This is a genomic window from Streptomyces sp. Y309, assembly GCF_056712025.1.
Genome location: NZ_CM160048.1, coordinates 9,146,447 through 9,261,789 on the forward strand (window position 1 = coordinate 9,146,447; position 115,343 = coordinate 9,261,789).

74 protein-coding genes and 3 pseudogenes (2 of these 77 running past the window's edge) are annotated in these 115,343 nt (G+C 71.8%); 44 read left to right on the forward strand and 33 right to left on the reverse strand.

Going from position 1 to position 115,343, the window contains the following annotated elements; all coding sequences use genetic code 11:
- From AC0KTA_RS38525 to AC0KTA_RS38560, 8 genes are all read left to right on the forward strand, one after another.
- Window positions 1–428, forward strand: partial view of an alpha/beta fold hydrolase gene (locus AC0KTA_RS38525; protein ID WP_481056706.1) — the 3' end only. Its footprint begins 490 nt before the window's first position; only the last 428 of its 918 coding nucleotides appear in the window; its start codon lies beyond the left edge, outside the window; its stop codon occupies window positions 426–428.
- A gap of 513 nt (window positions 429–941) precedes the next feature.
- A complete protein-coding gene (locus AC0KTA_RS38530; protein WP_481052843.1) occupies window positions 942–1,214 on the forward strand; it encodes a hypothetical protein in 273 nt (90 codons plus the stop codon).
- 1,122 nt (window positions 1,215–2,336) lie between these two features.
- Complete coding sequence (locus AC0KTA_RS38535) at window positions 2,337–3,551, forward strand: cytochrome P450 (protein WP_481052844.1); 1,215 nt, start codon at window positions 2,337–2,339, stop codon at window positions 3,549–3,551.
- 90 nt (window positions 3,552–3,641) lie between these two features.
- Window positions 3,642–4,991 (forward strand): serine hydrolase domain-containing protein, encoded by a 1,350-nt coding sequence (locus AC0KTA_RS38540; RefSeq protein ID WP_481052845.1) that lies wholly within the window; start codon window positions 3,642–3,644, stop codon window positions 4,989–4,991.
- A 122-nt stretch (window positions 4,992–5,113) separates the two neighbouring features.
- Window positions 5,114–23,902 (forward strand): non-ribosomal peptide synthetase, encoded by an 18,789-nt coding sequence (locus AC0KTA_RS38545; RefSeq protein ID WP_481052846.1) that lies wholly within the window; start codon window positions 5,114–5,116, stop codon window positions 23,900–23,902.
- 14 nt (window positions 23,903–23,916) lie between these two features.
- Window positions 23,917–44,463, forward strand: a complete 20,547-nt coding sequence (locus tag AC0KTA_RS38550; protein ID WP_481052847.1) for a non-ribosomal peptide synthase/polyketide synthase — start codon at window positions 23,917–23,919, stop codon at window positions 44,461–44,463.
- Between the two features lie 130 nt (window positions 44,464–44,593).
- Window positions 44,594–44,797: an MbtH family protein gene (locus tag AC0KTA_RS38555; RefSeq protein WP_481052848.1), complete on the forward strand. Its 204-nt coding sequence runs from the start codon at window positions 44,594–44,596 to the stop codon at window positions 44,795–44,797.
- Window positions 44,798–44,860: 63 nt separating this feature from the next.
- Window positions 44,861–45,373 carry a GNAT family N-acetyltransferase gene (locus AC0KTA_RS38560; protein WP_481052849.1) on the forward strand — a complete coding sequence of 171 codons (513 nt, stop codon included), beginning with the start codon at window positions 44,861–44,863 and terminating at the stop codon, window positions 45,371–45,373.
- 62 nt (window positions 45,374–45,435) lie between these two features.
- Here AC0KTA_RS38560 and AC0KTA_RS38565 read toward each other — a convergent pair whose 3' ends face one another.
- The 6 genes from AC0KTA_RS38565 to AC0KTA_RS38590 form a co-directional block, all read right to left on the reverse strand.
- Window positions 45,436–46,491 (reverse strand): helix-turn-helix transcriptional regulator, encoded by a 1,056-nt coding sequence (locus AC0KTA_RS38565; protein WP_481052850.1) that lies wholly within the window; start codon window positions 46,489–46,491, stop codon window positions 45,436–45,438.
- Window positions 46,492–46,604: 113 nt separating this feature from the next.
- Window positions 46,605–47,687, reverse strand: coding sequence for a hypothetical protein (locus AC0KTA_RS38570; RefSeq protein ID WP_481052851.1), 1,083 nt, complete (start codon window positions 47,685–47,687; stop codon window positions 46,605–46,607).
- Window positions 47,688–47,916: 229 nt separating this feature from the next.
- Entirely contained in the window at window positions 47,917–50,262 is a 2,346-nt protein-coding gene (locus AC0KTA_RS38575; RefSeq protein WP_481052852.1) for a glycoside hydrolase family 65 protein, read from the reverse strand.
- A complete protein-coding gene (locus AC0KTA_RS38580) occupies window positions 50,259–51,020 on the reverse strand; it encodes an HAD family hydrolase (RefSeq protein ID WP_481052853.1) in 762 nt (253 codons plus the stop codon). Before AC0KTA_RS38580 ends, AC0KTA_RS38575 begins: the two co-directional genes overlap by 4 nt.
- 372 nt (window positions 51,021–51,392) lie before the next feature.
- Window positions 51,393–52,349 (reverse strand): ATP-dependent DNA ligase, encoded by a 957-nt coding sequence (locus AC0KTA_RS38585; RefSeq protein ID WP_481056707.1) that lies wholly within the window; start codon window positions 52,347–52,349, stop codon window positions 51,393–51,395.
- A 252-nt stretch (window positions 52,350–52,601) separates the two neighbouring features.
- Window positions 52,602–53,234, reverse strand: a complete 633-nt coding sequence (locus tag AC0KTA_RS38590) for a GNAT family N-acetyltransferase (RefSeq protein ID WP_481052854.1) — start codon at window positions 53,232–53,234, stop codon at window positions 52,602–52,604.
- A gap of 217 nt (window positions 53,235–53,451) precedes the next feature.
- Here AC0KTA_RS38590 and AC0KTA_RS38595 point away from each other — a divergent pair, with 217 nt between their 5' ends.
- Window positions 53,452–53,901, forward strand: a complete 450-nt coding sequence (locus AC0KTA_RS38595) for a cupin domain-containing protein (RefSeq protein ID WP_481052855.1) — start codon at window positions 53,452–53,454, stop codon at window positions 53,899–53,901.
- 29 nt (window positions 53,902–53,930) lie between these two features.
- Here the strand turns inward: AC0KTA_RS38595 and AC0KTA_RS38600 are convergent, their stop codons facing one another.
- A complete protein-coding gene (locus tag AC0KTA_RS38600) occupies window positions 53,931–56,690 on the reverse strand; it encodes an ABC transporter substrate-binding protein (RefSeq protein WP_481052856.1) in 2,760 nt (919 codons plus the stop codon).
- 207 nt (window positions 56,691–56,897) lie between these two features.
- Between AC0KTA_RS38600 and AC0KTA_RS38605 the strand changes: the two genes are divergently transcribed.
- The 3 genes from AC0KTA_RS38605 to AC0KTA_RS38615 all read left to right on the forward strand — a co-directional run bounded on the left by AC0KTA_RS38605 (window position 56,898) and on the right by AC0KTA_RS38615 (window position 60,425).
- A complete protein-coding gene (locus tag AC0KTA_RS38605; protein ID WP_481052857.1) occupies window positions 56,898–58,121 on the forward strand; it encodes an effector-associated domain 2-containing protein in 1,224 nt (407 codons plus the stop codon).
- Between the two features lie 172 nt (window positions 58,122–58,293).
- Window positions 58,294–58,461 carry a hypothetical protein gene (locus AC0KTA_RS38610; RefSeq protein ID WP_481052858.1) on the forward strand — a complete coding sequence of 56 codons (168 nt, stop codon included), beginning with the start codon at window positions 58,294–58,296 and terminating at the stop codon, window positions 58,459–58,461.
- 65 nt (window positions 58,462–58,526) lie between these two features.
- A complete protein-coding gene (locus tag AC0KTA_RS38615) occupies window positions 58,527–60,425 on the forward strand; it encodes an HEXXH motif domain-containing protein (protein WP_481052859.1) in 1,899 nt (632 codons plus the stop codon).
- Window positions 60,426–60,469: 44 nt separating this feature from the next.
- Here the strand turns inward: AC0KTA_RS38615 and fxsT are convergent, their stop codons facing one another.
- The 5 genes from fxsT to AC0KTA_RS38640 form a co-directional block, all read right to left on the reverse strand.
- Window positions 60,470–64,927 carry an FxSxx-COOH system tetratricopeptide repeat protein gene (fxsT, locus tag AC0KTA_RS38620; RefSeq protein ID WP_481052860.1) on the reverse strand — a complete coding sequence of 1,486 codons (4,458 nt, stop codon included), beginning with the start codon at window positions 64,925–64,927 and terminating at the stop codon, window positions 60,470–60,472.
- A complete protein-coding gene (locus AC0KTA_RS38625; protein ID WP_481052861.1) occupies window positions 64,920–66,011 on the reverse strand; it encodes an AAA family ATPase in 1,092 nt (363 codons plus the stop codon). Before AC0KTA_RS38625 ends, fxsT begins: the two co-directional genes overlap by 8 nt.
- Window positions 66,008–67,693 (reverse strand): VMAP-C domain-containing protein, encoded by a 1,686-nt coding sequence (locus AC0KTA_RS38630; RefSeq protein ID WP_481052862.1) that lies wholly within the window; start codon window positions 67,691–67,693, stop codon window positions 66,008–66,010. Before AC0KTA_RS38630 ends, AC0KTA_RS38625 begins: the two co-directional genes overlap by 4 nt.
- Before the next feature lie 36 nt (window positions 67,694–67,729).
- Window positions 67,730–69,022: a hypothetical protein gene (locus tag AC0KTA_RS38635; protein ID WP_481052863.1), complete on the reverse strand. Its 1,293-nt coding sequence runs from the start codon at window positions 69,020–69,022 to the stop codon at window positions 67,730–67,732.
- A 122-nt stretch (window positions 69,023–69,144) separates the two neighbouring features.
- Window positions 69,145–70,383 (reverse strand): TolB family protein, encoded by a 1,239-nt coding sequence (locus AC0KTA_RS38640; RefSeq protein WP_481052864.1) that lies wholly within the window; start codon window positions 70,381–70,383, stop codon window positions 69,145–69,147.
- 219 nt (window positions 70,384–70,602) lie between these two features.
- Here AC0KTA_RS38640 and AC0KTA_RS38645 point away from each other — a divergent pair, with 219 nt between their 5' ends.
- From AC0KTA_RS38645 to AC0KTA_RS38655, 3 genes and pseudogenes are all read left to right on the forward strand, one after another.
- Window positions 70,603–70,854 (forward strand): hypothetical protein, encoded by a 252-nt coding sequence (locus AC0KTA_RS38645; RefSeq protein WP_481052865.1) that lies wholly within the window; start codon window positions 70,603–70,605, stop codon window positions 70,852–70,854.
- Window positions 70,838–71,383, forward strand: coding sequence for an RNA polymerase sigma factor (locus AC0KTA_RS38650; RefSeq protein ID WP_481052866.1), 546 nt, complete (start codon window positions 70,838–70,840; stop codon window positions 71,381–71,383). The genes AC0KTA_RS38645 and AC0KTA_RS38650 overlap by 17 nt, the downstream gene beginning before the upstream one ends.
- A 232-nt stretch (window positions 71,384–71,615) precedes the next feature.
- Window positions 71,616–72,275, forward strand: a pseudogene (locus AC0KTA_RS38655) (response regulator); the annotation flags it as partial.
- Between the two features lie 190 nt (window positions 72,276–72,465).
- On the opposite strand, the gene helR reads toward AC0KTA_RS38655, so the two are convergent.
- The 4 genes from helR to AC0KTA_RS38675 form a co-directional block, all read right to left on the reverse strand.
- Window positions 72,466–74,649, reverse strand: coding sequence for an RNA polymerase recycling motor ATPase HelR (gene helR, locus AC0KTA_RS38660; protein ID WP_481052867.1), 2,184 nt, complete (start codon window positions 74,647–74,649; stop codon window positions 72,466–72,468).
- 361 nt (window positions 74,650–75,010) lie between these two features.
- A complete protein-coding gene (locus tag AC0KTA_RS38665; RefSeq protein ID WP_481052868.1) occupies window positions 75,011–76,318 on the reverse strand; it encodes a hypothetical protein in 1,308 nt (435 codons plus the stop codon).
- A gap of 57 nt (window positions 76,319–76,375) precedes the next feature.
- Window positions 76,376–76,903: a hypothetical protein gene (locus AC0KTA_RS38670; protein WP_481052869.1), complete on the reverse strand. Its 528-nt coding sequence runs from the start codon at window positions 76,901–76,903 to the stop codon at window positions 76,376–76,378.
- A 129-nt stretch (window positions 76,904–77,032) separates the two neighbouring features.
- The gene (locus tag AC0KTA_RS38675; RefSeq protein ID WP_481052870.1) at window positions 77,033–77,482 is read right to left on the reverse strand and encodes a hypothetical protein; all 450 of its coding nucleotides are present in this window, start codon (window positions 77,480–77,482) and stop codon (window positions 77,033–77,035) included.
- Window positions 77,483–77,537: 55 nt separating this feature from the next.
- Between AC0KTA_RS38675 and AC0KTA_RS38680 the strand changes: the two genes are divergently transcribed.
- From AC0KTA_RS38680 to AC0KTA_RS38710, 7 genes are read left to right on the forward strand one after another with little or no spacing between them, the layout of a single operon-like run.
- The gene (locus AC0KTA_RS38680) at window positions 77,538–77,666 is read left to right on the forward strand and encodes a hypothetical protein (protein WP_481052871.1); all 129 of its coding nucleotides are present in this window, start codon (window positions 77,538–77,540) and stop codon (window positions 77,664–77,666) included.
- A 9-nt stretch (window positions 77,667–77,675) separates the two neighbouring features.
- A complete protein-coding gene (locus tag AC0KTA_RS38685; protein WP_481052872.1) occupies window positions 77,676–78,776 on the forward strand; it encodes an ABC-2 transporter permease in 1,101 nt (366 codons plus the stop codon).
- A 36-nt stretch (window positions 78,777–78,812) separates the two neighbouring features.
- Entirely contained in the window at window positions 78,813–79,250 is a 438-nt protein-coding gene (locus AC0KTA_RS38690) for a hypothetical protein (protein ID WP_481052873.1), read from the forward strand.
- A 37-nt stretch (window positions 79,251–79,287) separates the two neighbouring features.
- Complete coding sequence (locus AC0KTA_RS38695; RefSeq protein WP_481052874.1) at window positions 79,288–79,527, forward strand: hypothetical protein; 240 nt, start codon at window positions 79,288–79,290, stop codon at window positions 79,525–79,527.
- Window positions 79,524–80,360, forward strand: a complete 837-nt coding sequence (locus AC0KTA_RS38700; RefSeq protein WP_481052875.1) for a GNAT family N-acetyltransferase — start codon at window positions 79,524–79,526, stop codon at window positions 80,358–80,360. The genes AC0KTA_RS38695 and AC0KTA_RS38700 overlap by 4 nt, the downstream gene beginning before the upstream one ends.
- Window positions 80,342–81,448 carry a radical SAM protein gene (locus tag AC0KTA_RS38705; protein WP_481052876.1) on the forward strand — a complete coding sequence of 369 codons (1,107 nt, stop codon included), beginning with the start codon at window positions 80,342–80,344 and terminating at the stop codon, window positions 81,446–81,448. Before AC0KTA_RS38700 ends, AC0KTA_RS38705 begins: the two co-directional genes overlap by 19 nt.
- On the forward strand, window positions 81,445–82,692 hold the full coding sequence (locus AC0KTA_RS38710) for a cytochrome P450 (protein WP_481052877.1): 1,248 nt from the start codon (window positions 81,445–81,447) through the stop codon (window positions 82,690–82,692). The genes AC0KTA_RS38705 and AC0KTA_RS38710 overlap by 4 nt, the downstream gene beginning before the upstream one ends.
- A gap of 29 nt (window positions 82,693–82,721) precedes the next feature.
- Here AC0KTA_RS38710 and AC0KTA_RS38715 read toward each other — a convergent pair whose 3' ends face one another.
- Complete coding sequence (locus tag AC0KTA_RS38715) at window positions 82,722–84,101, reverse strand: UDP-N-acetylmuramoyl-tripeptide--D-alanyl-D-alanine ligase (RefSeq protein WP_481052878.1); 1,380 nt, start codon at window positions 84,099–84,101, stop codon at window positions 82,722–82,724.
- Between the two features lie 429 nt (window positions 84,102–84,530).
- Between AC0KTA_RS38715 and AC0KTA_RS38720 the strand changes: the two genes are divergently transcribed.
- Window positions 84,531–84,905 carry a VOC family protein gene (locus AC0KTA_RS38720; protein WP_481052879.1) on the forward strand — a complete coding sequence of 125 codons (375 nt, stop codon included), beginning with the start codon at window positions 84,531–84,533 and terminating at the stop codon, window positions 84,903–84,905.
- Between the two features lie 96 nt (window positions 84,906–85,001).
- On the opposite strand, the gene AC0KTA_RS38725 is transcribed toward AC0KTA_RS38720, so the two are convergent.
- The 3 genes from AC0KTA_RS38725 to AC0KTA_RS38735 form a co-directional block, all read right to left on the reverse strand.
- A complete protein-coding gene (locus AC0KTA_RS38725; protein ID WP_481052880.1) occupies window positions 85,002–85,583 on the reverse strand; it encodes a snapalysin family zinc-dependent metalloprotease in 582 nt (193 codons plus the stop codon).
- A 91-nt stretch (window positions 85,584–85,674) separates the two neighbouring features.
- On the reverse strand, window positions 85,675–86,475 hold the full coding sequence (locus AC0KTA_RS38730) for an SAM-dependent methyltransferase (RefSeq protein ID WP_481052881.1): 801 nt from the start codon (window positions 86,473–86,475) through the stop codon (window positions 85,675–85,677).
- A gap of 99 nt (window positions 86,476–86,574) precedes the next feature.
- Complete coding sequence (locus tag AC0KTA_RS38735; RefSeq protein ID WP_481052882.1) at window positions 86,575–86,742, reverse strand: hypothetical protein; 168 nt, start codon at window positions 86,740–86,742, stop codon at window positions 86,575–86,577.
- A gap of 42 nt (window positions 86,743–86,784) precedes the next feature.
- Here AC0KTA_RS38735 and AC0KTA_RS38740 point away from each other — a divergent pair, with 42 nt between their 5' ends.
- The 7 genes and pseudogenes from AC0KTA_RS38740 to AC0KTA_RS38770 all read left to right on the forward strand — a co-directional run bounded on the left by AC0KTA_RS38740 (window position 86,785) and on the right by AC0KTA_RS38770 (window position 93,721).
- The gene (locus AC0KTA_RS38740) at window positions 86,785–87,348 is read left to right on the forward strand and encodes an alpha/beta fold hydrolase (protein ID WP_481052883.1); all 564 of its coding nucleotides are present in this window, start codon (window positions 86,785–86,787) and stop codon (window positions 87,346–87,348) included.
- A gap of 77 nt (window positions 87,349–87,425) precedes the next feature.
- The gene (locus AC0KTA_RS38745; protein WP_481052884.1) at window positions 87,426–88,286 is read left to right on the forward strand and encodes an ABC transporter ATP-binding protein; all 861 of its coding nucleotides are present in this window, start codon (window positions 87,426–87,428) and stop codon (window positions 88,284–88,286) included.
- Complete coding sequence (locus AC0KTA_RS38750) at window positions 88,283–89,263, forward strand: ABC transporter substrate-binding protein (RefSeq protein ID WP_481052885.1); 981 nt, start codon at window positions 88,283–88,285, stop codon at window positions 89,261–89,263. The genes AC0KTA_RS38745 and AC0KTA_RS38750 overlap by 4 nt, the downstream gene beginning before the upstream one ends.
- Before the next feature lie 5 nt (window positions 89,264–89,268).
- On the forward strand, window positions 89,269–91,344 hold the full coding sequence (locus AC0KTA_RS38755) for an iron ABC transporter permease (protein ID WP_481052886.1): 2,076 nt from the start codon (window positions 89,269–89,271) through the stop codon (window positions 91,342–91,344).
- Window positions 91,345–91,509: 165 nt separating this feature from the next.
- The gene (locus AC0KTA_RS38760) at window positions 91,510–92,430 is read left to right on the forward strand and encodes a hypothetical protein (RefSeq protein WP_481052887.1); all 921 of its coding nucleotides are present in this window, start codon (window positions 91,510–91,512) and stop codon (window positions 92,428–92,430) included.
- Between the two features lie 192 nt (window positions 92,431–92,622).
- A pseudogene (locus tag AC0KTA_RS38765) lies at window positions 92,623–93,012 on the forward strand (DUF2637 domain-containing protein); the annotation flags it as partial.
- 151 nt (window positions 93,013–93,163) lie between these two features.
- Window positions 93,164–93,721: a hypothetical protein gene (locus tag AC0KTA_RS38770; RefSeq protein ID WP_481056742.1), complete on the forward strand. Its 558-nt coding sequence runs from the start codon at window positions 93,164–93,166 to the stop codon at window positions 93,719–93,721.
- Window positions 93,722–93,797: 76 nt separating this feature from the next.
- On the opposite strand, the gene AC0KTA_RS38775 is transcribed toward AC0KTA_RS38770, so the two are convergent.
- Both AC0KTA_RS38775 and AC0KTA_RS38780 read right to left on the reverse strand, forming a co-directional pair.
- Window positions 93,798–94,013, reverse strand: coding sequence for a LexA family protein (locus AC0KTA_RS38775; RefSeq protein WP_481052888.1), 216 nt, complete (start codon window positions 94,011–94,013; stop codon window positions 93,798–93,800).
- Window positions 94,010–94,138: a hypothetical protein gene (locus tag AC0KTA_RS38780; protein ID WP_481052889.1), complete on the reverse strand. Its 129-nt coding sequence runs from the start codon at window positions 94,136–94,138 to the stop codon at window positions 94,010–94,012. The genes AC0KTA_RS38775 and AC0KTA_RS38780 overlap by 4 nt, the downstream gene beginning before the upstream one ends.
- 234 nt (window positions 94,139–94,372) lie before the next feature.
- Here AC0KTA_RS38780 and AC0KTA_RS38785 point away from each other — a divergent pair, with 234 nt between their 5' ends.
- Window positions 94,373–94,978, forward strand: coding sequence for a dihydrofolate reductase family protein (locus tag AC0KTA_RS38785; RefSeq protein WP_481052890.1), 606 nt, complete (start codon window positions 94,373–94,375; stop codon window positions 94,976–94,978).
- A 190-nt stretch (window positions 94,979–95,168) separates the two neighbouring features.
- On the opposite strand, the gene AC0KTA_RS38790 is transcribed toward AC0KTA_RS38785, so the two are convergent.
- Window positions 95,169–95,327 (reverse strand): hypothetical protein, encoded by a 159-nt coding sequence (locus AC0KTA_RS38790; protein WP_481052891.1) that lies wholly within the window; start codon window positions 95,325–95,327, stop codon window positions 95,169–95,171.
- 48 nt (window positions 95,328–95,375) lie between these two features.
- The gene (locus AC0KTA_RS38795; protein ID WP_481052892.1) at window positions 95,376–95,897 is read right to left on the reverse strand and encodes an NUDIX domain-containing protein; all 522 of its coding nucleotides are present in this window, start codon (window positions 95,895–95,897) and stop codon (window positions 95,376–95,378) included.
- Between the two features lie 393 nt (window positions 95,898–96,290).
- Here AC0KTA_RS38795 and AC0KTA_RS38800 point away from each other — a divergent pair, with 393 nt between their 5' ends.
- Entirely contained in the window at window positions 96,291–96,698 is a 408-nt protein-coding gene (locus AC0KTA_RS38800; protein ID WP_481052893.1) for a hypothetical protein, read from the forward strand.
- A gap of 226 nt (window positions 96,699–96,924) precedes the next feature.
- Here AC0KTA_RS38800 and AC0KTA_RS38805 read toward each other — a convergent pair whose 3' ends face one another.
- Window positions 96,925–97,593, reverse strand: a complete 669-nt coding sequence (locus tag AC0KTA_RS38805) for a class I SAM-dependent DNA methyltransferase (RefSeq protein ID WP_481052894.1) — start codon at window positions 97,591–97,593, stop codon at window positions 96,925–96,927.
- Between the two features lie 180 nt (window positions 97,594–97,773).
- Between AC0KTA_RS38805 and AC0KTA_RS38810 the strand changes: the two genes are divergently transcribed.
- Both AC0KTA_RS38810 and AC0KTA_RS38815 read left to right on the forward strand, forming a co-directional pair.
- Window positions 97,774–98,388 carry a DUF7691 family protein gene (locus AC0KTA_RS38810; RefSeq protein WP_481052895.1) on the forward strand — a complete coding sequence of 205 codons (615 nt, stop codon included), beginning with the start codon at window positions 97,774–97,776 and terminating at the stop codon, window positions 98,386–98,388.
- A 135-nt stretch (window positions 98,389–98,523) separates the two neighbouring features.
- Window positions 98,524–98,939 (forward strand): annotated as a pseudogene (locus AC0KTA_RS38815) (DUF4158 domain-containing protein); the annotation flags it as partial.
- 17 nt (window positions 98,940–98,956) lie between these two features.
- Here AC0KTA_RS38815 and AC0KTA_RS38820 read toward each other — a convergent pair.
- Window positions 98,957–99,859 carry a LysR family transcriptional regulator gene (locus AC0KTA_RS38820; RefSeq protein ID WP_481052896.1) on the reverse strand — a complete coding sequence of 301 codons (903 nt, stop codon included), beginning with the start codon at window positions 99,857–99,859 and terminating at the stop codon, window positions 98,957–98,959.
- Between the two features lie 167 nt (window positions 99,860–100,026).
- Here AC0KTA_RS38820 and AC0KTA_RS38825 point away from each other — a divergent pair, with 167 nt between their 5' ends.
- The 3 genes from AC0KTA_RS38825 (at window position 100,027) to AC0KTA_RS38835 (ending at window position 101,723) form a co-directional block, all read left to right on the forward strand.
- Window positions 100,027–100,338, forward strand: a complete 312-nt coding sequence (locus AC0KTA_RS38825) for an EthD family reductase (RefSeq protein ID WP_481052897.1) — start codon at window positions 100,027–100,029, stop codon at window positions 100,336–100,338.
- A 112-nt stretch (window positions 100,339–100,450) separates the two neighbouring features.
- Window positions 100,451–101,332: a PhzF family phenazine biosynthesis protein gene (locus tag AC0KTA_RS38830; protein ID WP_481052898.1), complete on the forward strand. Its 882-nt coding sequence runs from the start codon at window positions 100,451–100,453 to the stop codon at window positions 101,330–101,332.
- Window positions 101,333–101,507: 175 nt separating this feature from the next.
- On the forward strand, window positions 101,508–101,723 hold the full coding sequence (locus tag AC0KTA_RS38835; protein WP_481052899.1) for a hypothetical protein: 216 nt from the start codon (window positions 101,508–101,510) through the stop codon (window positions 101,721–101,723).
- A gap of 108 nt (window positions 101,724–101,831) precedes the next feature.
- On the opposite strand, the gene AC0KTA_RS38840 is transcribed toward AC0KTA_RS38835, so the two are convergent.
- Window positions 101,832–102,395: a hypothetical protein gene (locus AC0KTA_RS38840; protein ID WP_481052900.1), complete on the reverse strand. Its 564-nt coding sequence runs from the start codon at window positions 102,393–102,395 to the stop codon at window positions 101,832–101,834.
- Between the two features lie 139 nt (window positions 102,396–102,534).
- On the opposite strand from AC0KTA_RS38840, the gene AC0KTA_RS38845 reads away from it, so the two are divergent.
- The 3 genes from AC0KTA_RS38845 (at window position 102,535) to AC0KTA_RS38855 (ending at window position 104,213) form a co-directional block, all read left to right on the forward strand.
- On the forward strand, window positions 102,535–103,092 hold the full coding sequence (locus AC0KTA_RS38845) for a DUF932 domain-containing protein (protein ID WP_481056708.1): 558 nt from the start codon (window positions 102,535–102,537) through the stop codon (window positions 103,090–103,092).
- A 167-nt stretch (window positions 103,093–103,259) separates the two neighbouring features.
- Window positions 103,260–103,715, forward strand: a complete 456-nt coding sequence (locus AC0KTA_RS38850) for a hypothetical protein (protein WP_481052901.1) — start codon at window positions 103,260–103,262, stop codon at window positions 103,713–103,715.
- A 225-nt stretch (window positions 103,716–103,940) separates the two neighbouring features.
- On the forward strand, window positions 103,941–104,213 hold the full coding sequence (locus AC0KTA_RS38855; protein ID WP_481052902.1) for a hypothetical protein: 273 nt from the start codon (window positions 103,941–103,943) through the stop codon (window positions 104,211–104,213).
- Window positions 104,214–105,407: 1,194 nt separating this feature from the next.
- Here the strand turns inward: AC0KTA_RS38855 and AC0KTA_RS38860 are convergent.
- Window positions 105,408–105,734: a rhodanese-like domain-containing protein gene (locus AC0KTA_RS38860; RefSeq protein WP_481052903.1), complete on the reverse strand. Its 327-nt coding sequence runs from the start codon at window positions 105,732–105,734 to the stop codon at window positions 105,408–105,410.
- Between the two features lie 38 nt (window positions 105,735–105,772).
- Between AC0KTA_RS38860 and AC0KTA_RS38865 the strand changes: the two genes are divergently transcribed.
- From AC0KTA_RS38865 to AC0KTA_RS38875, 3 genes are all read left to right on the forward strand, one after another.
- Window positions 105,773–106,402, forward strand: coding sequence for a TetR/AcrR family transcriptional regulator (locus AC0KTA_RS38865; RefSeq protein WP_481052904.1), 630 nt, complete (start codon window positions 105,773–105,775; stop codon window positions 106,400–106,402).
- Between the two features lie 114 nt (window positions 106,403–106,516).
- A protein-coding gene (locus tag AC0KTA_RS38870; RefSeq protein WP_481056709.1) for an IS5 family transposase occupies window positions 106,517–107,327 on the forward strand; the annotation gives its coding sequence in 2 pieces (ribosomal slippage) (window positions 106,517–106,867 and window positions 106,869–107,327; 810 coding nt in all).
- 47 nt (window positions 107,328–107,374) lie between these two features.
- On the forward strand, window positions 107,375–107,872 hold the full coding sequence (locus AC0KTA_RS38875) for a DinB family protein (RefSeq protein ID WP_481052905.1): 498 nt from the start codon (window positions 107,375–107,377) through the stop codon (window positions 107,870–107,872).
- 89 nt (window positions 107,873–107,961) lie between these two features.
- On the opposite strand, the gene AC0KTA_RS38880 is transcribed toward AC0KTA_RS38875, so the two are convergent.
- The 5 genes from AC0KTA_RS38880 to AC0KTA_RS38900 form a co-directional block, all read right to left on the reverse strand.
- Window positions 107,962–108,791, reverse strand: a protein-coding gene (locus AC0KTA_RS38880) for an IS5 family transposase (protein WP_481056710.1) whose coding sequence is annotated in 2 segments (ribosomal slippage) — window positions 107,962–108,440 and window positions 108,440–108,791 — 831 coding nt in all. Because the reading frame shifts where the segments join, the coding sequence is not laid out codon by codon here.
- Between the two features lie 32 nt (window positions 108,792–108,823).
- Window positions 108,824–109,638 (reverse strand): IS5 family transposase gene (locus AC0KTA_RS38885; protein WP_481052906.1). Its coding sequence is split into 2 segments (ribosomal slippage): window positions 108,824–109,296 and window positions 109,296–109,638, totalling 816 coding nucleotides; the frame shifts between segments, so codons are not numbered across the junction.
- Between the two features lie 77 nt (window positions 109,639–109,715).
- Entirely contained in the window at window positions 109,716–110,462 is a 747-nt protein-coding gene (locus AC0KTA_RS38890; protein ID WP_481052907.1) for a hypothetical protein, read from the reverse strand.
- A 67-nt stretch (window positions 110,463–110,529) separates the two neighbouring features.
- A complete protein-coding gene (locus tag AC0KTA_RS38895; RefSeq protein WP_481052908.1) occupies window positions 110,530–111,114 on the reverse strand; it encodes a DinB family protein in 585 nt (194 codons plus the stop codon).
- 941 nt (window positions 111,115–112,055) lie between these two features.
- Window positions 112,056–112,544 (reverse strand): peptidase inhibitor family I36 protein, encoded by a 489-nt coding sequence (locus AC0KTA_RS38900; RefSeq protein WP_481052909.1) that lies wholly within the window; start codon window positions 112,542–112,544, stop codon window positions 112,056–112,058.
- Window positions 112,545–112,890: 346 nt separating this feature from the next.
- Here AC0KTA_RS38900 and AC0KTA_RS38905 point away from each other — a divergent pair, with 346 nt between their 5' ends.
- Window positions 112,891–115,343 carry the 5' portion of an nSTAND1 domain-containing NTPase gene (locus AC0KTA_RS38905; RefSeq protein ID WP_481052910.1) on the forward strand. The gene runs 1,207 nt beyond the window's last position, so the window shows 2,453 of its 3,660 coding nt (coding positions 1–2,453); its start codon is at window positions 112,891–112,893; its stop codon lies off the right edge, out of view.

The following is a 115,343-nucleotide window of genomic DNA, read 5'->3' on the forward strand; positions in this document are numbered from 1 at the left end:
TTCCCGAGATGCTGATCGCCGGTCACGAACGCGAGCTGCTCACCCACATGTTGAAGTACGAGCGCAGCCACCCCGACACGGCCACGGCGGAGGCCGTCGACGAGTACGTGCGCTGCTACTCCATGCCGGGCGGCATACGGTCGATGCTGTCGATCTATCGCGCGATGCTCGTCGACGCCGAACAGAATCGCCGAGCCGCGCGGACGACGCTGGAGGTGCCCGTACTTGCGCTCGGCGGCTCGGCGTTCATCGGCGACCGCAACGAGGCCCAGATGCGTCTCCTCGCTCACGACGTCACCGGTCACGTCTTCGACGCGGGACACGACCTCGCCGAGGAGGTGCCGGACGAGGTGGCCGAGGTGGTGCTGGCGTTCCTGGCCGACCGATCCCCCCACCCGGCCGGGCGCGGGGGAGGAGAATCGCGTTGAGGAGCACCGGTGCCGAGGAGCGTCGAGGCTCCTGGCCGGCGGCACCGGTGACGGCTGTCGCGGGAGTGCGGCTGCCCCTGGTGTCGCCCAGGGGACGTCCTGTGTCGAAGACCGTGCCGTGCAGGACGGTGGGCGTCGCCCGAGCCCGTGGGCAACGACTGCGTGCGCCCCGCGGGGGAGCTCCCTTCCCCACGCGGGGCGCACTCCCTCAACAGGCACCCAGGGGCGCGGGAGTCTCCCCTGTTCGGGAACGGCACCCGGAGGTCTCGGCAGTCTCTCGTGCCGCATTTCCCTGCCGGGGCCGGTGAAACTCGCCCTCAGGGTGCGAGTTCCGGCCGCTCTCCTCGAGTAGGGCCATTCGGGGTAAAAGGGTTACGCCGGGGTGAAGGGCTTGAAACGAAGCTGCGAAGCCCGGCCGTGGCCTGTGTGTGGCGTCGTTGACCGTTCATGGAGCCAGGAGAGAAGTCAGGGCAGGATGAGGGCACCTGCGCTCAACTGCCCGTCGTCCATTGGATGAACAGCCCCGTACTGCCGAGCGGCGAGCACAGCCTGGAGCAGGACACCGGCCTGGAGCGGGACACCGGCGCCGAACTGCTCGGTGCCTACTGGATGGACAGCCCTGTACTGCGCAGGGGCGAGTGCGGCCTGTGTGCGGACCGGGCGGGCTGCCGGCCTGGTCCGGTGCGGTTCGCCGGGTGGAGTGCGGCGGTGTGGGTGCGCGTCCTCATGCTCGCCATCGCCGCGGCGTCGATCGTCGGGGCCATCGCCTGCGCCGTGCTCGGGTGAGCAGGTGAAGTCGCTCAAGGGGCGCACGCCGGGCGGACGTTCGGTGCGGCCGTGACGTGGGCGAACACCTCTTCCATCAGAGGCATGCGCCCGCGCGCGCTGTGTCACCGTGCGCCCCCAGTGCTCCCCTGTGAGCCGAGCGGCGTCGCTCTTTTGGCCCGGTCCTTCGCGCTCCGGCGCACTGGAGCAGGCCGGTCCGTGTCAATGCCACGGGCCGGAATGAGGCTTGCCGGAGTGGAGAATCGGCCAACTGGTGTTCACCGGCTGGCCGTTCGTGCTGTCAATCCCTCTTCTGCCCCTGGTGGGAGGGGTTTTCGGTCACTTGTCCGCAGGGTAGAACGCGCCGTCTTCCGGACGGGAGTGTTTGAGGGGGTGGTGACAGGGCAGTGGAGGCAGGCCATGGCCTGGCCTGGCCGTCGTGCGAGGTTGGGGCCTCGCGGAAGCTACTCGCCGGTTACTGCGTGCGGCAGCGGGAGCACTATCCGTTCAACTTTGGGGGGTTGCTATCCGGTGACCCACCGTGAAGACTGTGGCCGAGTTCGACCGGGACGAAGGTGGTTCGAGTGCGCACTGAGCAGAGCGTCGGACGGCGTCCGTCGGGTGTGCGCACCGCCTCACCCCGTTCCCGGGCACCCGGCCTCTCCGGGGCCGTCACCGGTTCGTAGGTGCATGGGGAAGTACGCGCGCAAACCAGCGGCGCGGAACGTTTCACTGGGGGATGAGTGATGTCGGCAAGGTTCGCACAGCAGGTGCCGTCCTTCGTCCGGGGGCGGGCGAAGCACCGACGTGCGCCGGGGCGGCCGTGTTGAGCCGGCCCACGCGGCGTCGTTGACGGACGGATGACAGCAGTGCAGCCCGGCGGGCACGCCAACTGCGCCTAGACCCGCGCAGACATCGGCCCGAGCGACGTGCGGGCCCGACCGGCCCGCCCGCATGCCGAGTTCAAGCCCGCGGGCGCAGCGGTGGCACGCATGCCCGGCCTTCGCCGTGCTCCGTCTGCGCGCGTTGCCCGCCCGACCGGGGACGCACGACGTCCACCGCCCGGCGCTCCGAACGCGACCGCCCGAGCAGCAGCCCGCCCGTGGCCCCACTGTGCCCGCGCGCGCCATCCAAGGGAGAGAAGTGACCAGCAGCGAATCGACAGAGGCACACTTAGACCAGCCCTTCACCACGCTCACCGACCGCTGGCGCTCCCTGCGCGAGACCGGGCCGGTGCGCTACGACGAAGCGCAGGGAGTGTGGCGCGTCGTCGACTACCAAGGGGTCGCCGCCGTGCTCGCCGACCCGGCGACGTACTCCTCGGACATGACCCCGATCGCCCCCTCGCAGGAGGACTTCGACGCCTTCAAGCAGGGCAACTTCGTAGGCATGGACCCGCCGGAGCACCGCAAGTTCCGCACCCTGGTGAGCCAGGCGTTCACCCCGCGCGTGGTGCACGGCCTCGAACCGCGCATCGAAGCAGTGTGCAGGCGCCTGCTGGACACCGTCGCGGACAGCGACAGATTCGACGTCGTCGACACCCTCGCCCACCCGCTGCCGATCATCGTGATCGCCGAACTGCTCGGCATCCCGCCGGACGACCACCCGCTGTTCCAGGAGTGGGCGGCCACCCTCTTCGGCGGCGACCAACTGGGCGAGACGCCCGACACGGCCGACCTGGAGCGCGCGCTCGAAGCCATCGCGCCGACCGTGCGCGAGATGAACAGTTACGTCCTCGACCACATCCGGCACCGCCGCGCCCACCCCGCCGACGACCTGATCAGCAAGCTCATCGCCGCCGAGGTGGACGGCGTGCGCCTGGAGGACCAGGAGATGGTCGGGTTCGTCGCCCTGCTCCTGGTCGCCGGCCACGTCACCACCACCGCCCTCCTCGGCAACGCCCTGGTGGCCTTCGACCAGCAGCCCGGCACCCTCACCACCCTGCGCGCGGAACCCGACCTGCTGCCCGACGCCGTCGAAGAGGTGCTGCGCCTGCTGCCGCCCTTCCCCGAACTGGGCCGCCGCGTCTGCAAGCCCGTGGTACTCGGCGGCCACGAACTGCCCGTCAACACCCTCGTCATGGCCCACCTGGGCGCCGCCAACCGCGACCCGAGCCGGTTCACCGCGCCCGACACCCTCGACATCCGCCGCGGCCCCAACAACCACCTGACGTTCGGGCACGGCATCCACTTCTGCTTCGGCGCGCCGCTGGCCCGCCTGGAGGCGCGGATCGCGCTGCGCATGCTGCTCGACGACTACCGCGATCTCGCCATCCCCTCCTACGCCGACGTCACGTACCAGAACCCGGCCGTCATCGTCGGCGTACGTCACCTGCCGGTCGAGGTCAAAAGGCCCTAGCGACCGGACCCCGGCGCGGGCGGCCACCGCCCACCCCGCCGGTCGGTGCGTCGCCTTACACGAGCCACAGTCAACGGGAGTGCCCTTCTCATGCCGTATCCCACAGCCACCCCGGTCGTCGACCGGCAAGCACCGCTCCTACGCCAGGAGTTGCAGCACCGCCTCGACACGCTCGCCCACACCCACCGGGTGCCCGGGGCCCACCTCGCCGTGGACACCGGCATGGAAGTCATCAGCGTCCACACCGGTACGGCCGACGCCGCCACCGGCAGCGCGTACACGGCCGACACAGCCGTCCCGCTGGGCTCCGTCACCAAGGTCTACACCGCCGCCGCCGTCCTCCTCCTGGCCGACGACGGCGACCTCGACCTGGACGACCCCGCCGCCTCGTACGTCCCCGAACTGCGGGAGTTACCGCGGGTGACGGTACGTCACCTGCTCGGCCACACCGCCGGGTTGCCGACCGGACCGGACTCGGACACCGCGGCCCGCACCACCGCCTCCCGCTACCTGTCCGGGGTCTGCACGGCACAGGACGCGCTGTTCGCACCGGGCACCGGCTTCTCCTACTCCAACGCCGGATACATAGCCGCCGGCCGCCTCGTGGAGCAGGTGACGGGCATGACCTGGCAGGAAGCCGTCCAGGCCCTGCTCCTCGACCCCCTGGGCACCGCGCCCGCCTTCCTCGGCGACCCCGTCGCCGCCCGCCCCGTCGCCGCCGGCCACGCCGTCAACACGGCGACCGGCCGGCTGCGCCCCGCCCACCAGAACCTGGCCCCGGTGGAGGCACCGGCCGGAGCCCTGCTGGCCGGCGCCCTGGACCTGCTGGACCTCGGCAGAGCTCTGGCGGGCCGCTCCGCCGCGCTGCCGCCCGACGTGGCCGCCCGCATGCGGCGCCCCGAACCCGGCGCCGCCCCGGGAGCCCTGGCGGACGCCTGGGGCCTCGGTGTGGCGCTGTTCGACCACGACGGCCGACGGTGGTGCGGCCACGACGGCAACGCGCAGGGCACCTCCTGCCACCTGCGGGCCGAGCCGGAAAGCGGCGTGGTCGTCGCCTTCACCGGCAACGCCGGCGGTGCCACCGCGCTGTGGCAGGACCTCACCGACGACCTCACCCGGCTCACCGGCGCACGGGTGCCGACCGCGCCGACACCCGCTCACCGCGGCGACCCCATCGCCCTCCCCGAATGCGCCGGCACCTACCACAACGGCCCGACCGAATACCGGATCACCCTCGGCACGGACGGCTCCCCCACGCTGTCCGTCGACGGTGACGTGCCGCTGCCCCTGGTCTGCTACCCGGACCTGTCGTGCGATCTCGTCGACCCGGCCACCGGCCGCCGCGAGCCCGGCGGCCGGTTCCACCGCGACCCCGCCACCGGCGTCATCGACCACGTGCAGATATCGGGCCGCGCCGCACGCCGCACCCGCACCGCCTGACCCGCACCGCTCCGCCGTCCTCCTGCGCCCGTGCGGCCGAGGCACCCCACGGCCCCGCCGTCCGGGGCGTGCCTCCCGCACCGGCGCGCCCAGCATCGTCCCCGCTCCGAAGGACTGCCCCCATGACCGAGCCGCATGACACATCCGCTCCGGCCTCTTCTCCGCCGCGGCCCCCCGAGCCCGCCGTAGCCACCGCGAGCGAGGGGACCGATCCGGCACCGCGCCCACCGCTGGCCGAACTCTTCGCGGCGTGGGTCACGCGCACACCCGAGGCGCCCGCGCTGACCGACGGCCGCCGGACCTGGTCGTACCGGGAACTGGCGGACCGGTCCGGGCGGCTCGCCGACGAACTCGTACGGCTCGGGGCGGGCCCCGAGCGCACCGTGGCCCTGGTCCTGCCGCGCTCCATGGAACTGATCGCCGCCGAACTGGCCGTGGCCCGGGCGGGCGCCGCCTTCCTGCCCGTCGACCCGGACTACCCCGCCGAGCGGCGTGAGCTGATGCTGGGCGACGCCGGACCCGCGGTGGTCCTCGACGACCTGAGCCGGGTCCGTGATGTCATGGACGGCGCGAACGGCACGGGCGCCGTGCACGACCTGGACGCCGCGCACGACCTGGACGCCGGGAGCGGCACGGGCGCCGTATACGACACGGACGCCCGGAGCGGCACCGGCGCCACGGAGGCCGGGGGAGCGCACGCCGGATCGCCGGATGCGCCGGTCGGCCCCAACCACGCCGCGTACGTCATCTACACCTCCGGTTCGACCGGCCGGCCCAAGGGTGTGACGGTCACTCACCGAGGTATCGCGGGTTTCGCCGAGGCCGCCGCCGAGCGGTACGCGGTGGGGCCGGGCGACCGCGTGCTCCAGTTCTCCTCACCCAGCTTCGACGCCTCCGTGCTCGAACTGTTCATCTCCGTCCTGACCGGCGCCACCCTCGTGGTCCCGCCGGACGGACCGTGGCTCGGCGACGAACTCGCCACGGTCCTGGACGAGCACCGCATCAGCCACACCCTCATCCCCCCGGCCGCCCTCGCCACCCTGCCCGCCCCGGGCCCCGGCGGCGCGCCCCATCTGCGCACCCTGATCGTGGGCGCCGAGGCGTGCCCGGCGCACCTCGTCGACACCTGGGCACCCGGCCGCCGGATGATCAACTCCTACGGCCCGACCGAGGCCACCATCGTCGCCTCCTGGACCGGACCCCTGGCCGCGGCGAGCGGCCCCCCGACGATCGGCGGCCCGCTGCCCGGCACCCGGTCCCACGTCCTGGACGCGGATCTGCGCCCGGTGCCCCCCGGCGGCGACGGCGAACTGTTCGTGGGCGGCGACGGCGTGGCCCGCGGCTACCTCAACCGGCCCGGCCTGACCGCCGCCCGCTTCGTCGCCGACCCGTTCGGCCCGCCCGGCGCCCGCCTCTACCGCACCGGGGACCGGGCACGCTGGACCGCCGACGGGGAACTGGAGTACCTCGGCCGCGTCGACCGCCAGGTGAAGGTGCGCGGCTTCCGCATCGAACCCGGCGAGGTCGAGGCGGCGCTGCTGCGCCACACCGGGGTCCGCGAGGCCGTGGTCGTGGTGCGCGAGGACGAGCCGGGACGGCGCAGGCTGGTCGGCTACATCACCCCGGCCGACCGCCGACAGGCGCCGCACCCCGCGGAGTTGCGTGCCTACGCGGCCGCCGCCCTGCCCGCGCACATGGTCCCCTCGGCCGTCGTCGTCCTGGACGAACTGCCGCTCACCCCGCAGCACAAGGTCGACCGGCGTGCCCTGCCCGCCCCCGCCCCCGCCCACGCACCCGCCGCGGGCCGCGTCCTGCCCCGCACCCGTGAGGAAGAGACGCTCGCAGCCATCTGGGCGGACGTCCTCGGCGTCGACGCGGTGGGCGTGGAGGACGACTTCTTCGACCTGGGCGGCGACTCCATCCTCGCCGCCAAGGCCCTGTCCCGGATCCGCGACGAACTGGGGATGCTGCTCTCCGTACGAGACGTCTTCACCGCACGCAACGTCGCCGCCCTCGCCCCGCTGCTCGCGGATCCCGCCGCCGCCGTGACGGCGGAGCCGATCCCGCCCGCCCCGCGCGACCGGCCGCTGCCGCTGTCCAGCGCACAGCGGCGGCTGTGGTTCCTCGATGACCTCACCGACGGCGGCACCGAGTACAACACCGGCGTGGCGCTGCGGCTGCGCGGCGAACCGGACACGGCGGCACTGCGCCGCGCCCTGGACCGGCTGGCCGCGCGCCACGACTCGCTGCGCACCACCTTCGCCACCGTCGACGGGCAGGGCGTACAGCGGGTGAGCGGCGCGTCCGTCCTGCCGCTGCGCACCGCCGACGTGCGGGAACTGCCCGCCGAGCAGCGCGCCGAGGCCGCCGAGCGACTCCTCGCCGACGAACTGAGCCGCCCCTACGACCTGGCGGCGGGGCCGCTGACCCGCGCCCTGCTCGTCCACCATGCCGACGACGACCATCTGCTGCTGCTCGCCCAGCACCACATCGTCACCGACGGCTGGTCGGTGGGCATCCTGACCCGGGACCTGACCGCGCTCTACCGCGCGGAGGTCTCCGGCACACCGGACGGCCTGCCCGAGCCCGGCGTCCAGTACCCGGACTTCGCCGTGTGGGAGCACGAGCGGTCCGGTGACGGCCACGCCGAGGACCTCGCGTACTGGAAGCGGCACCTGACGGGGATGCCGCAACTGGAACTGCCCACCGACCGGCCACGGCCCGCGGTGCGCACCACCGCGGGCGCCGCGCACCGCCACCGGCTCCCCGCCGAACTGATCGCCCGCCTGCGGCAGTTGGCCGGCGGACGCGGCACCACCGTCTTCACCCTGTTCGCCGGAGCGGCGGCCGTGCTGTTCTCCCGCTACTCCGGGCAGCAAGACGTGGTCTTCGGCACCGTCACCAACGGGCGGGGCCACCGGGACCTGGAGGACGCCACCGGCTTCTTCGCCAACACCGTGGTGCTGCGCGAAGAAGTGGACGACACCATGACCGTCGACCGGTTCGTGGAGAGCATGCGCGCGACCGTCCTCGACGCCTTCGCCCACGACGGGGTGCCGTTCGACCGTGTCGTCGAGGAACTCGCGCCGCCCCGCGACCCGAGCCGCACCCCCCTGGTGCAGGCCCTCGTGGTCCAGCAGACCGCCGCCGACCGCCCCGGGGACTGCGGCGGGCTGCGCGTCGAGGACCACCCGCTGCCGCGCCCGGCCGCCCGCTTCGACCTGGTCCTGGAGTTCGCGCCGCGGCCGGACGGCGGCTGCGAGCTGACGGTCGAGTACAACACCGACCTGTTCCGGGCGGACACGGTCGCCCGCATGAGCGGTCATCTGCACCGCCTCCTCGAAGGCATGGTGGAGAGCCCCCACCGGACCCTGGCCAGGCTGCCGCTTCTTTCGGAGGACGAGCGGCGCACGCTGCTCGAATCATGGAACCCGCCCAACCCGCCCGCGCCCGCCAGGGGGCACCAGCGCGGCGAGGGCACGCTGCCGGCGCTGTTCGAGGCTCAGGTGGCCGCCACCCCCGACCGCACCGCCGTGCTCTGCGGCCCCACGCGCCTCGACTACGCCGAGGTGAACCGGCGCGCCAACCGGCTCGCCCGGCTCCTCGTCGCCCGCGGCGCCGGGCCCGAGACGCTCGTGGCGCTGTGCCTGCCCCGCACCGCCGACCTCCTGCCGACCTTGTGGGCGGTACTGAAGTCCGGCGCCGGATATCTGCCCGTGGACCCCGGCTATCCGCGCGAACGCGTCGCCTTCATGCTCGACGACGCCGCGCCGGCCCTGGTCGTCGCCACCCGTGAGACCGCGGACGCGCTGCCCGACGGGTGCGATCCCCTGCTCCTGGAGGACTGCCCGGCCGACGGCGACCCGGGCCCGGCGGACGCGGACCCGACCGACGCCGACCGCCTGCGGCCCCTGCTCCCGGACCATCCCGCGTACGTCATCTACACCTCGGGCTCGACCGGACGCCCCAAGGGAGTCGTGGTCACCCACCGCAGCGTCGCCGCGCTCGCCGCGTGGGCGGGGGAGTGCTTCGGTCCCCGCCGCCTCGCGCACGTGCTGGCCGCCACCTCCCTCAACTTCGACGTGTCCGTCTTCGAGTTGCTCTGCCCGCTGCTCGCGGGCGGCAGCGTCGAGGTGGTCGCCGACCTGGCGGCGCTCGCCGACGCGGACGGACCGAAGCGGGCCGGGCTCCTCAGCGGCGTGCCGTCGGTGGTCTCGCGGATGCTCGCCGCGGGCGGCGCGGCCGTGCGGGCCGACACGGTCGTCCTGGCGGGCGAGGCGCTGCCCGCGCAGACCGTGCGCGACCTGCGCGAGGCCATGCCGTCCTGCGAGGTGGCCAACATCTACGGCCCCACCGAGGCCACCGTCTACGCCACCGCCTGGTTCGCGGGCGAGCAGGTGCCCAGCCAGTCCCCGCCCATCGGCAGGCCCGTGGCCCGTACCCGCGCCTACGTCCTCGACCAGCTGATGCGCCCCCAACCGCCGGGCGTCACAGGTGAGTTGTACCTGGGCGGCGGCGGCCTAGCGCGCGGCTACCTGGGACGCCCCGGCCTGACCGCAGCCCGCTTCCTCGCCGACCCGTTCGGCCTGCCGGGGGACCGCATGTACCGCACCGGGGACCTGGTGCGCTGGACCGCCGACGGTGAACTGGAGTACCTCGGCCGGAGCGACCAGCAGGTCAAGGTGCGCGGCTTCCGCATCGAACTCGGCGAGGTCGAGGAGGCGTTGCGCGGCTGCGCGGGCGTGGCGGAGAGCGCCGCCACCGTCCTGGAGAGCGACGGCCACCGGCGTCTGGTCGGCCACGTCGTCCCGGCCCCGGGCGCGCACCTCGAACCGGAGGCGGTGCGCCGGACCCTCGGCCGCACCCTGCCCGACTACCTGGTCCCCGCGGCCGTCGTGGTGCTGCCCGCGCTGCCGCTGAACCCCAACGGCAAGCTGGACCGCGGCCGTCTCCCGGCACCTGCGCCCGCCGGGCACCCCACCCGCCACGTCGCGCCCCGCACCCCCACCGAGCGGGTCCTCGCCGGAATCTGGGCCCACGTGCTGCACGTGGAGCGCGTCGGCGCCGACGACAACTTCTTCGCCCTCGGCGGCGACTCCATCCTCAGCATCCAAGTGGTCGCCCAGGCCCGGCAGGCCGGACTCACGGTGACCTCCCGCGACGTCTACCGGCACCAGACGGTCGCCGCCTTGGCCCGGTGCGCGGACGCCTCCGGACCCCGCGCAACCGCGGCCCCGGCCGTCGTGGCCGCCACCGGCACGGCACCGCTGACACCCATCCAGCGCTGGCTGTTCGACAGCGCGGGCGACCGGGCCGGTCACTTCGCGCAGACCCTGTCCACGGAGCTGTCCCGCACCGTCGACGCGACGGCCCTGGAGCACGCCCTCAACGACGTCGTCGCCCACCACGACGCACTGCGCTCCCGCTTCCCCGGCACCGACGGGGAGCCGGGCGGCACCGGCTGGCACATCGACGAGCGCGTGCCGCGACTGCGCCTGGGCCACCACACCGGTCCCGGCACCGACACCCCCCACCTGGGCCCCTTCGACCTCGCCCACGGACCGCTGCTGCGCGCCGTCCTGCACGACCGGGGCGAGGGCCTGCCCGCGATCCTGCACCTGGCGGTCCATCACCTCGTGGTCGACGGCGTCTCCTGGCGCGTCCTGCTGGAGGACCTCGACCGGGCGTACCGCGCCCGCCGCGAGGGCCGCGACGGGACCGCGGCGCTGCCCGCCAAGTCCTCGCCGCTGCGGCACTGGGCCCGGCGCCTGACCGCCCACGCCGCCGAGGGCGGCGTCGACGACGAGACGGCGTACTGGACGCAGGCCACCGCCGGTGCCGCGGTGGACCTGCCGCGGGACCTGACGGGCGCCAACACCTACGCCTCGGCGCGCTCGGTGACCGTACGCCTGACCGCCGATGACACCTCCGCCCTGCTGCGCACGCTGCCGGACACCTACCGCACCCGGGTCAACGACGTGCTGCTGAGCGCTCTTGGCCGGGTGCTATGCGCGTGGACCGGACACGAGAAGGTCCTCGTGGACGTCGAGGGACACGGCCGCGAGGAGCTCTTCGCCGACGTCGACACCAGCCGCACCGTCGGCTGGTTCACCACCCGTCACCCCGTCGCCCTCGCCGTCCCGCCGGACGCAGGATGGGACGCCGTACTGAAGCAGGTCAAGGAACAGGTGCGCGCGGTGCCCCGGCACGGCCTGGGGCACGACGTCCTGCGGTACCTGGCCCGGCCGGGAGCGCTGCCGTCGGCGCCGACCGCGCAGGTCAGTTTCAACTACCTGGGCCGCTTCGGGGTGCCCGGCGCGGCCGACGGCCTGTACGGCGGCACGTTCCGCCCGCTGGAGCTGGACGCCGACCCGCTCGCCGCCCGCCCCCACGCCCTGGAGGTCGTGGGCCAACTGGACGGCGACGAGCTGGAGTTCACCTGGTTCTACTCCGCCGGACTGCACCAGGAGTCCACCGTCACCGGCCTCGCCGGGCGGTTCGCCGACGCGCTGGCCGGCATCGCCCGGCACGCCGCCGCCCCCGGCACCGGCGGGCGCACCCCGTCGGACTTCCCGCTGGCCGAGCTCGACCAGGCGGCCGTGGACCGGATCACGGGCGACGACCCCGGCGCGGTGGAGGACGTCCATCCGCTCACGCCCACCCAGGCGGGCATGCTCTTCCACGGCCTGTCGCAGGACGACCGGCGCGTCTACTTCCAGCAGCTGTCGTTCGTCCTGGACGGCGTGCCCGACCCCGAGGTGCTCGCGGCGGCCTGGCAGCAGGTCACGGACCGCACCCCCGTGCTCCGCGGCCACGTCGTGTGGCAGGACGTCCCCGAGCCGCTGTTCGTGGTGCGGCGGCGCGCGACCCTCCCCGTCACCCACCTCGACTGGCGCGATCTGGACGAGGACGAACGGGCGGGCAGGCTCCGGGACTTCCTCGCCGAGGACCGTGAGCGCGGCATCGACCTGGCGCCTGCGCCGCTCCAGCGCCTGGTCCTCGCCCGGCTCTCCGACACCTCCGTGCGCGTGGTGTGGTCCTTCCACCACCTGATCCTCGACGGCTGGAGCCTGTTCCAGGTCCTGTCCGACGTGTTCGCCGACCACGCCCGCCGCACCGGTGTGCCGGGAGCCGATGGCGAGCTGCCCGAGCGGCGTCCGTACCGCGACTATGTGGCCTGGTTGCGCGAGCGCGACGGGGCGGAGGCCGGACAGCACTGGCAGGACCGCCTCTCCGGCCTGAGCGAGACCACCGCGCTGCCCTACGACCGTGAGCCGCGTGAGAGCCACCACGCCGAGTCCACGGACGCCGTCCGCGTCACGCTGCCCGAGACCACGAGCCGGGCACTCGAAGACCTCGCGCGGAGCGCGGGGCTGACCCTCAACACCCTGGTCCAGGGCGCGTGGGCGCTGCTCCTGAGTCGGCAGGCGGGCCGGGCGGACGTCGTCTTCGGCACCACCGTCTCCGGCCGGCCGCCCGAGCTGCCCGGCGCCGAGGACATGACTGGCCTGTTCATCTCGACCCTGCCCACCCGCGTCACCGTGCCGCGCGACGGCACCCTGCTCGACTGGCTGCGCGACCTCCAGCGCGACCAGAGCGAGGACCGCCGCTTCGACTGCGTCCCGCTCACGCGGATGAAGGCGCTCACCGAACTTCCCGAGCGCGCCGCCCTGTTCGACAGCATCGTGGTCTTCGAGAACTATCCGGTCGACGACGACCTCGCCGCCGCCCACGGTCTGCGACTGAGCGGGCTCGACGGCATCGAGACCACCAACTACCCGCTCAGCCTGGTCGCGTACCCCGGGACGGAACTGGCCCTGAGAGTCGGGTACGACCCCGAGCTGTTCGACGCCGCCACCGTCGCACGGATGGCCGAGTACCTGACCGTCCTCCTGGCAGGCATGACCGCCGGGCCGGAACGCGCGCCCGCGCGGCTGCCCCTGCTGACGCCCGCCCGCCGCCACCAGGTGCTCGACACGTGGAACGACACCGCCGCGCCCGCCCCGGACGCCACTGCCGCGGAGCTGTTCGCCGCGCAGGTGCGGCGCACGCCCGACGCCGTTGCGCTGGAAGCCGGAGACGAACGGCTCACCTACGGCGAGCTGGACGCCCGGGCCGCGGCCCTCGCCGCCCGGCTCACCGCGCTCGGTGTCACGGCGGAAGTTCCGGTGGGCGTCCTGATGAAACGTTCGATCACCCTTGTCGTCGCGCAGCTCGCCCTCGCCCGCACCGGCGGCGTGTACGTCCCGCTGGATGGCAGGGCCCCGGTCGAGCGGCTGCGGCGCATGCTCACCGACGTGGGCACGGCGCTGCTGCTCACCGATGCCGCCTGGCAGGAGAGCGCGGGGGAGGTGCTGCCCGACGGCACTGTGCTGTGCGTCGACGGGGGCTTGGACGACGGCTTCGGCGGTGGCGGCCTCGACGGGGCGGCGGCCGACGGGCCAGGGGCCGACGGATCGGCGGCCGACGGGCCGGGCATCCCTCACGTGCACCCCGACAACGTCCAGTACCTGATGTTCACCTCGGGATCCACCGGCACCCCCAAGGGGGTCGCCGTGCGGCACCGGGACGTCGCCGCGCTCGCCCTCGACCGCGCCTTCGCCGGGCACGAGCGGGTGCTCGTGCACTCCCCGCACGCCTTCGACGCCTCGACGTACGAACTGTGGGTGCCGCTGCTGCACGGCGGCACGGCCGTGCTCGCGCCGCCGGACGACCTGGACGCCGCCGGCGTACGCCGCGCGATCACCGAGCAGGGCGTGCGGTGCCTGTGGCTCACCGCGGGGCTCTTCCGCCTGCTCGCCCAGGAGGACCCGACCTGCCTGCGCGGCGCCGTCGAGGTGTGGACCGGCGGTGAGGCCGTGCCCGGCGCGGTGGTGGCCCGGGTCCTGGACGCCTGCCCCGGCCTGACCGTCGTCGACGGCTACGGCCCCACCGAGACCACCACGTTCGCCACCCGGCGCCCCTACCGCGCCGGCGACCCGCTGCCCGCCGTGCTGCCCATCGGACGCCCCCTGGACAACACCCGGGTGTACGTCCTCGACGACGCGCTGCATCCCCAACCTCCGGGCGTGCCAGGGGAGTTGTACATCGCGGGCGCCGGTCTGGCCCGCGGATACGCCGGGCTGCCCGCGGCCACCGCCGCCCGCTACCTCGCCGACCCGTTCGGCCCGCCCGGCACCCGCATGTACCGCACCGGCGACATCGTGCGCTGGAGCGGCGACGGCGAACTGCACTTCGTGGGGCGCGCGGACGACCAGATCAAGATCCGTGGCTTCCGCGTCGAGCCCGCCGAGATCGAGGCCCGGCTCACGGCCCACCCGGCCGTCGCCGAAGCGGTCGTCTCCCTGTACGAGCACGCCGGCCGCAAACGCCTGGCCGCCCACCTCGTACCGGCCCCGGGCGCGGCGGTCCCGGCCGCGGCCGAGCTGCGCGCCCACCTGTCCGCGGACCTGCCCGACTACATGCTGCCCGCCGCCTTCGTCACCGTGCCGGAACTGCCCCTGACGGCCAACGGCAAGGTGGACCGGCGCAGGCTGCCCGAGCCCGACTGGACCACGACGGGCGACGCGGCCTACCGGGCCCCGCGCGCCGGAGCCGAGCGGATACTCGGCGAGATCTGGGCGGAACTGCTCGGCGTGGCACGTGTCGGCGCCGACGACAACTTCTTCATGCTGGGCGGCGACTCGATCCTCAGCATCCAGGTCGTCTCCCGCGCCCGCGCCGCCGGTCTCGCCCTCACCCCGCGCGACCTGTTCCGCCACCCCACCATCGCCGCCCTCGCCGCCGCGAGCGGCACCGCCGCGCCCGTCGCGGGCACCGCCCAGGTCGCCGGGGAGGTCGCGCTCACGCCCATCCAGCACTGGTTCCTGGACGCGGGGCCGCACCGCCCGGAGTTCTTCGACCAGTCCGTCGTCGTGGAGACCGCCGAGGACGTAGACGCCGACGCGCTGCGCCGCGCGCTCACCGCCCTCTGGTCCCACCACGACGCCCTGCGCTCGCGCTTCGCCCGGCAGGACGACGGCGCGTGGCGGCAGACGTGCGCCGACACCGAGGCGGCGGCGCACGAACTCCTCGAAGTCCACGACCTGAGCGGCCTCGACCCGGCGCCGGCTGAGGACACCGAGGACCGCGTCACGGCCGAGGCGCACGCCGCCTTCCGTCTCGACACCGGCCCGCTCCTCACCGCCCGCCTGTTCACCGGCGCCCGCCGCCCCCGCCTGCTCCTGACGGCGCATCACCTGGTGGTCGACGGCGTCTCCTGGCGCGTACTCCTGGAGGACCTGGACACCGCCTACCGGCAGGCGCATGCCGGAGAAGGGATACGACTCCCCGAGCGCACCACCTCCGTCCAGGAGTGGGCGCGCCGCCTGCACGCGCACACCGAATCCGGTGGCTTCGTCGGCCAGCGCGAGCATTGGGAGGACATGTCCCGGCACTGCGCCGTGCCGCTGCCCGTCGATGGTGAGGGTGACGGCGGCAACACCATGGCCGACGTCCGCGAGGTCACCGTACGCCTGGACAGGCAGCGCACCGACGCGCTGCTGCGCGAGGTGCCCGGCGCCTACCGCACGCGCATCGACGACGCCCTGCTGACCGCCCTCGGCAGGGTCCTCGCCGGGTGGACCGGACGGCGGACCGTCGCCGTCGGCCTGGAGGGGCACGGCCGCGAGGACCAGCTCTTCGACGACATCGACCTGTCGCGCACGGTCGGCTGGTTCACCTCCCTGTACCCGGTCGCGCTCGACGTGCCGGACGGGGACTGGGGCACCGCCCTGAAGGCAGTGAAGGAACAGCTGCGTGCGGTCCCCGACCGGGGCATCGGCTATGGAGCGCTGCGGTATCTGTCCGGGGACGGCCGCCTCACCGGCGCGCCGGCGGCCGCCGTCAGCTTCAACTACCTGGGCCGGTTCGGCTGGTCCGACACCGCCGGGGGCGTCGACGACGGCGGGCTGGTGCGCTCCGTGCCCGGCGGGCTGGGCGGCGCCGAGGCACCCGAGTCGGTGCGCCCCCACCTGCTGGACGTGGTGGCCCGCGTCGACGACGGCCAGCTGGAGATCACCTGGCACTACAGCCACCGGCTGCACCGCGAGGAGACGATCGCGGGCCTCGCGTCCGGCCTGCTCCAGGCCCTGGAAGGCATCGTCGCCCACTGCGCCGAGCCGGGCGCAGGCGGCCGGACCCCGTCGGACTTCCCGCTGGCCCGCCTGGACCAGACGGCCCTCGACCGGGTCGCCGGGGACGGCCGCACCGTCGCGGACCTCTACCCGCTGACGCCGATGCAGGCGGGCATGCTGTTCCACAGCCTCATGGACCCGGACGGCCGCACCTACGTCAACCAGGTCCAACTGGTGCTGCGAGGCGTCACTGATCCGGGCGCCCTGGCCGAGGCGTGGCAGCACACCGCGGACGCCAACCCCGTGCTGCGCACCCGCCTGGAGTGGCAGGAGACCGCCGAACCGCTCCAGGTCGTGCAGCGGCGGGCCACCGTGCCCGTCACCCACCACGACTGGACGACCTGGTCCGCCGAGCGCCGCGAACAGGAGATGGACCGGCTGCTCGCCGCCGACCGCGAGGCTGGCGTCGACCTGGGCGCGGCTCCGCTGATGCGGCTCACCCTCATCCGGCTCTCGCCGGAACGGGTGCGGATGGTGTGGACGTTCCACCACGTCCTGCTCGACGGGTGGAGCGCGGCCCAGGTCTTCGACGAGGTGTGTGAGCGGTACGCCGCCCTGACCACCGGACGCCGCCCCGAGGTTCCCGGCCGGGCGGCCTTCGCCGACTACTTGGGCTGGCTGACCTGCCAGGACGCCGAGCGGGCCGAACAGTACTGGCGTACCGCCCTCGCCGGATTCGCCACGCCCACCGCGCTGCCCCGGGACCGGTGGCCCGCCGAGGCGCACCGCGCGTCCTCGTCCGATTCGGTCCGCGCGACGCTCGACGCCGACGTGTCGGCACGGCTGCGGGAGACCGCGCAGCGGGCCGGACTGACCGTCAACACCATGCTCCAGGGCGCCTGGGCGCTGCTCCTCTCCCGCTACGGCGGCGGTGACGACGTGGTGTTCGGCACGACCGTCTCCGGGCGCCCGGCCGACCTGCCGGGCGTGACCTCCATGGTCGGCCTGTTCATCAACACCCTGCCGACCCGGGCGCGCGTCGACGGACAGCGGCGCCTCCTCGACTGGCTCGGCGACCTCCAGGCCGCCCAGTCGGAGTCCCGGCGCCACGACTTCGTCTCCCTCGCCCAGATGCAGACCTGGAGCGACATCCCCGGCGGCACGAACCTGTTCGACAGCATCGTGGTCTTCGAGAACTACCCGTTCGACGCGGGCGCCCTGGCCCGGCACGGCCTGGCCATCGAGCAGGAACGCGACCTGGAGCCGACCAACTACCCGCTCACCGTGATGATTTCGCCGGGCGAGGAACTCGCCGTCGAACTCGGTTACGACTCCTGCTACTTCGAGGAGTCCACGGCCCGCTCCCTGGCCGATCGGCTGTTGCATACGTTGCGTGCGCTGGCGGATGCGACGGACGCCACGCGGGTGGATGCGGTGGATGTGCTGCCGCCTGCCGAGCGGAGTCGTCTGCTGGCGGGGGCGGTGCGTCCGCGGGCGGAGCCTGTTGTGCCGGTCACCTTGCCTGCTCTGGTTGAGGCCGCGGTGGACCGTGTGCCGGACGCTGTGGCGTTGGAGGCGCCTGGCTTGGTGTTGTCGTTCGGGGAGTTGGAGGCGCGGGCGAATGTGCTGGCGCACCGGCTCATCGGGCGAGGGGTAGGTCCCGGCGACCTTGTCGCGCTGACCTTGCCGCGGTCGGCGGAGATGTTCGTCGCTCAGCTGGCGGTCACCAAGGCGGGCGCGGCGTTTCTGCCGGTCGATCCCGGATATCCGCAGGAGCGGATCGCGTTGATGCTGCGGGACGCGGCGCCTGCCCTGACGCTGGGCGCCGACGAGGTCTCTGGTCTGCTCACTGACGCAGGGGACGCCGAGCCGCGGCATCGGCCCACGGACGCCGACCGTGTCCGTCCGCTGCGGCTGGATGATCCGGCGTACGTCATTTACACCTCGGGCTCGACCGGCACTCCCAAGGGTGTGGTCGTGACCCACCGGGGCCTGGCGGACTTCGCTGCTGCCGAGGCCGCGCACTACCAAGTCAGCCCCGGAGATCGGATCTTGGCGTTCGCCACGCCCAGCTTTGACGCCTCAGTGCTGGAGCTGTGCATGTCGCTGCCTCATGGGGCTCGGCTCGTGGTGCCCCCGCCCGGCCCGCTGCTGGGCGCCGAGTTGGCGGAGGTGCTGCGGGGCGGGCGTATCACGCACACGCTGCTGCCGCCCGCCGCGTTGGCCACGTTGCCGTCGGACACTCCCGGCACGCTGCCCGATCTGAAGACCTTGACCGTCGGCGCCGATGCCTGCGGGGCGGAGCTGGTGGCGCGGTGGGCGCCGCATCACCGCCTGGTCAACTCCTACGGGCCGACCGAGGCCACCGTGGTCGCCACCTGGTCGGCCCCGCTGGAAGCGGGCGGCACGGCCCCGCCCATCGGCCGCCGCCTGCCGGGCACCGGCACCTACGTCCTAGATGGGCGGCTGCGTCCGGTCCCCGATGGCGTGCCCGGTGAACTGTGGCTCAGTGGCCCGTCGTTGGCCCGCGGCTACCTCAACCGGCCCGGCCTGACCGCCTCCCGCTTCACCGCCGACCCCTTCGGCCCGCCCGGCACCCGCATGTACCGCACCGGCGACCTGGTACGCCGCGACGCCCACGGCGAGCTGCACTACCTGGGCCGCACCGACCACCAGGTGAAGTTGCGCGGCTTCCGCGTCGAACTGGGCGAGGTGGAGTCCGCTCTCGCCCGGCACCCGCAGGTGTCTGCCGCCGCCGCCCAAGTGGTCGAACACGACGGTCACCGGCGCCTCGTGGCCTACGCGGTCCCCGACGGCGCCGACGTCCCGGACTCCGCCGAGCTGCGCGCCTTCCTCGCGCGGACGCTGCCCGAGCACCTGGTCCCGTCCGTGGTGGTGCCGTTGGAGCAGCTGCCGCTCGGCGCCACCGGCAAGCTTGACCGCCGGGCGCTGCCCGAGCCGGTGTGGCCGACCGGTGACACCGGCGGCGGGGAGCACGCTCCGCGCACCGGTGCCGAGAAGACGCTCGCCGCCATCTGGGCCGAGGTGCTCCGCGTGCCCGACGTGGGCGTGCGCGACAACTACTTCACCCTCGGCGGCGACTCCATCCTCGGCATCCAGATCGTCTCCGCCGCCCGCCGGGCCGGTTTCGCCCTCACCCCCCGGCACCTGTTCCAGCACCAGACGATCGCGGAGCTGGCCGTGGCTGCCGAGGACCTGCCCGCCACGGCGACCCGTGCCGAACAGGGCCCGGTCGTGGGCGAGGCGCCGCTGACCCCCGTACAGCACTGGCTGTTCGACACCCTCACCGGCGACCCGGCGCGCCTCACCCAGGGGGTCTGCCACCACCTGGCCACCGACACCGACGAGACGCTGCTGCGCGGCGCGCTCGCCGCGGTCCTCGACCACCACGACGCCCTGCGGCTGCGCTACGAGAAGGACGCCGACGGGCACTGGCGCCAGTACGGCACCGCCCCCGGCGACGGGGTCCACCTGGAGGTGCACGATCTGCCGCGGCGCACTCCGGAAGGCACCGACGCGGCGCTGCACGAGCTGGCCGAGGGCCTGAGCGGCGGGTTCGACCTGTCCGCCGCCCCCCTGTTCAGGGCCGCGCTGTGCCGCCCCGACGGAGACGGGCGGCCCGTACTGCTCCTGGCCGCCCACCACTTGGTCGTCGACGCCGTGTCGTGGCACGTGATCCTGGAGGACCTGGACAGCGCCTACCGCGCGCTGCGCGACGGCCACCCCGTGGATCTCGGGCCCAAGAGCACGTCCTTCCAGGCGTGGGCGGGCCGGCTCCTCGACCACACCGCGGCCGGCGGCTTCGACGACGAACTCGCCCACTGGCAGGCCGTGTCGGGGGACGCCACACTGCCCACCGACCTGACAGGCGCCAACATCGCCGCCTGCGAGGAGACGGTGACGGTCGCCTTGGACCGCGAGGACACCCGCAGGCTGCTACAGGACGTGCCCGACGCCTACCGCACCCGCGTCGACGACGTCCTGCTGTGCGCGCTGGGCCGGGTCATGGCGCGCTGGACCGGCCGGGACCGGGTGGCGGTCACGCTGGAGAGCCACGGCCGGGAGGACCTGTTCGACGACGTCGACCTGTCCCGTACGGTCGGCTGGTTCACCAGCGTGTACCCCGTGGTCCTCGACGTGCCCCGGCACGCGGACACCGGCTCCGCCCTGAAGTCCGTCAAGGAGAGCCTGCGCGCCGTGCCGCGCGGCGGCCTTGGGTACGGCGCCCTGCGCCATCTGCACGCCACGGCGGGGGACCGGCTGCCCGGCCTGCCGCAGCTCGGCTTCAACTACCTCGGGCAGCAGGACGGCAGCGCCCCGGCGGGCGGCGGCCTGCTGCACGCGCCCCACGGCGGGCTCACCGGCGGCATGGACCGCGCCGCGGAGCGTCCGCACCTCATCGACGTCCTCGGCCATGTCACCGACAAACGACTGGAGTTCACCTGGTCGTACTCCCGCGAGGTGCACCGGCGCGACACCGTCGACCGCCTCGCCGCCGAGATGGCCGAAGAGCTGCGCGCCATCGTGCGGCACTGCGCCGAGCCCGGCGCCGGAGGCCGTACCCCGTCGGACTTCCCGCTGGCCCCGCTGGACCAGGCGGCCGTCGACCGCCTCGTGGGCACCGGCCGCGACATCGTGGACGTCTACCCGCTCACCCCCACCCAGTCCGGCATGCTCGTCCACGGCATGGACGAGCCCGGCGGCGGCGTGTACACCGAGCAGGTCACGTTCGTGATGGACGGGGTGCGCGACACCGGCCCGCTGGCCGCCGCCTGGCAGCACGTCGTCGACCGCACCCCCGTGCTGCGCACCGCCGTGGTCCTGAGCGGCGTACCCGTCCCGCTCCAGACCGTGCACCGTGCCGCGACGCTGCCCGTCACCGAGTACGACTGGAGCGGCCTGCCGCCCGAGCGGCGCCCGGCGGAACTGGAGCGGCTGCTCGCCGAGGACAAGGCCCGCGGCATCGCCCTGGACGGCGTGCCCCTGCTGCGTGTCGCCCTCATCCGGCTCGCCCCGGACGAGGTGCGCGTGGTGTGGACCTTCCACCACGTCCTCCTCGACGGGTGGAGCGTCTTCCACGTCCTGTCGGACGTCGTGGCCTGCCACGCCGCGCTCGCCGCGGGCGAGGAGCCGAGCCTGCCGGACCGCCGCCCGTTCGCGGACTACGCGGCCTGGTTCGCCGGCCGTGACACCGCCCGCGCCGAGGAGCACTGGCGTACCGCCCTCGCCGGACTCACCGCCCCCACGGCCCTGCCCTACGACCGCAGGCCCGCCCTGGGCGCCACGGCCTGCTCCGGCACCTGGCTGTCGCAGCGGCTCGGCGAGGAATCCACCCGGCGGCTCCAGGAGTTCGCCCGCCGCCACCGGCTCACCCTCAACACCGTGGTGGAGGGCGCCTGGGGGCTGCTCCTCTCGCGGTGGAGCGGCGAGACGGAGGTCTGCTACGGCACCACCGTCTCCGGGCGGCCCTCGGACCTGCCCGGCGCCGACACCATCACCGGCCTGTTCATCACCACGCTGCCCGCGAGGGCCACCGTGGACGGCGGACAGCCGTGCGACGCGTGGCTGCGCCGGACACAGGCGGCGCGGGCCGAGGACCGCCGCTTCGGCCACGTACCGCTCACCCGCCTGCACAGCTTCACCGAACTGCCCGCGGGGACACCCCTGTTCGACAGCCTGCTCGTCTTCGAGAACTATCCGGTCGACGACAGCACCGCGGACGCCCACGGCGTGCGGATGCGGGACCTCGAAGCCCGCGAGGCCACCAACTATCCGCTCACCGTGGTGATCTCGCCGGGCCAGCGGCTCTCTGTCGAACTCGGCTACGACCCGCGCTACTTCGAGGCGTCTACGGCTTGTTCCTTGGCCGATCAGTTGTTGCATACGTTGCGTGCGCTGGCGGATGCGACGGACACGATGCGGGTGGATGCGGTGGATGTGCTGCCGCCTGCTGAGCGGAGTCGTCTGCTGGCGGGGGCGGTGCGTCCGCAGGCGGAGGCTGTTGTGCCGGTCACGTTGCCTGCTCTGGTTGAGGCGGCGGTGGATCGTGCGCCGGATGCTGTGGCGCTGGAGGCGCCTGGCTTGGTGTTGTCGTTCGGGGAGTTGGAGGCGCGGGCGAATGCGCTGGCGCAGCGGCTCATCGGGCAGGGTGTGGGTCCTGGTGATCTCGTGGCTCTTAGTCTGCCGCGGTCGGCGGAGATGGTGCTTGCTCAGCTGGCGGTCACCAAGGCGGGCGCGGCGTTTCTGCCGGTCGATCCCGGATATCCGCAGGAGCGGATCGCGTTGATGCTTCAGGACGCGGCGCCTGCCCTGACCCTCGGCGCCGACGAGGTCTCTGGTCTGCTCACTGACGCAGGGGACGTCGAGCCGCGGCATCGGCCCACGGACGCCGACCGTGTCCGTCCGTTGCGGCTGGATGATCCGGCGTACGTCATTTACACCTCGGGTTCGACCGGCACACCTAAGGGCGTGGTGGTCACTCATCGGGGTCTGGCGGGCTTCGCTGCCGCGGAGGCCGCGCACTACCAGGTCAGCCCCGGCGACCGGGTCCTGGCGTTCGCCACGCCCAGCTTCGACGCCTCGGTGCTGGAGCTGTGCATGTCGCTGCCGCAGGGGGCTCGGCTCGTGGTGCCCCGCCCCGGTCCGTTGCTCGGCGAGGAACTGGCCGAGGTGCTGCGCGAGGGGCGTATCACGCACACGCTGCTGCCGCCCGCCGCGCTGGCCACCCTGCCGTCGGACACTCCCGGCACGCTGCCTGACCTGAAGACCTTGACGGTCGGCGCCGATGCCTGCGGGGCCGACCTGGTGGCCCGCTGGGCGCCGCATCACCGCCTGGTCAACTCCTACGGGCCGACCGAGGCCACTGTCGTGGCAACCTGGTCGGCCCCGCTGGAAGCGGTGGGTACGGCCCCGCCCATCGGCAGGCGGCTGCCGGGCACCGGCACGTACGTCCTGGACGCGCGGCTGCGTCCGGTCCCTGATGGCGTGCCCGGTGAACTGTGGCTCAGTGGCCCGTCGTTGGCGCGTGGCTACCTCAACCGGCCGGGTCTGACCGCGTCCCGCTTCACCGCCGACCCGTTCGGCCCGCCCGGCACCCGCATGTACCGCACCGGCGACCTGGTACGACGTGATGCACAGGGTGAACTGCACTACCTGGGCCGCACCGACCACCAGCTCAAGCTGCGCGGCTTCCGCATCGAGGCGGGTGAGGTGGAGACGGTCCTCACGCGGCACCCCGCCGTCCTGGACGCCGTCGTGACCGTGCGGGAGGACGAGCCGGACCTGCCGCGCCTGGTCGCCCACCTGCTGGCCGCGCCCGGCGCCGAACCCCCCGCGGCAGCCGAACTGCGCGCCCTGGCCGCGGGCGCCCTGCCCGGCCCGATGGTGCCGTCCGCGTTCGTCGTCATGGAGCGCTTCCCGCTCACCGACAACGGCAAGACCGACCGGGCCGCGCTGCCCGCACCCCCCGTGGACCTGGAGGAGACGCCCGACCGTGTCGCACCCCGCACCCCCACCGAGGAGGTCCTGGCCGACATCTGGGAGGAGGTCCTGCACACGATGGTGGGAGCGGAGGACGACTACCTCCTGCTCGGCGGCGACTCCCTGCGCGCCCTGCACATCGTCTCGCGGGCCAACGACGCCTTCGGCGTGAGCCTCACACCCCGCGACGTCCTGGTCCACCGCACGGTCGCCGCCCTGGCCGACCTGGTGGAGGAGCAGGTGCTCAGCGAACTCGAAGACGCCGCGCGCGGCGACAGCGACCACGACGAACGGTAAGGACTCTCACGACCATGACGTCTTCGAAGCGTGACCGCGCCGAGGCCCTGCCCCAGGACCTTCAGGAGGCGCTGCGCCGCCGCCTTGCCGGACGGGCCGGGGCCGCCGGTGCGGCGGGCCGGGCCGGGGCACCGGACGCGGCGGCCCGGCGGGGCATCCCGCGCGCGGACCGCTCCCGCCCGCTGCCGCTGTCCTTTGCCCAGCAGCGGCTGTGGTTCCTCGACCGGCTGAGCCCCGGCGACGCCCGCTACAACAGCGCGGTCGCCCTGCGGCTCACCGGCCCGCTGGACCGCACCGCCCTTTCCCGCGCCCTCGACACCGTGGTGGCGCGGCACGAGGCGCTGCGCACCACGTTCGAGGAGAGCGACGGGCGGCCCGCGCAGACCGTGCGCCCGGCGGGCCCGGTGCCGCTGCCGGTCCGGGACCTGACCGCGCCGAACGGCCCAGTCCCTGCCGCGCCGAACGCGCACGCCCCCGCCGCGTCGAGACCCGTCGACAGCGCCGCCGTGCTGGACGCGGCGCTCCTCGCCGAGTACGACCGCCCCTTCGACCTCGGCGCCGACGCGCTGCTGCGCGCACTTCTGCTGCGCGAGTCGGACACCTCCCACGTCCTGATGCTGACCGCCCATCACATCGTCACGGACGGCTGGTCGATGGGCGTGCTCCTCAATGAGCTGTGCACCGCCTACGACGCGTTCGCCCGCGGCGCCCAGCCGGACCTGCCGCCGGTGCCGACGCAGTACCCGGACTTCGCGGTATGGCAGCGCGAACAGCTCTCCGGGGCGCGGATCGAACGCCAAGTCGCCTACTGGAAGAAGCAGTTGACCGGCTCCGTGCCGCCCCCGCTGCCACTGGACCGGCCGCGCGGCGGGGAGGAGCCCGGGGCGGGCGCGATCCACCGCTTCACCGTGCCCGCCGACATCACGGCCCGGCTGCGCACCCTGGCGACCGCGCAGCACACCACCCTCTTCACGTCCCTGGTCGCCGCCTGCCAGACCCTGCTCGCCCGCTGGTCCGGGCAGGACGACAGCACCGTCGGCTCCCTGACGCCCGGACGCCCCCGCACCGACCTGGAACGCGCCGTGGGTTTCTTCGCCCACACCGTCGTCCTGCGCACCCCCGTGGCGCCCGGCGCCTCCTTCCGCGACCTGCTCACCGCCACCGCCGACACCGTCAACGAGGCCTTCGCGCACGGCGACACACCGTTCGAACGCCTGGTGGAGGCCGTCGGCGCGCCCCGCGAGGCCGGCCGCAACCCCCTGTTCGACGTCATGGTCCTGCTGCACCCGGACCCGCCCACGGCGCCCGCCCTGGACAGCCTGTCCGTCGCCCCGGTGGCCGTGCCCCGCCAGGCCGCCGCCTTCGACCTGAGCGTGGAGTTCGTACCGGACGGTGACCGGCTCACCGGACTGCTCGAGTACCGCACCGACCTGTTCGACACGGCCACCGCCGAGCGGATGGCGGACCAACTCCTTCGCCTCCTCGACGGCGCCACCACGGAACCGGACCGGCCCCTGGACGCGCTGCCCCTGCTCTCCGAGGACGAGGCACGGCGCGTCACGGACGAGTGGAACGCGACCGCGCGCCCCGTCCCCACCACGACCTGCCCCGAACTGTTCGCCCGCCGGGCCGCGCGCACCCCGCACGCCACCGCCCTGGTCGCCGGGGGCGAGCGCCTCGACTATGCGACGCTCGACGCCCGCGCCACCCGTCTCGCCCACCACCTCGTCGACCGGGGCGCGGGCCCCGAACGGCTGGTCGCGCTGCGCCTGCCCCGCACCGCCGACATGGTCGTGGCGATCCTCGCCGTGTGGAAGTCCGGCGCCGGCTACCTGCCGCTCGACCTCGCGCTGCCCGAGGAGCGCGTGCGGTTCCTGCTCGACGACGCGCGACCGGCCCTCGTCCTCGACGAGGAGACACTGCGGGCGCTGCCCGACGCGGACGGAGAGCCGGGCCCGACGGACGCGCCCGGGGAAGCGAACGCGACGGACGCGGCCCGGGAGCCGGATCCGACGGACCAGGTCGGGGAGCCCGACTCGGTGGACCCCGCCCGCCTCACCCCGCCCCACCCCGACACCACCGCCTACGTCATCTACACCTCCGGCTCCACCGGCCGCCCCAAGGGTGTCGCCGTGTCCCACCGCTCCGCGGCGAACCTCCTGTCCGGCCACCGCGAGGGCTTCGTCGCCGACGCGGGCGGCGGCCCGCTGCGGGTGGCGCTGACGGCGTCGTTCTCCTTCGACACCTCGCTGGAGGGCGTGCTGCTGATGGCCGACGGCCACCCGCTGCACCTGGTCGACGAGACCACCCGGCTCGACGCCGCCGCCCTCGTCGAGTACGTCGTCGAACACCGCGTCGACTTCCTCGACCTGACGCCTTCCTACCTGCGGCAGCTGCTGCCCGCCGGACTCCTCACCGACCCCCGCCACCGCCCGCGCGTGCTGATGCTCGGCGGTGAGGCCATCGGCCCCGCCCTGTGGCGGGAGCTCGCCGCGCACCGGGACGTGGCCGCGTACAACTTCTACGGCCCCACCGAGTGCACGGTCGACGCCCTGGCCTGCCGGATCGAGGGGGAGGACCGGCCGCTGGTGGGCCGGCCGCTGCCCAACGTGCGGGCGTACGTCCTCGACGCCGGGCTGCGGCCCGTGCCGCCCGGCGTCGGCGGCGAGCTGTACCTCGCGGGCGAGCAACTGGCCCGCGGCTACGCAGGACGGCCCGGCCTGACCGCCGCGCGCTTCCTCGCCGACCCCCACGGCGCGCCCGGCACCCGCATGTACCGCACCGGCGACCTGGCCCGCTGGACGGCAGACGGGCGCCTGGACTACCTCGGGCGCGCCGACGACCAGGTGAAGGTGCGCGGCCATCGCATCGAGCCGGGCGAGGTCGAGGCCGCGCTCCTCGACCTGCCGGAGATCACCGCCGCCGCGGTCGTCGCGGTGCCCGACCCTCAGGGGCATGCGCGCCTCGCCGCCTACCTCGTGCCCGCGGCGGACGCGGCCCGGCCGCAGGCGTCGGAGCTGCGGGCCGCCTGCCGCAGGGTCCTGCCCGACCACATGGTGCCCTCGTCCTTCAGCCTGCTCGCCGCGCTGCCCCTGACCACCAGCGGCAAGCTCGACCGCCGCGCCCTGCCGGCCCCCGACCTCGACGCCGCCCCGCGCGAGCGGGAGTTCGTCGCCCCGCGCACCGGCGACGAGCAGACGCTCGCCGACATCTGGGCCGACGTCCTCGGCGTCGCCCGCGTCGGCGTCACGGACAACTTCTTCGAGCTGGGCGGCGACTCCATCCTCAGCATCCAGGCCGTCTCGCGCGCCCGCGCGGCCGGACTCCAGCTCACCTCGCAGGACGTCTTCCGCCACCAGACCGTCGCCGACCTGGCCACCGCCGCGTCCCGCAGGACCGCCGAGGTCCCCGCGCCCCGGCAGCCGCGCGCCGAAGGGCCCGCCCCGCTGACCCCCGTACAGGAGTGGTTCCTCACCACCCACGGCGCGCTGCGGCACTTCAGCATGTCGATGCTCCTCGACCTGCCGCACGACGTCGACGAGCAGGCCCTGGAGCGGTCACTGACCGCGCTGGTCGCGCACCACCCGGCGCTGCGCACCCGGTTCGCCCGGAACGGCGAGGCCTGGGAACAGCACCCCGGCGCCGTCCCGGCCACCGCCCCGCTCACCCGTCACGACCTGTCCGGTGCCCCCGACCCCGCGGCGGCCCGCACCGCCGCCGCGGACGCCGCCCGCGCCGCCCTCGACCCGGCCACCGGCGCCCTGCTCCGCGCCGCCCTGCTGCTGCCCCCGGCAGGCGAGCGCCCCCAGCTGTTCCTGACCGCCCATCACCTGGCCGTGGACAGCGTCTCCTGGCGCATCCTCCTGCCCGACCTCGAACAGGCCTACCGGCAGGCGGCCACGGGCGCCCCCGTCCAACTGGAGCCCACCACAACCGAGTTCACCGACTGGGCCGCCCACCTGTCGAGCCGCGTGCGCGCCGGAGAGTTCGACGACGACCTGCCGTACTGGACGGCCGAGGCCGCCGCCCCCCGCACCCCGCTGCCCGTCGACCGGACCGCCACCCCGCTCGCCGGATCCGTGCGCACCGTCCGCACCCGCGTGGACCGCACCACCACCGAGGCGCTCCTTCGCCGGGTGCCCGCCGCCTACCGCACCCAGGTCAACGACGTACTGCTCAGCGCCCTCGGCCGGGTCCTCGCCGACTGGACGGGCGCCGAGCGGGTGACCGTGGCCCTGGAGGGACACGGCCGCGAAAACGACACGGACGACACGGTCGACGTGTCCCGCACGGTGGGCTGGTTCACCACCCAGTACCCCGTCACCCTCACCGCCGCCGGACCGGCCGCCGCGCCCGACTGGGGTGCCACCCTGAAGGCGGTCAAGGAGCGGCTGCGCGCCGTGCCCCGGCGCGGCCTGAGCTACGAGGCGCTGGCCCGCCTCGGTTCCCCCGACCCCTCCGCGCGGGCGCTGCGCGAACTGCCCCTGCCCCAGGTGTGCTTCAACTACCACGGACAGTGGGACACCTCCGGCGGCCAGGAGTTCGCGCCGGCTGCCGACGTGCCCGGCCGGGACATGGCGGCCGACGAACCCCTGGACCATCTCCTGGACGTCTCGGCCGTGGTGGCCGACGGCGAACTGGAGATCATCTGGCACTACAGCGAGCAGACGCACGACGCGGACACCGTCCGGAGCCTGGCCGACGGCATGGTCCGGGCGCTCGGCGCGATCACCGAGCACTGCGCGCGGCCCGACGCCGGCGGCCGCACCCCTTCCGACTTCCCGCTCGCCCGCCTGGACCAGGCGGGCGTGGACCGCCTGGCCGGTGACGGCCGCGGAGTCGAGGACCTGCTTCCGCTGACGCCGCTTCAGGAGGGCATGCTCTTCCATCGCCTGGTCGGCGGCCCCGACGACGTGTACGTCGACCAGGCCACCCTGCTCCTGGAGGGCGTCGCCGACCCGGGCGCCTTCGCCGCGGCCTGGCAGCGCGTGACCGACCGGACGCCCGCGCTGCGGACCTCGGTGGTGTGGGAGGACGTATCCATACCGCTCCAGGTCGTACACCGCGACGTACGCGTGCCCGTCACCCAGCTGGACTGGCGCGAACTCACGGAGGACGAGCGGTCCGAGCGCCTCGACCGGCTCCGCTCCGACGACCTCGCGCGCGGCATCGACCTCGCCGCCGCCCCGCTGATGCGCCTCACCCTGATCCGTCTGTCCGACGCGCGGCTGTGCCTGCTGTGGACCTCCCACCACATCATCCTGGACGGCTGGAGCCTCGCCCAGGTGCTCTCCGAGGTGTGCGAGGAGTACGCGGCCCGCACCACCGGAAGCACCCCGCAGCCGGTCGTGCGCCGGCCCTTCGCCGACTATGTGCGGTGGCTGGCCGAGCAGGACGCCGACGCCGGGCGCGCGCACTGGCGCGAGGCCCTCGCCGGTTTCGCCACGCCGACGCCGCTGCCCGTCGACCGGCCGCTGCGCGACGCCCACCAGGCACGTTCCGCGGGCGTCCACAAGGCCGGTCTCTCCGACACGGTGTCCGCGACGCTGGCCCGCACCGCCCGGCGGGCCGGGCTCACCGTCAACACGGTGGTCCAGGGCGCCTGGGCGCTGCTCCTGTCCCGCTACAGCGCCGAGCGGGACGTGGTGTTCGGCACCACGGTCTCCGGCCGCCCCGACGACCTGCCGGGCGTCGAGTCCATGGTGGGCATGTTCATCAACACTCTGCCCACCCGCGTCCGGGTCGACGGCGGGGCCACGGCGAGCGCGTGGCTGCGTGAACTCCAGGAATCCCAGGCCGAGTCACGCCGGTTCGCCGCGGTCTCCCTGGCCGAGCTGACCTCGCTGAGCGACGTGCCGTCCGGTACCCCGCTGTTCCACAGCATGGTCGCCTTCGAGAACTACCCCTTCGACGAGGCCCGCACGGCCGCCTCCGGCGTGCGCCTGGCGGACGTCACCTCGCGCGACGCCACCAACTACCCGCTCGTGCTGCGCGCCTACCAGGGCGACCGCGTCGGCTTCGACCTCGCCTACGACCCCGGCCTGTTCGACGACGGCACGGCACGGGCGCTCGCCGACCGGCTGTGCCTGCTGCTCGCCGAGATCGCCGCGGACCCCGAGCGCCCGCTGCGCGCCCTGCCCTGGACGACCGCCGAGGAGCGGAACCGCGCTCTCGCGGAGGGAGCCGAGGGGTACGGCACCGAAGCCGAGGGGAACGGCACCGGACACGCCCGCCCCACCGACACCTTGGTGGACCTCTTCGAGGCACAGGCCGCCCGCACGCCCGACGCCACCGCCGTCACCTGCGGGGACGACCGCCTCGACTACGCCACGCTGGACGGGGAGGCCGGACGCCTCGCCCACCGCCTCGCCGAGGCCGGTGCCGGACCCGAGCACTTCGTGGCCCTCGCCCTGCCCCGCTCCACCGACCTGGTCGTGGCGATCCTCGCCGTCCTGAAGTCGGGCGCCGCCTATCTGCCGGTCGACCCCCGGCTGCCCGCCGAACGCGTGGCCCAACTGCTCGGCGACGCGGCGCCCGTGATGCTGGTGACCACCGCCGACGCCGCCGTGTCCGCCGAGGGCACCGGTGTGCCCGTGCTGCTCCTGGACGACCCGGCGGTCCGCGCCGACCTCGCCGGCCGCCCGGCCACCCTCCCGGAACCGGCCCGCCGCGCGCTGCCGGAGAGCCCGGCCTACGCCATCTACACCTCCGGCTCCACCGGCCGCCCCAAGGGCGTGGTCGTGCCGCACGCCAACGTCGTACGGCTGTTCACGCGCACCCGGCACTGGTTCGGCTTCGACGAGCACGACGTGTGGACGCTGTTCCACTCCTACGCCTTCGACTTCTCCGTGTGGGAGCTGTGGGGGCCGCTGCTGCACGGCGGCCGGCTCGTCGTCGTCCCCGACGACGTCGCACGCTCCCCGGAGGACTTCCTGCGCCTGCTCGTCGACGAGCAGGTCACCGTCCTCAACCAGACGCCGTCCGCGTTCCACCCGCTGGCCCGCGCCGACGCCGAACACCCCGACCTGTCCGCGCGCCTGGCGCTGCGCACGGTGGTCTTCGGCGGCGAGGCCCTCGACGTCGACCGGCTCGCCGACTGGTACAGGCGCCACGGCGACAGCGCGCCGCGCCTGGTCAACATGTACGGCATCACCGAGACCACCGTGCACGTCACGTACGAGCCCCTGGACCGCGCGACGGCGCGCACGGGCGCCGCGAGCCCCATCGGCACCGGCATCCCCGATCTGCGGGTCCATGTGCTCGACGGCGACCTCACGCCCGTACCGCCCGGCGCGATCGGGGAGATGTACGTGGCGGGGGAGGGCCTGGCCCGCGGCTACCTGGGCCGGCCGGGGCTGACCTCGACGCGCTTCGTGGCCGACCCGTCCGGGCCGTCCGGCAGCCGCATGTACCGCACCGGCGACCGGGCGCGCCGACGGGCCGACGGCACCCTGGAATTCCTGGGCCGCTCCGACGAGCAGGTGAAGATCCGCGGCTACCGCATCGAGCCGGGCGAGATCGAGGCCGCCCTGCACCGTCACCCGGGCGTGAGCGCCGCGACGGTCGGCGTGTACGAGGACGCCTCCGGGACCCGGCGCCTGGTCGCCCACGTCGTCGGGACGGGGAACGACCCCGGAACGGACGCGGACGGTGCTTCCGGCGACACCGGCACGCGCGGCAGCAGTGGTCCGGGCGCCGATCCGGGCGCCGGTCCGGATGCCGGTCCCGGCGGCAGCGGTCCCGGCGGCGAGCCCGCCTGCGCGGAGCCCGCCGCGCCGTCCGCCGCAGACCTGCGCGCCCACCTGGAGCGCCTGCTGCCCGCCCACATGGTCCCCGCGGCCTACGTACCGCTCGCGGCCCTGCCGCTCACCGTCAACGGCAAGCTCGACCGGCGCGCGCTGCCCGCACCCGGCCCCGACGGCTTCGCCGTCGGCACCGACCGCACCCCGCCGCGCACCCCCGCGGAACGCGCGGCCGCCGCCGCCTGGACGGACGTGCTCGACACCGACACCGTCGGCGCCGACGACGACTTCTTCGCGCTCGGCGGCGACTCCATCCTCGCCGTGCGCGTCACCTCCCGGCTGCGCACGGCCTTCGGCACGGACGTCTCACCGCGGCTGCTGTTCACCCACGCCACGCTGTCCGCCCTGGCCGCCGCGCTCGGCGACCCGGTGGCCGACGGGGGCGCCGGGGCCGACCTCATCCCGGCCGCGGATCCCGGCATCCCGGCGCCATTGTCGTACGCCCAGCAGCGCCTGTGGTTCCTCGACCGCTTCGAACCGGGCAGCACCGAGTACACGACGCTGTCCGTGCTGCGCCTGCGCGGATCCCTCGACGCGGCCGCCCTGCGCGCGGCCCTGGACGGCCTGGTGGCCCGGCACGAGGCGCTGCGCACCACCTTCGCCGAGGACGACGGCCGGGCCCGGCAGGTCGTCCATCCGCCGTACGCGGTGGAGCTGCCCCTCGACGTCCTGCCGGGCGCCGACCAGGCGGCACAACTGGACGCCGTCCTCAACCGCGCCGCCGCGACCCCCTTCGACCTGTCCGCCGGGCCGCTGCTGCGCGCCCGGCTCGTCCGCCTGGCCGACGACGAGCACGTGCTGGTCCTCGCCGTCCACCACATCGTCACCGACGGCTGGTCCGGCGCCGTCCTCGGCCGCGACCTCGGCGAGCTGTACGCGGCGGCCCTGGAGCAGCGCGCCCCCGAGCTGCCGGAACTGCCCGTGCGGTACACCGACTACGCCGCCTGGCAGCGCGCCCGCACCGACATCGCCGACGAACAACTCGCCCACTGGCGCGGGGTATTGGCCGACCTCGAACCGCTGGAGCTGCCCACCGACCGGCCGCGCCCCGCCGTGCGCACCCGCGACGGCGCCCTGGTGACCTTCCGGCTGCCCGCCGAGCTCACCGCGAGGCTGCGCGCGACGGGCCGCAGCGCCGACGCCACCCTCTACATGACGCTCCTCACGGCCTGTCAGGTCCTGCTCGCCCGCTGGGCCGGCCAGGAGGACGTCGCCGTCGGCACCGTGACCGCGGGCCGCGAGCGGCCCGAACTCGACGACGTCGTCGGCATGTTCGTCAACACCCTCGTGCTGCGCGGCCGGGTCCGCCCCGACGCGTCGTTCCGCGAGCTGCTCGGCGAGGCGCGCACCACCGTCCTGGACGCGTCCGCCCACCAGGAAGTGCCCTTCGAGCGGCTCGTGGACGCCCTGGAGCCCGAGCGGGACACCAGCCGCACACCGCTGTTCCAGGTCATGGTGGCCCTGCACAACCTGGGCGCGGAGACACCCCGCATGCCCGGCCTGGACGTCGAGCCCGTGACACCGCCGGTGCGCAACGCCACCTTCGACCTCGCCTTCGACTTCGTCGAGCACGACGGGGGCGTCACCGGCCACCTGGAGTACAACACCGGCCTGTTCGACGCGGACACCGCCGAACGCCTGGCCGCGCGCCTCACGCTGCTCCTCGAAGCCGCCGCCGACGACCCGGAGCGGGAGGTCGGCGCGCTGCCGCTGATGACCGCAGCCGAGCGGCGTCAGGTCCTGGAGGAGTGGCAGGGCGACCGGCTGCCCGCGGCAGACACCGCCTTCCCGGCCCTGTTCGCAGCACAGGCGGCACGCACCCCGCACGCCACCGCCCTCGTGGGCCGCGACGCCACGCTCGACTACGCGGCCCTCAACGACCGCGCCAACCGCCTCGCCCACCACCTGATCACCCTCGGCGTCGGCCCCGAGGAGGTCGTCGCGGTCCGACTGCCGCGCACCACCGACCTGTTCGTGACCCTCTTCGCCGTCCTGAAGGCGGGCGGCACCCTGCTCTGCCTCGACCCCGACCTGCCCGAGGAGCGCGAGGCATTCCTCCTCGCGGACACCGCCCCGCGCACGCTCCTGACGGCCGAGACCCTGCGCGAGGTGCCCTGGGACCGGATGCCCGCGCACGACCCGACCGACGCCGACCGCCTGGCACCGCTGCGCCCCGGCCACGGCGCGTACATCATCTACACCTCCGGCTCCACCGGGCGGCCCAAGGGCGTCCTCGTGGAGCACCGGCACCTGGTCAACCTCTGCCACGACCACCGCAAGGGGCTCGTCGCCCCGCACACCGCCGACGGGCGGCGCCTGAAGGCCGCGCTCAGCGCCTCCTTCTCCTTCGACACCTCCTGGGAAGGGCCGCTGCTGCTCGCCCTCGGCCAAGAGGTGCACCTCGTCGACGAGGACGTACGCCTGGACCCGGAGGCATTCTGCGCCCAAGTCGCCGACAGCGAACTGGACTTGGTGAACGTCACCCCGTCCTTCCTGCGCGAACTGACCGCCGCCGGGCTCCTCGCCCCCGGCCGCCACCACCCGCGCGTACTCCTGGTGGGCGGCGAGGCCGTCGGCACCGACACCTGGCGCGAACTGTGCGCGGCGCAGGACCTCGGTGTGACCGCGTACAACATGTACGGGCCCACCGAGTGCACCGTCGACGCCGTCTACGGCCGCTGCGCCGCACAGCCCGGGCACCCCGTCATCGGCCGCCCCGGACGCGGACTGCGCGCCTACGTCCTCGACGGCGCGCTGCGCCCGGTGCCGCCCGGCGTGCCGGGCGAGCTGTATCTGGCCGGTGCGCAGGTGGCCCGGGGGTATCTGAACCGGCCCGGCCTGACCGCCGCCCGCTTCCTCGCCGACCCGTTCGGCGGTCCGGGGGAGCGGATGTACCGCACCGGAGACCGTGCCCGCTGGGACGCCCAGGGCCTGCTCGAATTCCTGGGCCGGGCCGACGAACAGGTCAAGATCCGCGGCTTCCGCGTCGAGCCCGGCGAGGTGGAGGCCGCGCTCCTCGCCGCCCCGGACGTCGCCGAGGCCGTGGTGACGGCCCGCGAACACGCGGGCCGCGTCATGCTCGTGGCCTACCTGGTGCCCGCGGGCGAGCGCACCCCGACGGCCGACGACCTGCGCGTACGGCTGCGGCGGACCTTGCCCGACCACATGGTGCCCGCGGCCTTCGTGCCGCTGGCGAAGATCCCGCGGACCAGCAGCGGCAAGACCGACCGGCGCGCGCTGCCCGCCCCGCCCGCACAGCCCGACAGCACGACGTCGTACGTGGCGCCGCGCCCCGGCAACGAGGAGCGCCTGGCCGCGATCTGGGCCGAGGTCCTCGGCGTCGAACGGGTGGGCGCGCGCGACGACTTCTTCACGCTCGGCGGCGACTCGATCCTCAGCATCCAGATCGTGTCCCGCGCCCGGCAGGCCGGACTCGCCCTGTCCACCAAGGACGTCTTCCGGCACCGCACGGTCGCCGAACTCGCCCTGTGCGCAAGGGAAGCGGCACCCCGGGCCCGGGCGGCGGACGGCACCGAGCCCGCCGAGGCGCCGCTCACGCCCATCCAGCGCTGGTACCTCGACGGCCGCCGCCCCGACGACCCGCTGCGCTTCACCATGACCCAGCGCCTCGAACTGGCCCCGGACACCGACCTGTCCGCCCTGAGGGAGGCCGCGGACGCCGTCGTACGCCACCACGCCGCCCTGCGCACCCGCTTCCGCCGCACCGGCGACGGCTGGCGCCAGGAAGTCCTGCCGGAACCCCCCGACGGACTCGTCACCCACCACGACGTGACAGACCTGGACGGACCCGGCCTGGAGGCCGAGGTGCAGCGGACGGCGGAGGCCGCCCAGGCCGCCCTCGATCCCACCGAGGGCCGGGTCGTGCGCGTCCTGCTCTTCGACCGCGGTCCCGGCCGGAGCGCCCAACTCCTCGTCACCGTGCACCACTTGGTGATGGACGGCGTGTCCTGGCGCATCCTGCTCGCGGACCTGGAGGCCGCCCACCGCGCCGCGACGGCGGGCCGGACCGTCGCGCTGCCCCCGGTGGGCACCGGCTACGGCCGGTGGGCCGCCCTGCTCGACCGGCACACCCGCTCCGGCGGCCTGGACGCGGACCTGGCCTACTGGACGCGTCCCGCGGTGCCGGCCGCCCTGCCCGCGGGCCGCCCCGGCCCCAACACCCACGGCACCGCCGCCACCGTCACCGTCACGCTGACAGCCGACGAGACCGAGGCGCTGCTGCGCCAGGTCCCCGACGTCTACCGCACCCAGGTCGACGACGTGCTGCTCAGCGCCCTCGCCCGCACCCTGGCCCGCTGGTGCGCCCACGACACCGTGCTCATCGGGGTGGAGGGGCACGGCCGCGAGGACCTCTTCGACGGGCACGACGACAGCGCCGGTGCAGGCCCCGACGCCCTCGGCGGTTCCGGCGACCGCATCGACGCAGACGACCCCGGCGACATCGACCTGTCCCGGACCGTCGGCTGGTTCACCGCCGAGTACCCCCTCGCCCTGACCGTCGACCCGGACGCGGGATGGCGCACCACCCTGCGGTCCGTCAAGGAACAGCTGCGCGCGGTCCCGCACCGCGGCCTCAGCCACCAGGCCCTGCGCCGACTCCTTCCGGACAGTCCGCTCGCCGACACCCCGGTGCCGCAGGTCGGGTTCAACTACCACGGGCAGTGGGACACGGGCACCGGTGGCGGCGCCGACGGTGGTCTGTACGGTGGCTCGCTCCCGCCGGCGGGGCGCGACACCGACCCCGACGAACCCCGCCCCTACCTCCTGGACCTCACCGGCGTCGTCCAGGACGGCCGGCTCGAACTCGGCCTGACCTACCCGAGTGCCGTGTACGACGAGTCCACCGTCCGCCGCCTCGCCGAGGAGACATGTGCCGCGCTGCGCGACATCGTGGCGCACTGCGCCCGGCCGGACGCCGGCGGCCGCACACCGTCCGACTTCCCGCTCGCCGGCCTCACCCAGGAGCAGGTGGACCGGCTGGTGGGCGACGGCCGACAGGTGGCGGACGTGCTGCCCCTGACGCCCCTGCAGTCCGGGATGCTCTTCCACGGCCTGGTCGACGACGCGGGCGCGTACTTCGACCGGACCGCGGTACGGCTGTCCGGCGTGACCGACCCGCACGCGTTCGCGCACGCCTGGCAGCAGGTGGCCGACCGCACCCCGGCGCTGCGCACCAGCGTCCACTGGCGGCAACTGCCGCACCCGGTGCAGGTGGTGCACCGCTACGCCGACCTGCCCGTCACCCACCTCGACTGGCGCGACCTGACGCCCGAGCAGCGCGCCGTCGCCACGGAGCGGCTGCTCGCCGAGGACCGCGCCGCGGGCATGGAACTGACCGCCGCGCCCCTCACCCGGATCACACTCGCCGCCCTGCCCGGCGACGAAGTCCTGCTGCTGTGGTCCTCGCATCACCTGATTCTCGACGGATGGAGCACCGGACAGCTCCTCACCGAGGTGTGCGAGCGCTACGCCGCGCTCACCGGCGGCACGGACGCGGCACCGCCGCTGCGCCGGCCGTTCGCGGACTTCGTACGGTGGCTGCGCGACCAGGACGAGGGCGCGGCCGAACAGTTCTGGGCCGACTCGCTCGCCGGCTTCCCGGCCGCGACACCGCTGCCGTACGACCGCGCGCCCGCCGAGGCCCACCGCGCCCGCTCGGGGGAAGCCGTCCACCACGAGCTGGACGCGGCCGTGTCGCGGCGGCTGCGGGAGACGGCCGCCCACGCCGGGCTGACCGTCAACACCGTGGTGCAGGGGGCCTGGGCGCTGTTGCTCGCCCGCTACAGCGGCCGCCGCGACGTGGTGTTCGGCACCATCGTGTCGGGCCGCCCGGCCGAACTGCCCGGCGTGGAGTCCATGGTGGGCATGTTCATCAACACCGTGCCGACGCGCGTGCGGGTGCCCTCCGGCAGCGTGCTGTCCTGGCTGCGCGGCCTGCAGGAGGAGCAGAGCGACGCCCGGCGCCACGACTTCATGGCCCTGTCCCGTATCCAGGCTCTCAGCGATGTCCCGGCGGGCCAGGCCCTGTTCGACAGCATGGTGGTGTTCGAGAACTATCCCGTCGACGAGTCGGCCACCGCCCGTACCGGAGTGGGCGTGGAGGAGGTGCACGCCGACGACGCCACGACGTTCCCGCTGTGCCTGCGCGCCCACCTGAGCGACCGGCTCGGCTTCGACCTGGCCTACGACGCGGCCCTCTTCGACCGCGCCACCGTGGCACGCGCGGCGACCCGGCTCGCCGCGCTCCTCACCCGGCTCGCCGAGGGGATGTCCGGTACGGCCGACGACCTCGACCTGCTCACCGCGGACGACCGGGACCTGCTGCGCCGGTGGAACACCACCGCCCGGCAGGTGCCGCCGCGCAGCCCTGTGGACCTGTTCGCCGAGCAGGCCCGCCGCGCCCCAGGCGCGGTCGCCCTGGACGGCGACGGCCGCGAGGTGACGTACCGTCAACTCGATGCCTGGTCCGACCGCGTGGCATCCCGGCTGCTCGCCGACGGCCTGCGGCCGGAGGACCGCGTGGCCCTCCTGATGGACCGCTCCGCCGAACTCGTGGTGGCGCAGCTCGCGGTCCTGAAGGCGGGCGGAGCCTACGTGCCCGTCGACACCCGGGCCCCCGAGGAACGCCGCCGCAGCCTGCTCGACCGCGCGGGCGTCACGGCACGGCTCACCGCCGCCGACGTCACCGCCGCGCACACCGCCCCCGGCGGGACGCTCACGGCACCGGCGGCGGACCCCGACCGCCTCGCCTACGTGATGTTCACCTCCGGCTCCACCGGCGAGCCGAAGGCCGTGGCCGTGCGCCACCGCGACGTGGCATCCCTCGCCACCGACGGCCGCTTCGCCGACGGCGTCTGCGCCCGCGTCCTGCTGCACTCACCGGTCGCGTTCGACGCCGCCACCTTCGAGGTGTGGGCGCCGCTGCTGACCGGCGGCTGCGTCGTCGTGGCCCCGGGCGAGACGGTGGACGCGGCCCTGCTGCGGCGGCTCGCCCGACCCGATGCCGATGCCGAAGCTGGTGCCGATCCCGGCACCGGGGCCAGGCCCGACTCCGCCTCCGGCACAGGAACCGGAGGCGGCCGTCACGGACTGACCGCGCTGTGGCTGACGGCCGGTCTGTTCCGGCTCCTCGCCCAGGACGCCCCGGACTGCTTCGCGGGCCTGCGGCAGGTGTGGACCGGCGGTGACGTGGTCCCCGCGGCCGCCGTGCGCCGGGTCCTCGCCGCCTGCCCCGGACTGACCGTCGTGGACGGCTACGGCCCGACCGAGACCACGACCTTCGCCACGTCCCACGCCCTGGCGGACGCCACGGCCGTGCCCGACACCGTGCCCATCGGCCGCCCGCTGGACGACATGCGCGTCCACGTGCTCGACGCCCGCCTGCGGCCCGTACCGCCGGGCTGCGCGGGCGAGTTGTTCGTGGCGGGCGAAGGCCTGGCGCGCGGCTACCTGGGCCGCCCCGGTGACACCGCGGCCCGGTTCCTCGCCGACCCCTACGGGCCGCCCGGCACCCGGATGTACCGCACCGGCGATGTGGCCCGGCGGCGACCGGACGGCACGGTCGAGTTCCTGGGCCGCGCCGACGACCAGGTGAAGATCCGCGGGTTCCGGGTCGAGCCCGGCGAGGCGGAGGCCGCCCTCGCCGGCCACCCGGGCGTCGGGGACGTGGCCGTGGTGGCCCGCGAGGACCGGTCCGGCGCCCGGCGCCTCGTCGCCTACGTCGTCGGCCCCGCCTGCGACGACCTGGCCGGACTGCGGGAGTACGCCCTCCGAGTGCTGCCCGACTACCTCGTCCCGTCCGCGTTCGTGCCCCTGACGGCGCTCCCGCTCAGCGCCAACGGCAAGGTGGACCGGGCGGCGCTCCCGGCTCCGGACCCGGAGACCGGCTCGGAGCCCGGCACCCGGACCGAACCCCGCACCGACGCCGAACGCCGCACCGCGGAGATCTTCGCGGACGTGCTGGGCATCGACCGACCTGGCATGGAGGACGACTTCTTCCGCCTGGGCGGCGACTCGATCCTCAGCATCCGGCTCGCCTCCCGCCTCGCCGAGGAGTTCGGGACCGACGTGTCGCCGCGCGAGGTGTTCGCCCACCCGACGCCGGGCGCGCTCGCCGCGCTGCTCCGCGACCACCGGGCCACCGGCGAGGCGCGTCCCGCCGTCGTCCCCGTCGAGCGCGACGCCACGGCCCCGATGTCGTACGCACAGCAACGCATGTGGTTCCTGGAGGAGTTCGCACCCGGAGGTGCCGAATACGTCACCTCGCTCGCCCTGCGCCTGCGCGGCCACCTCGACACCAGCGCCCTCGCCACGGCGCTGCGCGGCCTGGTGGCGCGGCACGAATCGCTGCGCACCACCTTCGACGCGGTGGACGGCCACGGAGTGCAGATCGTCCACCCGCCGCACGAGGTGCCGCTGCCGCTGCAGGACCTGTCCGGGCTGCCCGGCGAGGAGCGCGCGGCGCGGCTCGACGAGCTGCTGGCGGCCGAGCGGGCCCGCCCGTTCGACCTGCGCCGCGGCCCGCTGCTGCGCGTCGGCCTGGTGCGGCTCGCCGACGACGAGCACGTCCTGACCCTGACCCTGCACCACATCGTCACCGACGGCTGGTCCACCGCCGTGCTCACCGGCGACCTCGCCCACTTCTACCGGACCGCGCTGGACGGCACCGCCGGCGAACTGCCGCCGCTGCCGGTGCAGTACGCCGACTACGCCCACTGGCAGCGCACCGCGCCCGGCGCCGACGCGCAGCTCGCGTACTGGAAGGAGCAGCTGGCCGACACCGAACCCCTGGACCTGCCCACGGACCGGCCCCGTCCGCCCGTGCGCACCCGCAACGGAGCGACCGCCCGTCTCGTCCTGCCGCCCGACACGGCGCGACGCCTCGCCCGGGTCGGCAGGGAGCGGGGCACCACCCTGTTCACGACGCTCGTCGCCGCGGCGCAGACGTTCCTCGCCAAGGTGTCGGGCGGCCGTGACATCGCCGTCGGCACCGTCACCTCGGGCCGTGACCGCGCCGAGGTCCAGCACCTCATCGGGTTCTTCGTCAACACCCTGGTCCTGCGCTCCCACGTCGACGCCGACCAGCCCTTCCCCGCCTTCCTCGACGGCGTCCGGCAGACGGTCCAGGACGCCTTCGCCCACCAGGACGTGCCGTTCGAGCAGGTCGTCGACGAGGTGCAGCCGGCCCGCGACACCAGCCGCACCCCGCTGTTCCAGGTCATGGTCGTCCTGCAGAACACCCCGGCCGCCGACCTGGACCTGCCCGGCCTGCACGTCGAGGACGTCGAGTCGGAGCTCCGGCACGCGGCGTTCGACCTCACCATGGAGTTCGCCGAGACGGACTCCGGAGCCCTGCACGGCGCGCTCACGTACAACACCGACCTCTTCGACACGGTCACCGCCGAGCGGATGGCCGACCAGCTCGGCACCCTCCTGACCGCCGTCGCCGACGACCCGCACCGCCCCCTCGGCGCCCTGCCGCTGGCCGGCGACGCGGAGCTGAAGTCCCTGCTCGACCAGGGACGCGGCACATCCGGGACGGTGCGGGCGGCGACCCTGCCGGACCTGTTCGAGCGGCAGGCGGCGCGCACGCCGGACGCCGTGGCTCTGGTGGAGGGCGTCCGGCAGTGGACGTACGCCGAGGTGGACCGCGCCGCCAACCGGCTCGCCCACCGGCTCATCGGCCAAGGCGTCGGCCCCGAACGGATCGTCGCCCTCGCCCTCCCGCGCGCGTGCGAAAGCGTCGTCGCGCAGCTCGCCGTCGCCAAGGCGGGCGGCGCCTTCCTGCCGGTCGACCCGAACTACCCCGCGCCCCGGCGGGAGTTCATGGTGCGCGACGCGGACGCGACGCTGGTCCTGGACGACCCGGCGGACGTATGGGTGCAGGACGGCCCGGACAGCGCCCCCACGGACACCGACCGCACGGCTGCCCTGACGCCCGCCCACCCGGCGTACGTCATCTACACCTCCGGGTCCACCGGCACCCCGAAGGGCGTGGTCGTTCCGCATCACGGTCTCGCGGGCTTCGCGGAGGCCGCCGCGGAGCAGTACGCCGTCGGCCCGGGCGACCGGGTGCTGCAGTTCGCCTCGCCCAGCTTCGACGCCTCCGTCCTGGAATTGTGCTGCTCGCTGCTCAGCGGGGCGACGCTGGTGACGGGCGAGGAGGGACCGCTGGTCGGCGAGCGCCTCGCCGAGGTCCTCGCCGAACGGCGTATCAGCCACACCCTCATCCCGCCCGCGGCACTGGCCACCGTGGATCCGGGCACGGCCGGATCGCTGCCGGAGCTGCGCACCCTGATCGTGGGAGCCGAGGCCTGTCCGCCCGACCTCGTGGCGCGGTGGGCGTCCGGACGCCGGATGATCAACTCGTACGGGCCGACGGAGGCCACGGTGGTCGCCACCTGGACGGGGCCGCTGAGCCCCGGCGCGGCCGCCCCGCCGATCGGCCGCCCGGCCGGTGCCACGCGCGTGTACGTCCTGGACGCGGCCCTGCGGCCCGTCCCGCCGGGCGTGACCGGGGAGTTGTACGTGGCGGGTCCCGGCCTTGCCCGGGGCTATCTGAACCGGCCGGGTCTGACCGCGCAGCGGTTCCTGGCCGACCCGTTCGGCGGGCCGGGCGAGCGGATGTACCGCACTGGCGACCTGGTCCTGTGGGGGGCGGACGGCCAACTGCGGTTCGCCGGACGGGCCGACGACCAGATCAAGCTGCGCGGCTTCCGCATCGAACCCGGCGAGATCGAGAGCGCGCTGCGCGGTTCTCCGCGGGTGCGGGACGCGGTGGTCGTCGTCCGCACGGCTCCGCGCCGGGAGGACGCGGCGGAGCCGGCGGGTGAGGACACCGACGGCCCGAACGGCTCGGCGGGCCCGAACGGCCAGGGCGCGGCCGACGACCACGCCCGCCTCGTGGCGTACGTCGTCCCCGCCGACCCGGAACCCGAGAGCCTGCCCCTCGCCGACCTGCGGGACCACCTGGCCGGGCTGCTCCCGCCGCACATGGTCCCGTCCGTGTTCGTGCCGCTGGACCGACTGCCGCTCACCCCGAACGGCAAGACGGACCGCCGTGCCCTGCCCGAACCCGGCCTCGCCCACACCGGCACCGGCGCGCACACCGCGCCGCGCACGGACACCGAACGCGACATCGCCCGCATCTGGGGCGACGTCCTGGGCGTCGACGGCGTCGGCGCGTACGACAACTTCTTCCACCTCGGAGGCGACTCGATCCTGAGCATGCAGGTGGTGTCGCGACTGCGCCGCGAAGGCCTGCACCTGGCCACCCGCGACCTGTTCACCCACCAGACCGTGGCCGAACTCGCCACCGTCGTGCGCACCGCGCCTCAGCGCTCCGAGGACGGCCCGGTGACCGGCGACGTACCGCTCACCCCCATCCAGGAGTGGTTCCTGACCACTCCGCGCGCGGGCCACCACCACTTCAACCAGTCGGCGCTCCTGGAACTGCACGCCGCGCCCGACCCGACGGCGCTGCGCGCCGCCCTGGGCGCCCTGCTGGAGCACCACGACGCCCTGCGCATGCGCTTCACCCACGACGCCGACGGCTGGCACCAGTTCAACCCGCCGCCGGCCGACGGTGCCGGGGACGAGGGCATGCCGGTCCGGTGCGACCTGTCGGGTCTGTCTGCCGAGGAGGCCGACGCGGCCATGGAGAAGGCCGCCGACGACCTGCACACCGGCTTCGACCTCGGCCGCGGCCCGCTGCTGCGAGCGGCCCTGTTCACCGGTGACGCGGACCGCCCGGTCTACCTCCTCCTGGTGGCCCACCACCTGGTCGTGGACGCCGTGTCCTGGCGGATCATCCGCGACGACCTGGAGGCCGCCTACCACCAGGCCGTCCAGGGGGAGCCCATCGCCCTGGGGGAGCGCAGCACCTCCTTCCGGGACTGGTCCCGGCGGCTCGCCGCCCACGTCGCCGAGGGCGGCCTCGACCACGAACTGCCGTACTGGCAGCAAGCGGTGACCGCCGAGCCGCTGCCGCCCGCCGACCGGCAGGAACCGGACGAGGGCGAGACCCGCACCCTCACCGTGGAGCTCGGCGAGGAGGACACCACGGCCCTGCTGCGGTCGGCACCGACCGCGTACCGCACCCGCGTCAACGACGTCCTGCTGGCCGCGCTCGCCCTGGCCCTCGCCCGCTGGACCGGCGGCGACCGGGTCCGCCTCGACCTGGAAGGACACGGGCGCGAGGACGTGATCGACGACGTCGACCTCTCCCGCACCGTGGGCTGGTTCACCACCGTCCACCCGGTCGCCCTCCAGGTGGCAGAGCCGGACGACCTCGGCCCGTCCCGCGACTGGCGGACCCTGGTGAAGTCCGTACGCCGCCAACTGCGCACCGTCCCCGGCAACGGACTCGGCTTCGGCGCGCTGCGCACCTTCGGCCCGCCCGAAGTGCGCGAGCAGCTGGGTGCGGCGGCGCACGGGCAGGTGGTGTTCAACTACCTCGGCCAGTGGGACGCGCGCCCGACCGCGCCCGAAGGCTCTCTGGTGCGCGCCGAGCACGGCTCGTTCGGACAGGACCACGACCCCCGGGACAGCGGCTCGCACCCTCTGGAGGTGGTGGGCGCGGTGCAGGACGGCCGCCTCGCCTTCACCTGGCACCACCGCCCCGGCCTGCACGACACGGAGACCGTACGCCGCGTGGCCGACGAGTTCGCCACCGCCCTGCGGCACTTGGCAGCACACGCCCGGGGCAGCGCGGCCGGCCCCGCCCGGGCCCGCCGATGAGGCCGCCCCGCCCCGGGATCCGCGGACCACCGGCCCCGGCCCCCGCCCCCGAACCCCGTTCCGCGGACCCACCGCGGACGATCCGGTCCGCCCGGACCGCGACCGCCCCACCGACCACGGAGACCCTGACATGGACGAGAACACCCGCTACCAGGTGCTGCGCAACGACGAGGACCAGTACTCGCTCTGGCCGACCGACGTCGACGTACCCACCGGCTGGCAGCCCGTCGGCAAGGAGGGCACGGAAACCGAGTGCTCCGCCTATGTGGACGAGGTCTGGACCGACATGCGCCCGCGCAGCCTGCGCGAGCGGATGGAGAACGCGGAAGCCTAGCCCTTGCGCCCCTTCGCTCCACCGCACCCCGCTCCACCCATGCCCTGCCCGAGGAGGTCGCCGATGACGCCGACACTGCACAGCGAACGGCTGGAGTTCACGCCGTACCGATCGGAGGACGAGGACCACTTCGTCACCCTCCTGCGCAACGAGGAGGTGCGCCGGTGGATGGGCCAGGAGGAGGTGCCGGAGGAGGACCTGCGCAAGGCGTTCCGCACGATCCTCACAGACATCTACCCGCAGGGTCTCTTCGACGTATGGGGCCTGTGGCACGAGGGGAGGTACGTCGGCCACGCGGAGGTCAAGAAGACGGGCAACGTGGACGGCCACGAACTCATCACGGCCCTGGCCCCCGACCACTGGGGCAAGGGCCTGGGCACCGAGGTGGTCCGCACCCTCCTGCGCCACGCCGCCGACAACCTGCACCTCAAGGAGGCCTACGGCATGGTGGGCGCCGCGAACGCCGCCAGCCTGGCGATGGCCGAACGCCTGGGGTTCCGCCACGTACGGGACGTGGTGGGCGACGACGGGTCGGTGACGAAGATGGTGGTGATCTCGACGACGGGGGAGGTGTGACAGCTCGTCGGCGACAACGGGTCAGTCCGTCGGCGACGACGGTTCAGCGCGAGAGCAACGCTTCAGTGCGAGAACGCGGCCAGGAGTTCCTCGCGGGCGGACACACCGACCTTGCGGTAGAGCGCCTTGAAGTGGTCGTTGACCGTGTGCGGGGACACGTCCAGGCGGCGGGCGATCTGTTTCGCGGGCAGGCCCTCCAGAGCCTGGCGCAGTACGGCCGCTTCGCGGGGCGTGATGCCGTACCAGGCGGCGACCGCGGGCAGCAGCGCACGGGAGGTGGCGGGCTGGACAGTGATGGCCACGTCACTCGTGCCCGTGCCTGCGCCCGTGCCCGCGTCCGTGTCGACGAGGGGCTGGGCGTGCGTCTCGATCCAGCCGTCGGGGGTCGGGATCCGGTTCACCACCGGGCCTCCGCGGCGGCGGGCCATGAAGGTGATGTGCCAGTACGTGAGCGGCAGCAGGTCGTCCGGACCCGTGAAGCCGGGCAGGCAGGCGCGGAGCCAGGCCCGGCCGTCCGGCGTCGCGGCGCGGATCCGGTCCGCGCCGTCGACGACCACCACGGCGGGCGGACGGCCGGTGCGCAGCGGGCGGGGCGTCCTGCGCGCGACGAACTGCTTCAACGCCTGCGCGAGCGGCGTGACCAGGCATTGGGCGCGCACGGCCTCCGCGGCTGTGAAGCACGGGCGGCCGCGCTCACGGACCAGCGCCATCGTCCCCCACAGCAGGCCGCCGCCGACGAGCGCGAGCCGCATCTCGCTGCCGAACCCCTGCGGCACCATCACCTCGTGCAGGCGCAGGCTGTCCCGCTCCTCCCGGGCGCCCGAGCCGAGCACGCCGACCTGGGACGCCCCGCGCCACAGTTCCGCGAAGGGGTGGCGGTCGCAGTTGCGGAACTCACCGAGCAGGACCTCGCGCAACGACCCGTAGCTGTACGTGTGTTCACCGCTGAGGAAGCAGCTCACGCGGGTGTGGGGGTCGAGGCCGGACAGCATGAAGCCGTCGTGCGGGACCAGTCGGCGCAGCTCCCGCGACAACTCGCGCCCCAACTCGTGCACCGTGGCGGCTTCCCCCGCCACGCCCGAGAACCGGCTGACGGCCCGCTCCACCCCGATCGCCATGACCGGAGTATGGCAAGGGGCAACTGCCGCCACATACGGAATTTCCGGAGACACCGGCACCGGCCTCGGGCGAGCGGCAAGCAGCCAGCGGCCGGGCAGCCAGCGGCCGGCGGCTAGCGGAGCATGCCGCTGTGGCGGTTGGCCGCGGCCCTGAGCCGGGCCACGGTCGCGGCCACAACCAGCAGTGCGGCCAGCGCGGCGAGGGCGGCCGACAGCGCGGGGAGCGGAGGCGGCACACCGTCGGGTCGCAGCACGTAGCGGAGCGACGTCGAGGCGAGCCTGCCCTCCACGAGGTGGCCGATGGTCAGCGCCCCGGCCACGAAGATGCTCAGCACGGCCGCGGCGGGTGACTCGGTGAGGCACAGCGCGATGCCCACGGTCGCGCAGACGGCGAGCACGCCGAACGCCGCGACAAGACCGAATGACGGTGCGTCGGCCCAGTTCCCGGGGCAGTGGGCCGCCCCGCAGAGCACGAGGAGCACGCCTGCCAGACGGCGCAGCCGCATCAGGGGCGCGGTGCGACCGGCCCTGGTCCTCTCCGGGAACAGCAGGGTGGACGGCTCGCCGGCCGTGGGGGGCGGCGCGGAGTCGGCGTGCTGCGTGCGGGGCGCCGTCGCCGTGTCCGCCGCGGCCTCGGCCGCCTGGTCGTCCCCGAGCCGGCTGATCAGCTGCACCAGGTCCTCGACGGACCTGGCCGTGGCGGCGGCCTGCACCGCCTCGGCGCCGGCGTGCGGGTCGTGCGACGGCCGGTGCAGCAGCAGCACGAGCCGGCTGACCTCGGGAATGGGGCGCTGCTCGGCGGCGCTCCGGATGGCGTCGTCCATGTGGTCGGCGGCGTGGTTCGGCGGGCCCAGCTCTTCCACCAGCCGGGTGACGTCGTCCACGGAGCGGGTCACCGCGGCCACCCGTAGCACGGACGCCGCCATGGTCAGGCCGTTGGGGGACTGCTCCAGCAAGGTGACCAGGTGCACGACGTCGTCCAGGGGCCGGGAGACGGCGGCGGCGTGTATCAGCTCCTCTATCGCGTCGCCGCCGTCCCAGTCGGCCGGAAGCGGCGTTTCACTCACGGCCTCCGGTGCGGCGGGTTCGTGCGAGGGGGTGCCGAGCTCCGCTGTTCCCCAGTGCAGCGACGTCGGATCCAGAAGTTCGCCCGTGCCGGAATTCGCGGGTCGGGCAGAGAAAGACTCAGGGGTCATGTCTGCTTCTCCACTTCAGTGGGCGTTCCCACCATCAGGGGCGAGCCGCCGGGCATGTCGCACCCCGGCCTGTGAACGTCTAACTGTTCTAAGCACCCTCCCCGCACCCCGCCACCGGAGAGCCACCCGACGGCCGCGCTCCCCTCGCACCGCCCACGCCGCTCCGGCCCCCGCGCCCGGGCGCGTCGGCCGGTTGCCCGGTACGCTCCGGCCTCCGCGTCGGCCGGTGTCAGCGGTGGGCGTTCGGCCTGCGGTGCGGCGGCTGGTCCGGAGCGGGGCGGGGCTTCACGGCCGGGATCTCCCGGCTGCGCGCGTCGTCGGGGCCGAGGGCGAGCGGCTCACCGTAGTGGCTGATCGTCAGCTCCGGTCCGGCCAGAAGGGTGTACGTGACGGCTGTCGCGTGCACCTCCACACGCAGGCAGCGGCCCAGAACCTGCAGGTTGAAGGCGATCCGGCTCAGGTTCTGCGGAAGCCGGGGCGTGAACTCCAGCGTGTCCGCGTGCTGGCGCAACCCGCCGAATCCGGCGACCAGGGTCGTCCACGTCCCGGCGAGGGACGCGATGTGCAGTCCGTCGCGCGTGTTGTTCTCCAGGTCGTCCAGGTCCATCAGCGCCGCCTCGACCAGGTAGTCGTAGGCGAGGCCCAGATGACCTGAACGCGCCGCGACGACGGCCTGGCTGCAGGCGGACAGCGAGGAGTCGCGGACGGTGAGCGCCTCGTAATAGGCGAAGTTGCGCGCCAGGTGGTCCTCGTCGAAGAAGCCGGCGCAGGTGTACATCGCGAGCACCAGGTCGGCCTGCTTGATCACCTGTTTGCGGTAGAGGTCGAAGTACGGGAAGTGCAGCATCAGCGGGTACTGGTCGGGCCGCGTGGCCGCGAAGTCCCAGTGCTGATAGCGGGTGAATCCGGTGTGCTGCTCGTGCACCCCGAGATCGGCGTTGTACGGGATGTGCACCGCCTCCGCGGCGTCCCGCCACGCCGCGCTCTCCTCGTCGTCGACGCCGAGGGCGGCGGCCTGCTCGGGGTGGCTCTCGACGAAGTCGGCCGCCGCGAGCAGATTGGAGCGGGCCATCAGGTTGGTGTACGTGTTGTCGTCGGCGATCGCGCTGTACTCGTCCGGGCCCGTCACCCCGTCGATGTGGAACGCCCCGTGCACGTCGTGGTGGCCGAGCGACCTCCACAGCCGGGCCGTCTCCACCAGGAGTTCGACCGCTGTGTCGCGGGCGAACTGCCCGTCGCCGGTGGCGGTGACGTAGCGCACCACGGCGTCCGCGATGTCGGCGTTGACATGGAAGGCGGCGGTGCCCGCCGGCCAGTACGCGGAACCCTCGGAGCCCTCGATGGTGCGCCAGGGAAAGGCCGCGCCCCGCAGCCCCAGCTGCGCGGCCCGCTCGCGCGCCGCGGGCAGCGTCGAGTGGCGCCAGCGCAGCGCCTCGGCGACCGCGCTCGGCGAGGTGTACGTCAGCAGCGGCAGGACGAACGTTTCGGTGTCCCAGAAGGCGTGGCCGTCGTAGCCCGAACCGGTCAGTCCCTTCGCCGGAATCGCCCGCTGCTCCGCCCGCGCACCGGCCTGCAGCACGTGGAACAGCGCGAACCGGACGGCCTGCTGGATTCCCTCGTCCCCGTCGACCTCGACGTCCGCGTGGGACCAGAAGGCGTCCAGGTAGGCCCGCTGCTCCTCGACGAGGGTGGACCAGCCGGTGTCGGTGGCCGCCGCGAGCGCCGCGTCCACCTGGTCGCTCACCGCGGGCAGGGAACGCGTGCTCGACCAGCCGTAGGCCACGAACTTCTCCAGGCGCAGCCGCTGGCCGGGTTCGAGGACCGAGGTGACGGTGAGCCGGGCGACGTCGTCGCCGGACTCGCTGCTCGACCGGGTCCGGTCGGGTCCGTCGACGGTGTGGTCGGCGGCCGCGGCGACCCGCTGCCCGCTGCGCCGGGTGGCGTGCACCAGACGCAGCCGCCTGCCGTTCGCGAAGTGCTCCTCCGACGCCAGCGGCGCTTCGAGTACGGCCGCGGCGCGCGGGTCCTTCTCCGACTGCGGGAGCTGTTCGTTGGTGACGAGCTCCGACTGGACGACGACACGGACCTGGCTGTCGACGGCCTGGACCTCGTAGGCCACGGCGGCCACCGACCGCTGGGTGAAGGACACCAGGCGGGTGGAGCGCACCCGCACGGTGCGGCCGGCCGGGGAGGTCCACTCGCAGGTGCGCCGCAGCACGCCCTCGCGCAGATCGAGCACCCGCTCGTGGGACACCAGGCGTCCGTAGCGCAGGTCGAAGGGCTCGTCGTCCACCAGGAGCCGGATGACCTTGCCGTTGGTCACGTTGATGACCGTCTGCCCGGACTCCGGGTAGCCGTAGCCGGCCTCCGCGTAGGGGAGCGGATGGGTCTCGTGGACGCCGTTGAGGTATGAGCCGGGCAGGCCGTGCGGTTCGCCCTCGTCGAGGTTGCCGCGCCAGCCGACATGGCCGTTGGACAGGGCGAACACCGACTCGCTCTGCGGCAGGACGTCGAGGTTCAGGACGTTCTCGCGCAGACACCAGGGCTCGACTCCGTACGACGCGTGCGTGATCATGCGTCGCCCTCCAGCTCCGCGAGGTCCCGCACGACCCGGTCCGCGCCGTGCGCGCGCAGGGCGTCCGCCTGTCCGACGCGGTCCACGCCGACGACATAGCCGAAGTGGCCCGAGCGGCCCGCGTCCATGCCCGCCAGCGCGTCCTCGAAGACGGCGGCCTGCGCCGGCTCGACGCCGAGGTCGCCCGCCGCGGCGAGGAAGGTGTCCGGCCGCGGCTTGCCCGGAAGGCTCCGCTCGGCGGCGACGACGCCGTCGATCCGTACGTCGAAGAGCGGCTCCGCGTCGATCGCGCGCAGCACGTCGCGGCAGTTGGCGCTGGAGGAGACCACCGCCGTGCGCAGGCCGGCGGCCCGTACGGCCTCGATGTAGCGCAGGGTGCCGTCGTACGCCTCGACGCCGCCGGTGCGGATCTTCTCCAGGAGGATGTCGTTCTTGCGGTTGCCCAGGCCCTGGACCGTCGGCCGGTCCGGCGGGTCGTCGGGCCGGCCCTCGGGCAGCTCGATGCCACGCGTCGCGAGGAAGGACCGCACACCGTCGGCGCGCGGCTTTCCGTCCACGTACTCGTCGTACTCGGCGACCGGATCGAACGGCTGGAAACCGTCGCCCTCCCGCTCGCGCAGGAACGCGTCGAAGGCTTCCTTCCAGGCGGCCGCGTGGACGACGGCCGTCTTGGTGATGACCCCGTCCAGGTCGAAGAGGCAGGCCCGGACGGTGTCCGGGAGACCGAGCCGTGTCAGGTGAGGACCGAGCTTCGTCATGGAGGGACACTTTCCCGCCGGACACGAAGACACGTCCAAGCCGTGCCGCCGTTCGGCCGGGCGGGCGATTTTCCGGCGGCGGACGGGTGTGTTTCAGACCACTCGCCGCGTGGCCGGGGGCCTGGAACAAACGCCAGGGGTCAGCCGTTGTTGCGTATGTGACTGCGGAGGGGACAGTGTCCCCGGGCCCACTCAATAGCCCACAGGGACGATCGTTCGGCTGAAGCCCTGTGGAGCCTTTCGCCGAGAGGCGACCGCCCTCCGTACGTCACCGCTAACGGCCCCGGCTGGTCTCCCCCGTCCAGCCGGGGCTTTCCCGTGCCCGGGCTTTCCCGTGTCCGGAGGATTCCCCGTGAGCGGGGACGGGGGCCGTCAGGTGTGGTCGCCGGGCGCGAGGTCGGGACGCAGCCGGTGCCACACGGGTTGGCGCAGGAGGCCGGCGCGGGTGCGGGTGGTGAAGCGGACCTCGGCCACGAGCCGGGGCAGCACCCACCGGGCGCCGGGAACAGCAGGCGGGGGAGTGAAGGGGCACGTGTCGTCCGCGGCGACGGCCAGCAGCTCCGCCAGCACACTGCGTTCCTGCTCGCTCCACCCGCTGCCCACGCTGCCCAGGTAGCGCAGCACTCCCTCATGGGGTTCGCCCACGAGGACGGCTCCCGGGGGACCGCCCGGGCGTCCCCGTACGGGCATCCAGCCGCCGATCACGGCGTCCATCGTGCGGACGTTCCTGACCTTGATCCAGTGGGCGGAGCGCACTCCGGGCTCGTACACCGAGTCCAGGCGCTTGAGAACGATGCCCTCCAGGCCCTGGGAGTGGGTGAGCTCCAGCGCCTGGCGGCTGTGCCCCGGCACCGAGACCGGCACGGACCAGCGGGCGCCGGGGGCCACCATGCCCTGGAGATACTGGCGCCGCCCGGTGTACGGCAGCCCGATCAGCAGCTGCCCGTCCAGGTACATGATGTCGAACAGGACCAGATGGACGGGGTCTCGGGAGGCCAGGCGGACGGCGCGGGCTGGGGAGGACGCCAGGCCCATCCGGAGCTGGAGGCGGGCGAAGTCCGGCCGGCCGTGCCGGTCGAGGACGACGATCTCGCCGTCCAGGACCGCGGCGCCGGGCACCTGCTCGCCGAGGGCGTGGAGTTCGGGGTAGGCGGCGGTGATGTCGGCGCCGGAGCGCGAGCGCAACAGCAGCGAGCCGTCGCCCGGCAGGTACACGATCGCCCGCTGCCCGTCGTACTTCGTCTCGGCGCTCCACAGGTGATCGGCCCGCTCGGGCGGGAGTGGCCCGGTCGAGGCGAGCATCGGGGCGATCCGCGGCAAGGCGACCATGGTCCAGGCCTCGCCCACCGGTTCGCCGTTCAAGCACGGGCGGCTGGTCTCTCGCCCGGACAGACCACCTCAGGCAGGCGAGTCGCCGCGTCGGGAATTGGTGCCCCGCGCCGACACGCGCCAGCGGTCGATCACCTCTTGGTCCCGGACGACCGCACGAAGCGGTCGGGGGCGGGAACGCTGATCATCGTCGCCGCGGCAAGCAGTGCGAGGTCCCGCAGCGCTTGCGCGGCCTCGCCCAACGCCTGGGTCTCATCGACTGCCCGAAGCGGCACCGGCCGTAGGGCGCGGTTCGCGCCACATCGTCCACAGCACCGGCCCGCCGCCCGGCAGCCGCAGCTCCTCACGCACGGTGAAGCCGAAGTGCTCGTAGAAGGGCAGGTTGGACGGCTTGGAGGACTCCAGATAGGCGGGCCGGCCCGCCGCGTCGGCCTTGGCGAGACCCGAGCGCAGCAGGGCGGCGCCGTGTCCCTGGCCCTGGGCGGCCGGGTCCGCGCCGATCAACGCCAGGGACCAGTGCGGTTCCTGGGGCGCGTGCTCGGCGGCCGTCTCGACGGCGTCCCTGAACACGCCGGCCCGGTCACCGAGGATGTTCAGGAGTTCCTGGATGGTCTCCGCGTCGGGCACGGCCTTGGCCTGCGCCTCCGGCGCCACCCAGAAGGCGGCCGCCGCCTCGGTGCGCTCGCAGACTCCGTGGGTGACGTACTGCCGGGTGAAGATCGTGGTGAAGTAGCGGCCCAGCGCGGCCTCGCGTGAGGCGTCGCCGGGGAAGAACCAGCGCATCATCGGGTCGTCGTCGAAGGCGCGGGTCAGCGTGCGGCCGATCAGCGGCGCGTCGTCGATCGTGGCCGTCGTCGGGATGTTCGTTGTCGGCATGCGGGTCATTCTGCATCCCGATGATCTTCGGCGGTGCGGGGGGTCCGGTCCGTCCGCTCGCGGCCCACGGAGCCGCCCGGTGGGGGGGGGGTGGACCCGGGTGTGTGGGCGAGCGCCACACCCATTTGCCGTTACGGCAACTTCGCTTGCCGCGCCGACGGGTGATCTTGCAGGCTGGTTCTCAGCCAAAGGCCAGAGACACAAGAGATACACAGGAGGTTCCACGATGACCACCCACGACAAGAGCCCGCTGAACAACCGCGTCCACCACGTACGGGCCGGCGAGCTGGACGGCTACGCCGCCATCAGCGGCAAGACGGTCGGCTCCAAGAACCTTTGGATGGGCATGGTGGAGAACCCGCCGTTGAGCGCGACGGACAACCACCATCACGGGGAATCGGAGGCAGGGATCTTCGTGGTCAGCGGTCACCCGGTGTTCGTCTACCACGACGGCACGCAGGAGGTCCGGATCGCCGCGGGCCCCGGCGACTTCTTCCTCGTACCCCCGAACGTCCCGCACCGCGAGGAGAACCCCGACCCGAACGAACCCGCGGTCGTCGTCATCGCACGGACCACGCAGGAACCGATCAAGGTCTCCCTGCCTGAGCTGTACCAACTCAAGGAGACAGAAACGAACAACGAGACGGAAACGAACAAGGAGACAGAAGCGAACTAGGTGACCGGCAGGTCAAGGCGGGTGGGACGTCAGGGGCAGGGATACGCCCCGTCCCCCCACCTTGCCCGCTCGTCCCCCCGCGCCACGGTGCCGCACAGCAGCACCGTCCGCGGCCCGCGCTCGCCGTCCCGCTCCACGCCGAGCAGCTTCTCCTCGGTGAGCCGGGCGCCGCCCGCCGCGCCGTGGGCGTCGATGCGGCCCGTCGCCCCGTCGAAGCCGCCACCGCCCAGGCCTTGGTAGAGCACCCCCTGCAACAGCCCCCGGTCGAGGCGCTCGTCATGGCCGCCGGTGCCGCGCCACGCCTGGTCGACGCCCTCGGCGAGATAGCGCATCGCGTCCCAGCCGAGGGCCACGTGGGCGTCGTCGCGCATCGTCGACGTACGCGTGCCCTCGTCCTTGCCGTACTCGGCGTCGTACGCGGAGAGGAAGGCGGCGGCCTCGCCGCTGTCCCGAGAGAGCGCGGCCGCTCGGCCGTGCGAGACGTAGTACAGGCTCAGACCGCCGAACACCTCCCACGGTCTGCGCTCCTCGGAAAGGGCGGTCGTGAGGTCGTCGTTGCCCAGCACCACGATTTCCGGGCAGTCGCGGGAGATTCTGGCGATCTCGCTCAGGAACGGCTGGAACTGGCTGCCGCGCGCCGCCCACACCACGGCGGTCCGCGGCTCACGGGCCACCGCGCCGCACACCTCGCGCGCGAGATCCTCCACCGCCGTGAGCTCGCTGCCGGACAGGCCCCGGGACGTGGGCGGCGGCTCCGGCGCGTCCGCCGGGGTGTAGAGCAGCACGTCGGTGTCCTTGGAGCCGTACTCCCTGCGGAACGACGAGGCCAGACTCGCGCTGTAGGCGTCGGCCGGATCGGCGACCAACTGGACGCGGCGCACGCGTTTTCCGTCCGCCGCCATCGGGGCGTGCCGGGTGAAGGACGCCATGACGGCGGCGGCACGGGAGTCCGTCGGCGCCATCTGGTAGTAGTGCCCGCTCTGCTCGAGCAGCGCGTCCGCCGTGCCCGACGTGCCGACCATCGGCATGCCGGCGTCACCGAAGATCCGGATGGCCTCGTACGTCGTGCGTCTGCTCTGCCCGAAGCCCACGACGCCCACGATCGACCGATCGCGCTCCGCGAGCCGCACCACGCGCCGTGCCACGTCCGGGGCGTCCTTGAACCGGTCACCGGCGTTCGCCGCGAGCACCCGGAGCGGCACCCGCTCCCCGGAGCGCAGCGCCTGCGCGTTGATGTGCCCCTGGGCGATGGCGATGCCCCGCAGCTCGGCGAGCGTGCCGCCGCGCACCGGATCCTCGGCGTCCTTTCCGCCGCTGAGCGGCCCGAAGTAGACGACGGTACGGCTGGCGGGCCCGCCCGTGTCCGTGCGGTCCGAAAGCTCCTTGTCCATCTCGCCGTTCTGCCGCTCGATGAGTTCGAGTACGTCGCGCAGCGCCCGGTCGCCGCTGTCCTTGCCGAACGACGCGGCTCCCTCGGCGACGCCCACGCACTGCCCGTCGGTGCCGAGGAACGTCGAGCCGCGGCACGCGTCGGCGTCCGCATTCCCGAACGGCCCCACGCCGATGCCCGTGACCGCAAGGACCAGCGCCAGCACCCCGATCGTGCCGACGATCTCCGCGCGCGGACCCCAGCGCTGGGACGGGGGCGCGAGCGTCGGCCTGCGGCGCAGCCAGTACGTCGCCGCCGGATCGTCGTCGGTTCCCGCGTCGACGGGCACCACCATGCCGGTCGGACTGCCCGGCGCGGTGCCGTGCTCGGCGACATTGGCCAGCTCGGCGCCCGCCGCGGACAGGGTGGCCACCTCGGTGTCGGGGATCCGGTGCGCGAGGGAACGTACGCCGGCGGCCACCGCCACCACCGACGTGCACCGCAGATCCTCCGTGGCGGACCGAAGCTCGCGCAAGAACCGCTGCTCGCGCGAGTTCTCGCCACCTGCCTCCCCGACGAGCAGCACGAAGCGGCACACCCGGCGCCTGCGCCAGGGATTGAAGAGCCGCTTGCGGCAGGCGGCGTCGAGATCGGCGAGCAGCCCGTGCACCAGAATGCGGTCGAACTGCTCCGGATCGCCGCCGTGCACCAGATCGCGCGCCGACCGGAAGAAGTCGGACGGCGGAGTGCCCTGCTGCAGGCGCGCCCACTCCGCGTACCACCGTTGCCTGCGGGCGCTGCCCAGCATCAGCCGATTGGCGCGCCGCACATAGACGGCGCGCGGAAGGCGCTGGAACAGCGGACCGGCGACGAAGTTCCAGAGCAGTTCGAGCAGCGTGCCGCCACTGGCCTGATCCCGTCCGCCCAGCCACCACAACACACGGGCGAAGGACGACACTTCGCGATGCCCCGCGTAGGCGTGGTCCTTCAGCTCGGAGTCGTGCTGCTCGCCGAGCCCCTCGACGGGCGGTGCGGTGACGAGTGAGCGCAGCAACTGATAGCAGGGCAGCCGGAGTTTGCCCGTGCCGCGCGGCATGGTCTCCACCAGCTGCCGAGTGAGCTGCGAGAACAAGTACAGCCGGCCGAGGACCGGATCCTCCGGGGGCGTCCAGGCCGGATGGCCCGTGCCGCGCAGATACGCGTGCGACGCGAGCCGCGTCTCGCGGCCGTGCAGACGTTTGTGCAGCCCGGCGACGATCCGCTGCCCCTCACGCCCCCGCCCCGGCTCGCTGAGCAGCACCACCGGTACACGGCTGCGGCTGCGCCGCGGCTGCGTCACCAGCCGGTCGAAAGCCTCGACGAAGCGCTCCACGCCGGTGAACGCCGGTACTCCGGCCTCTGACTGCCCCGTCGACACCATGAACCCTCTCTCCCCCCAAGTGAGGCATCCAGCCGTCTTAGCACCGTCGCGGTGAGATGCGCAGCGCCTTTCGGAAGTCCCTGACCGACGCGCACCGACGCGCATACGGAACCGACCCGCATACGGAACCGACGCGCATACGGTCCAGGGGTGGGGACAATGGTGGGTGCCGGTTCGCGGGACCGGTCCCCTGGGGAGGTAACCGGCATGCGGGACCTGTTGCGGACGGCGCATGCCGTGGTCGTGGGGGTGGAGCGGTATGCGGGCGGCTCGGCGTGGAATTTGGACGGGCCGGTGCGGGACGCGCTCGCGTACGCGCGCAGGCTGCTCGACGCCGGGCTTCCGCCGGAGCGGCTCACGCTCCTCGCGTCCCCGCTGCCCGCCAACGGCGAGGCTGTCGAAGCGAGCGGCCTCGACCACCGGCCCGCCGACCGCGAGTCCGTCCACCGGACCCTCTTCCGCGAACTGCCCGCCCACAGTGGCGAGTTGTTCTTCCTCTCCTGGTCGGGGCACGGTCTGGTCGATCCGAGCGGGCGGCGTCGGCTGCTGTACGCGGACGCCGTGCCGGAAGACATCCGCAGCCTGGACCTGGACGCGGCGCTCGCCGCGTGGCGCTCCGACCTGGTGCCGTCCTTCCCGCACCAGCTGTGGCTGATGGACGCCTGCCAGGTGTTCGCCGACCCGGCGGGAGTGGGTGGCGCGCTGCGGCCGGATCCGGTGCCGGTGGGGACGCTTCGGGAACGCGCCGGGCAGTACGCGCTGTTCGCGTGTGCGCCGGGGCAGACGGCGCGGGAGGGCGGGAGCGGCGGAACCGGTCCCTTCACCTCACAAGTGCTGCGTTTCATGGACGGGTTCGTCGCTGGAACGGGCGGCGGGGGCGGGGCCGTCGACAAGGGGCGCCAGGCGGGCAGTTGGCCTGCCGACCCGCAGATATTCGCCGAGGCCCTGCGGGAGCGCATCAACGCTGCGGGAGACGCAGCTGCTGCAGGGGCCACGGGATACGCGGGGGACACCCGCCAAACCCCCACGTACTTCTGGCACTCGGGCCCGGACGGCCAGAGCGAACGCTGGTCCCGCCCGCGCCTCCCGAGCAGTCCAACGCCCGTGCACCACACGCCTGGTGGTGCGAGTCCCCCTCCGCGCCCGTCCCGTGAGCAGCGCAGACGGCTCCTCGACGCCCTGGGACGCGTACCGGCGATGACCGATCCCGATACGCGCTCCAGCGTGATACGCCAGCTCCCGCCCGACATCGCGGGCAGCGTTCCGCGGCCCACGGTCACCCGCTTCGCGCTCCTCGACCTCATCGACACCTGCCTGTCGTTCCCCGGCGGGCTTGACGAACTGCTCGACGCACTGGACATGGTGGACGGAGGGACCTCCGCCCGGGCCGAATTCGCGGCGGCCGTACGGGAGGTGACGGGACCGGCGTGAGGCCCCCCACCGACGCGCGAACTCCGCTGGTACGGAGCCGGGATGACCCGTTCGAAGCTCGAAAGGATGTCTGAGACACGGGGTTTCCGGTCTTGCCGGGCGGGGAGATGATGGGAGAACAGCGGGTCGGCGTCGGCCGCATCGACCCGGACGCTGGGAGGGCAACGGCACCATGGAGCACGCCGACAGCGCCATCGAGTCCGAACTTCTCGACCTCGGGGGAGTGCCGCTTGAGCAGCTACGCGCGACGAACTGCCGGGAACGGGTGGCCGACAAACAGCGGCTGCTGCGCAAGCTCGACCAGCCCGACGTCAACTTCGGCGGCGACGAGAAGAGCTGACCGGGGCGCAACGGCGTCGGCCAGGCCGCGCACGACAGCCGTCAGAGGTCCGGTCGGGCCGGTCCATGCCCGCTGACGCTTCGCCGGGCGGCGTCGGCCCGGTCTTCCGGCACAGGTTCTCTGTCGCGGACTTCGACACCCTGGCCGGTGGTGGTGGGGACTCCGCCCTGCTCGCGAGGCTCCGGGCAGCGGAACGCAGCCAACGGCTGCTCCTGCTCGACCTGTTCCTGGACCTGCTCGGGAAACGCCCCGAGGTGCTCGGCCCGCTGCCCGCCGCCGACGAGGCGTGGCAGCTCCTGCTCCGCGCGGAGCGACGAGATCGGGCCGCGGTCGAGGACCTCCTGCTCCGGCCGGAGACCGGACTGTGGCTGGGCGCCGTCCTGCGCAGACTCCGTGGCGGGACCCCTGACGCCACCGAAGCCGCCCCTGCGGACACCGCCCCGGCGCTCGACGTCCCCCTGTGGACCGACATCGGCGAGTTCCACCTGCTCGCCGCCGCCGCGGCATTCCGCGCCGGCCTCGACTTCACCGCAGCCGTCCCCGCGCGCCATGGCACCGTGACGCTGCCCTCCGTCGGACGGGCGGTGCTGCCCGGAGCGTACGGACCGGGGCAGGAACCCTTCGGGGGGTGCGCCCACGTCACGTACGACAAAGGCGAGTTGACCGTGTCGCTGGGCGGGCACAGCGTGCGGGCAGGGCGATCGGGCGACCGGCCCGGCGTGGGCTGGGAGCCCGCGCGCACGCTGACCCTGCCGCTGCCAGGTGCGGACACCACCGTCCTCCTCGACGACCTGGGCTCTCAGCGCATCGTCCCGACGCCGACCGGGCTTCCCCCCGAGCGGCTGCCCGACGAAGAGGCCCGGCAGTGGACCGACCTGCTGCGCGAGGCGGGGCCCCTGCTCGCGGAGGCGGATGCCCAGTCGGCCAGGGACATCGCGGCGCTGCTGCGCAGCGTCGAGCCGCTGCCCCTCTCCGAGAACGAGCGGCTGAGCAGCGCCACGTCAGGGGACGGCGTCGGCCGTCTCGCCTCCGGGCGGCCCGCGGACGCCCTGCAATTGGCCGCTGTGCTCGCCCATGAGGTCCAGCACAGCAAGCTGGCCGTCCTGATGCACCTGTACCGGCTGTACGAGCCGGACGACGGCAGCCTCTTCTACGCTCCCTGGCGCGACGACCCGCGGCCGCTGCGCGGCCTCCTCCACGGCGTGTACGCCTTCACCGGAGTCGCACGCTTCTGGCGGGGCCTGGGCCGGCGCCCCGGGATCGACGAGGAGGACGCGGCCGCCGCGTGCTTCGAGCACGCCTTGTGGCAGCGCCAACTCCTGCGCGCGATCATGGACGTACAGCAGCACCCGGGCCTCACTCACCTGGGCCGCAGAGTCGTTCAGCGGCTGCGCGAGACGATCACCGCATGGGAGTTCGCGGACCCCGCGCAGCCGTCCCGCACGATGGCCGAGGACGCGGCCGACCATCACGCGATGAGCTGGCGGCTCCACCACGTGGTACCGGACCCGACGGCGGTGAGAACCCTCGCGCGGGCCTGGCCGCGGCGGCTCGTACCGCTGGACACCGGCGAATCCGTGCTGATACCCGACCCCGAGGTGCCCCACCTCGACACGGTCGCCGCCCTCTGTCGACTGCGCCTCACCGACCCGGGCGCCCTGGAGAAGGTCGTCGGCGCGCCGCAGGCAGTCACCGTTCTCGTCCCGGACGCGTCCGGCGCGGAACTGCTGCAGGTGCTCGGTGACACCGAGGGAGCCCTCGAACTGAGCACGGCGGCCGTACGGGAGGGAACGGGCGACCCCTCCTCCTGGGCCTGCCTCGCGCTGGCACTGCGCGGCCAAGCCCTGCTGAAACAACCGGAGTTGGCGCGCGCAGTGTACGAGGCGGTGCGAGACCGGGACGGTGCGGCTCCCGACCCGGTCACCTTCACCGCATGGCTGGACGGTCTCATACCGATGCCCTGAGACCCACGGAGGTCTCAGGGCATCAGGGCATCAACGTCGGCGCCCTACACGGGCATCGGGTCGATGTCGCAGTTCGCGCGTCGCCACGCCACCGCGTCCGCGTACGCCGGGTGCTGCTCGCCGAGCACTCGCGCCATCCCGCTGACCGCCTTCTGGTGCTGAGCCTCGGACTCCTCGGTGCGGCCGAGGGCCTTGAGGTCCTGCGCCAGGTTGCTGGTCAGCACGAACACCGTCGCGTGATGCTCGCCCACGGCGCGAGTGGCGGTCACCAGCGTCGCCTCGTCCATCTCGAGCGCCGCGGCGGCATCGCCCTGCGCGAACCTGTCACTGGCCAGGTTGATCCGGCACACCAGCGTGTCGGGGTGCTCCTCTCCAAGGGTTGCCATGCAACTGGTCAGCGCCGCCTCGTTCAGTTGACGGGCCGCGTCGACCTTGTTCATCAGGCGGTACGTGATGGCCAGGTCCACGTTGGCCTCGGTGGTGTACGGATGCTCGGGGCCGAAGATCTGGACGTACAGATCCCGGGTCTGCTCGCCCAACTGCATCGCGTCCTTGAGCTCGCCCAGCTGCCGCAGGTCGACAGAGAGGTTCAGCGAGGCGACCAGGGAGTCGGGGTGCTGATGGCCGTACCGGCTGATGAACTCCTTGCGGGCCTGCCGGGTGAGGTCGGCGGCTTCCGCGTGCCGTCCGGCCTTGCGCAGGGACACGCCGAGCCGGGCCAGGTTGCGCAGGGTGTTGGGGTGGTTGGCGCCGACCTGCTGGCGGTAGCGCTCGGTGATGCCTTCGAAGAGCTGGACCGCCGTCAGATACTCGCCGAGCTCGCGCCGGTCGAGCGCGACACTGCTCTCGCTGAGCAGACTGCTCAGCGCCTCCTCGCCGAACATCTGCGACTTGCGCTGCCAGGTCTGCTCGTCGATTTCGAGAGCCGCCCTGAAGTCGCCGTTCACGCGCAGGCTCACGGCCAGGTTGTGGGCGTGGACGAGCGTCTCCGGCTCGTCGTCGCCGTACTCGCGCAGGGCGCGCTGGTACACCTCGCGGTTGAGCTGGAGCGACTTCTTGAACTCGCCGCGCGCCCGGTGGTCGGCGGCCACCTGGGCCTGGATCACCAGGAGTTCCTCGCCCACGTCGGCCCCGGGCTCCTCCACGACCGCCAGCATGCGCCGGCTGACCGCCGCGCCCTCCTCGAACTTGCCCATCGTCCACAGCACGTACCGCAGTTGCGAGGCGAGTTGCAGCGTCTGGCCGTCGCCCTCGCCGTGCAGCTCGCACCACAGCCGGTAGGCCTTCTCGGTGAAGTCCCTGGCCCCTTCGTGATCGCCCCACCAGAACAGGTACTCGGCCACGCTCTGGACCATCTGCCGTACGTTGCGCGAGGGCGAGCGCATCGCGTCCGACACCAGGACGTGCGGGTACAGCTCGGCGAAGCGGGGCCAGTGCGCCGGGTCCTGGGGATTGCGCGGGGTGTTCGCCGCGAGCAGCAGGTGCGCCCCGTGCTGCATGCGGTCGCGCTGCTCCTGTGTCATACGGGCGATGAGCACCGCCTGGACCAGCCGGTGCATCGAGATCGAGTTGGTGCGGTGATCGATCTTGGCGAGGGAGTAGCGGTTGATCTCACGGATCGCCCGGCCGAGCCGCAGCGGGTCGGTGAGCGCGCGGTCCAGGTCGGGGGCGATCGGCTCCACGGGGGCGCCGGAGAACAGCGGCCGGGAGATGGGTTCGGGCGCGAACGACGAGCAGACCTGGAGGAGTTGGAGTGCTGCCGCGTTCTTGCTCTCCAGGTGGTCGAGGGAGACGTTCCAGGCCGTGGCCACGGTCTCTTCATAGTGCGTGGGAGGCGAGACCGTCATCAGCTCGGCCCGCTTCTCCTCGAAGAGCCGCAGATACTCGGAGGCCGGCATGCCGGTCTCCGCGCGCCACGCGGACGCCTGCTCCACGGCCAGCGGCAAGTCGCCCAGTACGGCGGCGAGTTGATCGGCGTCGCTCTCGGGCAGGTCGGGGTTGCGGCGCTGCAGGAGGTGAATGCTCTCCTCGCGCTTGAAGACGTCGACCTCAAGAGGGTGGGCGAGGGTGTTCCACTGCGGGTTGCGGGAGGTCACGAGGATGGAGCCGATCGGCCCGCTGCCCGGAGTGGTGGGGAAGTATCCCTGGACGGACTCGGGGCTCTCGGCGTTGTCGAAGACGAGGAGCCAGTTGCCGTAGGGGCGCCCGGTGCGGAGCGCTTCGAGGACCGCCGGAACGGCCGTGTTGGCCTCCGCGGTCACGGGCAGGGAGAGCCGTTGGGCGAGCTCGACCAGGGCCTGGGCGATCTGGGTGGGCCGCTCCGCGGGGATCCACCACACGATGTCGTACCGCGAGGCATTGCGATAGACATATTCCAGGGCAAGTTGGGACTTTCCGACACCGCCCATGCCGTGCAGGGCGTGCGGAAGGACCGCGGTGGGCCCCTGGCCGAGATCCCGTTCGAGCTTCAGCAGCAAGTCCTCACGGCCGGTGAAGACGAGGTTCCGCGGCGGCATGTTACCGAGCACCGCCGGGCGGACCGCCGTCGTGCCATGGTGTGGCCTGTCCGGCGTCGCGGCCCCTTCATCAGGCGCCGGGGTGGCGGTCCCTGGGGCAACCGTGGTCACTGTCGTGCCTCCTTGGCGTGGGCCTGTGCTGGGGTCGTTCCGGCTCTCTTGTGTAGCGCGGGAATGCATTATGCCGGAACCTTTTCGTAAATCAGTGGTGGCTGTGCCGCGCGCCTTGACCTCAGTCAGCTCCGTTGACTCCATTTGAGCCGTGATGAGGCCGCGGAGTCGGTTTGCGCGGCGCAGATGATGTCCGCCGAGCACGCTGAGTACGGCGTGTTCGGCGGTCCTGAAACGCAAGTTGTCCCAGGTGACTTCGGGGTCACCCGATTCCTCGTGGCCATTGAAATGGTCGAGGAGTTCGCGTGCCTCCGTGCTCTTTGGTGCAAGAGTTTCGGCGGCTTTGCGTGATGCCTGCAAGGTGGTGCGTTTGGTGCTCGCCGCCAGTAATTCCTCGCGGACACCGGGAAGAAATACGTAGCATCGCCCGTCGCCCGGTAAGGGTTCGACGAGACCGCTCATGAGAATCTCAGCCAGGTGTTCCGGGCCTGATTCCGGCAGTATCTCGCGCTGCACCGTGGTGATGACCGGAAGGTCCAGCGGGACCGCGGCGAGCCGCACGGCGAGCGCGAAGGCCTCCGGCGACGCCCACACGCGAAAACGCGCCACCTTCTCCGCAGGGGTCTCCTCGCGGGGAAGCCGGCTCGACTCGGGCAGGAGGTCGGGTTTCTCCCCCGGGGTCACCAGAGTGGCGGCGACATCCGTCCAGCGTGGCTCGTCGCCCGCCACGAACCGCGCCCAGGGTGCCAGCCAGTCGCCGGAAACCTCAAGGACGGGCACGGGAAAGGTACGCGCGCGGCGCAGCGGATCCGCCCACGCCTCCGCGCTGTAGGGCTCCAGCGGCTCCCAGCGCACCTCGCCGTTGCCCGCCCACGGCCCCGACGCCCGCAGGCGCACCCGCTCCGGCAGCAAACCGGTGCGGTCCCAGAGGCGTTGGGGCAGCGTGTGGAGGATGGCGAGCGGCTGGTGGCGCCCCCAGACGGCGAGGGCGGCGCGCACGGCGCCGGTGCGCCAGGCGGGCGCGACGCCGTCGGTGAGGACGAGCACGATCCGCCGCCCGGTCAGGTCGACCAGGCCGCGCACGGACTGTGCCCTGCCGCGCCCGTCGGGGCCGCGCAGCACGACGCCGTCGGGGTCCGCGGACGAGGTGTCGAGGCAGCGCAGTTCGATGTCGCGAAAGCCGCTGTAGCGGCGCAGGACGGCGGCGAGGCGCAGCGCGGTGTGGCGCCACACCGTCATGTGCGGGGCGCTGTCCACGACGAGCACGGCGTCCCAGCGCCCCTCGGGGGCGGGCCGCAGGACCGGGGGTAACCAAGGGGCCTCGGCGAACTGCTCGCCCGTGCGTTCCTCGTCGACCTCTTCGGCGGGCGAGGTGCGGGCGCGCTGGCGCAGCGGGCGCAGGGCGCGGCCCAGGGCGGCGGCGTCCAGGCCGTGGCGCCGGGCGTGGGGACGGGCGCGGGATGCGCGGCGGCGCCCGGGGTCCGGGGAGTCGGGGCGCGGGCGTGCGGGTTCGTGGTCCGTGCCGGGTGCGGGGACGTGCTCCGGGGCAGGGGCGACCGGCTCGCGGGCTTCCGGGGCGGGGTGGGCCGCGGGGGGATCCGGGGGTGGCTCGGCGTCGTCGGTGCCGGGGAGGTGGGACCGGTCGGTGCCAGGCGTCCCGTGCTCCGCCTCCGTGCCCGGCTCGTGCCGCCCGGTGCCCCGTACGGGCGCCGACTCCCCGTCACCGGTCAGGAGCTCGGGGTGGTGCTGGGTGAGCCAGAGGGCGTCGGCCACCTCCCACCAGCGCAGGCCGCCCACGCCCAGGCGTTGGTGATCCGCGGCGGGACGCGAGGTCTGCGCGTCCCTGCCCTCGGAGGCGGAGGGGTGCTCAGTCACTCCGCCCAGTCCCATCACCGTTCAACGGGTGCCAGATGGCGCTGAGCACCGCCTGCCATTCGGCGTCGTCGGACTCCTCGTACGCATACGAGCCGGAGGTCGCCAGGTGTGCGGCGTTCAGCAACATGTCAGCGGCCAGACCGTCGGACTGTTCACTGTGGGACCTGAAGTCGCGGATCAACTTTCCCTGCATGTCACCGAGTCGGTCCGAGAAGTGGGCAAAGAGCAGTTCCGCCAACCCTTCCGCATCCGGGTCGGGCATGTCCAAACGCAAACACCGCCGAAGGAAGGCTTCCGGGAACTCACGCTCCCCATTGGACGTCATGATGACGACAGGAAATGCCCGAGCCTGGACGATCCCTTCCCTGACCGGAGCGAAGCCGCCCGGATCCGCGGTGTGGACTGTCACTTCCGGACTCTGGTTCCTCACTCGAACGAGTGGTGGCACGGAATACCAGCCGTCCTCGAACAGCGTGAGGAGGTCATTGGGAAGATCCGCGTCGCCCTTGTCGATCTCGTCGATGAGCAGGACGCGCGGCAGCCGGTAAGGAAGCATCGCCGTCCCGAGGGCACCTAGCTGGACGAAGTCGCCTATATCCGTGGGTGGTTGAGGGGCCGAGGCGCTGTCGGCGGCCCCGGCGGGCGCGGCCTGCTGCTGTGCCACGTACCAAGCCTGCCCAGACTGCGCCCGGCCGATCACGTCGTACTCGAATAGACCCGAGGCCAGGGTGGTGCGGCTGGTGATGGGCCACTGGAGCACCCGGCCGAGCGACAGCTCCCGGGCGATGCGGAACGCGAGCGCCGATTTGCCGACACCCGGACGGCCCGTCACCAGCAGGGGCCGGCGGAGCAGAATCGAGGCGTTCACGAGCCGGACCTCGTCCGCCGGGGCGCGGCGCGGCGCGTCGGCCGGGCCGAGCCTGCGGTCGGCCTCGTCGTCGTCCGGCGGCGCGGGCAGGACGGGGCCGCCGCTGAAGCTCCGCCAGCGTGGGCCCTCGGGCCAGCTCCGTTCCTCGTAGGGAACAGCGGGAAGCGTCCGTCCCGTGCCCCGGTACGGCAGCCCGTTCGTCTCCTGCGCGTTCAATCGGTCCCCCCTACGAAAGCGGCGGGAGCGCACGCGTCACCGTCGAGGAGCTGCTGCGGATCGTCCCAGACCATGCCCAGGTTCTTGAGTACGGCCTTGTCGTGCGGGCCGGTGCCGTGGAGGGCGGACCCCGCCGCGGCATCGCCCTTCCACTGTCGTGCACGTCCGGGAAGATTGGCCAGACCTTCGTCGGCCAACAGCTCCTTGACCATGCTCCTGAAGACGTCCGGCGCGGCCTGCTCACGTTCGAAGATCACCACGGGCACCCCGTGGTCGAGGCCGAGGCGCAGCTCGCGCAGCCCCAAGGCGTTCCTGGTCCGCGGCGAGTCGCTGAGGACCATGCAGACCACCCCCTCCTCCTTGCCGATCTGGGCATCCAGCAGTTCGAGGTGTTCTGCCGCCGGCCGTCCCCCCGGATCGCACCAGTGGATGCGCCCACCCCCCGGATCGCTCTTCCAACGTGCCCATCTTCTGCGCCACGCGTGGTGCAGATCGCGCCGCTGCAAGCGTTCCAGACTGTGCGTGAATATCCACGGATACTTACTCAACAGCGGGTTGGAATGGCTCAGTTGAGGGTCCCTGTTCCACCACTCCACCGGTTCGGTGAGCAACTCGGCGGGGAGGAAGAACTCCAGGACCACGTTCTCGTCCCGAGACTGCCACAGCTCGGCCGTCGTGGACAGCAGCTCCGCGATCGAGGAAGGCAGTCTGCTGCGGGGTACGGCGTCCTCGGGGTCGCAGTCCTCATGGTGAAGCCGTACGGACTCCGCGTAACGGACACGTGAGGAGATCCGGTAGCGCGCCTCGCGCCGTCCCTGGCGTGCCGTCTCCCGGTCGGAAGGCCGCAGGTCCGGGGCGATTTTGATGAACATGCGGATGACCGGGACCTGTTGGCCGGCCGCGTCCGCCCGCTCGGCCGGTCCGGCCGGGCCTCCCGGTTCGGCGTGCGGGCCGCCCGGGTCACCGGCCAGGGACCCGAAGTCGCCGCCGGGCAGCCCGCGTTCGGCCGTCAGTCGCTCGCGCAGCGCGTCGAGGCCCGCGCTGCCGTCCCTCGTCTCCCAGGCATCGGCGAAGTGGTCGTTCCACGCCCGTATCTCACCGACGATCCCCGCCGCCTCCGTACGCAGCATCAGATGCTCCAGCAGGACCATGCTGGGTTCGAGGCCGCCGACCGGCGCGTTGTGGCCGGCGAGGTGGACGAAGGCGTGCCAGGCCGTGTGGCAGTACGAGGGCATGCGGACGCGGTCGCCGCTCACCTCGGCGACCAGGGAGGGCAGTTCGGGCAGGGTGAATTCGAGCCCGGAGCGCAGGGCGGTCCAGTCACGGCCTTCGTAGAGCTCCGCCGCGTACCACTCGTCCAGGAGCGGACGGAGGCGACTGGTCAGGGCGGGAGCCAGGAACTCCGTGACCTCCGCGAGGCGTTCGAGGCCGTCCTCGATCCGGCTGCAGTGCCGCACCACCTCCACGAACTCCTGGCGGGGGGTGGGAAGTCCCGCGATCTCCAACCCCGGGAATTCCTCGGTGAGTTCGCGTGCCCACTGCTGGCGGCCCCGCGCGTCCACCAGGGCCATCGAGGTGCCGAACACCTCGACCAGCGACGCCAGGACGCGCTGTTTCGCCGACCGGCCCGCAGGCTGCCCGGCCTGCCGTCCCGCCGCGACTCTCGATGACCGCTGTGGCACGTGCGTTCCCCTTCGCACCGCGCGGCGATGCTCCGTTCACCGCGGAATCACCTCCGCCAGGACCTCGTACAGGTGCCGGTTCGCCCAGTACGCACCGTGGGCCGCCGATACGGGTTGTCCGTTGTCCACCTCCACGTCGCGCACCCGCGGGCCGAATACGTCGGATCCGACGAAGGACAGCAGATCGCGCGGGTCGTAAATGTTGATCCACTCCGGGAACCCGGCCGGCAGGCCGGTCCCGAACGGGCGGGACGGCAGCGCGTCGAGCTCGTACAACAAGGGTGCCTGGGAGCCGACGGTGACGAGCCGGGCGACGGGCGGTCGGGCGACGGCCGGTGCGAGATCCTCGGCGGCCGCTTCCGGCCGCCCGTCGCCCGGCACGTGACCGGCCTCCTCCGGGGCACCCGCCCGGTCGATCCGTACCCCGCGGGCCAGCAGGTCGAAGGCGACGATGCCGCCCAGGCTGTGCCCCAGGAGGACCACCGGGGGAGGCAACTCCCGGGCCAGTCCGGCCACGTACGCACGGACCGCCTCGCCGCGCACCAGATAGCTCAGGATGTCGCCGGAGAACCCCAGCGAGCGCTCACTGATCGCGTCGCGCCGGCCGACGACGAACCGGGATCCGCCCGCTCGCTCCATCAGCCGTGCGGACGTGCCGAGGGCCCGTGCCAGGCCGCTCGCGAAACCGCGCGCCTCACCGCCGAGCGCCTCCACGACGGCGTCCACCATCGCGTCCCGTCCTGGCACCGGTACAGAACCCGGCCCGCCGGGCAGCCTCGCGAGCGCCCGGGCCACGAGCGACCGTCCCGTGAGCCGCGCCAGACTGCCGGCGTCCAGATCGTCCCGCGCGGCGTCGCAGGCCCGCCGGAACTCCGCCGAAGCCTGCATTCCGCCCACGGACGGCGCGAGCAGCTCCTGCAGCCCGGCCGCCTCCCACGCCCGCCGCACCCCGTCGGACTCGGCGAGCGCCGTGGCACGTGTCCACAGCTTCGCGCCCGGCGAGACGGCACCGGGCACGAAGCCCGTCGCCGATTCCCGCTCGATCAGGGCGAACAGCGCCAACTCGGCGTCCGGGTCCAGGTACAGCAGAGCCCACCGGGCCCGCTCCTCGTCCCCGGCCACCGGTCGCGCCACCGGCTTCTGCGGCCGGTAGCCGGGAATGGACGCGCCGTCCGCGCGCAGATACGAACCCAGCGCGGAGCCCCAGTCGCAGCCCGCCACCGTGACGTCCGGGCGCACCCCGGCCAGGCCCTCGCGCACGGTGCCCAGCGCCGCCGAGTATCCGGGCGCGCGCACCCCCGTGCCGTGGATGAACAGGACGCTGGGCAACCTGAACGCCTCCGTCCTCCCAGAGCCCGCCGAGGCTCCGTGAACTCGCTCGTTGAACGCTTGAACTCACCTGTGCCACACGGCATTTGATGATGATTCATGGTACGGCCACTTCGGCCGGCTCAGCGCAAGGTGCGGACGAACACGTCCCCGATCAGATTCGTGTCGTCGGGCACCAGGCCCGGGTAGTAGGAGTCGAAGACGACCGTCGACTCGTCCGCGCTCAGTGCCGCCCGCCCCACGGTGACGGGCTTGCCGTCCTGGCCCGGTGACAGCAGTTCCTCGTGGCCGGTGCCCGGATCGCGCAGAATGAGCCCCAGCGTCCTGCGGTCCGCGTCCGCCGTATTGAGCAGCAGCTTCGTGCCGTTTACCGACAGATCCGACACCAGGGTGAGGTCGGTGGGGGAGCGGCCGTCGTACCGCTGGAGCGTGCCGGTGCGCAGATCACGGACGAAGGCGTTCCACGACGTGCTGGTGTTCCCGTTGGGGTCGGTGCCCGGGACCAGGTTGGTGGCCACCGAGTCGAAGCCGACCTTGGAGCCGTCGGCGCTCAGCACCGGACCGACCGCCGACCTGTCGGCCGGCGCGCCGTCGTGGGTGGCATCGGCCTGCGTCGTCCTCCTCGTCACCCGGTCGTAGACCAGGATGTCGCCCTGGTCGTCGTCGCTCGGCCCGGAGTAGCCCTCCAGATACGCGACCTTGCGGCCGTCGGCGCTCATCGAGAGCTGCTCGCACTGGTGGAAGTTCTTTGAGCCGTCCGAGGGCCGGCTGACCCGCTGCACCCGCTGCGTCCAGCGGTCCAGGAGCATGACGCGGCAGGCGTACGCGCCGTGCTCGTCGTCGCCGGTGGGCCGGGCGACGAAGGCGACGTACCGTCCGTTCGCGCTGATCGGGGCGGTGCCGTACGACACCTTGTAGCCCTCGTCCAGCGCGGGCTCCAGGCGATCGATGCGCCCGGTGCGCAGGTCCATCACGTGCACGGAGGACTTCTGAGCCGCGGCCGACCACGAGCCGAACGTCACATGGCGCCCCGACTCGGACAGTTGAGGCGTCGACGTCGACTCGCCCGGCACCACCACACGCCGCAACGGCGCGCCCGGAGCCGTCCGGTAGAAGATGCTGTTCCCGACGTCCGTGCCCGGTACGAGGTTCGTCGCCGACGACTGGAAGGCGACGACGCGTCCGTCCGCGCTGACCGCCGGTTTCACCGAGTGCGAGTTGCCGCCGGTGCCGTCGGGGGCGACGCTGATGCGCTCGGTGCGCGGGGCCCGGTCGTCGCTCGCCGCCCTCGCGGGGTCGCCCGGCGCCGCCCCTGCAGGCCAGGCGACACAGGTGAGGGCCGCCGCCAGGGCGGCGGTCACGGTGACGGGTAACGAGTGTCTTCTCGTCAGGGGTCTTCTTGTCAGGAGTCTTCTCGACAGGGGACTTCTCACGCGGGGTCTTCTCATCACGCGATCGAAGCGCGGGGCCCGCCATGGGTCAACACTGCCGTCCCCACCGACCGGATGACATCGGCGGCCTAGACGATTCCGCGCTCTCAACGCTCTACAGGGCATGCGGAGTTGTCATGACGAGGAGCGGTGATCAGGGTGGGCGCGGAGGCGTGGCTGGTGGTCTTCACAGTGCTGCCCGTGCTGGGCACCATGGTGGGCGCGGTCGCGTACCGGCTGCGGGAGCGTGCTCGTTGGGCGGCCGTGAAGGCCGTGCTCCATCACGGGCCGCAGGGGGCGCGGGTGCGTTTCAAGGCGGTCGACGGCCAGGGGAGGGCGACAACGGAGTGGGAGATCACCCTTCCCCCGGCAGTCGGGAGCAGCGATGAGCGGGGGAGCTGAGCACCTCGGTCCCTCTGCGGCACCGGGGGAGACGTGGATCGAGGAGCTGTACGCGGACCACCATCAGGTGGTGCTGCAGAAGGCCACGCTGGCGGCGGCCGGCTGCACCGCGGACGGCTGGGACGCGACCCAGCACGCCTTCATCAAGGCGTGGGAGCACATGCGCGGTCTCCCGCGGGACGAGGTGGTGAACTGGAAGGGCTGGCTGATCGTGACGGCCGTGCGGTACGTACTCTTCGCCCGCCAACGCCAGGCCGGGTACGTGCCGTTGGAGGACACGGACCTGCCGGACGGCCAGGTTCTCCTGGAGGACCATGTCGTGCTCAAAGAGACCTACCAGGGCATCATGGAGGCCATTGGGCGACTGAGCGAGCGGCAGCGGGAGGCGCTGGTGCTGGTCCACGTCGCCGGCTGCTCCACCGCGGAGGCCGCCGCCGACATGGGGGTCACCGTAAGCACCGTACGCAATCTCATCCACCAGGCCCGGGCCCGACTGGTGACCGCGACCGGGGAGGCGAGCGATGACTGACGACGCCACCACGCCGCACGACGACGTCCTGAGCAGAGTCCTGGGGGACACCGAAGCGGCTGTCGGCAACGCGCTCGACGAGGTGTTCGACGCGCGTGCCGGACTGGAGCAGATCAAACAGCGGCTCCGTCACAGTGAGCCGTCGGCCGAGCGCACGCGGGAGCGGCGGGAGCCGCAGCAGGCGTCGGCGAGTCAGCGCCGGAGGTCGCCCGGCCGGTCGCCCGGTGAGCCGGTGAAGGCCAAGATCCTCCTGGTCGACGACCGGCCGGAGAATCTGCTGGCGCTGGAGGCCATCCTCTCTGCGCTCGATCAGATCCTGGTGCGGGTGTCGTCCGGGGAGGAAGCGCTCAAAGCGCTGCTGTCGGACGACTTCGCGGTCATTCTGCTGGACGTCCAGATGCCGGGGATGGACGGCTTCGAGACCGCGGCGCACATCAAGCGGCGGGAGCGGACCCGGGACATCCCGATCATCTTCCTCACCGCCATCAACCACGGACCGCACCACACCTTCCGTGGATATGCGGCGGGCGCCGTGGATTACATCTCGAAGCCCTTCGACCCGTGGGTGCTGCGCGCCAAGGTCAAGGTGTTCGTCGAGCTGTATGTGAAGAACGTCCTGTTGCGGGAGCAGGCGGTCCTGCTGCGGGGCGAGCTGGCGGGCCGGAGGGGCGGCTCGGGCGGCGGGGCCGACGTGGCGGCGGGGCTGCTCGCCGAGCTGTCCGCGCGGCTTGGGGCGGTCGAGGAGCAGGCCGAGGCCCTGGCCGGCCACTTGGGCCGCGATCCGGAGGATGAGAAGGCGGCCACGGCGGCTCACCTCGAACGCAGGCTCGCCGGGCTGCGCCGGGCCTTGGAGGCCCTGGAGCCGGGTGCGGTCGAAGGACCGGGTGAGGTGGAGAAGCCGGGTGAGGTGGAGAAGCCGGGTGAGTTCGAGGAGCCGGGCGCGGTCGACGGTGCGAGGACGTCGCGGCCGCGATCCTGAGAGGGTGGTTGGGTGGCCGGCGCCGAGGCCGCATACGTCACCAGCCGACGCCGACCGGCCCCCTGCGTGAGGGGACCGGCGGGAGGCGTCCGTCAGGCCGACGTCAGGAGCTCGTGAGGATCACGAGTTGCTGGGTCGCCCGGCTCATCGCGACATAGCGGTCGACCGCTCCCTCGATGCCCTCGCCGAACTCCTCGGGGTCGACGAGGACGACCAGGTCGAATTCGAGCCCCTTCGACAGCTCCGGGGTCAGCGACCGCACGCGGGGCGTCGAGCGGAAGGTGGGATCGCCGATGACGCAGGCGATCCCGTCGGCGTGTGCGGCCAGCCAGGTGTCGAGGACCGAGTCCAGCTCCGCGACAGATCCGTGGACGACGGGGATGCCGCTGCTACGGATGGAGGTCGGCACATTGGCGTCCGGGAGCGCGGCCCGGATGGCCGTCTCGGCCTCCGCCATGACCTCTTCCGGCGTCCGGTAGTTGATGCTCAACGGCGCCACGCTGATCCGGTCGAGCCCGATCCGCTTGAGCCGTTCCTCCCACGACTCCGTGAACCCGTGCCTGGCCTGGGCGCGGTCCCCGACGACAGTGAAACTCCGGGACGGGCAGCGCAGCAGCAGCATCTGCCACTCCGCGTCGGTCAGTTCCTGCGCCTCGTCCACGATGACGTGCGCGAACGGTCCTGCGAGCAGGTCCGGGTCGGCGGTGGACAGTTCGGACCCGTCGACCAGGCTGACCTGGGCGTCCCGGCCCCGCAGCATCCTCACCAGACCTTCGCCGTCGTCACCGTCCGCGCCCGAGTCGGCCACGGCGTCGATCAGGTTGTCGACGACCTGCGCCATGCGCTCGCGCTGGGCGGCGAGGACGGCCGCGTGCCGGCGCTTCTGCCGGGCCGTCTCCGGGTCACCGAGCCGCTGCCGTGCCGCGTCCAGGAGCGGCAGGTCGGACACCGTCCAGGCCTGGGCTTCCGCGCGCTGCAGCTTCCGCACCTCGTCGCGGCTGAGCCAGGGAGCGCACTTGCGCAGGTAGGCGGGTACGGACCACAGGTCGCCGACGAGGTCGGTCGCTTCGAGCATCGGCCACGCGCGGTGGAGGGTCGTGACCAGTTCCCTGTTCTGCCGCAGCGACCTGGCGAACAGCTCGGGCGAGACCTCTTCGCCGTCGTGCTCGTCTCCGTGCTTGTCCAGCAGGATCGTGACCAGTTCCTCCCAGATCTGGTCGCGCGCCTCGTTGTGCGGCGTACCCGGCTCCGGTGCTGCGAACGCCGCGGCCCACTCGTCGGCGCTCAGCCAGACATCGGACCAATGGGTCGAGACCGTCATTCCCTTGGCCGGCGGCTCTTCGTAGATGCCGACGGCCGGTTCGATCGCCTTCACCATGTCCGCGGACGACTTCAGCAGGGCCACGTCCGGGTCGGCCTCGATCGCTGCTCCGGCCCCCTCGGCGACGAGGTCCCGCACGATGCAGGTCTGCACGCCCTCCTCTCCGAGGCTCGGGAGTACGTCGGCCACGTAGTCCAGGTACGGCCGGTGCGGACCCACGAACAGCACGCCGCCCCGACGGTGACCGAGGCGCGGGTCGGAGTAGAGGAGATAGGCGGAGCGGTGCAGGGCGACGACGGTCTTGCCCGTACCCGGACCGCCGTCGACGACGAGGGCGCCGCGGGAACCCGCCCGGATGATGGCGTCCTGATCGGCCTGGATGGTGCCGAGCACGTCGCGCATCCGCGACGACCGGTTGCCGCCGAGGCTGGCTATGAAGGCGGACTGGTCGTCGAGCGCGGCGTGCCCTTCGAGACCGTCCGGAGTGAACACCTCGTCCCAGTAGTCGCTGATCCGGCCGCCGGTCCAGCGGTACCTGCGGCGGCTCGCAAGACCCATCGGGTTGGCGTGGGTCGCCGCGAAGAACGGCTCGGCCGCGGGCGAGCGCCAGTCGAGCAGCAGCCGGCGCCCCGTGCTGTCGGTCAGGCCCAGTCGTCCGATGTACACGGGCTCGGGGTCGTCCATGCCGACGATGTGCCCGAGGCACAGGTCCAGACCGAAACGGCGCAAAGCGCGCAGACGACCGGTGAGCCGGTGGATCTCCGCGTCCCGGTCCATCGCCTCCCGGCCGATGCCGCCGGGCGCCCTGCGCTCGGCGTCGAGACGGTCGGACACTTCGGCGATCGCCTGCTCGAGGCTCTCCGCGATGGCCGCGAAGTGCTGCTCGTCCGCGTCGATCAGCGCCGGATCGGCCTTGAAGGAGAGACGGTCGGGAAGGTCGAACGCACTGGTGGTCAGGGAGTTCATGCCATCAGCTCCGATCCATGGTCGAGCCCGCGAAATCCGACGGCGCGCATATCCGCAGCCCGTCGCTCTGTCCCCACAACCGCGGAGCGGGCCCCACCGACGGCCCGACATCACCGCACGACCCGTCGACCAACAACAACACACGCACTTAGTGGATCTCCGATTCCCGCAGGTTATGGCTGTGACCAGGGATTCTGCGGTACGAGGGGGGCCTTGCCGCAAGCCCCCCTGTGCGCTATAAGTTGAAAGTGGCGAGGAGTGAGTACTCCCTCTCGCCTTCACTCACCACTCCTCGCCTTCACCCGCCACCGTCCTTCTGGGTCCTTCTGGATCCTTCGGGACCCGCCTGCTCGGCGCCGTGTCAGGGAGTGCTCACGGAGAAGACCACGCGCTTGCCCGCGGCGGTGTTGATGCGCTCGTTGATGCCCCACAACCGGTCCGTGGACCAGGAGTAGTTGAGGTTCTGGGTGTAGACGGGAGCGGCGGTCATGACGTGGGGCGCGGTGTTGGCCCGTGCCTTGTGGATGCAGGAGTACGGATCGTCGGCGGTGCCGCCGCCCGCGCCGGTCGGGCAGGTCCCCGCCATGTACCAGTTAGTGCCGTCGGTGGCCGCCCCCTGCATGGACCACACCGGGGAAGTGTAGGCGGCCGACGCGTTGCCCCGGGGAAGCCTGGTCGCGGCGTCGAGCGGCCAGCGTACGACTCGGCCGCCTGCCGCGTCCTTCTTGTACTCGGCCGAGACGAGGGCGTCCTGGCCGCCGGTGCGATCGAGGCTGAGGGAATTGAGGCAGGGGGTGGTGCCCGAGGTGACGGAGCAGGCGGTGCTGCCCGTGGTGGTCTGGTACATCGCGACCATCGGGACGGCGTAGTTGTGCCAGAGGCCCGACGAGGTGGTGCCGGAAATGCCCACCTCCTTGGCCTGCTTGTTCAGCTTCCAGATGTGCCTCAGGTCGTAGACCTGGAGATAGCGGCCGTTGGCGACGAAGGCACGGTCGCCGTACCAGACGACACCGTCGACGTGATTGCCCGAGACCACACGGAAGTTGCCCTTGCCGTCCGCGTTCTTGCCGGGCTGGACCAGGAGCAGGTGGTGATAGTTGGGCGTCCGGCTCTCCGTGTTCACCAGGGTGAGCCGGGCGTACTCGTCGCCGCGCCGCTTCGCCGGGTCGGCGTTCCCCATGTCCGTGCTGTGATGCCAGGTCGCGGCGTAGGCGGGGGTGCCCTTCCACTGCCCGTCGGAGGGGGTCCCGGAATCGCTGTACGGCAGCGACAGGCCCTGGGGCGTCCAGCCGCCCTCCGTGGCGTTCCAGCTGCTCGAGTTGTCGTCCTGCTTCTTCCAGCAGGAGCCGCTCGGCTTCAGGCTCGCGGACAGGCCGGTGTCGTGACAGAGGCCGGCGATGCCGGTGTTGCCGGGGGTCTTGAGGAGCGTACTGACGTCGACGTTCTTGACGGCACCGGTCTTCTCCACCGCCTCGATCGCGGCGTCCATGCCGTCGGTGCCGCCTCCGGCGACGACTTGGTTGAGCCTGAACTGCGACACGGTGCCGGGGTCCACCGGCCCGAACGGCATTGCCGCGGCCGCCGGTTCGGCGTTCACGAGTGTCGCGGAGACGACAGCGGCCGCCGACGCACCGGCCACAGCCAGACGTATTCGCCATGCATGAGTCATGGACCGAACAATAGGCGCGCCGCCGTTGTCAACATCGCGCGCCCGGGCGACGGGAGCTCACGGATTGCAGTTGAGCACCGTGCCCTCATTGACGAGGCACGTGTCGTTGCCCTCGCCGCCGTCGACGACGCCCTCATTGAGCAAGACCTGGATCTCGTCGTCACCGGGGTTGCCGTGGATCCTGCCCAGCGGGCCGTTGAAAGAGGCGATGACGTCGTCAATGCCGTCACCGGCCTGGATGAGGCCCGTGTTCTCCTCCTCCAGCCTGATGGTGTCGGTGCCTGGTCCGCCGTTGATGACACCGGCGTGGTTGAACGTGACTCGAATCGTGTCGTTCCCCAGGTGGCCGAAGATGACGTCGCCGGAAACCAGGGCGTCGCACCGGATGGTGTCGTCGCCGCTCGTTCCGTTGATCTCGGGGCCGGTTTGAGGCTGACCGTTGACGAAGCAGTTCGTTGCCGCGGGGCTCACGGCGACGGGAGCCGCGAACGCGGCGGCGGGGAAGACGAGTGTCGCCGTCACGGCGGCGAGCCGGGCTGCCCAGCGAGTGGCCGTACGGAGCGGGCGCCTGATTCCGTTGTCCATGGCGCGAGAATCCACCCCGACACGCCGCGCTGTCAGCAGTTCGGGGGACCATCGTCACTCACACGAGTTGCCGATTCACCCTCGGGGATGACGGTGCGTCTTGAGTACGCCCGGCGTCCGCCCGCGGGCTCAGCTCGCGTACACCCTGCCTTCCTTCACGACGTAGTGGGCCGGCTCGGAGCAGCCGATGGACGGCGTGAGCAGCAGGCTCACGGTCAGCGGCGCAGGCTCGGTGCTCGCGGTCGAGAATTCGCAGACGGCGCCCTTGCCGGTGAGCGGGTACCAGAACCAGCCGTCCACGTCGCCCACCGTGACGCGGTCGGACTCCTTCCAGGCGCCGTCGGCCTGCGTGTAGACCTGCAGGCGCACCGAGGCGGCGTAGTCGTCCTCCGTGGAGCGCAGCGCGGTCAGCGTGATCTTGTAGTCGCCGCCGAGGACGGACGAGGCGATCTGCCGCGTCTGCGGAGCGGCGGTCTTCGCGTTCGACGATCCGGCGCCGACGGCTCCGAGCGTGGCAGCCATCAGGACGGTGAGGGCAGCGGTCGTGCCCCGGCGGGTGCGGGTGCGGGCCAGGCTCATGTGTTCCCCCGTTGGAACGAGTCGGGACGGAAGGGCCAAATGGCTCTGTTCAGTGGTGAAGACAGCCGACCTGGGGCAGGGGTTGTACGGCTGCGGGGGGGCACGGCGTACGACGTCCCTGCGCATCGCCGCCGTCGTGCCGACCGGAGCAGTCGCGGGGGAGCGGTGGGCCGTCGTGATCTAGCTTGGCGTTATGCCCGACACCTCCGAAAATTCTCCATCGGGAGATGCGCCTCACCCCCGCCCTCCACACGGAGAACACGGCAGACGGGCCGGCCGGCCCGAGCGATGGGAGGACTTCAAGAAGTCACCGTTTCTGCCGGCCACCGTGCTGGTGTTCATCCTGGCCGCGGCCGCCGGGCTCTTCGCGGGCTCGTACACGTACGCCATGGCCGACCCCACCCCTCGCCAGGTGCCGACAGCCGTGGTCGGAGCGGAGCACGCGACGCGGGGCGAAGCGTTCCTGACCGCGATGGAGAAGGCCCTCGACGCCTCCGTCGAAGTCCACCGCTACGACACGGTGGCCGCCGCCCGCGAGGCCGTCGAGCAGCAGGAGGTCTTCGCGATCCTCGATGTCCGCCCGGGCGAACGCGTGGAACTGGACGTCTCCGGTGCTTCCGGCGCCTCCGTGGCCGAGCTGCTGGCCCAGACCGCGACGAAGGTCGGACGCTCCGTCGGAGTGCCGGTGAGCGTCCACGACCTCAACCCCCTCCAGCCCGGAGACCCGCGTGGTCTGGCGATCTTCTACATCTCACTGGCCGCCGTGATCATCGGCTTCGTCGGGGCCATCCAGATGAGCGTGCACGCCCGCGCGCTCAACCCCGCCGAGCGCATCGCGTTCACCCTCGCCTACGCCCTGCTGGGCGCCTTCGCGATCGCCGCGGTCGTGGACTGGTGGCTGGGCGCCCTCGACCTTCCCTTCGTCCAGTCCTGGCTCATCCTGGGCCTGACCATGTTCACCTCCGGCATGGTCTTCACGATGTTCAACACCCTGGTCGGACGATGGTCGATGATCCCGACGTGGGGCCTGATGGTGCTCCTGGGCAACCCGTCCTCGGGAGGAGCCGTGTCCTGGCCGCTGCTGCCCTCCGTGCTCGGGCACATCGGACGCTGGCTGCCACCGGGCGCCTCGGTCAACGCCCAGCACACGGCCGTCTACTTCAACGGCCACCAGCACGCCTTCCCCTACCTCGTCCTCGCCGCCTGGGCACTGGTGGCGTGCGCCGTGTTCTGGGTGTGGCGCCACCGCCACCCCGGGGGACGTGAGAGCGGTCCCGCTCACGCGGCGGCCTGACGCTGCCCACCGCTGTGCCTGGTTTCACACGGGAGGATGGACGGACTGTCGGATGAGTGTCTTGAAGTGCTGGGCGCAGTTGGGGTCCGCGAGGGGTCCTTCGTGGATCTGGAGGGGTCCTTCTTGGATCTGTTTTCTGTTGAGATGAAAGGTGTGGCGATGCAACCCAGTCTTCGAGCTCTTCCTGCCGCTCTCGTCCTGCTGGCCACCGCGGGCGCCGCGTCGGCCGTGGGAGTTCCTGTGGCGTCCGCCGACGACCACAGGGTGGCCCCACTCGTAAGCCTGAAGAACTTTCAGCAGGGAATGTCGAGGCACTATCTGAGTCCACAGACGGTGCAGGAGCGCACGTTCGTGAACGAGGGAACGGGAACGGGGGCTTCTCTCGTGGACGCCGGGAACACCCGACAGGGAATCCCCGGCGCGATTCTGAGCCCGGAGAATGTCAACCACGACACGTTCCTCAACCTTGGCTAGGCGCGCCGTTCATGGTCTTGCGTGCACGGTCGTCGCGTTGGGGAGCGTCCTTGCCGGTGCCTCCGGGGCGGCGGCGGACACGACACCTCTGATCAACGCCCAATGCGTGGGTCAAGGGCTGCTGGTCGCGCCCCTCGACGCCGGCTCTCACCATGGTGATCACTACCACTGCTCCAGCACCGAGGGGGCGGTGCTCCTCGACGCGAGCAGGACACTCCAGGGAGCCCTGATCACGGTCTTCAGCCCGGGCCAGAAGACCACCCACGTGTTCAGATGACGGCAGGCGAGCGCCTGCCGGACGGGGAGGCGGCCGCGGCGGACGACTCCGAGGAGGTCCCCGTCGGCACCGCCTCGGACGCTGGGTTGTCCATGCTGTGGGTGCCTGCGGGGCCGCTCACAGCCCCGCAGGCACAGGCGATGGCGGAGATCCGTTCGTTCCGCGGCATGGCCTGGTACGACCCGGAAACCCGCCCGTGGTTCCGCGGATCCGACGGGACATTCCACGACGTCGGAGAGCCCGAGAAGCACGACCTGGCCGCCTGGCACTGCCTGGCCAGAGATGAGAACGGGCACCTCCTCGGGTGCGCGCGGGTGACGCCCGTGGGCGCCGCGGCTTCGAGTCCGGTCCTGGCCGGGCTGGACGCCGCGGCGCGTCAGGACGTGCTGCGCCGGATGGGCCGACCGGGGCCGGAGGAAGGCATGGAGCTGGGCAAGCTGATCGTTCACCCCGGCCATCGGGGGAGGCGTACCGCGCCGATCCTCGTGGCGCAGGCCTTCGCCACCGCGCGTGCCCTGGGCAGGAGGCACGCGTGGGGGTACGTGGCCACCGGCCGAGGACAGCACCGGTTCCTCGCGCACTACGGGTGCCAGGACCTGGGGCACGAGCGGGAGTATCCCGCGTACGGCGAGGTGACACGCCTGATGTGGTGCGACCTCACGGCGCCTGCCGGGAGATTCGAGTCTCTGGTCACCGAAGTGTTCCACCGGATCGTCCACGGGCTCGCGCAGTGCCGCACGGCACCGCAAGAACCCCCTACGACAAGGGAACCGCAAGAACCCCCTACGACAAGGGAAACGAGAGGTACTGAACCTTGCCGCCAGTCTCCGTAGCGGTCCAGCCGACCAGGCAGTACGTCGTGGACCGGCTGCGCGCCATCCGGGCCGAGGACCCCGGCCTGGCTCAACGCCTGCGCCGCTTGCAGCAGTTCTCCCGTACCTTCCGGACCAACGTGGTCTTCCTGACCAAGACCTGCAACATCCGGTGCCAAGGGTGCTGGTACTTCGGGCACGGGATGGACCAGGGGGTCTCCGAGGCATCCACCCAGGAAGCCGCCGACGCCTTCGCCCGCCGACTGGCCGACTCCGGCTTCACGCACGCGCTGCTCCTGGGCGGCGAACCCACGCTGGTACCCGACCGCATCCGCGCCTTCACCCGCCACGTCAAGCACGTCAGCGTGGTCACCAACGGACTGCGCCAACTGCCCCGCCGTGACGGCTTCGAAGAGGTCAACCTCGCCGTGTCCGTCTTCGGCGGCGGGCCCCTCGACGACGAACTGCGCGGGATCCGCCCCAACGGGACCCGCATCAGCGGGCTGTTCGACCGCGCTCTGCGCAACTACCGTGACGATCAGCGGGCAGTCTTCATCTACGCCCTCTCCGAGGACGGCATCACCCACCTCGAAGACACGGTGCGCCGTATCCACGAGAACGGCAACCAGGTCAGCTACAGCTTCTACAGCGCCTACGACACCGACACGCCCCTTCCCCCCGCATCGTCTCGCCGCGACGAACTGCTGGCCGAGGCGCTACGGGTCCGCGAGCTGTACCCCGAGACCGTGACCAGCCACCCGTACTACATCCGCACCGCGGTCACCGGCCGTTCCCACTGGGCGGAGTTCGGCTACGACGTGTGCGCCACGATCAGCACCGACCACCCGGCCCACACCGAACGGCTGGCCAACGGCAGCCCGGTGCTGCCCGACTTCGCCGCCTACCAACCCGACCTGAAAACGGTGCAGTTCTGCTGCACCTCGGGCGACTGCGGAGGATGCCGGGACAGCCAGGCCGTGTACAGCTGGCTGCTGGTCAGCCTCCCGCACTTCCTGGACAGCCCGGAACGACTGCGCGAGTGGGTCGAGGTATCCGAAAGCTTCTACCGCCAGTACCACTGGTCGCCCTACCACCCGAGGCACACATGACCACACCCGACATCGGCCTGCGGCCACCACTGCACGAGACGGACGTACTCGCGAACCTGGCCGCCCCAGGGATCAGAGAAGATCCGTACCCCTTCTTCACCCGCCTCCGCGAGGACTCGCCCGTCCACCGCAACCCCACGGGCGGGGTGTGGTTCGTCAGCCGGTACGCCGACGCCGTCCGCGTCCTGCGCGACCCGCTGTTCCGCGCCCCCGACCCCTCCGAGCTCGGCGAGCGGTATCCGCGCTACCGCCACTCCCGGGCCCTGCGCCTCTTCCTGGACGGGCCGGCGGTCACCAACCCGCCCGAGCACACCGAACTGCGCCGGGTCATGGCCCAGTTCTTCAGCCCCCGCAGGGCGGAAGACGTCCGTATCCTGTGCGAGGACCGCTGCCGCCAGTTCCTCGACCCGGTGGTCGAGCGGCTGCGCGACGGGGAGACAGTCGACCTGCAGGCCGATCTGATCTACCCCATGAGCTGCAACGTCCTCTCCGACGTGCTCGGCGTCCCCGAGCCCGAGCGCGACGCTCTCGCTCCCCTCGCCCTGCCCGCGCTCGCCGCCGTGAACCCCAGCACCGGCGACGAGGCACTGAGCCGGGCGGACGACGCCAGTGCCCGACTGGAAGCGTGCTTCACCGCCCTCTGGGAACACCACCGGCGCAACCCCACCTCGGACGATCAGCAGGACCTCGTCTCCTGCCTGGCTCCCCGGCTGTCGCAACGTCGGCTCGTCACCCTGCTGTGGTCGCTGTGGACCGCCGGCTACGAAAGCACCGTCGGCGGGATCACCACCTGCGTCCTTGCCATGCTCGCTCACCCCGACCACGCCCGGATGCTGGACAACCGGGCCGAGGCCGGCGCGTTCGTCACCGAATGCCTGCGGCACGACCCCCCGATCTGGAGCACCGGCGCACCCCGGACGCCCATCGAGCCCGTCGAACTGGGCGGCGTACGCGTACCGGCCGACGCCGACCTGCGCGTACTCTTCGGCGCGGCCAACCGGGACCCCGACGCCTTCACCGACCCCGACCGCTTCCTGCCCGACCGGCCCACTGCCACCACACCCCCCTTGATCACCTTCGGCCAGGGCCCTCACTACTGCCTGGGCGCAGCACTCGCCCGCACCGAGATGGTCACCGTTCTGACGCAACTACGCCGACGGCTCCCCTCGCTGACCCTCGCCACTCCGCCCCGACGCCGGACGGGACCACTCCGCGGCTTCGAGAACCTCCTGATCACTCTCTAGGAGATCTCTCACGGCTGAGGTTATGGGGATCACGAGACGAGGTGGGCGAGCAGCTTGTCGGCGAGGAGCTCGAAGTTTTCGGCACGGGAGGCTTTGATCAGGACCACGTCACCCGGCGTCAGCAGGCTGTGCGCGGTGTGGAGAGCGGTGGACTGGTCGCGGGTACGGGTGACGGGGGTGCCGTGGGTGCGGGCGGCCTGGGCGAGGGCGTCGATGTCGCCCTCACCTACGGTGATCAGGTGGTGAAGACCCAGGGTGGCGATGAAGACGCCCAGCCGATGGTGTTCCCACGTGGAGTGGCGGCCCAGCTCGTGCATGGGACCCAGGACGGCCACGGCCCGTCGCCGACGGGTGAGGCCCATCAGCGCGGTCAGCGAGGCCCGCATGCTGGGCGGGCTGGCGTTGTACGTGTCGTTGATGACGCGGATGCCGTCCGGCCGGTCGATGATCTGCATACGCCAGCGGGAGACCACGGTGGCGTCGTTCAGCCGGGCGGCGGCCTCATCGAGCGGCAGGCCGGCATGGCGGGCGACCGCGGCGGCCGCGAGTGCGTTGGTGACATGGTGGAGTCCCGGTTGCCGGAGCCGGACCGGTGCGCTGCCCTCCGGGCTGTGGAGGGTGAAGCACGGGAAGCCGTCCCCGTCGAGGCGGGTGTTCGTGGCACGGACCACGGCGTCGCCGCCGTGTCCGATGAGCACCACCGCGGCGCGGGTACGGCCGGCCATGGCACGCACTCGGGGATCGTCGCCGTTGAGCACCGCCAGGCCGTCGCGCGGCAGCTGCCGGACGAGGGCGCTCTTCTCGTCGGCGATCGCGTCGAGGTCGCGGTACGACCCCAGGTGCGCGGCACCGACGTTGAGTACCACCCCGACGGAGGGGCGGGTCAGGGCGGCCAGGCGGCGGATCTCCCCCGGACCGAAGGCCCCCAGCTCCAGCAACAGATAGCGGGTGTCGGCCTCGGCCCGGGACACGGTGAGGGGAACGCCGACCGTGTTGTTGCGGCTCTCGGCCGTGGACACCGTCGGTCCCAGGGCGCTCAGCAGGTGCGCGGTGACGTCCTTGGTGCTGGTCTTGCCGACCGAGCCGGTGATGCCGATCACCGTTGTCCGCGTCGGCAGACGCCTGGTGAGCTCGGCCGCCAGGCGGCCCAGCGCCGTCCGTACGTCGTCGACCACGATGGTCGCTACCCCGAGCTCGCGTTCGGCCAGCACGGCCACGGCGCCGGCAGTGACGGCGTCTTTCGCATACGCCGGCCCGCTGTGCTCCTCCTCGTCCTCGACGGCGGCGAACAGACCGCCGGGCACCACCTCGCGCATGTCACAGCACACCGGCGCGGTCACGACAGCATCGCCGTCGCAGCCGTCGAACAGCTTCCCCGCGACCACGAGAGCGATGTCCCGCAACGTCATCGTCAGCACCCACCCACACTTCCCCCCGACGTGCCCTGCGTATCCCACGCCGCTGGATGACCTGGCGCGATTCCCTGCCCCGCGACGCCACTCACCCAGCGGGGCCTGGGCGTGGCACTTCCCCTCTGCCCGCTTGCTGTACCGATGTTCCCCACCTGAATGCTGGCCGACCGGGGCGATGTGGCCGGATGAGCCCCTGGGCTGCTGGGCGCGGTCGCTCGCGCGGCCCCTGACCGGCTGCGACTCGGGTGCCCGGCGGCGATGCTGGTGCGGATGGCGTGTGCGTCGAGGCGCCGCGGGAACTCGGTGCCTCCTGCTGGTACGGCGCAACGTCCCTGAGAGCCCGCGCAGGCTGTTCATCCACGGGCGCGGCGACGAGGCCGGAGGCGTTGGCGGCCGCCCGGACCATCTAGAACAAGGAGAACCCCCATGGCGATCGCGACCTACACCCTCGTCGCCCTGGACTGCCCGGAACCGGAGTCGCTGGCTCGTTTCTACGCGGCCGTTCTGGGCGGCGAGGTCAAGCAGTACGACGAGAACTGGTACGACCTGTACGCCCCCGGCGGGCACCGCGTCTCCTTTCAGCGTGCCGCCGGCCACCGGCCGCCCAAGTGGCCCCAGGCGTCGTCCGATTCGCAGCAACTGCACCTCGACTTCACGGTCACCGACATGGACCGGGCCCAGGAAGAGGTCCTCGCCCTCGGGGCGACGCCGCTCGACCTCGACGATCGGGGCGGCGAACGTGGTTGGCGGGTCTTCGCCGACCCCGCGGGGCACCCCTTCTGCCTGTGCCGGGAGGAGTAGGGCAGGCGGCTGCTGCACGGGCGTGCCGGGCGTGCGGTGGGGTGCCTGACCGCGTGCGTCGCGGTCAGGCACCGTGTGCTGCGTTCGTCGTCGCGACTACCGTGCGTCCACCAGCATGCGGCCGTCGGCCGGGGTGCGGGACGCGGCGCCGTTGGCGTAGGCGGACTCGACCCGGGCCTGCTCGGCCGCGTCGGGCACCGCGTTCTTGCAGCTCGTGCCGGCGCTGGAACCCGACATCAGCTGGGAGCACGGGCCGGGCTTGGTGTCCGGCAGGCCCAGGTTGTGGCCGAGCTCGTGGGCGACGATGCGGGTCTTGTCGTGGCCCTGGGTGACGGCCTGGCTGCCGAGTTCGACACGGGCCTGGCCGCCCGGGCGGACCGGTCCGAGCGAGGCCTGCGGCCAGCCGCTGGTGGCGACGATCTGGATCTCGGCCCGGGTGCCGGGAGCCGCCTCGACCAGCTTGACGTTCTCGACGTTGTTGTTCCACGAGGCGACACCGGCCGTGACCGCCGCCTCCCAGCCGCTCGCCCGGCTGTCGTCGTAGCGGAGGGTCACCACCGCCGACGCGCCCTTCGCCGCGGCCGGTTCCGGCGCGGACAGGGCGTTGGCCGCCGGTGCCGCGGTGAGGGCGACCGCGACGGCGGTACTCGCTATTCCCAGCCGTATGTAATGCAGCATTGCTGTCCCTTCACTTCACTTGTGGGGGGCCTCGGCTCCGTACGGAACCGAGAGTGTGTGGGGAGGGAAGTGCTGTTCTACGGGGGCGGGTTCACGGCTTGCGCGCCACCGCCCCGTACATGGCGATGTCCCGGTCGTCGACGGCGTGTTGCCCGCCGCCCGGCCGCCACTTGTGGACCTGGGTCACGCCGGGCTCGACCAGGTCGAGGCCGTCGAAGAAGGAGGTGGCCGTCGGCAGGTCGCGCAGCGCCATGGGCATGTTCTGCCGCGCGTACTCCTCGGCGACCCGGCCGACCTCCTCGGGGGCGAAGTCCGCGGTGCCGATGGTCATCGCGAGGTAGCTGCCCGACGGAAGCGGGTCGAGCAGACGCCGCACCAGCCGGTGGTCGTCCGGCGGCAGGATGAAGTGCAGCATGCCGATGATCATCAGGCCGACCGGCCTGTCCAGATCCAGCAGTTCATGGAATTCCGGGCTGTCCAGGATGGCGTCGGGGTCGTGCATGTCGGCGTCCACATAGGCCGTCGCGCCTTCGGGCGAGCTCTGCAACAGGGCGCGGGCGTGCGTGAGGACGATGGGATCGTTGTCCACGTAGACCACGTGCGCTTCGGGCGCCGCCTTCTGCACCACCTCGTGCAGGTTCGGGGCGGTGGGCAGCCCGGTCCCGATGTCGAGGAACTGCCGAATGCCCTTCTCCTGGGCCAGGAAGTGCCCGGCGCGGTGCATGAACCGCCGGTTCTCCCGCATGTGCACGGGCAGCGACGGCCAGTGCCGGCACATGGCGTCGCCCGCCTCGACGTCGACGAGGTAGTGGTCCTTGCCGCCGAGGATGTAGTCGTAGACGCGGGCGGAGTGCGCCGTTGAGGTGTCAACCCGGTCCAGGGCGCTGGCCATACGCTGTTCCCATCCTCGCCGCCGACGGTCGTGGCAGACGGTACAGCGCCGGACCACTCCTCGAACAGCAGCCCCACGGCCATGTATACGTCCGGGAGTTCAGGCCGCGAGCCCCGGCGTCACGGCGCCCACGACGGGGGCCGCGCACACCACGAAGGAGTCCTCGTGCCCCACCGGGACCGTTCCCCGCGTTCCGCACTTGTCCTGAGCCGAAGTGCCGAACGCCCGCGTGCCGCCGTGCTGTTGCTGCACGGCGGACACGACCACGGCACCGCGGCTCCCGGGCCGTGGAATCTCCCCGCCGCACGGATGCTCCCCTTCGACCGGGCCGTCCGCCGCGCCACGGCCGAGCACGCCGTGCTCATCGGGCGGGTCCGCTACCGCTGCCGCGGCTGGAACGGCGAGCGGGCGGACGCGGCCCGCGACGCCGAGACGGCGCTGCGCGAGCTCGCCCAGGTCGCCGGTGACGCGCCGACCGTCCTGGTCGGTCATTCGATGGGCGCCCGTGCCGCCTTGCGCGCGGCCGGTGCCCCCGTCGTGCGGGGAGTCGTCGGGCTCGCGCCGTGGTGCCCTCTGGAGGAACCGGTGCGGCACCTCGACGGCCGACGCGTCGTCCTCTTGCATGGCGACAGGGACCGCGTGACCGATCCGAAGGCATCCGCCGCCTTCTGCGTCCGGGCGAGGAGCGCAGGCGCACACGCGGGCCTCGTGGTGGTGCGGGGCAGCGGTCACGCCATGCTCCGGCGGGCGACCTCCTGGCACGAGCTGGCCGCGAGCGCCGTAACAAGCCTGCTCGGGATCACGCCGCTGTTCCCTCTTCCACCGGTGGAGCTGGGAGTGGGGCCGGGTCTGGACGAGGCGCCCGATACGTGAGCTTGGCCGAATTTCCTCTTGTGGTGATCACCGGAGGCCGTTTCGCACCTGGGTAAGGTTAGGCTAACCTCCACGGCGTGCATGAAGGTGAAGAGACCGCCGCGGCCACGCGCCCCCAGGGTCATGAACTGTCGGCCACGGGCGTCACCGTGGCGTACGAAGGCGTCGATGTCGTACACGACGCCTCGATGACGCTGCGCCCGGGCGACGTGACGGTCCTGGTGGGGCCGAACGGGAGCGGGAAGTCGACGCTGCTGCGCACGCTCGCGCGGCTGCAGCGGCCCAGGACCGCCACGCTCCTCATCGACGGCGACACCGACGGCCTCGCGCTGAGCCCTCGTGAGTTCTCGCGCCGCGTCGCCCTGCTCACCCAAGGGCGCCCCACACCCAGCGGACTGACCGTACGGGACGTGGTCGAATTCGGCCGCTACCCGTACCGGGGCCGTTGGGGCACAGCCGACCCGGGCGGCCGGGCCGCCGTGGACCGCGCTCTCGCCATGACGGGCGTCGCGGAGCTCGCCGAACGCGGCGCCGAGCACCTGTCGGGAGGTCAGCTCCAGCGGGTATGGCTCGCCGGCTGCCTCGCCCAGGAGACGGGCGTGCTCCTGCTCGACGAACCGACGACCTACCTGGACCTCCGGTACCAGGTCGAGCTCCTCGACCTCATCCGGGAGCTGGCGGACGACCACGGGATCGCCGTCGGCGCCGTCCTGCACGACCTCGACCAGGCCGCCGCCATAGCCGACCGGATCCTCCTGCTCGACGCGGGACGGGTCGTCGCGGACGGCGACCCCGAAGACGTACTGACTCCGCGGCGGCTGACCGACACGTACGGCATCCGCATCGAGGTCGAGACCGACCCCCTCACCGGCCATCTGCGCACCCGCGCCATCGGCCGGCACCACTCGCGAAGCGAAAGGCTCAGCACCACCTCATGAGACGCCTTCTGATCACCGCGGCGGCCGCCACCGCCGCGGCCCTCACCCTGTCCGCCTGCGGGACCACCGAGTCCTCCGACGACGACGCGAAGAAGGGCGCCCAGCCCATCACCCTCACCGACGGCACCGGCACGAAGGTGAAGCTGAACGGGCCCGCCAAGAAGGTCGTCGGCACCGAGTGGAACGCCGTCGAGAGCCTGATATCGCTGGGCGTCGACCCGACCGGTGTCGCCGACGTCAAGGGCTACAAGACCTGGGACACCGCCGTCCCGCTGAAGAACGACCCCAAGGACGTCGGCACGCGCGGCGAGCCGAGCATGGACACCATCGCGTCCCTGAAGCCCGACCTCATCGTCGCGGTCACCGATCTGCCGGCCGCCGCCATCAAGCAGATGCGCAAGGTCGCCCCCGTCCTGGTGCTCAAGCCCGCCGACGCCGCCGACCCGATCGGCCAGATGACCGAGAACCTCGACCTCATCGCCGAGGCCACCGGCACCACGAAGCAGTCCGCGCAGCTCAAGAAGGGCTTCGAGGCGAAGCTCGCCGAGGGCAAGAAGGCGCTCGCCGACGCCGGTCTCGCCGGCGCGGACTACGCCTTCGCCGACGGCTACGTCACCTCCAACCAGGTCTCCATCAGGCCGTTCACCAGCGGCTCCCTCATCGGCGCCGTCAACGAGAAGATCGGCCTGAAGAACGCCTGGAAGGTCAAGGGCGACAAGAGCTACGGCCTCGGCGCCACCGACGTCGAGGGCCTCACCAAGCTCGACAAGGACGTGCAGTTCGCCTACATCGGCAACAAGGGCGACAAGACCAGCACCCCGTTCACGGGAGTCCTCGCCAAGGACAAGGTGTGGACGTCGCTGCCGTTCGTGAAGAAGGGCAACGTGCACCGGCTGCCCGACGGCATCTGGATGTTCGGCGGCCCCGAGTCGATGAACCAGTACGTCGACTCCGTCGTCGACGCCCTCACGAAGTAAGCGCCATGACCGTCACCGCGACCACCCCCGCCGCCCGACCGTCGACAGCCGCGTCCCGTACGGGCGCGGTCGCGGTGACGGCCGCACTGGTCCTTCTCGTCGCCGCGCTCGCGGTCGTCGACATCACCCAGGGCACGGCCGCGGTCGGCGCCCCGGAGGTGTGGAAGGCACTCACCGGCAGGGCCGAGGCGGCCGACGCGTCGGTCGTCGTCGCCTCCCGGCTGCCGCGGATGACCGCGGGGCTGCTCGTCGGCGCCGTACTCGGCATGGCGGGCGCCGCGCTGCAGGCGGTCAGCCGCAACGTCCTCGCCGCCCCCGACACCCTCGCCGTCAACGCGGGCTCCTACCTCGCCCTCGGTCTGGCCGCCGCCTCCGGCATCTCGCTCCCGCTGCTCGCCTCCTCCGGCATCGCCTTCGTCGGCGGCCTCGCGGCGGCGGCCGTCGTCCTCGGCCTCTCCGGTCTGGGCGCAGGCTCGGTCCGGCTCGTCCTCGCCGGCAGCGCCCTCACCCTCGGCCTGACCGCCGTCACCGAGGGGCTGCTCCTGCTGTTCCCCCGGCAGACGGAGGGCCTCTACAAGTGGAACCAGGGCAGCATCGCGCAGAACGGCTTCGACGGCGTGCTGCAGATGCTCCCGGTCTGCGCCGTCGGCCTCGTCGGTCTCGTGCTGCTCGCCCGCCGGGTCGACGCCCTGGCGCTCGGTGACGATGCCGCGCGCGGCGTCGGCGTACCCGTCCGCTCCACCCGCGTCACCGCCGTCGTGCTCGCCGCCCTGCTCTCCACCGCCGCCGTCACCCTCGCCGGACCCGTCGGCTTCGTCGGCCTGTGCGCTCCCGCGCTCGTACGCCCGCTCGCCCGCAGGTTCCGCGCGTTCACCCGCTCGCGTGCGAGCCTGCCACTCGCCGGTCTCACCGGCGCGGCCCTGGTGCTCGGCTCCGACGTGCTGCTGCGCGCCGTCGTGTCGGCGGACCGGTCGGTCGCCGTACCGACCGGCGTCGTCACCAGCCTGGTCGGCGCCCTCTTCCTCATCGTCATGGCCGCCAAGGTCCGGGACACCGCCGGAGCCGTCCAGGCCGACCGGCTGCGCATCCGGAGCAGGGCCGTGTTCGTCACCACGACGGCCGTCCTGGCAGTCGTGCTCGTCGGCGTGACCATCGCCGCCGTGCTCCTCGGCGACAGCAAGCTGCTGCTCGGCGACGTGGTCAACTGGGCGCAGGGACGGGCCGGTCAGACCCTCACCTTCGTACTCGACACCCGGGTGCCCCGCGTCCTCGCCGCCCTGCTCGCGGGTGCGGCCCTCGCGCTCGCCGGGACGCTGATCCAGGCCGTGACCCGCAACCCCCTCGCCGAACCGGGTGTCCTGGGTGTGACGAACGGTGCCGCGCTGGGCGCGGTGGTGCTCGTGACGACGGTGCCCACGGTCGGGTCGTGGGGCCTGGCCGCCGGTGCGTTCGCGGGCGCCGCGATCAGCTCCGTCCTCGTCTTCGGTCTCGCCGCGCGGGGCGGGTTCCAGCAGAACCGGCTCGTGCTCGTCGGATTCGGCGCCGCCACCGGGGCGTCCGCCGTGATCAGCCTGCTGATCATCCTCACCGACCCGTTCAACGCGACGAAGGCCCTCACCTGGCTGTCGGGCTCGACCTACGGGCGGTCCCTGCCCGACGTGGTGCCCCTCGCGATCGTCCTCGCCGTGGGCCTCGCCGTCGCGGTGATGCGGCGCACCGAACTCGACCTCGTCTCGCTCGACGAGGACACCCCGAGGCTGCTCGGCCTCAACCTGGGCCGCGGACGCCTGGGTTTCCTCGTCCTCGGCGTCCTGCTGAGCGCCACCGCCGTGGCCGCCGCCGGCACGATCGGCTTCGTCGGACTCGTGGCACCGCACGCGGCCCGCGCCCTGGTGGGCCGGCAGCACGCCCGGGTGGTGCCGGTCGCCGTGCTCCTCGGGGCCGTCCTCGTGTGCACCGCCGACCTGGTGGGCCGCACGGTCATCGCCCCGGCCCAGCTCGGCGCCGGCCTCATGACGGCCGTGATCGGCACGCCGTACTTCCTCCATCTCCTCGTACGCAGCCGCCGCCAGTCGCCGTGAGGCGACGCCGACCCGGGCGTTCGTCGACCCGACGGCGGGCCTATGACGTCCTTGTCGTGCGACATTGGTGCCCTTGGTTCAACGCCGGGTGGGTAGCGAGCAGTTCGGTGAACCCGCGTTGCCCTGGGCCGGGTTGCCCGGCCTGATGCCGAACGGGGGAGGCAGATGTCGGACAAGGAGAGCCCCGACCGCTCGCAGGAACTGCCGCTGGGCCGCCTGCGCTCCTACTTTCTGGGTCTTGCCGTCTGGCAGCGGGTCGCCCTCATGGTCATTGGATCCGCTTTCCTGGCGCTGTTTTCGAGTCTGTTCATGTGGAGGATGGACTCGAAGCCGTATTATGGCGCGCCCGATCCTCAGCGTGACTATATCCTTGAAATTGACCGCGCCCGCAAGGCGCTGTTTGAAGGAGACCTTGAACTTCGCGTGCATGGGCTCCAGGTCGGAAAGAAGTCGAAGCTGACCGCTGTGGTTTCGGGTAGTTGGCAGAGATCACCAAACGGAAAGCGTGATCGCTGGGTGAACGCCGGTGCCCGGCTGGGAGTACGGATTGACTGTCTGGACCTGGGGAGTTCGTGCAGATCGCATTCGTCGAGGATGCAGAACGTTCTCACTGTGGGTGATCGCGCCGAGTGGGTATGGTCGACAGTGCCCAAGAATTCCGGGCGGGTACCCATCGGATTCACGGTAACCGCGTACTACCGCGGATCGGACAACGTGCTCGTCGAATCCTCAAGCCTCTTCAAGGTCAGAGTGGCGCCGAAGGAGGAGCGTTCGAGCGATACGCTCGGCGACATCTGGGGATGGGTCAAATTCTCCTGGAATTCAACAACTCAGATTGCGACCGGGTTGGGAGCCATCATCGCCGTAATCATTGGTTACATGGCGCTGCGGCCCGCCCGGCGTAACCACGCAGAGGGCAGTGGCGCCGAGGGCGGCACACAGGAAAGCGACGCGTCGCGCGCTCAGCAGCCTGAGGGTGAATCAGGTGCGCTAGACGAATCAGGTGCGGCGGCAGACGACGCGCCCGCTGCCGGCGAGCCGAACGCCGATAGAGACGGTGCTGCTCAGCGCAGCGACATCACGTGAACGGGTCAATGCCCCCGAAATGCCATGCCCCGCACGCCTCTTGAGGTGTTCCTCCAACGCGCCCTCGGCGGGACGCGGTGCAGAAGGCGGACGGTCTGACCAGGGCCTTTTGGTAGGCAAGCTCGTCGTCGAGGGGAGCTTCTTCCCTACGGCGCGAGGGAGGGCGGGGCGGTGAGGCGCCCCGTCGTGCGGATGGGTGCCGGTTCGGATGTGTGGGTTCGACGCGTCGGGGCGGCGGTCGTGGCTGGGGTTGCGGCGTATGCCTCGTACGTCCATCAGCGCGAGTTTGCGCTGGAGGGCGGGGCGGACCGGACCAGCGCGACGCTGTGGCCGTTGTCGGTCGACGGGCTGCTGCTGCTGGCGACTGTCGGTGTTCTGAAGCGGCCCCCTGGTGGCGACCGCCGGGCGCGGTGCGTGGTGTGGTTGGCGTTTCTGCTCGGAATTGCCGTCTCCCTCGCGGCGGACATCGCTGCGGCACCCGCCGTGGCGTGGAAGCCGGTGCTGGTGGCGGGCTGGCCGCCGGTGGCGCTGTTGCTGGCGGTCGAACTTCTCGCCGACCGATCCCGTGGTGACTCCGATCGTCCTGCTGAGAAGCCGTCGGAGCGGGATGATGCGGCCAACGGAGACCCGCTGTTGGAACGCGCCCACCCGCAGCGTTTCACCAGGGTGGGACACCTGCCTCCTTCTGACCTGAAGACGAAAGAGACCTCTGCTGTGAACAATGCGCCCACCGTTGACGACCTGCGCAACCAACTCGTCGACCAGATCCTCGCCCAACGCCCCCTGCCGACCAACATCGAGCGCGCGCTGCGGACCGTCCACCGGGAGGTCCCACCTCCCGGGCCTCGACCCGACCGACGCCTACAGCAACAAGGCCGACGTCCAGGTCGGACGCCAGGAATCCTTCGACGGCATCTGGCTTCGTGTGACGGCTTTCGAGGACACCGTCTGCCGCCTGGAAGTCACCAAGAAGGCACTGGAGGAAGGCGTACGGCGCCCTGTGATCCCGGTGCGAAGCCCGGCCCTTGTACGGGGAGACTCCCTCGCCTACTTGATCGCCGAGCGAGACGACGCCGACGCCGAGCGGCCCGTACGCCTCGGGGCCGCCAGCTACGGCAACAGCAGCCCTGCACTTGCCCGCAGGCTCGCCGCGCACATCACCGCCTGGAGCGCAGCTCGCTCCGCGGTACCCCAGCTGACCATCTGCCCTGCCGAAACGGCAGACCGTGACCTGCCCGAGGGCCACGTCATCGACAAGGGGGACAGTCGAGTCGTCCTCTCCTACGAGTAGGCACTGTTCCGCGGGTATGTTGTCCGGCCCGCAGGAACTGCGCTAGGCGGCTCCTAAGGGACGGGGCGGCCGCGGTTCACTGACCGCAGTACGGGCACCTCATGCTGGGGCGGCCCCGAGTCTCCACGAATATCCCCCGCTCGCGCATACGTTTGAGTTGATAGTGAGCCGACGAGGGGGAGGAGAGACCGGCTGCCTCGGCGAGCTCTCGTAGAGAGGGCGCCTCTCCATGATCGGCGGCCCAGCTCCGGGCACTGCGCAGGATGCGCGCCTGACGTTCGGTGAGGCTCACGGCCGCGCCTTCGTCCGCGCGAGTTCCTTGAGTGCGACCCGGGCCGCCGGTGTCCCCGCCGACGACTGCCAGTACGGGTGAGCGGCGATCACCCGAGAGAGATGCAGCAGCCGTCTGCGGTCCATGGCCTGATTAGAGCGTATGTTCGTTTTGCTAGCAAGGGCAAGAGTGTCACTGATGGTGATGATGCCATTGATCATCTTCCCGCCGTCCCAGCCCCGGCTGCCTTTGCCGACCGTCTCGGACGCCTTGACCGACTGAGCATCGTCATGGGTTTTCTCGTTACTCCACGGCGGGGCCGATGAGTTTGTGGCTCCAGGCCGGTCCAAGCTCGTGACACCCTAGGAAAGGACGCCGCCATGTCGGAGCTTCTCGTCGACTTCATCACTTCTCTCGACGGTCACGCATCGGGAGAGGGCTGGCCCGGTTTCTGGGGCCTGGAGGGCCCGGAGTACCTCGCATGGCTCGGCGAGCAGCCCGAGGTCACCTACCTGATGGGAGCGAATACCTACCGCTTGATGTCGGGCTTCGCCGCAGGTGAGGTCCCGGATGGCCAGGACGAGTTCAGGCCTGAGGAAGAGGCGTCCGTCGACGAGCTCACGCAAGCGTCCAAGGTGGTGTTCTCCTCCTCACTCGAGGCGCCGCTGACGTGGGCCAACTCCACGCTCGTCCGCGACGACGCCGTAGAGGCGGTCCGCGCCATGAAGTCGAGTGGCTCGGGGCTCCTCAGCACCATCGGCAGCCTCAGCCTGTGCCGGTCCCTGCTACGAGCCGGACTCGTCGACCGCTTCCGGGTCGTGATGTTCCCGGTGATCACCGGGGCCACGGGCGAAGAACGCATCTACGACGGCTATCCGGATGTTGCCCTCGAGATGATCGAGCACCGCACCTTCGACGGCCGCATCCAGCTGGTCGAGTACAAGCCCCGTGTGCTCGAGCACCCGCCGCTCGGCGTCCCTGCGTGACGTCGCCCTGTCCGCCGGTCTGGACGGCCGCCAGACCGACGCCGGCGGGCGCAGCGCGGAGCAAGACCTAGTAGAGGACGAACGGCCAACGTCAGGAAGCCCGGTCCAGGTCGCGTCGAAGGAGTAGATCAGCAAGTGCCCCCCCACCGGCTGTCCTGCGCACGCTGCCTCTTCTACGTTCCCCAAGACCTCAAGCCGCGGCCAACTCCTGACCGTCAAGGACGGCATCGACCAGATGCTCGGACAACTCAACCTCACCGACGACGAACGCGAAGCCCTCGAAGGAGACAGCGAAGCCGTCACCGCTCTTGCCGAACGCCTCGTGGGCACCCCACCCCCGCCGGCCCAACCCCCTAGGAGCTCGGAACGATCAGCGCCTTCGTCCCTCTGACCCAGCTCATGAGCACCGCTTCTGCGAAAGCGCCGGGTCAGCACGACAGGCGAGATACCGACCGAAAATTTCCTGACTATCAGGAGTGAAGGTCCACTGCTGCAGAATCCGCCGCAGCTCGGACTCGGTCAGCCACCCGTGCCAGGCCACTTCTCCCGGATCGGGGGCGCCGATCTCCGGAAGCACGGCATCGCACACCCCAAGCCAGTAAGGGCTGAGCCCGCCCCGGTTGAGGAACTTGAACCGAAGGCACACGGTCGCCCGCGCCCCCAGCTCCTCACTGAGCTCGCGGGCAGCTGCCTGCTCATAGGACTCGCCGACTCCCGCAGCGCCCCCGACACCGAGTTCGTAGTGCCCCGGGAAACGGGACAACTGCTCGGCACGCCGATGAACGAGAAAGCGACCTTGCCCATCGCGGCACACCGCCACGCCAACCCGGTGCAGCCAGCCCTCCCGAACAGCGTCCCGCCGACTGACTACCCCCAGCACACGATCCTGCGCGTCAACGTGTTCCACGAGTTCATCCACGACGCACACGGTCGCAGAGCCCACTGACACCGCCCGGAATGCCCGGACAGGCACGCAGTCAACGACCGTCTGACCGACCTCACACCCCACCGAACGAAAGGACACAGCCCTGTCGGTGACGCCAGCGTGCTGCCCCTCCGGAGCCGGACTGGTCGTGGCGGGACACCGACGTGACGAGGCTGGCGCGGTCGACGTGCCTGCGCCCCCTCCGAAGCGAGAGCCGGCCGGTTGCCGACGCGGCGTACTGGTGATGGGGCTCCTTGAAGTTGGCTCTGACCGGAGTTCCGTGAATCCGCAGGTCAGCGAGTAACTGTGGACGGAACAACTCCGGTCAGAGCCCTGAAAACGGCTCTGACCGGAAGTCCGTCGGCGTCGGCCTATGCTCTCCGGATCATGAAGATACATCTGACCAGGGCCAGCGTTGCGGCAGGCGACGATCACGACGCCCCGCACGAGGACACCAGGGACCTACCCGCCGGGACGCCGCTCCAGGAGGCGGTCGCCACGGTCGCCAAGAGCGGCTACCTCGCCTCGATCGCCGAACAGATCCCGACCAGTCAGATCCCGACCAGTACCGGTACCGCGATCGTAAACGCCGATGCCACCTGGGTTCTGACCAGTGCCGGTACCGCGATCGCTGTGGTCGCCCAGCAGTGGAACGAGCCCCTGCTCCTCACGCACTGGGACTCCGAACTGGCTTCGCTTGCTGACGGCGACGGAGTCGTCCACTGGCACTTCGACTACCGGTGCCAGCAGGGCCCCTTCGCCGTCTACGACGAGCTAAAGGGTCGAGCAACCTAAGGTTCGGGTTCGGCCACAAGATCATTCACGGAACTCCGGTCAGAACCTTGAAGTTCCCCACCCCCTGCTCAGGTGTGGGACAGACCTGCTCACCGCGGTTCCCCGCCCCTGCCGCGCCGGCCTGCGATGAGTTTGGCTCCTGGGAAGCAGCCGAACGGAATACCGCTGTGGGCGCCAGGTGATGGGCCCCGGCACAAGAGCTTGTGCCGCCTCCGGCGTCTGGTCCTCAGGCGGGGCGCACGGCCATGACGACCACGCCCGGTCCGGTCTGTTCATCCGCGGGGAGCCGGAGTTCGGCGACCGGGTGCAGTCCGGCCTGCTCGATCAGGTCCACGAGTTGCTCCGGCTGCCACTTGTGTGTGGTCCAGCGAACGGGCACTCCTCCGTACGCCTCGGTGCGCACCGCGTCCTCGTCGCCGACGTGTGTGGCGGCGATGAAGTGCCCGCCCGGCTTCAGGGCGTACGCGAAATGGGCGAGGACCTGAGGAAGGACATCGCGGGGGAGGTTGAACAGTGACCACCACCCGAGCACGCCGCCGAGAGACGCTTCACCGAGGTCGAGCTCGGTGGCGGAGGCGACGCTGAAGCGGCATTGCGGATGAAGGCGGCGCGCATTCTCGATCATGCGGGGCGAGAGGTCCACCCCGGATACGTCCAATCCGCGTTCGGCGAGGTAGCCGGTCACCGTACCGGGGCCGCAGCCGACGTCGAGGACGGGCCCGAGCTCGCCCACGGTGTCGGCGAAGGCGTCGATCGACGCCTTGAGCCAGGGATGGCGACGGATGTCGCCCATGCCCGTCGTCACTACCATGTGGGCGTAGTTGTTGGCCACCTGGTCATAGGACTCACGGACCACGTCGAGATCGGCTGGGCGGTCAATATGGTGCGCGCGCATCAGCTAACAATAGGACGGCGCCCTTGACCACTCGGCGCGGTCCGCAGATGTTCGGCCTCCCGTCCCCGCGTCGAGGCCTTCCGCACAGGCGCGGTCGACTTCGTGGTTTCGGGTACCGGACTGACAACCTCTTTCAGGCCCCGGCGAGGCGGTGTCAGTGCTGGTGGGTACGGTCGCCACATGAGTCTGTCGTTGAGCGTGTTTCTTGCGGATGTGTCGGCTACCCGGGCCCTGGTGGGATCCCGTGACGATCAGTTGTTGCAGGTGATCCGGGACGAGTTCGGTGACGATCTGGCGCGCGACGACGACTGGTTCTCCCATGAGATCGCGCAGGGTGCGCCGACGGCGTACGACGCCCTGCACGCGGTGGTGTACGGCGGGCCGTTTCCCCAGGGCGGTTCCCCAGCGGCGTTCCAGTACGGCTACGCCTACAAGCGGTTGGTGTCGCTGACCGGGGGACGGCTGGACAACAGCAGTTTCTCTCCGTTCCGCGGGAGTTGGCTGGAGGTGGTGGACGAAGGGCTGCGTGCGCTGGGCGTCACTGCGGTCTCGGTCGCCGAATTCGCCATGACGAACGGGCTGCCCGGGGACGTGCCCTGGGACGAGGCTCCGGGCTGCGGGGAGTGGACGCACGAGCAGTGCCTCAAGGCCGAGGAGCAGTTGCGGGAGGCCGCGGATGCCGGACGCAGCCCGGCCGGGGAGCCGGAGGTGGCGCGGGCGGTGGACGACTGCGTGGGCTGGATCGTCGCCGCGGCCGTGCGCCCAGGCCATGGCGTGATCGGTTTCCAGTCCTGAGCATCAACTCGCCTACTGTAAAAGCGGGTTGACGCTGTTGCGGGGGCCTGGAGCACGCGCGTCGCCGCAACCAGGCTTGGGGAACATCGGTACAGCGGTTGGCGCTGAGAACGATCTTGAGCAATGAGCGGTGAACCAGTGCTGGAGCACCTTGCCGAGCAGCCCGGCATCGAGGACGCGTCGGTCGTGAAGCGGTACACCGAGCATCCGAAGACCGCGTACGAGCACGCGTGGGAGATCCGGGACGCGTACGAGTACCACGAGTACGACGACCCGGAGTGGGGCCGGAAGTTCCGGACGTTCCTGCACGGGCGGGCGTGGACCGCGCATTCGGAGGGGCCGAAGGCTCTGTTCGACTATGCGGTGGGCTGGCTGCGTAAGCACCGGGTGCAGCTGCCTGGTGTTTCCGTGCTGGCGCGGCAGGTGTCCGAGGTCCGTGAGATCGCGGACAAGCCCCTGCACACCACGGTCGCCAGGGCGGCCTGGCGGGCGGCCGGTCGCTGCCCGCCGACCTGGTGGCGCTGCTGGAGACGCCGGAGGGCAGACGGTACCCGTAACCTGCTGCCCGTCAGTCCGGCAGCCAGTGCAGCTCGTGTGCCAGGGTTTTGGCGACGGTACGGACGCGGCGGTGCAGTGGCGACTGTTCGCGTGGGAGGACCAGGTGGATCGTCAGGCTGGGCGCGCCTCGCAGTGGTCGCCAGGTGAGACCGGCCGGTTGTGCCGTGGCCGCAGCTTCTCCGGCCGGGGCGAGGGTGACCCCGTCGCGCAGGTCGCGCTGAGACATGTCGAAAGAGACTGCGGGCGTGTGGAATCGGGGGTGTGGTCGGTTGTCTTGGAACAGTGCGGACAGCTGATCGTGGATCACGGGGTTGGCCGCGCGGTCCGGGAGCCGCAGCGGATACGCGGCCGCGTCGGCGATCTCGATCTCCGGGTGTTCGGCCAGCGGATGGTGCTGCGCCAGCTGGACGCCGATGCGCGCACGCCGCAGCAGGTACCGGCGCACGCCACGGCCCGGCTGTTCACCGCGGGTGATCCCGGCATCGATGCGGCCGTCGGCGACAGCGGGGGAGATCTCCGGTGTCGCCACCGGGACCGCGCGGACCTCGAGTCCGGGACTGCTGCGAATCAGCTTGTCCACCAGGGCCGGTGCCGTCTCGGCCCCGGCGCTGAGGCTGTATCCGATGCGGAGCGTGCCCAGTTCACCGGCCGCCGCGCTCCGGGCGGTGTCCCATGCCCGGTCCAGCGCCGCCAGCGCAGGCGGCGCGGACTCCGCCAAAGCCGCACCGGCCGTGGTCAATACGACGCTCCGCGTGTCTCGAACCAGCAGGGCGCTACCGAGTTCCGCCTCCAATCGGCGAATCCGGGCGCTGAGCGCAGGCTGCGCGATGCCGATTCGGGCGGCCGCACGGGTGAAGTTCAACTCCTGCGCCAGCACCAGGAAGTACCGCAGGCTCACCGTATCCGGCGCCACGTGTCCTCCCTGCCGATTGATAACGATCCGTTCTGAGTCTATCCCGTATTGATCTTTCCCCCGACCCCACGTCAAGCCCTAACCTGCGCATATGACGATTCAACTGACCGCGGTCCTGGACATCGCACTCACGCAGCCCGCCGACCCTGATCTGGACGGAGGCCGTCATGCATAGGTTGGTGGTCCTGTATTCCGAGCCCGCCGACCCTGACCACTTCCGCGACTACTACGTGAACCACCACCTTCCGCTGGTCAAGAATTGGCCCGGCCCGCTTGCGTGGCGCTACAGCTTCGACGTGGCGGCGACCGAGGGAGAAGCACCGTATTTCGCGGTCTTCGAAGCCGACTTCGCTGACGCCGCCGCCATGGCCGCGGCGCAGGCGTCGCCGCATGGCCGGCGGGTGGCTGCCGATGTCGTCAACTACGCCACCGGCGGTTTGGTCGTCATCCACTATCCGGTGCAGGACGGCACCGGCTGAGGCAGGACGGTACGCTCCGGGACGCGTTCGGTCGGCCGTTGCGCCCAGGTCCGGCTATCGGCGGAACGCCGTTCGCGGTTGCCGGTTCGTTGAGCGTCAAATTGGGGGGCCGATGTCCTGGCCGGATGTCACGGTGGTTGATGCGTGCGTGCGGCGTGACGGCCGGGGCGGCAGCCCCACGGCCGTCACCGACGACGACCCGGCGGCGACAGACGCTAGCCGGCGTGCGGTCGCTGCTGCGGCCGGCACCTCGCACGCGGCGTTCCTCGGCCCGGGGCGGACGCCGGACGGTGGCTGGCCGGTCCGGTTCTTCACCGCCACCGCCGAACTGTCCGGCTGCGGCCACGGCACCGTTGCCGCGCAGGCCGTCCGGTTGACCCGCACCGCGCTGGGCGAGCTGAACGACCGCCAACACACCGGCGGGCGCACGTTCGACACCGTCGCGATCCGCCGCCCCGCCGGCATCGAGGTGTGGCTCGACCAGGGCCTCGTCTCGCTGCGTCACCCGGCACCGGACGAGCGCGCGGCGATCGTCGCCGCGCTCGGGCTCACCGCGGACGATGCGCATCCGACCGACGCGCCACGGATCGCCGCCCCCGGCGCACCACGCATGCTGGTACCGGTCCACGACCGGTCGGCGCTGCTCCGAGTCCACCCACACCTCGGCAGGCTGACAGCGGCGTGCCGGCGGTACGGGCTCCTCGGCTGTTTCGTGTACGTACCGCCGGTGGGCGACCGGCCGGGTGCGGCGCGGATGTTCGCGCCGGCGATCGGTGTCGACGAGGACGTCGCCAACGCCAACAGCACCGGCTGCCTGGCCGCCCACCTGCTCGACACGACAGGGGCGCAGACGGTCGCGATCGAGGTGGAGCAGGGCGACGCCCTCGGTCGGCCGGCCAGCGTGCTCGCTTCGGCCCGACGCGGGCTGGCGGGCATCACGACCCGGGTCGGCGGGGTAGCGGTGGTCCGCGACGGACACCGAGGCGACAACTAGACCGTCATCTTCTGCGATCTGCGATCTGCGATCTGCGATCCGCGCATGGGGCTGGGGCTGTCCGCTGCGGTCAAGCGTTGGCACCCGGTGGCGGCCGTCAGCGGGACGCGGTGTCGAGGGCGCGGCTGAGTGTCCATCGGGAGACGCGCAGCTTGGCTGTGACGGCGGTTCGGGTTTGTCCGGCGACGAGCGCGACCGCGACGCTGAGGGGACCGTGCCGTTCCTCATCGACGGCCGCCCGGGCGACTGGTCGGACATCGAAGCGAAGTGGGCCGCCGGTGAGCTGACCGACGAGAATTTCGAGGACCTGTTCATCGACATCATCGTCGATGACATCGGCGAAGGCAGCGACGGCTGGGAATTCCCCGGCGGCTCCTACACCATCACCTGATCACCCGTGTGACGACGGAGCCTGGCAGGCCGGCCCTGGCGCGCACCGAACAGGCGCCCAACCTGGACGGGACCGCCGCCCGCACAGTGCCCAGTACCTGTAGCGCCATCAGCCGGTGGGACTCTCGGATGAGGCCGTGGGGTGTCCGCGGTCGGTGTCGTAGCGGCCGTCGCTGCTGCGCATGTACCAGCCCTGGAAGTCCCGGCCGACGTCCCGATAAGGCGTCCTGAACTGGATGCTGCTCGTCTTCTCCGGGCCGCCCGGCGCGTTGGGGACCATGACGACGTCCAGCCGGGCCGGTGTTTCGCCGGGCCGCTCTGCCGTCGTCCAGGTCGTTAGGTCACCGGGGCTGCGGCGGCTTCTGGGCTTCGATCTGCTCGACCCACGCAGCGGCAGTTGCGCGTGCTCGCCGCCGGTGTGCGCGGTGAAGGCGGCGGCCGTTGTGAGCGCCCGCACCTGCTCCTCGGACACCGGCATCGCGGCGGGCTGCCCGCCGACCGGCACCGGAAACCGGCCGAGGACCCACGTCTTCGCGGCGGTGTAGAAGTCGGTGATGACCGCCTCGCACTCTCCGGCGCCGTACCACGGGCGCAGCGCCCACGCGTTGATGAGCAGGACCGTGTGGACGTGGGTGGTCAGGTTCGGCGCGGTCTGCCAGGGGCGGCGGGGCACGATGACGTCGGCCCGTCCTAGCCGTGACGGCGAGGAGCAGGGATCGTTCTCCGGGACATGACCATGCGTACGGCACTCACCGCGTTCACGCTCTCGGCCGCAGCGGTACGGACAGCACTGGTCACGGCGTCACCGGCGTCTGCGGGAGGAGCCGGCGACTTCCTGTCGCCTCGCGACGACCTTCAAACGAGCCGTGACCAACGTGGTGTGCGACAACACCATGAGCGCCGGTCTCGCGGAATCCGGGCAGCAGATCAAGATCCGGCACTCGCGGCACTCCAAGCTGCGGCTGACCGAAGCACGCGAGGCGCTCAACGTGGTGTACGAGATCGCGGACGACTTCGCCGCGGAGGTCAAGCAGCTCTGCGAGCAGACGGTGACCGACCGGCAGTGGCAGACGTTCCTGGACGCGCACACCCCGATACCCGAGGAGCCCGGCCGCTCCCGCACGATCGCGGAGCACAAGCGGGAAGCGCTCGACCGACTGTGGCGCACGGACATCCGGGTCACCCCCTGGCAGAACACCGCCTACGGCGTGCTCCAGGCCGTCAACACTTTCACGCACCACGAGCAGACGGTCCGCGGAGCCGTCCGCGCGGAGCGCAACATGCTCCGAGCGGTCACCGGTGGCGTCGACGATCTCGACATCGGCACGCTGCACACGCTGGACACCGTGCTTGCGGGCGCGGCGGCTTGAACGGCCACGAGCCGGAGGAAGGTGCCGGTGGCCGGCCCCGGCTCGGGCCACCGGCACCGCGGTGACCGCGTTGTCCTCACCGTCCTCCTGGCATTGCGGGACACTGCCGACAGGGACAGGACGAGCCCAGCGGGAGAACGGGCGGTTCGTTGAACCAGGACACTGAGGTGCTGCTGCGGGACGTCGTCGCACGGCTGGAGAGGGCCATCTGCGACCGCGACTGCCCGGCCGTCGCCGCGCTGCAGGGGGAACGCACGCTCGTGCTGTACGACTTCGACTACCTGCGCGACGAGGCGACCGCAGCGGCATTCGAAGTACGGGCCGCTGCCCGGGCCCGGGAGGTCCAGGCCGTCCGATGGGTCTTCGCTGTCCCGCAGGTAGTCGTGGTGCAGGAAGAGGGGGCGGCCGCGAGAGCGGTTTCGAATCACCCGCTCCGGGAGGGGGAACGCGAAGCCATCACGTGGATGTGCTGTGACCTTCGTACAGGTGTCGACTACGGCTTGGTGCCCTACGTCCGTCGGCCCGATGGCGAACCGATCTTCGGCGAACTTGAGGTTTTCGACTTCCCTGTACGACCCGGCGACAAGGTGCCCGGCATGTATCTGCTGCGCAGCTTCAGCTGACGACGTGCGTACATCGACGCTGTGCACCACTGCCGCGGTCCCGTTCACGGCGTGTCCTTCGCCAGAGCACGGGGCAGCAGGCTGCTGACAGCGTGTTGAAATCTCAGCGCATGAGCTGTCCCATCTCACCAGCTTCGGCGGCACCCTCAGCCGGGTGGCTCGTCAACCCATGAGCACTGCGCGTCATCCTCGACACCGTGCCACCGGGCCGGAAGCATGATGAGCATGCTCAATGAGTTCCAAGCCCTCGTCGACGACGTCAAGCGGTCGCAGCCTGGTGGGTCAGAATGGACGGACCACAACGTGTCCGACCCAGGCATCACGCTCCTGGAGGCATGTGCCCAGGGTGTCGACCAGCTTGTTTTCCAGGCGAGTACAGTGCCTCCGGCCCACCGGCAGAGGCTGCTGAAGCTGATGGAGACGGCGCCCGAGGGGTCGAAGACAGCTCAAGCCTCCCCCCTGGCGAAGGAGCTTCTCACCAAGCTGCTTCAGCAATGAGGAGCCGTACCGGCCCCCTGCCCTGTTGACCTGGCGGAGCTGCTGGCCCAGGTGGAGGAGCAGTTGGACGCCCTGGCCGTATATGCCCCCTTGGCGTTGCTGCACGCAGTGGTGACGCTGGAATGGGCCACGCGGCGCGCCGGCCGTGCGGCAGTGCCCGTTCGCAAAGGCCGATCAGGTGCCGTGGGGTGCCGCCGCTACGGCCCTCGGGGTGACGAGGCGGTAGCGCGCTCGCGCCTGCTCAGCTACAGCCTCGGAAGGTGAATCGGTGGTCCCGCGGCTGTGACTGTGCGAGCTACTTGGAACTGGCAAGGCCCGATGGCTTGGCCCTCGGGTCCGTTCAGTGGGCTTCAATTGGCACCGCTGTGGTGAGCTTCCTGCCACCCGGTCCGTTCGAGTACACCAGGGAGGTGGGTGGATTTGAGCTACGGGTACGCATGGAGGTGCCGCACCTGCGGTACCCCGATACGTGGAGCAGGGGGAAGCCGGGAGCGCATGAATGCGCAGCTTGCTCACGCTCGAAAGACCGGTCACCGGTGCGCTGTCGAACCGATCAAGCCGCGGAGGGCGACCGCCCACAAGCCGATCGGCGTCGTGGTCGTGTTCGTCGTCGGGGTGGGTGTTGTCGTGACCGCTGCGGCCGGCGGCAATCCGGCATGGGTAGTTCTCGGGTTCGCGGCGTGTTGGATCGTCTGGTTCGTGTGGTTCGTGGTGAGCAATCTCGATCGCGGTGCGCGGGGCCCATTCTTCCGGGCCCTTTTGCTGGCTACCTACTCCACCGCAAGAAGCGTGAAAGGACGCTCCCGCGGTTCGTCCAAGTCTGCTTTTCGGGCGGCGGCCCAGCGTGGAGGCGGCTACGGGGGCGGAGAGGCGGACCCAGGGGGCGGAGACTGAACGGCTCGACGCGCCCATGCGTGCGCGGGCGTGAGGTGCCGGAAGGCGGGGTGTGCGGATAGGAATGCGACGCCCCGCGGCCCGTACGAGTGTCGTGTGATCGTCCGCAGCAGGCAACGCGCACACAGCCGACGGTTCCAACGCTCACTCCCAGGTTCCACCTACCGCGCACAGTCACAGCGGCCCCAACGCCGCTCCTAAGGTGTCGACTTGGGCTTGCGGGCGTCGTCTCGGCGGTTGCGGGGATGCGTGACGGCCGGGGGAGGCCGAGGCTGTCGCGTTGCCCTCCCCCGGCGGAGGTCAGGCGGACTCGGTGGGGAGGCCGGCCTCTACCCAGTCCTGGATGCCCTCGCGGTACTTGCGGACGTCGGTGTAGCCGAGAGCGGTGAGCCGGTCGGCGACCTGTCCGCTGTTGGGGCACGCCGGGTTGGAGCAGTAGGTGACGATCGCGGCGTCGCGGTCGGGGAGCAGGGCGGACGCCTGGGCGTCGACGTCGGCCAGGACCAGCTCGAGGGCGCCGGGCAGGTGCTGCTTGGCGTAGTACTCGCCGCCCAGCGTGTCGAGGACGGTCACGGTGCCCGCATCGATCGCTGTCTCCAGCTCGTCGCGGGTGATGAGTGTGGTCATGCCACTGCCTTCCGAGAGAATTGGACTATAGTCCGGATGTGGCTCATGACGATAACGGACTGCAGTCCGGTTCTGCAATGCCGTTGGAACTGCTTCGCACCCCGCCGCCCAAAGAACGGGCGGACGCGGCCCGTAACCGCGCTGCCGTCCTGGAGGCCGCAGGCAGACTCTTCGCCGAATACGGCGTCGAAGCGGTATCCATGGACCAGGTCGCGGCGGCCGCCGGCGTCGGCAAAGGCACGCTCTTCCGCCGCTTCGGCGACAAGTCCGGACTGGCCGCCGCACTCCTGGACGCCCGAGAACACGTGCTGCAGGAGGCAATCCTGCACGGACCACCACCCCTCGGCCCCGGCGCCCCGCCCGGCGAACGCCTCGCCGCGTTCATCAACGCCTACTTCGACTACCTGCAAGAGCACCTGGCCCTGATCCGAATGTCAGAGACCGCAACACCCGGCGCCCGGTACCGAATCGGGGCCTACCGGTTCTGGCATCGCCACACAGCGATCCTGCTGGGCACCACACCCGACCCCGAACACACGGCCCACGCCCTGCTCGCCGCCCTGGCCGCCGAACACGTAGCCACACTCCTGCCAGAACTCGGCGAACAACGGATACGAGCCGGCCTCATCCGCCTCGCCCACTCGGCCATGCAACCCTCCAGCCCGTAGGACAAAGGATCCGGCCGCGAACCACACCCATCCCTGCAGCCTCTTACTGATCGTTTCAGAATGGGTTGAGCCGTGGGTATTGCGCGTGGCGAGCTTGGTCGGCACTGTGTCCGGGTGCGTGCTGATCTTGGTTCCGACGACCTGTGGGAGCGGGTGGTTCCATTGTTGCCGCCCGCTCCCGCACGGCGCCGCCGTCACCCCGGGCGCCCGCGTGTTCCGGACCGCGCGGCCCTGGCCGGCATCATGTACGTGCTGCGGACCGGTGTCGCCTGGCGCGACGTCCCTGCCGAGAGGGTGGGCTGCTCTGGAGTCACGGCCTGGCGCCGACTGCGGGACTGGACCGGGGCAGACGTCTGGCCTCGCCTGCACGCCGCCCTGCTGAGCGAACTGCGTCGTGCGGACCTTCTGGATCTGGACGATTGCGCCGTGGATGGGTCCCATGTCCGAGCCCTCAATAGGGGGAATGCACGTCGGCCCCTCGCCTGTCGACCGCGGCCGCCCTGGTTCCAAGCATCATCTGATTGTCGACCGCCTCGGAACCCCGCTCGCCGTGACGCTCACCGGTGGGAACCGCCACGACGTCACCCAGTTGCTGCCTCTGCTGGACGCCGTCCCGCCGATCCGGGGCCTGCGCGGACGGCCCCGCCTCAGGCCCCGACGCCTGTACGCCGACCGGGGCTACGACTTCGACAAGTACCGCCGCCTGCTGTGGAAGCGCGGCATCAAGCCGCTGATCGCCCGACGCGGCGTCGCACATGGTTCCGGACTGGGCAAGGTGCGCTGGGTCGTTGAGCGCGCATTCGCCTGGCTGCGCCAGTTCAAGCGACTCCGTACCCGCTACGAGCGGCGCGCCGACCTCCACCAGGGCCTCCTTGAACTTGCCTGTGGCGTCATCTGCCTCCGACGGCTCCGAACAGCATCCTGAAACGCTCAGTGAGCCGGATGTCAGTGGGGCCGCATAGGGTCCGGCCCATGGCTGACACTGAACTGACGGCGCTGCTCAGCGTCCTGAACAGCAAGCGCAGGCACGTCCTGGACATCCTGGAGGGCTTGGACGAGGAGGCGCTGCGGCGCCCGGTTCTACCGTCCGGCTGGACATGCCTTGGGCTGGTGCACCATCTCGCTCTGGACGACGAGAAGTTCTGGTTCCGCGCGGTTGCTGCGGGGGAGCAAGCGGCGATCGAAGAGATCCTCGGGGCCGGGGAGAACGCGTGGCAGCCCGCCCCGGAGAAGACAGCCGAGGAGGTATTCGCTCTCTACCGGAAGGAAGTGGAGCTCGCCGACACCTTCCTGGCCGACGCCGACCTAAAGGCGGCCCCGAGCTGGTGGCCGGACTTCTTCGGCAACTGGCACCTCGACACCCTGCGCGAAGTCGTCCTGCACGTGATCACTGAGACCGCCACCCACGCCGGCCACTTGGACGTCGTGCGCGAACTCATCGACGGCAGACAGAGGTTGGTTCTCACTTGACGGGAGAGCCGCTCCGCTCCGCCGACCAAGATCACCGAGCGCAAGGTCCAGAGTTCAACTCATTCTGAAACGATCAGTTAGAGGGCGTCTCACGTGGCAAGTTTCGCGAGCTTCTTGTAGCAGGTCAGGGCAGCGGCCAGGCCGAGGAAGGCGAGGAAGTGCGAGCCCTTTCGTTCGTATCGGATGGTCAGGCGGCGGTAGCCGAAGAGCCAAGCGATCGACCGCTCGATCTTCCAGCGGTGCCGACCGAGGCGTTCGCCGGACTCTATGCCTGGCCGCGCGATGCGCGCGACGAGCCCACGCTCGCGCAGCCAGATGAGGTGTTCGGCGGAGAAGTACGCCTTGTCCGCGCGGAGTTTGACGGGCCGGCGCTGCCGTGGTGGTCCCCGGCGGGACCGGACTGCGGGGATGCCGAGGACGAGCGGCTTGAGGGCGAGACTGTCGTGCATGTTCGCACTGGACCCGGCGACGGCGAGCGGGATGCCCTGAGCATCGGACAGCACGTGCAGCTTGCTGCCCTTCTTGCCGCGATCGACCGGGTTCGGCCCTGTCAGCGATCCCCCCTTTTGGCGCGAACGGAGGCCGCGTCGACGATCGCCGAGGTCCAGTCCACTTCGCCCCGGACCCCGAGTTCGTCCAGCACCGACCGATGCAGCCGACGCCACAGGCCGACCTCGGTCCATACCGTGCAGCGGCGATGCGCGGTGGCGGAGGACGTGCCGAACGTCGGCGGCAGATGCCGCCAGACACAGCCGCTGGTCAGCACGTACACCACTGCGGTGAACACGGCCCGCTGGTCGCGCGGAGCGGTCCCGCCACCTTGCGGTCGAGCCGCGAACGACGGCAGTAACGGGGCGACCAACCTCCAGAGCTCATCAGGAACCAGACGCTTCGACAGATCAACACTCACGGCCGGCATCATGCCGCTCGGACATCAAGCATTAAGAACTCCTAACGGAATGACTTCAGGCGTCGCCAGCAGATGATTGCGCATCCGAGGGTGAGGAAGGCTTCGTGGATGTCGTCGCGTATCTCCCAACGGATCCGCAGGCGACGGAACCAGTGCAGGTGAGCGAACGCGCGCTCCACAACCCAGCGTTCGGTGCCCAGCCCGGAGCCGTGCTCGGTGCCGCGGCGGGCGATCAGCGGCTTCACGCCGAGCCCCCAGACCAGCCGACGGTACTTGTCGTGGTCGTAGCCACGGTCGCCCAGCACCACATCCGGGCGGCGCTGGGGGCGGCCGCATTTGCCGCGCACGGGCGGCACGGCTTGAAGGAGTGGGATCAGCTGGGTGACGTCGTTGCGGTTGCCGCCGGTCAAGGTGGCGGCGAGCGGGACACCGGTGGCGTCGGTGATCAGGTGGTGTTTGCTGCCCGTCCTGCCCCGGTCAACGGGGCTTCGTCCGGTCTTGGAGCCCCCTTTAACGCCCGGATGCGGGAGCCGTCGACTGCTGCCCGGGAGAAGTCCAGGGCGTTCGCGCGCCGGAGTTTAGCGAGCAGGACCTCGTGTAGCCGGCGCCAGACTCCGGCCTCGGTCCACTCGGCCAGTCGGCGCCAACAGGTCATGCCGGAACCGAAGCCGAGTTCCTGCGGGAGGTGCTCCCAGGCGATCCCGGTGTGCAGCACGAACAGGATGCCCTGGAACACCAGCCGGTCTGGATGCCGCTTGCGCCCAGGGTGCCGGGGCCGACGCTCCACCTTCGGAAGCAGCGGCTCGACCACCGCCCACAACGCATCATCGACTTCCCACGGTTTCGGCCGAGCCACCCCGCACCCCCAGATCACCGGTCCCGGAGTGATCCAACCACCTCGAAGATCATTGCGTCGCGAGTTCTATGAGCACGTCACGCGTCATCCTCGTCCTCCTCCAAGGCGTCGCGGATGTCGTCCGCCTCTGGGGTGTTGGGGGGCCAGGTGGCCACCAGGCGTTCGAGGAGGGGGCGATGCGTGTCGAGGTGGGCGGTGAGGACAAGGGCGCCAGCCAGCTGGAGGTCGAGTTCCGGGAGGTCGGTCAGCCGTACCCCGAGTCCGGCGGCCTGGTCAGACTCCGCCGAGGCCAGCGCCCTTGCGCACGCCACGCGGACTCGCAGGGGGCGGTCCTCGTCCAGGGCCATCGCGCCGAGCTGGGCGACAAGTTCGGGATCCTCAGGGACCTCGCAGGCGTAGAGGCACTGCCCGGCGGCGGACACGGCGCCATCGTCGACAACGTCGCCGTCCACGGCGCGCAGCACGGCGGTTATCAGTGGGGCGTCCGTAGCCTCGGCATGATTCTGGATCGCCCACAGCGCGCTGGCCCGGTCCTCCCCTCGCGCTTCCGGCAGCGGCGTCCCGCGCAGCACCCACCGGGCGCGGTCCAGTACCTCCCCGGCGAACTCGTCCAGTGGGTTGCCGAAGCCCCACCGGGCTTGCCGGTCCTCGTAGTGGAAGTACTCCAGCGCCGTGCACACCGCGTCCCGCCGCCCAGAGCGCAGCAGGTTGAGGAAGGCGGTGTACCGGTCCGGGTTCTGGTCCGCCGACTTGAGCAGTTCGTCCCGGTCGGCCGCCACCGCCGGGTCGTCGAAGCGGTGCCGTTCCCAGTATGCGAGCGTCATGGCGGGAGCCTACTAAGGACGCCTGAAGTCATTCCGTTTGGAGTTCTAAGTCACGGGGGACAGCCTTCTATGCCTCGACTGATGCGGCCGATCTGGCGGCCTGCTCGATCTTCGCGCAGTAGGCGGTGCGGGCGTCCTCATCGATCTGCATCTCGTGTTCGGGGCGCATCCCGGTTCGGCCGTCCACGCCTTCGCGCAGGATGTCGGCGTGCCCGGCATGCCGATTGGTCTCGCCGAGGACGTGGACCAGGATGGCGAACAGGTTCGTGTTGGGATAAGGCTCCGGCCACCACGGCACGTGGCCCGGGGCATCGAGGGCAAGCTCGTTGATCGTCGCGTCTGAGTGTTCCCACGTGCGCCGGTAGGACTCGATGATCTGATCGCGCGCCTCGTCCTCAGCCGCCCACAGATCGCTGCCGTCGTGGTCCTGCCACCGGGGCAGCGGTTCCGGGGACGGCCGGTCGAAGACCTCGCCGAAGTACCTGGCCTCGACGCTGGCCACGTGTTTGACCAGGCCGAGGAGGTTGGTCCCGGTCACTGTCAAAGGCCGACGGGCGTCGTATTCGGACAGGCCGTCGAGCTTCCAGAGCAGCGCCTTGCGGTCTCGTCGCAGTCGCCCGTGCAGGTTGTCCTTCGCGAATTCATCGATCATGCGGCATGAGCCTGCCATGGGCTACTCGTGGCCTCAAGATCCCGAACGTGGACCGCAACGACCGGCAGTGCTGAAGCCCGGCCATGGCCACCGCCCCGAGCTACTGAAGAAGCTCGCGGAACTTGCCACGTGAGACAGCCTCTTAGGAGTGCCGTAAGGCTTGCTTCAGTGCGCGGTGTCGACGGTCATGCAGTTCCCATGACCTGCATGATCAGAGTCACGTAATTCCCCACCCCAGTGGTCACGGTTCCTCATAGGGCACCGACGGGCTCTGGGACCGGCAGCGAGCTACCCTTCTGACATTGGCGGTTCCGGCTGAGCGGTGCTGTGGAGTCGTGCATCACCATCGCCCGTGTCCTCGTTCAAGGAGTACGCCCTGCACAAGGCCGGAGACTGGCTGACTCTCCTGGAAGGCCCGGACAAAGGAAGGACTCTGAAGGTCGCCTCCGTCCGCATGTTTGCCACGGACAACGGCTACTGCCTCATCGGCGGCCGTGGCCCCTATGGCCCGGAGATGGTTGCTCTTGCTCGCGAGTGCACGGGTGGCAACCCATGCGGCGAGCGGTGTGATGACCGCGTCCATCACCTGATCGGGACTTTTGATCACTGCCGGGGCGTGTGCTCCTGCCGCCCTACCAGCCCCAGGGCCGAGGCATAACGTAACCACGACCCCTGGGGAATTACGTGACCGTCGACAGGACACCCTGGCCCGCACCCGCACCAGCCCCCTGCCAGCACTTCGCCCCGCCGCATAGCGGCGGGGCGAGTGCGGTCAGCTCGTAGCGATTGCCACATGCAGCGGGGTTGGCCCTTTCTGGGCGAGGACGGCTTCGAGCAACTGGAGTTCGGGCTGTGTGAGCGCATCGGCACTCGGGGGCAGACCAAGAGCCCTCGTCGACCTCGTCTACTTCGCACGCAGCAGGGTGGGGAGCTGAGTTACCTCACAACCCTTTGGAGGCGTAGTCGTACCTGTCGTTGTAGCGGACGTACGGCTTACTGCCCTCGAAGGGCTCGAAGGGGTCCGGTTGGAAATCCTTCGCGTCCTTGAGGAAGTAGTTGTTCCGTTCGCAGCCGCCGGTCTCGCGGAAGGAGGAAACCTTGTTCTTCCAGTAGTTGCTGAACTTGAACTTCTTGCAGTGCGCTCGGGTGGTGCTCCACTGCGCCATGGCACCCCGGTAGTTGTTGTGCTCGTACACGCAGTACCAGCCCCTTCGGCAGGATGCCGCGGTGGCCGACATCAGCACACGGACGTTGCCATTCTCGTAGGAGACCTCGTTGTTGCTCACCTTCTTGCCGTGGGGCACTGCGGCCATGTATGCGTCGATCTGTGCGGAGCCGGGTGCTGTTGCTTGTGCCGGGAGCGCGGTGAATCCGCTGGCGATCAAGGCACCGCCACTGATGGCGATAGCGGCCTTCTGCAGAGTCGTCATGAAACGTGTCCTCCCGTTTCTGTGCTGAGGCTTCAGCACGTGGATGGTGGCTATGCGCTAGGCGCGGCCCCATGGCGGCACTCGTGGCCGCCGGGCGGCACGGCCGGCTGAGCGGGTGCTGCGGTAACTGCCGCGGGGAAGTGGTCCGCAACTTTCCGCGAGCCCGGTCCTTTCCCTCGGGCATTGAGTTTTCGCTGGTGGTGATTGTCTGGCAGCCCCTTTCCGTGCTCGTGGACAAAATCGTTCTCGCTGACGGGAACGCCGGGGTTGGCCGGTGACCGGCTGTCGAACTGCCGTAGCGCTGTGGTGGGCTGGGCCGCAGAGAGAACTACGGGGGAGCACTGGCATGGGGCGTCGTGAGAAGCCACTCGACCCGAGCACGGGACCGGCGGCGCGGTTCGCCCACGAGTTGCGCAAGCTGCGCGAGGAGGCAGGCGGACCGACCTACCGGGCGATGGCCAAGGACGCGGAGTTCTCGGTAGCGACGCTCGCAGCAGCGGCTGGAGGGGAGAAGCTGCCGTCCCTGCCAGTAGCGCTGGCGTATGTGAAGGCCTGCGGCGGCGACACCGAGGAGTGGGAGCGGCGCTGGCGCCAAGCCCGTGCCCACGAAGCGGCCCGGACCCCGGTCCGGGATGAGGAGTCGGCGGATTCGCCGTACCGCGGCCTGGCCCGCTACGAACGCGGCGACCACGCCCGGTTCTTCGGCCGCACCCAGCTGACCGACGACCTCATGGCCCTGACCACCGCCCACCGGTGCGTCATCGTGCTCGGCCCCTCGGGCAGCGGCAAATCCTCCCTGCTGCGCGCCGGGCTCATCCCCCGATTACAGACCACCCAGGGCCCGGCGCTGCGCCCGGCGGCGATCCGCATCCTCACCCCCGGCCCCCGCCCCGTACACACTCACGTGAAGCTGTTCGCCCCGGCCGAGAAGGTGGGGGATACGTGGCTGATCGTCGACCAGTTCGAAGAGGTCTTCACCCTCTGCCATGATCCGGCAGAGCGTCGGGAGTTCATCGGCCTGCTGCTCTCGGCCCAGGCCCCCGCAAGCCGACTGCGGGTGGTGCTGGGTGTGCGGGCCGACTTCTACGGCCGCTGCCTGGAGCACGAGGGCCTGGCCGGTCTCATCCGGGAGACGAGCTTGCCGATCGGCCCGATGACGCCGGACGAACTGCGTGAGGTGATCGTCAAGCCTGCGGCTGCCCAGGGGCTGATCGTGGAGCGCGCTCTGACCGCTCGGCTCATCGAGGAGGCCGGCCAGGAGCCGGGTGGACTACCGCTGCTCTCGCACGTGCTGTTGGAGACCTGGCGCCGCCGCGAAGGACGCACCCTGACCCTGGACGCGTACGAGGCCGCAGGCGGCGTCCACGGGGCCATCAGCCAGACCGCCGAACATCTCTGCACGCAACTCACCCCATCCCAGGCTGAAACAGCCCGCCGCACCCTGCTGCGCCTGATCACGCCCGGCGACGGCACCCCGGACACCCGGCGCCCGACAGACCGCGCGGAACTGGAGACCGGCCGCCCTGCCGAGACCGACCTGGTCCTAGAGCGCCTCGCCCGTGCTCGTCTGATCACCTTGGATGAAGGCACCGTGGACCTGGCGCACGAGGCGCTGATCGCTGCGTGGCCGCGGCTGCGCGGCTGGATTGAGGAGGACCGCGAACGCTTGCGCCTGCACCGGCAGCTGACGGAAGCGGCTCGCGCCTGGCTGGTTCTGGGTCGCGACCCGGGCGCGCTGTACCGGGGCAGCAGGCTCACCGCCGCCGCGGAGGCGTTCGACCAGGACGAGGGACGACGGGCGGAACTGACGAAGGAAGAGCGAGAGTTCCTGGCCGCAAGCGCGGCAGCGGGCGCCCGCGAGCGCACACGGCGGAAGGCGGCCCTCCTGTCTCTGGTCGTCCTGCTGGCACTGGCCTTGGCTGCCGCCGGACTTGCGTTCCAACAGCAGCAGCGGGCCGATACCGCCCGGCTCCAGGCCCAGTCCCGGCAACTGGCCGCCCAGTCTGACCGGTTGATCGCCACCAACCCGGATCTGGCCGCCCTGCTTGCCGTCCAAGCCCACCGCACCAGCCCCACTGACGAGGCCGTGGCCAGTCTCTACGCGGCTGCGGACCTTCCGTTGCGGCGCCGGTTCGCTGGGCACAAGGACGGCGTGACCTCGGTGGCGTTCAGCCCCGACGGCAGGTCGGTCGCCTCTGCAAGCGACGATGGGACGGTGCGGCTGCGGGAGGCCACGACCGGCACCGCGCGCACCATGCTCACCGACCCCAAGGACGGCGTGAACGCGGTGGCGTTCAGCCCGGACGGGCGCACCCTGGCCACCGCCGGTGCCGATCGGACGGTGCGGTTGTGGGACACGGCGAGCGGCCGCACCCGCAAGACGCTCACCGGACATAAGGGGGGAAAGGAGGGAGTGTTCTCGGTGGCGTTCAGCCCGGACGGGCGCACCCTGGCCACCGCCGGTGCCGATCGGACGGTGCGGTTGTGGGACACGGCGAACGGCCGCACCCGCAAGACGCTCACCGGGCACAAGGACTGGGTGTACGCAGTGGCGTTCAGCCCCGACGGGCACACTCTCGCCACTGCCAGTGCCGACAACACCGCACGGCTGTGGAACGCCACCACCGGCACCGTGCGTACGAAGATCACCGGACGTCCCGGCTACTGGTCGTACGGGGTGGCGTTCAGCCCGGACGGGCGCACCCTGGCGATCGCCGGTGCCGATCGGACGGTGCGGTTGTGGGACACGGCGAACGGCCGCACCCGCAAGACGCTCACCGGGCACAAGGACTGGGTGTA

Bases quoted from the DNA above. Each gene is read 5' to 3' on its own strand.
- AC0KTA_RS38670 (WP_481052869.1), bottom strand. From the start codon at position 76,903: ATGGACAACGGAATCAGGCGCCCGCTCCGTACGGCCACTCGCTGGGCA.
- AC0KTA_RS38570 (WP_481052851.1), bottom strand. From the start codon at position 47,687: ATGACCCCTGAGTCTTTCTCTGCCCGACCCGCGAATTCCGGCACGGGC.
- AC0KTA_RS38585 (WP_481056707.1), bottom strand. From the start codon at position 52,349: ATGGTCGCCTTGCCGCGGATCGCCCCGATGCTCGCCTCGACCGGGCCA.
- AC0KTA_RS38550 (WP_481052847.1), top strand. From the start codon at position 23,917: ATGACGTCTTCGAAGCGTGACCGCGCCGAGGCCCTGCCCCAGGACCTT.
- AC0KTA_RS38580 (WP_481052853.1), bottom strand. From the start codon at position 51,020: ATGACGAAGCTCGGTCCTCACCTGACACGGCTCGGTCTCCCGGACACC.
- AC0KTA_RS38650 (WP_481052866.1), top strand. From the start codon at position 70,838: ATGAGCGGGGGAGCTGAGCACCTCGGTCCCTCTGCGGCACCGGGGGAG.
- AC0KTA_RS38555 (WP_481052848.1), top strand. From the start codon at position 44,594: ATGGACGAGAACACCCGCTACCAGGTGCTGCGCAACGACGAGGACCAG.
- AC0KTA_RS38590 (WP_481052854.1), bottom strand. From the start codon at position 53,234: ATGACCCGCATGCCGACAACGAACATCCCGACGACGGCCACGATCGAC.
- AC0KTA_RS38860 (WP_481052903.1), bottom strand. From the start codon at position 105,734: ATGACCACACTCATCACCCGCGACGAGCTGGAGACAGCGATCGATGCG.
- AC0KTA_RS38900 (WP_481052909.1), bottom strand. From the start codon at position 112,544: ATGACGACTCTGCAGAAGGCCGCTATCGCCATCAGTGGCGGTGCCTTG.
- AC0KTA_RS38565 (WP_481052850.1), bottom strand. From the start codon at position 46,491: ATGGCGATCGGGGTGGAGCGGGCCGTCAGCCGGTTCTCGGGCGTGGCG.
- AC0KTA_RS38780 (WP_481052889.1), bottom strand. From the start codon at position 94,138: ATGGACCGCAGACGGCTGCTGCATCTCTCTCGGGTGATCGCCGCTCAC.
- AC0KTA_RS38540 (WP_481052845.1), top strand. From the start codon at position 3,642: ATGCCGTATCCCACAGCCACCCCGGTCGTCGACCGGCAAGCACCGCTC.
- AC0KTA_RS38875 (WP_481052905.1), top strand. From the start codon at position 107,375: ATGGCTGACACTGAACTGACGGCGCTGCTCAGCGTCCTGAACAGCAAG.
- AC0KTA_RS38895 (WP_481052908.1), bottom strand. From the start codon at position 111,114: ATGATCGATGAATTCGCGAAGGACAACCTGCACGGGCGACTGCGACGA.
- AC0KTA_RS38750 (WP_481052885.1), top strand. From the start codon at position 88,283: ATGAGACGCCTTCTGATCACCGCGGCGGCCGCCACCGCCGCGGCCCTC.
- AC0KTA_RS38610 (WP_481052858.1), top strand. From the start codon at position 58,294: ATGGAGCACGCCGACAGCGCCATCGAGTCCGAACTTCTCGACCTCGGG.
- AC0KTA_RS38575 (WP_481052852.1), bottom strand. From the start codon at position 50,262: ATGATCACGCACGCGTCGTACGGAGTCGAGCCCTGGTGTCTGCGCGAG.
- AC0KTA_RS38855 (WP_481052902.1), top strand. From the start codon at position 103,941: ATGCTCAATGAGTTCCAAGCCCTCGTCGACGACGTCAAGCGGTCGCAG.
- AC0KTA_RS38700 (WP_481052875.1), top strand. From the start codon at position 79,524: ATGACGGCAGGCGAGCGCCTGCCGGACGGGGAGGCGGCCGCGGCGGAC.
- AC0KTA_RS38675 (WP_481052870.1), bottom strand. From the start codon at position 77,482: ATGAGCCTGGCCCGCACCCGCACCCGCCGGGGCACGACCGCTGCCCTC.
- AC0KTA_RS38615 (WP_481052859.1), top strand. From the start codon at position 58,527: ATGCCCGCTGACGCTTCGCCGGGCGGCGTCGGCCCGGTCTTCCGGCAC.
- AC0KTA_RS38830 (WP_481052898.1), top strand. From the start codon at position 100,451: ATGTCCTGGCCGGATGTCACGGTGGTTGATGCGTGCGTGCGGCGTGAC.
- AC0KTA_RS38890 (WP_481052907.1), bottom strand. From the start codon at position 110,462: ATGACGCTCGCATACTGGGAACGGCACCGCTTCGACGACCCGGCGGTG.
- AC0KTA_RS38690 (WP_481052873.1), top strand. From the start codon at position 78,813: ATGGACGGACTGTCGGATGAGTGTCTTGAAGTGCTGGGCGCAGTTGGG.
- AC0KTA_RS38810 (WP_481052895.1), top strand. From the start codon at position 97,774: ATGAGTCTGTCGTTGAGCGTGTTTCTTGCGGATGTGTCGGCTACCCGG.
- AC0KTA_RS38665 (WP_481052868.1), bottom strand. From the start codon at position 76,318: ATGACTCATGCATGGCGAATACGTCTGGCTGTGGCCGGTGCGTCGGCG.
- AC0KTA_RS38800 (WP_481052893.1), top strand. From the start codon at position 96,291: ATGAAGATACATCTGACCAGGGCCAGCGTTGCGGCAGGCGACGATCAC.
- AC0KTA_RS38720 (WP_481052879.1), top strand. From the start codon at position 84,531: ATGGCGATCGCGACCTACACCCTCGTCGCCCTGGACTGCCCGGAACCG.
- AC0KTA_RS38600 (WP_481052856.1), bottom strand. From the start codon at position 56,690: ATGGTGTCGACGGGGCAGTCAGAGGCCGGAGTACCGGCGTTCACCGGC.
- AC0KTA_RS38715 (WP_481052878.1), bottom strand. From the start codon at position 84,101: ATGACGTTGCGGGACATCGCTCTCGTGGTCGCGGGGAAGCTGTTCGAC.
- AC0KTA_RS38685 (WP_481052872.1), top strand. From the start codon at position 77,676: ATGCCCGACACCTCCGAAAATTCTCCATCGGGAGATGCGCCTCACCCC.
- AC0KTA_RS38785 (WP_481052890.1), top strand. From the start codon at position 94,373: ATGTCGGAGCTTCTCGTCGACTTCATCACTTCTCTCGACGGTCACGCA.
- helR (WP_481052867.1), bottom strand. From the start codon at position 74,649: ATGAACTCCCTGACCACCAGTGCGTTCGACCTTCCCGACCGTCTCTCC.
- AC0KTA_RS38740 (WP_481052883.1), top strand. From the start codon at position 86,785: ATGCTCCCCTTCGACCGGGCCGTCCGCCGCGCCACGGCCGAGCACGCC.
- AC0KTA_RS38560 (WP_481052849.1), top strand. From the start codon at position 44,861: ATGACGCCGACACTGCACAGCGAACGGCTGGAGTTCACGCCGTACCGA.
- AC0KTA_RS38760 (WP_481052887.1), top strand. From the start codon at position 91,510: ATGTCGGACAAGGAGAGCCCCGACCGCTCGCAGGAACTGCCGCTGGGC.
- AC0KTA_RS38730 (WP_481052881.1), bottom strand. From the start codon at position 86,475: ATGGCCAGCGCCCTGGACCGGGTTGACACCTCAACGGCGCACTCCGCC.
- AC0KTA_RS38595 (WP_481052855.1), top strand. From the start codon at position 53,452: ATGACCACCCACGACAAGAGCCCGCTGAACAACCGCGTCCACCACGTA.
- AC0KTA_RS38605 (WP_481052857.1), top strand. From the start codon at position 56,898: ATGCGGGACCTGTTGCGGACGGCGCATGCCGTGGTCGTGGGGGTGGAG.
- AC0KTA_RS38530 (WP_481052843.1), top strand. From the start codon at position 942: ATGAACAGCCCCGTACTGCCGAGCGGCGAGCACAGCCTGGAGCAGGAC.
- AC0KTA_RS38825 (WP_481052897.1), top strand. From the start codon at position 100,027: ATGCATAGGTTGGTGGTCCTGTATTCCGAGCCCGCCGACCCTGACCAC.
- AC0KTA_RS38755 (WP_481052886.1), top strand. From the start codon at position 89,269: ATGACCGTCACCGCGACCACCCCCGCCGCCCGACCGTCGACAGCCGCG.
- AC0KTA_RS38545 (WP_481052846.1), top strand. From the start codon at position 5,114: ATGACCGAGCCGCATGACACATCCGCTCCGGCCTCTTCTCCGCCGCGG.
- AC0KTA_RS38805 (WP_481052894.1), bottom strand. From the start codon at position 97,593: ATGCGCGCGCACCATATTGACCGCCCAGCCGATCTCGACGTGGTCCGT.
- AC0KTA_RS38710 (WP_481052877.1), top strand. From the start codon at position 81,445: ATGACCACACCCGACATCGGCCTGCGGCCACCACTGCACGAGACGGAC.
- AC0KTA_RS38725 (WP_481052880.1), bottom strand. From the start codon at position 85,583: ATGCTGCATTACATACGGCTGGGAATAGCGAGTACCGCCGTCGCGGTC.